This window comes from Pseudomonas sp., assembly GCF_049301935.1.
Lineage (GTDB): Bacteria > Pseudomonadota > Gammaproteobacteria > Pseudomonadales > Pseudomonadaceae > Aquipseudomonas.
The window spans coordinates 1-114026 of record NZ_JBAQLP010000053.1; the positions used below are offsets into that span (position 1 = coordinate 1).

At 61.5% G+C, this 114026-nt stretch carries 104 protein-coding genes and 3 tRNA genes; 73 read left to right on the plus strand and 34 right to left on the minus strand.

Translation table 11 applies throughout. From position 1 onward, the window contains the following. The 12 genes from leuB to WA145_RS06945 all read left to right on the plus strand — a co-directional run. Positions 1 to 955: 3-isopropylmalate dehydrogenase (gene leuB, locus WA145_RS06890; RefSeq protein WP_422580859.1), on the plus strand; the 955-nt coding region annotated here is incomplete at its 5' end. Between the two features lie 54 nt (positions 956 to 1009). Continuing rightward, entirely contained in the window at positions 1010 to 2122 is a 1113-nt protein-coding gene (gene asd / locus WA145_RS06895; RefSeq protein WP_422580860.1) for an aspartate-semialdehyde dehydrogenase, read from the plus strand. Between the two features lie 144 nt (positions 2123 to 2266). Then, positions 2267 to 3277, plus strand: coding sequence for an aspartate-semialdehyde dehydrogenase (locus WA145_RS06900; RefSeq protein WP_422580861.1), 1011 nt, complete (start codon positions 2267 to 2269; stop codon positions 3275 to 3277). Positions 3278 to 3431: 154 nt separating this feature from the next. Beyond that, positions 3432 to 6275 (plus strand): FimV/HubP family polar landmark protein, encoded by a 2844-nt coding sequence (locus WA145_RS06905; RefSeq protein WP_422580862.1) that lies wholly within the window; start codon positions 3432 to 3434, stop codon positions 6273 to 6275. A 3-nt stretch (positions 6276 to 6278) separates the two neighbouring features. Next, positions 6279 to 7145, plus strand: coding sequence for a tRNA pseudouridine(38-40) synthase TruA (gene truA / locus WA145_RS06910; protein WP_269382752.1), 867 nt, complete (start codon positions 6279 to 6281; stop codon positions 7143 to 7145). A 51-nt stretch (positions 7146 to 7196) separates the two neighbouring features. After that, entirely contained in the window at positions 7197 to 7817 is a 621-nt protein-coding gene (locus tag WA145_RS06915) for a phosphoribosylanthranilate isomerase (protein ID WP_422580863.1), read from the plus strand. Between the two features lie 217 nt (positions 7818 to 8034). Continuing rightward, a complete protein-coding gene (accD, locus tag WA145_RS06920) occupies positions 8035 to 8919 on the plus strand; it encodes an acetyl-CoA carboxylase, carboxyltransferase subunit beta (protein WP_422580864.1) in 885 nt (294 codons plus the stop codon). Further along, positions 8916 to 10223: a bifunctional tetrahydrofolate synthase/dihydrofolate synthase gene (gene folC / locus WA145_RS06925; RefSeq protein WP_422580865.1), complete on the plus strand. Its 1308-nt coding sequence runs from the start codon at positions 8916 to 8918 to the stop codon at positions 10221 to 10223. Before accD ends, folC begins: the two co-directional genes overlap by 4 nt. Next, on the plus strand, positions 10207 to 10821 hold the full coding sequence (locus WA145_RS06930) for an SPOR domain-containing protein (RefSeq protein WP_422580866.1): 615 nt from the start codon (positions 10207 to 10209) through the stop codon (positions 10819 to 10821). The genes folC and WA145_RS06930 overlap by 17 nt, the downstream gene beginning before the upstream one ends. Before the next feature lie 148 nt (positions 10822 to 10969). After that, the gene (locus WA145_RS06935; protein WP_422580867.1) at positions 10970 to 11524 is read left to right on the plus strand and encodes a CvpA family protein; all 555 of its coding nucleotides are present in this window, start codon (positions 10970 to 10972) and stop codon (positions 11522 to 11524) included. A 45-nt stretch (positions 11525 to 11569) separates the two neighbouring features. Then, complete coding sequence (gene purF, locus WA145_RS06940; RefSeq protein WP_422580957.1) at positions 11570 to 13078, plus strand: amidophosphoribosyltransferase; 1509 nt, start codon at positions 11570 to 11572, stop codon at positions 13076 to 13078. 44 nt (positions 13079 to 13122) lie between these two features. Beyond that, positions 13123 to 14334: an O-succinylhomoserine sulfhydrylase gene (locus tag WA145_RS06945; protein ID WP_422580868.1), complete on the plus strand. Its 1212-nt coding sequence runs from the start codon at positions 13123 to 13125 to the stop codon at positions 14332 to 14334. Positions 14335 to 14411: 77 nt separating this feature from the next. On the opposite strand, the gene gspD is transcribed toward WA145_RS06945, so the two are convergent. Continuing rightward, entirely contained in the window at positions 14412 to 16361 is a 1950-nt protein-coding gene (gene gspD, locus WA145_RS06950) for a type II secretion system secretin GspD (protein ID WP_422580869.1), read from the minus strand. A gap of 4 nt (positions 16362 to 16365) precedes the next feature. Beyond that, positions 16366 to 17010: a type II secretion system protein N gene (locus WA145_RS06955; protein ID WP_422580870.1), complete on the minus strand. Its 645-nt coding sequence runs from the start codon at positions 17008 to 17010 to the stop codon at positions 16366 to 16368. A 238-nt stretch (positions 17011 to 17248) separates the two neighbouring features. On the opposite strand from WA145_RS06955, the gene gspE reads away from it, so the two are divergent. The 12 genes from gspE (at position 17249) to WA145_RS07015 (ending at position 25102) form a co-directional block, all read left to right on the plus strand. Continuing rightward, the gene (gene gspE / locus WA145_RS06960) at positions 17249 to 18745 is read left to right on the plus strand and encodes a type II secretion system ATPase GspE (protein ID WP_422580871.1); all 1497 of its coding nucleotides are present in this window, start codon (positions 17249 to 17251) and stop codon (positions 18743 to 18745) included. Continuing rightward, the gene (gene xcpS / locus WA145_RS06965; protein WP_422580872.1) at positions 18745 to 19962 is read left to right on the plus strand and encodes a GspF family T2SS innner membrane protein variant XcpS; all 1218 of its coding nucleotides are present in this window, start codon (positions 18745 to 18747) and stop codon (positions 19960 to 19962) included. Before gspE ends, xcpS begins: the two co-directional genes overlap by 1 nt. Positions 19963 to 19965: 3 nt before the next feature. Further along, a complete protein-coding gene (gene gspG, locus WA145_RS06970; RefSeq protein ID WP_422580873.1) occupies positions 19966 to 20391 on the plus strand; it encodes a type II secretion system major pseudopilin GspG in 426 nt (141 codons plus the stop codon). A gap of 5 nt (positions 20392 to 20396) precedes the next feature. After that, on the plus strand, positions 20397 to 20939 hold the full coding sequence (gene gspH, locus WA145_RS06975; RefSeq protein WP_422580874.1) for a type II secretion system minor pseudopilin GspH: 543 nt from the start codon (positions 20397 to 20399) through the stop codon (positions 20937 to 20939). Then, entirely contained in the window at positions 20936 to 21325 is a 390-nt protein-coding gene (gene gspI / locus WA145_RS06980) for a type II secretion system minor pseudopilin GspI (RefSeq protein WP_422580875.1), read from the plus strand. The genes gspH and gspI overlap by 4 nt, the downstream gene beginning before the upstream one ends. After that, complete coding sequence (gene gspJ / locus WA145_RS06985) at positions 21322 to 22008, plus strand: type II secretion system minor pseudopilin GspJ (protein ID WP_422580876.1); 687 nt, start codon at positions 21322 to 21324, stop codon at positions 22006 to 22008. The genes gspI and gspJ overlap by 4 nt, the downstream gene beginning before the upstream one ends. Then, positions 22005 to 22970 (plus strand): type II secretion system minor pseudopilin GspK, encoded by a 966-nt coding sequence (gene gspK, locus WA145_RS06990; RefSeq protein WP_422580877.1) that lies wholly within the window; start codon positions 22005 to 22007, stop codon positions 22968 to 22970. Before gspJ ends, gspK begins: the two co-directional genes overlap by 4 nt. Further along, on the plus strand, positions 22967 to 24103 hold the full coding sequence (gspL, locus tag WA145_RS06995; RefSeq protein ID WP_422580878.1) for a type II secretion system protein GspL: 1137 nt from the start codon (positions 22967 to 22969) through the stop codon (positions 24101 to 24103). The genes gspK and gspL overlap by 4 nt, the downstream gene beginning before the upstream one ends. A gap of 2 nt (positions 24104 to 24105) precedes the next feature. Then, the gene (locus WA145_RS07000; RefSeq protein ID WP_422580879.1) at positions 24106 to 24615 is read left to right on the plus strand and encodes a type II secretion system protein M; all 510 of its coding nucleotides are present in this window, start codon (positions 24106 to 24108) and stop codon (positions 24613 to 24615) included. 125 nt (positions 24616 to 24740) lie between these two features. Next, positions 24741 to 24816: transfer RNA gene (locus WA145_RS07005), tRNA-Val, on the plus strand. Positions 24817 to 24849: 33 nt separating this feature from the next. Further along, positions 24850 to 24926, plus strand: a tRNA-Asp gene (locus WA145_RS07010). Positions 24927 to 25025: 99 nt separating this feature from the next. Continuing rightward, positions 25026 to 25102, plus strand: a tRNA-Asp gene (locus WA145_RS07015). A gap of 364 nt (positions 25103 to 25466) precedes the next feature. On the opposite strand, the gene WA145_RS07020 is transcribed toward WA145_RS07015, so the two are convergent. Then, positions 25467 to 26507: an AraC family transcriptional regulator gene (locus tag WA145_RS07020; RefSeq protein ID WP_422580880.1), complete on the minus strand. Its 1041-nt coding sequence runs from the start codon at positions 26505 to 26507 to the stop codon at positions 25467 to 25469. A 230-nt stretch (positions 26508 to 26737) separates the two neighbouring features. Between WA145_RS07020 and WA145_RS07025 the strand changes: the two genes are divergently transcribed. The 5 genes from WA145_RS07025 to WA145_RS07045 all read left to right on the plus strand — a co-directional run bounded on the left by WA145_RS07025 (position 26738) and on the right by WA145_RS07045 (position 33000). After that, positions 26738 to 28771: an FAD-dependent oxidoreductase gene (locus tag WA145_RS07025; protein ID WP_422580881.1), complete on the plus strand. Its 2034-nt coding sequence runs from the start codon at positions 26738 to 26740 to the stop codon at positions 28769 to 28771. 127 nt (positions 28772 to 28898) lie between these two features. Continuing rightward, on the plus strand, positions 28899 to 29267 hold the full coding sequence (locus tag WA145_RS07030) for a nuclear transport factor 2 family protein (protein WP_422580958.1): 369 nt from the start codon (positions 28899 to 28901) through the stop codon (positions 29265 to 29267). Between the two features lie 261 nt (positions 29268 to 29528). Further along, positions 29529 to 30899, plus strand: coding sequence for a chromosome partitioning protein ParA (locus tag WA145_RS07035; protein WP_422580882.1), 1371 nt, complete (start codon positions 29529 to 29531; stop codon positions 30897 to 30899). A gap of 2 nt (positions 30900 to 30901) precedes the next feature. Then, a complete protein-coding gene (locus WA145_RS07040) occupies positions 30902 to 31894 on the plus strand; it encodes a 1-aminocyclopropane-1-carboxylate deaminase/D-cysteine desulfhydrase (RefSeq protein ID WP_422580883.1) in 993 nt (330 codons plus the stop codon). Continuing rightward, positions 31891 to 33000: a cyclic nucleotide-binding domain-containing protein gene (locus WA145_RS07045; protein WP_422580884.1), complete on the plus strand. Its 1110-nt coding sequence runs from the start codon at positions 31891 to 31893 to the stop codon at positions 32998 to 33000. The genes WA145_RS07040 and WA145_RS07045 overlap by 4 nt, the downstream gene beginning before the upstream one ends. Position 33001: 1 nt before the next feature. Here WA145_RS07045 and WA145_RS07050 read toward each other — a convergent pair whose 3' ends face one another. Beyond that, the gene (locus WA145_RS07050) at positions 33002 to 33949 is read right to left on the minus strand and encodes a DUF1853 family protein (RefSeq protein ID WP_422580885.1); all 948 of its coding nucleotides are present in this window, start codon (positions 33947 to 33949) and stop codon (positions 33002 to 33004) included. A 184-nt stretch (positions 33950 to 34133) separates the two neighbouring features. On the opposite strand from WA145_RS07050, the gene WA145_RS07055 reads away from it, so the two are divergent. The 10 genes from WA145_RS07055 (at position 34134) to WA145_RS07100 (ending at position 48401) form a co-directional block, all read left to right on the plus strand. Next, on the plus strand, positions 34134 to 35021 hold the full coding sequence (locus WA145_RS07055) for an NAD(+) kinase (RefSeq protein WP_422580886.1): 888 nt from the start codon (positions 34134 to 34136) through the stop codon (positions 35019 to 35021). Further along, positions 35021 to 35995 carry a metallophosphoesterase gene (locus WA145_RS07060; protein WP_422580887.1) on the plus strand — a complete coding sequence of 325 codons (975 nt, stop codon included), beginning with the start codon at positions 35021 to 35023 and terminating at the stop codon, positions 35993 to 35995. Before WA145_RS07055 ends, WA145_RS07060 begins: the two co-directional genes overlap by 1 nt. Continuing rightward, the gene (locus WA145_RS07065) at positions 35992 to 36861 is read left to right on the plus strand and encodes a rhomboid family intramembrane serine protease (RefSeq protein ID WP_422580888.1); all 870 of its coding nucleotides are present in this window, start codon (positions 35992 to 35994) and stop codon (positions 36859 to 36861) included. Before WA145_RS07060 ends, WA145_RS07065 begins: the two co-directional genes overlap by 4 nt. 46 nt (positions 36862 to 36907) lie before the next feature. Further along, the gene (locus tag WA145_RS07070) at positions 36908 to 37171 is read left to right on the plus strand and encodes a YeaC family protein (protein ID WP_422580889.1); all 264 of its coding nucleotides are present in this window, start codon (positions 36908 to 36910) and stop codon (positions 37169 to 37171) included. After that, positions 37171 to 38007 (plus strand): DUF2797 domain-containing protein, encoded by an 837-nt coding sequence (locus WA145_RS07075; protein ID WP_422580890.1) that lies wholly within the window; start codon positions 37171 to 37173, stop codon positions 38005 to 38007. The genes WA145_RS07070 and WA145_RS07075 overlap by 1 nt, the downstream gene beginning before the upstream one ends. 50 nt (positions 38008 to 38057) lie before the next feature. Then, positions 38058 to 40718 (plus strand): aminopeptidase N, encoded by a 2661-nt coding sequence (gene pepN / locus WA145_RS07080; RefSeq protein ID WP_422580891.1) that lies wholly within the window; start codon positions 38058 to 38060, stop codon positions 40716 to 40718. Between the two features lie 625 nt (positions 40719 to 41343). Then, the gene (locus WA145_RS07085) at positions 41344 to 43311 is read left to right on the plus strand and encodes a DUF1302 domain-containing protein (RefSeq protein ID WP_422580892.1); all 1968 of its coding nucleotides are present in this window, start codon (positions 41344 to 41346) and stop codon (positions 43309 to 43311) included. Between the two features lie 66 nt (positions 43312 to 43377). Next, positions 43378 to 44748 (plus strand): DUF1329 domain-containing protein, encoded by a 1371-nt coding sequence (locus WA145_RS07090; RefSeq protein ID WP_422580893.1) that lies wholly within the window; start codon positions 43378 to 43380, stop codon positions 44746 to 44748. Between the two features lie 194 nt (positions 44749 to 44942). Then, a complete protein-coding gene (locus tag WA145_RS07095; protein WP_422580894.1) occupies positions 44943 to 46031 on the plus strand; it encodes a WD40/YVTN/BNR-like repeat-containing protein in 1089 nt (362 codons plus the stop codon). A 15-nt stretch (positions 46032 to 46046) separates the two neighbouring features. Next, entirely contained in the window at positions 46047 to 48401 is a 2355-nt protein-coding gene (locus WA145_RS07100; protein WP_422580895.1) for an efflux RND transporter permease subunit, read from the plus strand. A 296-nt stretch (positions 48402 to 48697) separates the two neighbouring features. Here the strand turns inward: WA145_RS07100 and WA145_RS07105 are convergent, their stop codons facing one another. The 6 genes from WA145_RS07105 to WA145_RS07130 are packed head-to-tail and all read right to left on the minus strand — an operon-like array spanning position 48698 to position 55516. After that, on the minus strand, positions 48698 to 50338 hold the full coding sequence (locus WA145_RS07105; RefSeq protein WP_422580896.1) for a BatD family protein: 1641 nt from the start codon (positions 50336 to 50338) through the stop codon (positions 48698 to 48700). Then, complete coding sequence (locus tag WA145_RS07110; protein WP_422580897.1) at positions 50335 to 52098, minus strand: VWA domain-containing protein; 1764 nt, start codon at positions 52096 to 52098, stop codon at positions 50335 to 50337. Before WA145_RS07110 ends, WA145_RS07105 begins: the two co-directional genes overlap by 4 nt. After that, on the minus strand, positions 52095 to 53126 hold the full coding sequence (locus WA145_RS07115; RefSeq protein ID WP_422580898.1) for a vWA domain-containing protein: 1032 nt from the start codon (positions 53124 to 53126) through the stop codon (positions 52095 to 52097). Before WA145_RS07115 ends, WA145_RS07110 begins: the two co-directional genes overlap by 4 nt. Further along, entirely contained in the window at positions 53119 to 53613 is a 495-nt protein-coding gene (locus WA145_RS07120) for a DUF4381 domain-containing protein (RefSeq protein WP_422580899.1), read from the minus strand. The genes WA145_RS07115 and WA145_RS07120 overlap by 8 nt, the downstream gene beginning before the upstream one ends. Next, a complete protein-coding gene (locus tag WA145_RS07125; RefSeq protein WP_422580900.1) occupies positions 53610 to 54551 on the minus strand; it encodes a DUF58 domain-containing protein in 942 nt (313 codons plus the stop codon). Before WA145_RS07125 ends, WA145_RS07120 begins: the two co-directional genes overlap by 4 nt. Before the next feature lie 5 nt (positions 54552 to 54556). Next, positions 54557 to 55516, minus strand: coding sequence for an AAA family ATPase (locus tag WA145_RS07130; RefSeq protein WP_090252347.1), 960 nt, complete (start codon positions 55514 to 55516; stop codon positions 54557 to 54559). 185 nt (positions 55517 to 55701) lie between these two features. Here WA145_RS07130 and WA145_RS07135 point away from each other — a divergent pair, with 185 nt between their 5' ends. From WA145_RS07135 to WA145_RS07145, 3 genes are all read left to right on the plus strand, one after another. Then, positions 55702 to 60543, plus strand: coding sequence for an NAD-glutamate dehydrogenase (locus WA145_RS07135; RefSeq protein WP_422580901.1), 4842 nt, complete (start codon positions 55702 to 55704; stop codon positions 60541 to 60543). A gap of 120 nt (positions 60544 to 60663) precedes the next feature. After that, the gene (locus tag WA145_RS07140; protein ID WP_090253295.1) at positions 60664 to 61398 is read left to right on the plus strand and encodes a DUF599 domain-containing protein; all 735 of its coding nucleotides are present in this window, start codon (positions 60664 to 60666) and stop codon (positions 61396 to 61398) included. Further along, entirely contained in the window at positions 61395 to 61787 is a 393-nt protein-coding gene (locus tag WA145_RS07145; protein WP_422580902.1) for an MAPEG family protein, read from the plus strand. Before WA145_RS07140 ends, WA145_RS07145 begins: the two co-directional genes overlap by 4 nt. A 201-nt stretch (positions 61788 to 61988) precedes the next feature. On the opposite strand, the gene WA145_RS07150 is transcribed toward WA145_RS07145, so the two are convergent. Beyond that, positions 61989 to 63653, minus strand: coding sequence for an electron transfer flavoprotein-ubiquinone oxidoreductase (locus WA145_RS07150; RefSeq protein ID WP_422580903.1), 1665 nt, complete (start codon positions 63651 to 63653; stop codon positions 61989 to 61991). Between the two features lie 320 nt (positions 63654 to 63973). Between WA145_RS07150 and WA145_RS07155 the strand changes: the two genes are divergently transcribed. Then, positions 63974 to 64723 (plus strand): electron transfer flavoprotein subunit beta/FixA family protein, encoded by a 750-nt coding sequence (locus WA145_RS07155; RefSeq protein ID WP_422580904.1) that lies wholly within the window; start codon positions 63974 to 63976, stop codon positions 64721 to 64723. After that, positions 64724 to 65653: an electron transfer flavoprotein subunit alpha/FixB family protein gene (locus WA145_RS07160; RefSeq protein ID WP_422580905.1), complete on the plus strand. Its 930-nt coding sequence runs from the start codon at positions 64724 to 64726 to the stop codon at positions 65651 to 65653. It abuts the gene before it with no gap. Positions 65654 to 65724: 71 nt separating this feature from the next. On the opposite strand, the gene WA145_RS07165 is transcribed toward WA145_RS07160, so the two are convergent. After that, entirely contained in the window at positions 65725 to 66654 is a 930-nt protein-coding gene (locus WA145_RS07165; protein WP_422580906.1) for an alpha/beta fold hydrolase, read from the minus strand. Between the two features lie 111 nt (positions 66655 to 66765). On the opposite strand from WA145_RS07165, the gene WA145_RS07170 reads away from it, so the two are divergent. Genes WA145_RS07170 through WA145_RS07180 form a run of 3 tightly spaced genes read left to right on the plus strand, consistent with a single transcriptional unit; the run spans position 66766 to position 68768 of the window. Continuing rightward, the gene (locus WA145_RS07170; RefSeq protein WP_422580907.1) at positions 66766 to 67593 is read left to right on the plus strand and encodes a substrate-binding periplasmic protein; all 828 of its coding nucleotides are present in this window, start codon (positions 66766 to 66768) and stop codon (positions 67591 to 67593) included. 9 nt (positions 67594 to 67602) lie between these two features. Beyond that, positions 67603 to 67959 carry a DUF4398 domain-containing protein gene (locus WA145_RS07175; protein ID WP_422580908.1) on the plus strand — a complete coding sequence of 119 codons (357 nt, stop codon included), beginning with the start codon at positions 67603 to 67605 and terminating at the stop codon, positions 67957 to 67959. Further along, positions 67956 to 68768, plus strand: a complete 813-nt coding sequence (locus WA145_RS07180; protein ID WP_422580909.1) for an OmpA family protein — start codon at positions 67956 to 67958, stop codon at positions 68766 to 68768. The genes WA145_RS07175 and WA145_RS07180 overlap by 4 nt, the downstream gene beginning before the upstream one ends. A 309-nt stretch (positions 68769 to 69077) precedes the next feature. Here WA145_RS07180 and cysB read toward each other — a convergent pair whose 3' ends face one another. The 5 genes from cysB to WA145_RS07205 form a co-directional block, all read right to left on the minus strand. Continuing rightward, positions 69078 to 70052 carry an HTH-type transcriptional regulator CysB gene (cysB, locus tag WA145_RS07185; RefSeq protein WP_422580910.1) on the minus strand — a complete coding sequence of 325 codons (975 nt, stop codon included), beginning with the start codon at positions 70050 to 70052 and terminating at the stop codon, positions 69078 to 69080. Between the two features lie 112 nt (positions 70053 to 70164). Continuing rightward, positions 70165 to 70665: a universal stress protein gene (locus WA145_RS07190; RefSeq protein WP_422580911.1), complete on the minus strand. Its 501-nt coding sequence runs from the start codon at positions 70663 to 70665 to the stop codon at positions 70165 to 70167. Between the two features lie 150 nt (positions 70666 to 70815). After that, positions 70816 to 71721, minus strand: a complete 906-nt coding sequence (locus tag WA145_RS07195; RefSeq protein ID WP_422580912.1) for a 5'-nucleotidase — start codon at positions 71719 to 71721, stop codon at positions 70816 to 70818. A gap of 9 nt (positions 71722 to 71730) precedes the next feature. Next, on the minus strand, positions 71731 to 72678 hold the full coding sequence (locus WA145_RS07200; protein WP_422580913.1) for a putative 2-dehydropantoate 2-reductase: 948 nt from the start codon (positions 72676 to 72678) through the stop codon (positions 71731 to 71733). Further along, entirely contained in the window at positions 72678 to 73004 is a 327-nt protein-coding gene (locus WA145_RS07205; protein WP_422580959.1) for a thioredoxin, read from the minus strand. The genes WA145_RS07200 and WA145_RS07205 overlap by 1 nt, the downstream gene beginning before the upstream one ends. Positions 73005 to 73062: 58 nt before the next feature. Here WA145_RS07205 and WA145_RS07210 point away from each other — a divergent pair, with 58 nt between their 5' ends. Together WA145_RS07210 and WA145_RS07215 are read left to right on the plus strand one after the other, a co-directional pair. After that, on the plus strand, positions 73063 to 73482 hold the full coding sequence (locus WA145_RS07210; protein WP_422580914.1) for a PilZ domain-containing protein: 420 nt from the start codon (positions 73063 to 73065) through the stop codon (positions 73480 to 73482). A gap of 169 nt (positions 73483 to 73651) precedes the next feature. Then, a complete protein-coding gene (locus tag WA145_RS07215) occupies positions 73652 to 74728 on the plus strand; it encodes a 3-deoxy-7-phosphoheptulonate synthase (RefSeq protein WP_422580915.1) in 1077 nt (358 codons plus the stop codon). 145 nt (positions 74729 to 74873) lie between these two features. Here the strand turns inward: WA145_RS07215 and WA145_RS07220 are convergent, their stop codons facing one another. From WA145_RS07220 to WA145_RS07230, 3 genes are all read right to left on the minus strand, one after another. Next, on the minus strand, positions 74874 to 76070 hold the full coding sequence (locus WA145_RS07220; RefSeq protein WP_422580916.1) for a benzoate/H(+) symporter BenE family transporter: 1197 nt from the start codon (positions 76068 to 76070) through the stop codon (positions 74874 to 74876). After that, a complete protein-coding gene (locus tag WA145_RS07225; protein WP_422580960.1) occupies positions 76070 to 76681 on the minus strand; it encodes a LysE family translocator in 612 nt (203 codons plus the stop codon). Before WA145_RS07225 ends, WA145_RS07220 begins: the two co-directional genes overlap by 1 nt. Before the next feature lie 252 nt (positions 76682 to 76933). Beyond that, positions 76934 to 77365 (minus strand): MarR family winged helix-turn-helix transcriptional regulator, encoded by a 432-nt coding sequence (locus WA145_RS07230; RefSeq protein WP_422580917.1) that lies wholly within the window; start codon positions 77363 to 77365, stop codon positions 76934 to 76936. A 110-nt stretch (positions 77366 to 77475) separates the two neighbouring features. Between WA145_RS07230 and WA145_RS07235 the strand changes: the two genes are divergently transcribed. The 4 genes from WA145_RS07235 (at position 77476) to WA145_RS07250 (ending at position 82946) form a co-directional block, all read left to right on the plus strand. Then, positions 77476 to 78633, plus strand: a complete 1158-nt coding sequence (locus WA145_RS07235; RefSeq protein ID WP_422580918.1) for a PLP-dependent aminotransferase family protein — start codon at positions 77476 to 77478, stop codon at positions 78631 to 78633. Positions 78634 to 78667: 34 nt separating this feature from the next. Next, positions 78668 to 79270: a glutathione S-transferase family protein gene (locus WA145_RS07240; RefSeq protein ID WP_422580919.1), complete on the plus strand. Its 603-nt coding sequence runs from the start codon at positions 78668 to 78670 to the stop codon at positions 79268 to 79270. 114 nt (positions 79271 to 79384) lie between these two features. Then, on the plus strand, positions 79385 to 81313 hold the full coding sequence (locus tag WA145_RS07245; protein WP_422580920.1) for a UvrD-helicase domain-containing protein: 1929 nt from the start codon (positions 79385 to 79387) through the stop codon (positions 81311 to 81313). A 406-nt stretch (positions 81314 to 81719) separates the two neighbouring features. Then, a complete protein-coding gene (locus tag WA145_RS07250; RefSeq protein WP_422580921.1) occupies positions 81720 to 82946 on the plus strand; it encodes an MFS transporter in 1227 nt (408 codons plus the stop codon). Positions 82947 to 83077: 131 nt separating this feature from the next. Here the strand turns inward: WA145_RS07250 and WA145_RS07255 are convergent, their stop codons facing one another. Continuing rightward, the gene (locus tag WA145_RS07255; protein WP_422580922.1) at positions 83078 to 83479 is read right to left on the minus strand and encodes a hypothetical protein; all 402 of its coding nucleotides are present in this window, start codon (positions 83477 to 83479) and stop codon (positions 83078 to 83080) included. A gap of 111 nt (positions 83480 to 83590) precedes the next feature. Between WA145_RS07255 and WA145_RS07260 the strand changes: the two genes are divergently transcribed. The 6 genes from WA145_RS07260 (at position 83591) to WA145_RS07285 (ending at position 88219) form a co-directional block, all read left to right on the plus strand. Beyond that, on the plus strand, positions 83591 to 84007 hold the full coding sequence (locus WA145_RS07260) for a hypothetical protein (RefSeq protein WP_422580923.1): 417 nt from the start codon (positions 83591 to 83593) through the stop codon (positions 84005 to 84007). 124 nt (positions 84008 to 84131) lie between these two features. Then, positions 84132 to 84446, plus strand: a complete 315-nt coding sequence (locus WA145_RS07265) for a hypothetical protein (protein ID WP_422580924.1) — start codon at positions 84132 to 84134, stop codon at positions 84444 to 84446. Continuing rightward, positions 84433 to 85845, plus strand: a complete 1413-nt coding sequence (locus tag WA145_RS07270) for a TolC family protein (RefSeq protein WP_422580925.1) — start codon at positions 84433 to 84435, stop codon at positions 85843 to 85845. Before WA145_RS07265 ends, WA145_RS07270 begins: the two co-directional genes overlap by 14 nt. A gap of 15 nt (positions 85846 to 85860) precedes the next feature. Next, entirely contained in the window at positions 85861 to 87273 is a 1413-nt protein-coding gene (locus tag WA145_RS07275; RefSeq protein WP_422580926.1) for a multicopper oxidase family protein, read from the plus strand. Positions 87274 to 87361: 88 nt separating this feature from the next. Next, a complete protein-coding gene (locus tag WA145_RS07280; RefSeq protein WP_422580927.1) occupies positions 87362 to 87865 on the plus strand; it encodes a cupredoxin domain-containing protein in 504 nt (167 codons plus the stop codon). Positions 87866 to 87898: 33 nt separating this feature from the next. Beyond that, complete coding sequence (locus WA145_RS07285; protein ID WP_422580928.1) at positions 87899 to 88219, plus strand: copper-binding protein; 321 nt, start codon at positions 87899 to 87901, stop codon at positions 88217 to 88219. 35 nt (positions 88220 to 88254) lie between these two features. Here the strand turns inward: WA145_RS07285 and WA145_RS07290 are convergent, their stop codons facing one another. Beyond that, positions 88255 to 88626, minus strand: a complete 372-nt coding sequence (locus tag WA145_RS07290) for a glutaredoxin family protein (RefSeq protein WP_422580929.1) — start codon at positions 88624 to 88626, stop codon at positions 88255 to 88257. 134 nt (positions 88627 to 88760) lie between these two features. On the opposite strand from WA145_RS07290, the gene WA145_RS07295 reads away from it, so the two are divergent. Continuing rightward, positions 88761 to 88985, plus strand: a complete 225-nt coding sequence (locus WA145_RS07295; protein ID WP_422580930.1) for a DUF3820 family protein — start codon at positions 88761 to 88763, stop codon at positions 88983 to 88985. 255 nt (positions 88986 to 89240) lie between these two features. Next, positions 89241 to 89768, plus strand: a complete 528-nt coding sequence (locus tag WA145_RS07300) for a glycine zipper 2TM domain-containing protein (protein WP_422580931.1) — start codon at positions 89241 to 89243, stop codon at positions 89766 to 89768. Positions 89769 to 90090: 322 nt separating this feature from the next. On the opposite strand, the gene folE is transcribed toward WA145_RS07300, so the two are convergent. The 5 genes from folE to nhaD all read right to left on the minus strand — a co-directional run bounded on the left by folE (position 90091) and on the right by nhaD (position 93933). Beyond that, positions 90091 to 90636 (minus strand): GTP cyclohydrolase I FolE, encoded by a 546-nt coding sequence (gene folE / locus WA145_RS07305; RefSeq protein ID WP_422580932.1) that lies wholly within the window; start codon positions 90634 to 90636, stop codon positions 90091 to 90093. 86 nt (positions 90637 to 90722) lie between these two features. Continuing rightward, positions 90723 to 91280 (minus strand): Smr/MutS family protein, encoded by a 558-nt coding sequence (locus tag WA145_RS07310; RefSeq protein WP_422580933.1) that lies wholly within the window; start codon positions 91278 to 91280, stop codon positions 90723 to 90725. A 60-nt stretch (positions 91281 to 91340) separates the two neighbouring features. Beyond that, a complete protein-coding gene (locus WA145_RS07315; RefSeq protein WP_422580934.1) occupies positions 91341 to 91661 on the minus strand; it encodes a hypothetical protein in 321 nt (106 codons plus the stop codon). Between the two features lie 123 nt (positions 91662 to 91784). After that, positions 91785 to 92381, minus strand: a complete 597-nt coding sequence (locus WA145_RS07320) for a cysteine hydrolase family protein (protein ID WP_422580935.1) — start codon at positions 92379 to 92381, stop codon at positions 91785 to 91787. A 322-nt stretch (positions 92382 to 92703) separates the two neighbouring features. Continuing rightward, the gene (gene nhaD / locus WA145_RS07325) at positions 92704 to 93933 is read right to left on the minus strand and encodes a sodium:proton antiporter NhaD (protein ID WP_422580936.1); all 1230 of its coding nucleotides are present in this window, start codon (positions 93931 to 93933) and stop codon (positions 92704 to 92706) included. A gap of 269 nt (positions 93934 to 94202) precedes the next feature. On the opposite strand from nhaD, the gene prmB reads away from it, so the two are divergent. Further along, entirely contained in the window at positions 94203 to 95141 is a 939-nt protein-coding gene (gene prmB / locus WA145_RS07330) for a 50S ribosomal protein L3 N(5)-glutamine methyltransferase (protein ID WP_422580937.1), read from the plus strand. On the opposite strand, the gene WA145_RS07335 is transcribed toward prmB, so the two are convergent. Then, positions 95138 to 98614: a NahK/ErcS family hybrid sensor histidine kinase/response regulator gene (locus WA145_RS07335; protein WP_422580938.1), complete on the minus strand. Its 3477-nt coding sequence runs from the start codon at positions 98612 to 98614 to the stop codon at positions 95138 to 95140. The two genes, prmB and WA145_RS07335, sit on opposite strands and share 4 nt — an antisense overlap. A 227-nt stretch (positions 98615 to 98841) precedes the next feature. On the opposite strand from WA145_RS07335, the gene WA145_RS07340 reads away from it, so the two are divergent. After that, on the plus strand, positions 98842 to 99411 hold the full coding sequence (locus WA145_RS07340) for a GNAT family N-acetyltransferase (protein ID WP_422580939.1): 570 nt from the start codon (positions 98842 to 98844) through the stop codon (positions 99409 to 99411). Between the two features lie 30 nt (positions 99412 to 99441). Here WA145_RS07340 and WA145_RS07345 read toward each other — a convergent pair whose 3' ends face one another. Further along, positions 99442 to 100233, minus strand: a complete 792-nt coding sequence (locus tag WA145_RS07345) for a hypothetical protein (RefSeq protein ID WP_422580940.1) — start codon at positions 100231 to 100233, stop codon at positions 99442 to 99444. A gap of 64 nt (positions 100234 to 100297) precedes the next feature. Continuing rightward, positions 100298 to 101293, minus strand: a complete 996-nt coding sequence (locus WA145_RS07350) for an alpha/beta hydrolase (protein ID WP_422580941.1) — start codon at positions 101291 to 101293, stop codon at positions 100298 to 100300. 162 nt (positions 101294 to 101455) lie between these two features. Between WA145_RS07350 and aroC the strand changes: the two genes are divergently transcribed. The 5 genes from aroC (at position 101456) to WA145_RS07375 (ending at position 105182) form a co-directional block, all read left to right on the plus strand. Next, complete coding sequence (gene aroC, locus WA145_RS07355; protein WP_422580942.1) at positions 101456 to 102547, plus strand: chorismate synthase; 1092 nt, start codon at positions 101456 to 101458, stop codon at positions 102545 to 102547. Positions 102548 to 102605: 58 nt separating this feature from the next. Further along, complete coding sequence (locus WA145_RS07360) at positions 102606 to 103757, plus strand: MFS transporter (RefSeq protein ID WP_422580961.1); 1152 nt, start codon at positions 102606 to 102608, stop codon at positions 103755 to 103757. A 52-nt stretch (positions 103758 to 103809) separates the two neighbouring features. Beyond that, a complete protein-coding gene (locus WA145_RS07365; RefSeq protein WP_422580943.1) occupies positions 103810 to 104358 on the plus strand; it encodes an acireductone dioxygenase in 549 nt (182 codons plus the stop codon). Positions 104359 to 104433: 75 nt separating this feature from the next. Further along, positions 104434 to 104625 carry a PLDc N-terminal domain-containing protein gene (locus WA145_RS07370; protein WP_275961538.1) on the plus strand — a complete coding sequence of 64 codons (192 nt, stop codon included), beginning with the start codon at positions 104434 to 104436 and terminating at the stop codon, positions 104623 to 104625. Between the two features lie 2 nt (positions 104626 to 104627). After that, a complete protein-coding gene (locus tag WA145_RS07375) occupies positions 104628 to 105182 on the plus strand; it encodes a histidine phosphatase family protein (protein ID WP_422580944.1) in 555 nt (184 codons plus the stop codon). 1 nt (position 105183) lies between these two features. Here WA145_RS07375 and WA145_RS07380 read toward each other — a convergent pair whose 3' ends face one another. The 4 genes from WA145_RS07380 to WA145_RS07395 all read right to left on the minus strand — a co-directional run bounded on the left by WA145_RS07380 (position 105184) and on the right by WA145_RS07395 (position 109254). Further along, positions 105184 to 105681, minus strand: coding sequence for a methylated-DNA--[protein]-cysteine S-methyltransferase (locus WA145_RS07380; protein ID WP_422580945.1), 498 nt, complete (start codon positions 105679 to 105681; stop codon positions 105184 to 105186). A gap of 4 nt (positions 105682 to 105685) precedes the next feature. Further along, positions 105686 to 106570, minus strand: coding sequence for a DNA-3-methyladenine glycosylase family protein (locus WA145_RS07385; protein WP_422580946.1), 885 nt, complete (start codon positions 106568 to 106570; stop codon positions 105686 to 105688). A 96-nt stretch (positions 106571 to 106666) separates the two neighbouring features. Then, positions 106667 to 108109 (minus strand): methyl-accepting chemotaxis protein, encoded by a 1443-nt coding sequence (locus WA145_RS07390; RefSeq protein WP_422580947.1) that lies wholly within the window; start codon positions 108107 to 108109, stop codon positions 106667 to 106669. 122 nt (positions 108110 to 108231) lie between these two features. Next, complete coding sequence (locus WA145_RS07395) at positions 108232 to 109254, minus strand: AraC family transcriptional regulator (RefSeq protein WP_422580948.1); 1023 nt, start codon at positions 109252 to 109254, stop codon at positions 108232 to 108234. Positions 109255 to 109373: 119 nt separating this feature from the next. On the opposite strand from WA145_RS07395, the gene WA145_RS07400 reads away from it, so the two are divergent. The 5 genes from WA145_RS07400 (at position 109374) to WA145_RS07420 (ending at position 113981) form a co-directional block, all read left to right on the plus strand. Continuing rightward, positions 109374 to 110849 carry a flavin-containing monooxygenase gene (locus WA145_RS07400; protein ID WP_422580949.1) on the plus strand — a complete coding sequence of 492 codons (1476 nt, stop codon included), beginning with the start codon at positions 109374 to 109376 and terminating at the stop codon, positions 110847 to 110849. Then, the gene (locus tag WA145_RS07405) at positions 110833 to 111762 is read left to right on the plus strand and encodes an alpha/beta hydrolase (protein WP_422580950.1); all 930 of its coding nucleotides are present in this window, start codon (positions 110833 to 110835) and stop codon (positions 111760 to 111762) included. Before WA145_RS07400 ends, WA145_RS07405 begins: the two co-directional genes overlap by 17 nt. Further along, positions 111763 to 112524, plus strand: a complete 762-nt coding sequence (locus WA145_RS07410) for an SDR family oxidoreductase (RefSeq protein WP_422580951.1) — start codon at positions 111763 to 111765, stop codon at positions 112522 to 112524. 301 nt (positions 112525 to 112825) lie between these two features. Further along, on the plus strand, positions 112826 to 113161 hold the full coding sequence (locus WA145_RS07415) for a ribonuclease E inhibitor RraB (RefSeq protein WP_422580952.1): 336 nt from the start codon (positions 112826 to 112828) through the stop codon (positions 113159 to 113161). Between the two features lie 112 nt (positions 113162 to 113273). After that, complete coding sequence (locus tag WA145_RS07420; RefSeq protein ID WP_422580953.1) at positions 113274 to 113981, plus strand: type 1 glutamine amidotransferase; 708 nt, start codon at positions 113274 to 113276, stop codon at positions 113979 to 113981. Positions 113982 to 114026: the final 45 nt, after the last annotated feature.

Here is a 114026-nt window from a genome sequence, read left to right on the forward strand (position 1 = left end):
CGGTGGCGCAGCCATCGACCGTTACGGCGTGCCGCTGGCCGATGAAACCCTGGCGCGCGCCAAGGCGGCCGATGCCATTCTGTTGGGTGCTGTTGGCGGGCCGAAGTGGGACACCATTGATCCGGCCATCCGCCCGGAGCGTGGCCTGTTGAAGATTCGTTCGCAGCTGGGCCTGTTCGGTAACCTGCGTCCGGCGATTCTCTATCCGCAACTGGCCGATGCCTCCAGCCTCAAGCGTGAAATCGTTGCCGGTCTGGATATCCTGATCGTGCGTGAGCTGACCGGCGGCATCTATTTCGGTCAGCCGCGCGAGAGCAAGGTGCTGGAAAACGGCGAGCGCATGGCCTACGACACCCTGCCGTACAGTGAGAGCGAAATCCGTCGTATCGCCCGCGTCGGCTTTGACATGGCCAGTGTGCGCGGCAAGAAGCTCTGCTCGGTGGACAAGGCCAACGTGCTGGCCTCCAGCCAGCTCTGGCGCGCCGTGGTGATTGAAGTGGCCAAGGATTATCCTGATGTCGAACTGAGCCACATGTATGTCGACAACGCCGCCATGCAGCTGGTGCGTGCGCCGAAGCAGTTCGACGTGATGGTTACCGACAATATGTTCGGCGACATCCTCTCGGATGAAGCCTCGATGCTCACCGGTTCCATCGGCATGCTGCCGTCGGCGTCTCTGGATGCCAACAACAAGGGCATGTACGAGCCGTGCCACGGCAGCGCGCCGGATATCGCAGGTCTTGGCATTGCCAACCCGTTGGCGACCATTCTCTCGGTGTCGATGATGCTGCGTTACAGCTTCAACCTTACGGCTGCTGCCGATGCCATCGAGCTGGCCGTAAGCAAGGTGCTCGATCAAGGCCTGCGGACTGGCGACATCTATAGCGCCGGTACGACCAAGGTCGGCACCGCAGCAATGGGTGATGCGGTAGTCGAAGCGCTGCGTAGTCTGTAATCTTCCTGGCCCGCCGGAGTTGTCCGGTGGACTGTTTATAAAGGTGTAGTGGTTATGAAACGTGTAGGTCTGATCGGTTGGCGCGGCATGGTCGGCTCCGTGCTGATGCAACGCATGCTGGAAGAGCAGGATTTCGACTTGATCGAGCCGGTGTTCTTCACCACCTCCAATGTCGGCGGCCAGGGCCCGGCGATTGGCAAGGAAACGGCGCCTTTGAAGGACGCCTACAGCATTGACGAGCTGAAAAGTCTCGACGTGATTCTGACCTGCCAGGGCGGCGACTACACCAGCGAAGTCTTCCCCAAGCTGCGCGAAGCTGGCTGGCAGGGTTACTGGATCGACGCCGCCTCATCGCTGCGCATGGACGACAGCTCGGTCATCGTGCTCGACCCGGTTAACCGCAAGGTGATCGACCAGCAGCTGGATGCCGGCACCAAGAACTATATCGGCGGCAACTGCACCGTCAGCCTGATGCTGATGGCCCTGGGCGGCCTGTACGAAGCCGGTCTGGTCGAGTGGATGAGCGCCATGACCTATCAGGCAGCTTCCGGCGCTGGCGCACAGAATATGCGCGAGCTGATCAAGCAGATGGGCGCGATCAACGCTTCGGTGGCCGATGAGCTGGCCGACCCCGCCAGCGCCATCCTCGATATTGATCGCAAGGTGGCCGAGGCCATGCGCGGCGAGTCTTTCCCAGTCGACAACTTCGGCGTGCCGCTGGCTGGCAGCCTGATCCCCTATATCGACAAGGAACTGCCCAACGGCCAGAGCCGTGAAGAGTGGAAAGGCCAGGCGGAAACCAACAAGATTCTTGGCCGTTTCAAGAACCCGATCCCGGTCGACGGCCTGTGCGTGCGCATCGGCGCCATGCGCTGCCACAGCCAGGCGCTGACCATCAAGCTGAACAAGGATGTGCCGCTGGCCGACATCGAAGGCCTGATCAGTCAGCATAACCCCTGGGTCAAGCTGGTGCCGAACCAGCGCGAAGCGAGCATCCGCGAGCTGGGCCCGACTGCTGTAACGGGCACCCTGAGCGTGCCGGTCGGTCGCCTGCGCAAGCTCAATATGGGCTCGCAGTACCTCGGCGCGTTCACCGTCGGTGATCAGCTGTTGTGGGGTGCGGCCGAGCCGCTGCGGCGCATGCTGCGTATCCTGCTGGAGCGTTGATCGCGCTGCGCTGATACGCAAACAGGCTGTCTAAGAGGGGCGGGCTGTTGGGTGTTCGAGTCAAATCGAGCACTCAGCAGTCCGCTCCTTTGCATTTGGCGGGTGCAGCTATACAGTACAGGGCTTATTTCTTCGAGCCTTGTCATGACCCGTACCTTCGATATTGCCGTCATTGGCGCCACCGGCAGCGTCGGCGAAACCCTGGTGCAGCTGCTGGAGGAGCGTAAGTTCCCGGTGGCTAATTTGCATGTGGTGGCCAGCGATGAGTCGGCCGGGCGCTCGTTGTCCTACAAAGGCAAGAACCTGCGCGTACGGGATCTACAGACCTTCGATTTTGCCAGCGTGCGGCTGGTGTTCTTGGCTGCCGGCAGCAAGGTGACCCAGAAATATGCGGCGCAAGCCGCTGCAGCCGGCTGCGCGGTGATTGATCTGGCCAGCGGTTTGCCTGCCGCGCAGGCGCCACGGGTGATCCCCGAGGTCAATCCTGGCGTATTGGCAGGCCTGGCGACGCCCTATCTGATGACCAGCCCAAGTGCCCCCGGTATTGCCCTGGCTGCGGTACTGGCGGCGTTGCCTGAACAGGTCAGTATTCGCCGGGTGAGCGTGACGGCCTGCTTGGCCGTGTCCAGTCGCGGGCGGGAAGGGGTTTCAGAATTGGCGCGGCAGACCGCCGAGCTGCTCAATGGCCGTGCGTTCGAGCCGCAGCTGTTTGATCGGCAAATGGCCTTTAATCTGCTGGCGCAAGTTGAGCAGACTGATAGTGCAGGGCATGCTGCGCTGGAACGGCAGATTGCCGCTGAACTCAAGGAGTTACTGGGTTTGCCTGAGTTGCAGGTGGCGGTGAGCTGTATTCAGGTTCCGGTGTTCTTTGGCGACAGCCTGAGTGTTTCGCTGCAAACCGCAGCGGCCATCGACCTGAAACAGGTGTATGCCGCGCTGGACGCCGCGCCGGCTCTGGAGCTGGTGGAATTGGATGATTATCCAACCGCAGTCGGCGACGCTGTCGGCCAGGATGTGGTCTATGTTGGCCGCGTGCGCGCCGGTTTAAGTGATCCAGCCGAACTTAATTTGTGGATTACGTCTGATAACGTGAGAAAAGGCGCGGCGCTAAATGCTGTGCAATTAGCCGAGTTGTTGATAAAACACTATCTGTAAAAGATACTTACCTAGAAATTTGAAGAATCTTTCGAGCTTGGCAATACTGGCTGAGTTGATTGCTGAGTGGGGTTACGCCTTCGGGTGGAGCAGGCAGCAATTTCCAAGATCCTCTCGCTGGTCGAGAAAAAAAGATAAAACAAGGGATAACGCTATGGTTCGGGTTCGCAAACTGGTGCTGGCAATTGCAGCTGCTTCGGCGCTGTCATCCGGTATGGCGCACGCGCTGGGGCTGGGTGAGGTGACCCTGCAATCGGCGCTCAATCAGCCGCTGGTGGCTGAGATTGAGTTGCTGGAGGTGCGTGACCTGGCTTCCAATGAAGTTATACCGACCCTGGCGTCCCCGGAAGCATTCAATAAGGCCGGCGTTGATCGTCAGTACTTCCTGACTGACCTGAAATTCACCCCGGTACTTAAACCCAATGGCAAAAGCGTCATTCGGGTGACCTCCAGCAAACCCATGCGTGAGCCTTACCTGAACTTCCTGGTTGAAGTGCTCTGGCCGAATGGCCGTTTGCTGCGTGAATACACCCTGTTGCTTGATCCGCCGCTGTATACCCCGCAGAGCGTTATTCCTGCTGCAGCGCAGATGCCTGTGGCTGCACCGACTCCTGCGCCACGCGTACAAGCCCCAGCCCCAGCCCCAGCGCCGCGCCCAGTGACTGCTGCGGCTCAGCCAGCAGCTCCGGTGGCGCCAGCAGCACCCACCGCTCCCGCGGCCAGGCCACTGGAAGGCAATGAATACAAAACCACGGCCAACGACACCCTCTGGGAAATTGCCCAGCGTGCGCGTGCCGGCGGTAGCGTGCATCAGGCCATGCTGGCGATTCAGGACCTGAACCCGGATGCCTTTATCGGCGGCAACATCAACCGTCTGAAAAACGGTCAGGTACTGCGTCTGCCTGATGAACAGCAGGTCAAGAGCCGTGCTCAGGGCGAAGCTCTGGCCCAGGTTGCCGAACAGAATGCCGCCTGGCGTGAAGGCCGCAGTGTCGCCGCCAGCGCTCGTCAGCTGGATGCCACCAAGCGCACCAGCGCCGCAGCAACGCCAGCCAAGGTTGAAACCGGTGATAGCCTGAAACTGGTTGCCGCTGACAGTGGTAAAGCCACTGCCGGCAGCGACAAGGGTGCAGCTGACAGCAAGGCACTGACGGACAAGTTGGCCGTGACCCAGGAAAGCCTGGACTCCAGCCGTCGTGAAAACGATGAGTTGAAAGGCCGTATGACGGATCTGCAGAGCCAGCTCGATAAGCTGCAGCGCTTGATTCAGTTGAAAGACGACCAGATGGCCAAGCTGCAGGCTGATCTTGCAGCGCAAGGTCAGGCTCCAGCTGTTGCCCCTGCCGCCCCAGCAGCCCCGGTAGCTGCCGCCCCGGTTGCTCCGGTTGAGCCTGCTCCTGTGGCCGCGCCACAAGCCCCTGCTGCTGCGACGCCGGTAGTACCTGCCGCAACTGGCGAGACGGATTTTAATTACAGCGAAGAACCTGCCGCCCAGCCAGAAGCCGTTGCACCCGTGGCGGTGCCTGAGCCAGCCCCGATTGCTGCACCCGCACCCGCACCCGCTCCGGTAGCGCCGGTTGCCCCAGTTGCCAAAGCGCCGGTAGTGGCCGAGCCACAGCCTGAGAGCAGTGCCATTGACGATCTGTTGGCCAACCCAATGTTGCTGGGCGCCGCAGGCGGTGGTGCGTTGCTGGTATTGCTGGTGGCGCTGATGATGCTGTCGCGCCGCAATGCACTGAAAGAAGCCGAATTACAGGAAAGTCTGGCCGCTGATGACGGCTCGTCCGATCTGGGCGCTGGCCTGGATCTGCCGGATGACAGCTTTGCCGGTGTGGCTGATGACCTGGATGGTCAGCAAACCGATTTGCCGAACGAAGAGCGCGTGACCGCGCAAACCGGTGATGCAATGGGTGAGGCGGATATCTACATCGCCTATGGTCGCTTCCCTCAGGCTGCCGAACTGCTGCAAACCGCGATCAATGATGAGCCGCAGCGCAGTGATCTGCGCCTGAAATTGATGGAAGTCTATGCCGAGATGGGTGACCGCAATGGTTTCGCCCGACAGGACAATGAATTGCGTGAGATCGGTGGCAGTGCCGCTGAGCTTGATCAGATCAACGCCCGTTACCCGGCCATGGCTGTTGCGGCCGGTGCTGGCTTTACTGCGGCGGTAGCCGCTGAGGAAAGTCTGGACAGCTTCAGCCTGGACGATCTGGCGCTGGATGAGCCGAGCCCGCAAGCCGCCACTGGCGATCAGGACGATGCATTCGATCTGAGCCTGGATGATCTAGAGTCCGAGCTGGATCGTGATCTGCAGGCTGCCGGTAACAGTGCTTCGCTGGATGATCTGGACAGCCTGTCGCTGGATAGCGACCTGGATTTCACCTCACCGGTTGAACAAGCCGATAACAAAGACGACGACCTGGATTTTGACCTGAGCCTGGCTGATAGCGGCGATAGCGGTCTGGAACTGAGCGGCGACCTGGCCGATTTCAGCCTGGATCTGGATACTCCGGCCAAGCCTGCGGCAGCCGCCGAAGATGATTTCCTGCTGAGCCTGGATGACGAGCCAAGTGCAGCGCCAGCTGTGGCTGAGTCAGCTTTTGACCTGCCGGATGAGCAGGCGGGCGGTGACTTTGATCTGTCGGCTGATTTCGATCTGTCGCTCAGTGATGAGGCGCCTGCGCAGCCATCCAGCGACAGCTTTGCTGCTCAACTGGATGAAGTCAGCGCTGAGCTGGACCTGCTGTCTGATGGCCTGGATCAGCCGGGTGAATTGGATGCGCCGGCCAGTGTCGCCTCGTCCAATATGGATAATGACGATGACTTCGACTTCCTTTCGGGTACCGACGAGACGGCCACCAAGCTCGATCTGGCTCGCGCCTACATCGACATGGGTGATACCGAAGGTGCTCGCGATATCCTCGATGAAGTCATCACCGAAGGTAATGAAGGTCAGCAAAATGAAGCGCGTGAGCTGATCGCTAAATTGGTTTGATACATGTCTGATGGTCTTACTACAACGGCAGCCGATTCGGCTGCCGTTGGCGTTTTCAAGATAGCCCTGGGTGTCGAGTACAAAGGTTCGCGCTATCGCGGCTTTCAGCGCCAGCGTGCCGGTGTGCCTTCCATTCAGGAGTCGCTGGAAAAAGCCCTGGCGAAAGTCGCCGGTGGTGTTCCCGTGACCTTGAGCTGCGCCGGGCGTACCGATGCGCTGGTGCATGCCAGCGCCCAGGTGGTGCATTTCAATACGCCGGTCGAGCGTTCCATGCATGCCTGGGTGATGGGGGCGAATATGAACTTGCCCGGTGATATCAGCGTGACCTGGGCCAAGTCGATGCCGGCGCACTTTGATGCGCGTTTTTGCGCTCAGGCGCGGCGCTACCGCTATGTGATCTACAACGATCAGATTCGTCCGGCACATATGGCCGAAGAAGTGACCTGGAACCATCGACCGCTGGATGTCGAACGCATGCGTCAGGCGTCTCGTGCATTTATCGGCACCCATGATTTCAGTGCCTTCCGCGCGCGCCAGTGCCAGGCCAAGTCGCCGATCAAGACCGTGCATCACCTGGAGTTGCTGCAACATGGGCGGTTTATCGTGCTGGATATCCGCGCCAATGCCTTCTTGCACCATATGGTGCGCAATATCGCCGGGGTGCTGATGACCATTGGCGCGGGCGAGCGGCCGGTTGAGTGGGCCCAGGAAGTGCTGGAAACCCGCGTGCGGCGTACCGGCGGAGTGACTGCGCACCCTTACGGGTTGTACCTGGTGCAGGTCGATTACCCCGAGGAGTTCGACTTGCCCAAGCGCTATTTGGGGCCGCACTTTCTTTCCGGCCTGCCCGATGTGGCGGCTGACGCCTGAAAGGCTATTTGTTAGCATCCGGCTTTCATTGAATTTATCGAGGTCATCCTGTTGTCAGCCGTTCGCAGCAAGATTTGTGGCATTACCCGCATAGAGGATGCATTGTCGGCTGTCGAGGCAGGCGCGGATGCGATTGGCCTGGTGTTTTATGCCAAGAGTCCGCGCGCCGTGACGCTGCAGCAGGCGCGCTCGATCATTGCTGCCTTGCCGCCTTTTGTGACCACGGTGGGCCTGTTTGTCGATGCCAGCCGCTGCGAACTGGGTGAAATTCTCGATGCACTGCCGCTGGATCTGCTGCAGTTCCATGGCGATGAAAGCCCGGACGACTGTGATGGCTACCACCGTCCCTATATCAAGGCACTGCGGGTCAAGCCAGGTGATGACATTGCCGCGCAGGTGGCGCTTTACAAAAATGCCAACGGTGTGCTGCTGGACACCTATGTCCCAGGTATTCCGGGTGGCACGGGTGAGGCGTTCGATTGGTCGCTGGTGCCTGAAGGTTTGAGTAAGCCGGTTGTTCTGGCGGGTGGCCTGACGGCTGAGAACGTTGCGCAGGCCATTGCTCAGGTGCGTCCCTATGCCGTGGATGTCAGTGGTGGCGTCGAAAAGGCCAAGGGCATCAAGGATGCTGAGAAGATTCGCGCTTTTATGCAGGCAGTAAAGGCTGCTTGAGGTGTGCAGGGGGGATGTGACGGCGCTGCTGGCTTGGCCGTCCATAACCCTGTTGCAGGTTGGATAAACGCTGCAGGCGGTCGTTCGGGCGGCGGGTGCGTCAATGCTGATGGCGGTGCACCGGCCCCTGAAACGACTGTACCCATGAATTTTCCCGGTTAGGCCTGGTCGCATACAGCGCAGCCCGTCCGGTTAACAGCTTTGGAGAGTCAAGAGCATGAGCAACTGGTTGGTAGACAAACTGATCCCATCGATCATGCGTTCTGAGGTCAAAAAGAGTTCGGTGCCCGAAGGCCTGTGGCACAAGTGCCCGTCCTGTGATTCGGTGCTGTACAAGCCTGAGCTGGAAAAGACCCTGGATGTTTGCCCCAAGTGCAATCACCACATGCGTATCGACGCCCGCGCGCGCCTGGATATCTTCCTCGATGCCGAAGGGCGTGTAGAGCTGGGTGCCGACCTTGAGCCGGTTGATCGCCTGAAGTTTCGTGATAGCAAGAAATACAAGGACCGCCTTGCTGGCGCGCAAAAGCAGACCGGTGAGAAAGATGCCCTGGTGGCCATTCGTGGCACCCTGGAAGGCATGCCGATTGTGACCTGTGCCTTTGAGTTCTCCTTTATGGGCGGCTCGATGGGCGCCATCGTGGGTGAGCGCTTTGTTCGCGCCGCCAATGCCGCCTTGGAACAGCGCTGCCCACTGGTGTGCTTCTCCGCATCCGGCGGCGCACGTATGCAGGAAGCGCTGATCTCGCTGATGCAGATGGCCAAGACGTCGGCTGTGCTGGCGCGTCTGCGTGAAGAAGGTATTCCGTTTATTTCCGTGCTGACCGACCCGGTGTACGGCGGCGTGTCGGCCAGCCTGGCCATGCTCGGTGATGTGATTGTTGCGGAGCCCCGGGCGCTGATCGGCTTTGCCGGCCCGCGGGTGATCGAGCAGACCGTGCGCGAGAAACTGCCGGAAGGCTTCCAGCGCAGCGAATTCCTGCTGGAGCACGGCGCCATCGACATGATCATTCACCGCGCTGAACTGCGTCCGCGCCTGGCGCGTCTGTTGGCTCAGCTGATGGGGTTGCCGTCGCCTGTAGCCTTGCCGGCGACTGCATGACCGAGCGCTCCCTCGCCGACTGGCTGAGCTATCTGGAGCAGCTACATCCCAGCGCCATTGATATGGGGCTGGAGCGTTCCCGGGTAGTGCTGCAGCGCCTTGGTCTGGCCAAGCTGGCGCCGCGGGTGATTACCGTCACTGGCACCAATGGCAAGGGTTCGACCTGCGCCTTTATTGCCTCGCTGTTGCAAGCGCAGGGTCTCAAGGTCGGTGTTTACAGCTCGCCGCACCTGTTGCGTTACAACGAGCGGGTGCAGATCGCGGGCGTTGAAGCCACTGATGCCATGCTCTGCGAAGCCTTCGCCGTGGTTGAGGCCGCGCGTGGTGACACCTCGTTAACCTACTTCGAAATGGGCACCCTGGCCGCATTCTGGTTATTCCAGCAGGCCGGTTTGGATGCGCTGGTGCTGGAAGTCGGCCTCGGCGGTCGGCTGGATGCGGTCAATCTGCTGGACGCCGACATTGCCCTAGTCACCAGTATCGGTATCGATCACGCCGAGTGGCTGGGTGATACCCGTGAGTCAGTCGCCTTCGAGAAGGCCGGCATCTTCCGCGCCGGCAAGCCTGCCCTGTGCGGCGATCTTGAGCCGCCGCAGCCCTTGCTTGATCAGGTGGCGCTGCTCGATGCTCCTTTCTTCCTGCGTGGCCGTGACTATGACCTGAGCATCACGGCGCAGGATTGGTCCTGGTACGGCCTCAACCATCAGGGCGAAGTGCTGAGTCTGGCGCATTTGCCGTTGCTCGATCTGCCCATGGAAAACGCTGCGCTGGCTCTGCAGGCCTATGCGGTGATGCAATTGCCCTGGCAGCCAGAGGTGATCAGCCAGGCACTGCAGCAAACGCGGGTGACCGGGCGACTGGATCGCAGAATGCTTAATTGGCAGGGCAAGTCACTCACGCTGCTGCTCGATGTTGGGCATAATCCCCATGCAGCCGAGTACCTTGCTCAGCGTTTGGCCCGTCGTTCGCTATCAGGTAAGCGCCTGGCCGTGTTCGGTTTGCTGGCTGATAAGGATCTGCCTGGTGTAGTGGCGCCGTTATTAAGCGAAGTGCACAGTTGGGCGGTGGCGGCTTTGCCGACCAGTCGCACCCGTGCTGCCGCCGAGTTGCAGGCGCATCTGCATAACAGCGGGGCGCGAGTGGCGGCTTATGCCAGTGTGCAGGCAGCGCTGGAGGCTCAGTGTGAGCAGGCTTCGGCTGGCGATGAAGTGCTGCTGTTTGGATCTTTCTACTGCGTGGCCGAGGCCCTGGATTGGCTGGCCCGCCAAGCCAATGGGGGCGTGCAGGATGGCTTTGCTGGATAAGGGATTGAAGCAGCGCATGGTCGGTGCGCTGGTATTGCTGGCGCTGGCAGTGATTTTCCTGCCGATGCTGCTGTCGCGTGAAGATGAGTCGCAGCGGGTTCAGGTCGATGCACCGGCAATTCCGGCGGCTCCCGAGGCCCCTGAGGTCGAATTGCAGCCGGTGGTCGTGCCTGAGCCGCAGTTATTGCCCGATGAGTCTATCGACGCCGACGCCGGCGCTGCGCAAAGCCTGGAGCCCAGCGAGCCGGTTGTCAGTGAGCTGCCGACCGCGCCAATCACTCCAGCGACACCAGCGGCCATGCCTGAACCTGTGCTAACGCCGCCTCAGCCTGCGCCGAGTAAGCTGGATGCCAATAGTCTGCCAATCAGTTGGTCGGTGCAGTTGGCCAGTCTGTCCAGCAGCGAGGGCGCGCAGAAGTTGCAGAAAACCCTGCGCAGCCAGGGCTACAACGCCTATATCCGCAGCGTCGATGGCATGAATCGGGTGTTTGTCGGGCCGCTGATTGAGCGTGCCGAGGCGGATCGTCTGCGTGATCAGCTCAATCGCCAGCACAAGCTCAATGGCTTCGTGGTACGTTTTCAGCCCGAAGCCGGCTGAGCAAGCGGCTTGGCGTGCCTCGCCAAGCCGAGCTGACTGGCCCGCCGCTAAGCGGGACGGGCATTTCAGCGGTTGGCGAATCCTTTGCTTACGCCTCGCACAGGTGCTCTGCTAAAATGCAGCGCCTTTCTCGTCGGTAACCTGCATCGTGGCATTCACCTGGGTCGATTGGGCGATTATCGCCGTTGTCGCCGTTTCAAGTCTGATCAGTCTGAGCCGAGGCTTCGTCAAGGAAGCCCTGTCATTGCTTACCTGGATCATTGCTGGCGTGGTCGCTTGGATGTTCGGCGGCGCCCTGTCGCAGCACCTGGTGGATTTTATCGAAACGCCTTCGGCGCGCGTGATTGCAGGTTGCGCGATTCTATTTGTGGTCACCCTGTTGGTCGGTGCCCTGGTCAATTACCTGATTGGTGAGTTGATCCGGGTGACCGGGCTGTCAGGGACTGATCGTTTTCTCGGCATGGTCTTCGGCGCGGCGCGCGGCGGCTTGCTGGTGGTGGTGCTGGTCGGTCTGATCAGCCTGGCGCCGGTGCAGCAAGACAGCTGGTGGCAGCAGTCGGCCCTTGTGCCGCATTTTCTGATGGTTGCTGATTGGTCGAAAAACCTGATTCTGGGTCTGTCCAGTGAGTGGCTGGCCAGCGGCGTGACTGCGCCGGTGGAGTTACCGTTCAAAGAGGCACTGCAGCAGCCTAAACTGCCGTAAGTGCATTGCGAATCATCGTGTTTCATTGAGTAGGGGTTGCGTCACATGTGCGGCATTGTCGGTATCGTCGGTAAATCGAACGTCAATCAGGCGCTGTATGACGGGCTCACCGTCCTCCAGCACCGCGGCCAGGATGCTGCCGGTATTGTCACCAGCCATGATGGCCGCCTGTTCCTGCGCAAGGACAACGGCCTGGTGCGTGACGTGTTCCAGCAGCGCCACATGCAGCGGCTGGTTGGCCATATGGGCATCGGCCACGTGCGCTACCCGACGGCGGGCAGCTCCAGCTCGGCCGAAGCGCAGCCGTTCTACGTCAACTCGCCGTATGGCATCACCCTGGCGCACAACGGCAACCTGACCAACGTCGAGCAGCTGGCCAAGGAGATCTACGAGTCTGACCTGCGCCACGTCAACACCAATTCCGATTCGGAAGTGCTGCTCAACGTGTTTGCTCACGAGCTGGCCCAGCGCGGCAAGTTGCAGCCTACTGAAGAAGACGTGTTCGCCGCCGTGACGGACGTGCACGAGCGCTGCCTGGGTGGCTATGCGGTGGTGGCGATGATTACCGGTTACGGCATCGTCGGTTTCCGCGACCCCAACGGCATCCGCCCGATTGTCTTCGGCCAGCGTCATACCGACGAAGGCGTGGAATATATGATCGCCTCGGAAAGCGTCTCGCTGGACGTGCTCGGTTTCACCCTGATTCGCGATCTGGCGCCGGGCGAAGCGGTGTACATCACCGAGGAAGGCAAGCTGTTTACCCGCCAGTGCGCGGCGAATCCGAAATACGCACCGTGCATCTTCGAGCACGTCTATCTGGCGCGCCCGGATTCGATCATGGATGGCATCTCGGTGTACAAGGCGCGCCTGCGCATGGGCGAGAAGCTGGCTGACAAGATCCTCCGCGAACGTCCGCAGCATGATATCGACGTGGTCATCCCGATTCCGGATACCAGCCGTACTGCGGCGCTGGAACTGGCCAACCATCTGGGTGTGAAGTTCCGCGAAGGCTTCGTCAAGAACCGTTATATCGGCCGCACCTTTATCATGCCGGGCCAGGCAGCGCGCAAGAAATCCGTGCGGCAGAAGCTCAACGCCATCGAGCTGGAGTTCCGCGGCAAGAACGTGATGCTGGTGGACGACTCCATCGTGCGCGGCACCACCTGCAAGCAGATCATCCAGATGGCTCGCGAAGCCGGGGCGAAGAACGTCTATTTCTGTTCGGCCGCGCCGGCGGTGCGTTACCCGAACGTGTACGGCATCGACATGCCCAGCGCCCATGAGCTGATCGCGCACGGCCGCACCACCGAGGAAGTCTGCGAGCTGATCGGCGCCGACTGGCTGATCTACCAGGATCTGCCGGATCTGATCGAAGCAGTCAGTGGTAGCAAAAAGGTCAAGATCGACAATTTCGACTGCGCGGTGTTTGACGGCAAGTACGTGACCGGCGATGTCGACGAGGCTTACCTGGACAAGATCGAGCAGGCCCGCAACGATGCCTCGAAGGTCAAGTCCCAGGCTGTCAGCGCGATTATCGACCTGTACAACAACTAGGTTGCAGTCCGGCCTGCTGCGCGGGCCGGTTGAGGGGATTGGCAATGACGATTGAATGGCAAGCCGGGCGTCTGGACAGCGATCTCGACGGCGTCGGCTTCGACACCCTGGCGGTGCGCGCCGGTCAGCACCGCTCGCCAGAGGGTGAACACAGCGAGGCGATCTACCCGACCTCCAGTTATGTATTCCGTACTGCGGCCGATGCCGCCGCGCGTTTTGCTGGCGAAGTGCCGGGCAACGTCTATTCGCGTTACACCAACCCGACGGTGCGCGCCTTCGAGGAACGCATCGCCGCGCTGGAAGGCGCCGAGCAGGCGGTCGCGACCTCATCTGGCATGTCGGCAATTCTGGCCATGGTCATGAGCCTGTGCAGCGGCGGCGATCATGTGCTGGTGTCGCGCAGCGTATTCGGCTCGACCATCAGCCTGTTCGAGAAATACCTCAAGCGCTTTGGCGTGCAGGTCGACTACGTGCCGCTGGCTGATCTCGACGGCTGGGCCGCTGCCTTCAAGCCCAATACCAAACTGTTGTTTGTCGAGTCGCCGTCCAACCCGTTGGCCGAATTGGTGGATATTGCTGCACTGGCCGAGATTGCTCATAGCAAGGGCGCGTTGCTGGCGGTGGACAACTGCTTCTGCACCCCAGCGTTGCAACAGCCGCTCAAGCTCGGTGCCGACGTGGTGATGCATTCGGCGACTAAATACATCGACGGTCAGGGCCGCAGCATGGGCGGCGTAGTCGCCGGCTCAGCCAAGCTGATGAGCGAAGTGGTGGGCTTTCTGCGCACCGCCGGGCCGACCCTCAGCCCGTTCAATGCCTGGATCTTCCTTAAAGGCCTGGAAACCCTGCGCATCCGCATGCAGGCGCATTGCGCCAGCGCGCTGCAACTGGCGCAGTGGTTGCAGCAGCAACCCGGTATCGAGCATGTGTACTACGCCGGTTTGCCCAGCCACCCGCAGCATGAGTTGGCCAAGCGCCAGCAGAGTGCCTTCGGTGCGGTGGTCAGCTTCGAGGTCAAGGGTGGCAAACAGGCGGCTTGGCGCTTTATCGATGCCACGCGGGTGATCTCGATCACCACTAACCTGGGTGATACCAAAACCACCATCGCCCATCCGGCGACCACTTCGCATGGGCGTTTGAGCCCAGCCGAACGGGCCAACGCCGGTATTCGCGACAACCTGATCCGCGTCGCGGTCGGCCTGGAAGACCTGGCGGATCTGCAGGCGGACCTGGCCCGAGGGCTGGCCGTACTCTGAGGTTCTGGCGCGTATTGCCAGTCGCTGCCAGCTAAGGCCCTGCTTTTATCAAGCAGGGCCTTTTTATTGTTGCTGGGTTATTCGCGCAGATCGATAGCCTCAGGCTCGGCCTGGTCGAATAGCTGCACCGGGTTGCTCGGCAGGATGCCGGGGCGGTAGTCCTCGCGTACATCGCCGAGTACACGGATATCACTGTATTTTTTCCCGGATAATGCCGCCATGCCAGCTGCGTCGCGGATCACAGTCGGGCGCAGGAACACCATCAGGTTGCGCTTGATGCGGGTTTCCTTGGTCGAGCGGAACAGTCGGCCGAGTAGGGGAATATCGCCGAGCAGCGGCACCTTGGAGTCGGCCTGGGTCACGTCATCCTGGATCAGCCCGCCGAGTACGATGACCTGGCCGTTTTCGGCGAGGATGGTGCTCTTGATCGAGCGTTTGTTGGTGATCAGGTCCACTGCATTGACGCCCTGGCTGGTGGGGGCGATTGAGGAGATTTCCTGCTCGATCTCCAGGCGCAGGCTGGCGCCCTCGTTGATATGCGGGGTGACCTTGAGGGTCACGCCGATGTCCTGACGCTCAATGGTGGTGAAGGGGTTGTCGGCACCGGACGCGCTGGTGGTGAAGGAACCTGTCTGGAACGGTACGTTCTGCCCGACCAGGATTTCTGCCTTCTGGTGATCCAGGGTTAGCAGGCTGGGGGTGGACAGCAGGTTGCTCTTGCTGTTGGCTGACAGCGCGGTGATCAGCACACCGAAACTGTCGGTACCCAGGCCGATAATGGCGCCGTCCGGCAGGTTGCCCAGGTTGGTGTTGGCGGTGTCGCTGTCTTTGTCCTGAATCGCCTGCAGAATGCGCCCGACCGACAGTCCGGTGCCGCTGAAGTTGGTGCCGCCCAGGCCGCCGGTGCTGCCACGGGCATCCACGGCCCACTGCACGCCCAGGGCGTCGCTGATATCGCCGGACACTTCGACAATCGCCGCTTCCACCATCACCTGGGCGCGCGGTACGTCGAGCTGGCGCACGATGTCTTCCAGGGTCGCCACCACATCGGGCTCGGCCAGCAGCACCAGGGCGTTGAGGCTCTCGTCGGCACGGATTAGCACGGTCTGCGGCTTGCTGGTGGTTTCGCCGCTGGTTTCCGGTTTGAGCTTCTCGGAAATCTCGCCCAGGGTTTCCGCCAGGCTCTTGGCATCGCCATGGCGCAGGCGGATCACCCGGGTATTGGCCGAGCGGCTGGTGGGGGTGTCGAGCGATTGCGCCAGGGTCATCAGTTTGGCCCGCGCGGCGGGTGGGCCGAGCAGAATCAGGCGGTTGCTGCGGCCATCGGCAATCACCTGGGTGCCGGATGCCCCCTTGGCCTGGCCGCGATCCACGGCGCTGCGCAGCACCTCGGCGGTATCCATGACCCAGGCATGCTGCAGGTTGAGTACGCTGTAGTCGTTCTGGCCTTTCTGGTCGAGCTGGCGTAGCAGGTCTTCGATGCGTTCGATATTGGCCGTACGGTCGCTGATGATGATCGCGTTGGCGCTGCTGATCGCCGCCAGGTGACCGTATTGCGGCACTAACGGGCGAATCAGCGGAATCAGCTCGGTGGCTGAGCCGTGTTGTACCTGAATCAATCGGGTTTCCAGGCGGTCCGGGGCGCTGCGGCCGGCATCCGCATCGGCCTTGGCCTCGGCGTTGGGCACGATGCGCGCCTGATCACCCTGGGTGATTACGCTGAAACCATGGGTGGCCATTACCGAGAGAAACAGCTGATAGACCTCAGTCAGTGTCAGCGGGCTGTTGGACACCACGCTGACTTGGCCCTTGACCCGTGGGTCGACAACAAAGGTCTGCCCGCTGATCTGCGCCACCTGGTCGATAAACTCGCGTATGTCGGCACCCTTGAGGTTGATGGTCCAGCTTTCTTCCTGCTGGCTGGCGCTGGGTGCGACGGCAGTAACGGCAGCGCTCAGTGGTAGCGGACTAAAAACCAGGCCGGCGGCCAGCAGGGCGATGGTGAGGCGCGAGAGAGTCGGGGTCATCGTGTCAGTTGTTGTCCGTGGGTTGTTCGGTGGGTTCTGCGTCGCTGGGTACAGTGCCAGAATCCTGCATCTGCTGGCGTAGGGCGTCCATGCGCTCGCGCAATTGGCTTAGATCATCAGATTCCATCTCGCTGAGCTGCTCAAGCGGGTCGGCCATGGCGTCCTGGGTATTGCTCTGCAGGCTGCCGGCACCCGAATCGTTGAGCGGAAAGCTCAGGCTTTCGCGGCGGCCGTTACGCAGCAATTCGACGCGGTCGGCGGCCACCGAATGCAGGCGCACGCCGCTGCTGATTTCGCTGTCGATGATGTAGCGCTGCGCGGTGCTGCCTTCGCTGCGAATAATGGCGCTGGAACGCTTGGGGTCAGCATGCACGAAGCTGCCGAGCAGGGTCAGGCGCAGGTTGGTGCTGGGGGCGATACCGTCACTGGCGGCGCTGTTGCTGCCGAACAGTTGGCTAATCTCGGGGTTGAGTGCAACCACCGGGGCTTTATCCGTGCTGCTGTTACTGGCAACTACCGGCGCTCGCAGCAAACGCAGCCAGTCGGCGCTCTGCCAGGCCAGACTGACGCTCATGGCCAGGATCAGGACAATGCCCACCAAGGTGGTGGCGTGCCGCTGCAGCCAGCGTTGGGGAGCCAAAAGGGGCAAGGGGCGTCACTCCGAAACTTATTATTATGAGGCGTGGGTCGCGCGCTGATGATAGACACTTGCCGGGCATTTGGCAGCCCCCTGTTGGGGTAGTGTATCGGTCAGCTCAATGTGCTAAAGATAGCGTGCTGTTTTCGCTCTACTGCGAGCAACTTACAACAATTAATTCACAGAACTCCGGCCTCCCAGGCTTCGCTTAGCGTCCTTTAGGGTTGCCCCGGGTTACTGTGCTTAAGGCATGTTACGAATGAATGCGCTGCTTACAGAAGAGCCCTTAAGGCGATTGCCCTTTAGCTTTGCCCGTCGTCATGGCGTGGTTCTGCTGAAAGCAGATGGTGTGCTGGGGCTGGCCTATCGTCCGGGTATCGAGCCGGTGGCGCTGGCCGAGGCGCAGCGTTTTGTCGGTGCGCAGTTGTCCCTGCATGCATTGTCGCTGGAGGCCTTCGAACAGGCCCTGGCCAAGGCCTATCAACATGATTCGGCGTCCATGCAGCTGGCCGAGGACATCGGTGGCAGCCTGGATCTGGCCGCTTTGGCCGAGCAGGTGCCGGAGACCGAGGACCTGCTGGAGCAGGAAGACGACGCGCCGATCATCCGCCTGATCAACGCCATCCTCGGCGAGGCGATCAAGGAAAACGCCTCGGATATTCACCTGGAAACCTTCGAGAAACGCCTGGTCGTGCGCTTCCGGGTGGACGGCATTCTGCGTGAGGTGCTGGAGCCCAAGCGCGAGCTGGCGGCCTTGCTGGTCTCAAGGATCAAGGTGATGGCGCGGCTGGATATCGCTGAAAAGCGCATCCCGCAGGATGGCCGTATTTCCCTGAAGGTCGGCGGGCGCGAGGTGGATGTGCGGGTTTCGACCCTGCCGTCGGCCAATGGCGAGCGGGTGGTGTTGCGTCTGCTCGACAAGCAGGCCGGCCGCCTCAACCTGCAGCACCTGGGCATGAGCGCACGTGACCGCGACCAGATGGAAGCCACCGTGCGCAAGCCCCATGGCATTCTGCTGGTCACCGGGCCTACCGGCTCGGGCAAGACCACCACGCTGTATGCCAGCCTGGTCAGCCTGAATGACCGCACGCGCAATATCCTTACCGTCGAAGACCCGATCGAGTATCACCTTGAGGGCATCGGCCAGACCCAGGTCAATTCCAAGGTCGATATGACCTTCGCCCGTGGCCTGCGCGCCATTCTGCGCCAGGACCCGGACGTGGTGATGGTCGGCGAAATTCGCGACAAGGAAACCGCCGAAATCGCCGTGCAGGCCTCGTTGACCGGCCACCTGGTGCTCTCGACCCTGCATACCAACAGTGCCATCGGCGCGATTACCCGTCTGGTGGACATGGGTATCGAGCCGTTTCTGCTGTCGTCGTCCTTGCTCGGTGTGCTGGCTCAGCGCCTGGTGCGGGTGCTCTGCCCGCATTGCAAACAGGCCTACCAGGCCGACGAAGCCGAATGCACATTGCTTGGCGTACCCTTCGCCCAGCCGCCGACTCTGTACCACGCCCGCGGCTGCGCCGAGTGCCATCAGCAGGGTTATCGCGGCCGTACCGGTATCTATGAGCTGGTGGTGTTCGATGATCACCTGCGTACGCTGATTCACAACGCCGCTTCCGAGCAGGACATGACCCGCCATGCCCGCAGCCTCGGCCCGAGCATCCGTGAGGATGGCCGGCGCAAGGTGCTGGAAGGGGCGACCACGGTCGAGGAAGTGCTGCGCGTGACCCGAGAAGAATAATGGCCGCGTTCGAATACCTCGCCCTCGACGGCAAGGGCCGCCAGCAGAAAGGCGTGCTGGAAGCCGACAGCGCGCGCCAGGTGCGGCAGATTCTGCGCGAGCGGCAACTGGCGCCGCTGGATGTCAAAGCCACCCGCACCCGTGAGCATGCGGGTGCAGGTTCGCACTTCAGTTTTGCCCGGGGCATTTCCGCCCGTGATCTGGCGCTGATCACCCGCCAGTTGGCGACCCTGGTGCAGGCGGCTTTACCAATTGAGGAAGCCCTGCGCGCGGCGGCTGCGCAGGCCAGTTCGCCGCGTATTCAAAGCATGTTGTTGGCGGTGCGTGCGCGGGTGCTGGAAGGCCATGACCTGGCCAGCAGCCTGAAAGAGTTTCCTTCGGCCTTTCCCGAGCTGTACCGCGCCACAGTGGCGGCGGGCGAGCATGCTGGCCACCTCGGCCCGGTGTTGGAACAGTTGGCCGATTACACCGAGCAACGTCAGCAGTCACGGCAGAAAATCCAGCTGGCGCTGCTCTATCCGCTGATTCTGATGTGCGCCTCCCTGCTGATTGTCGGCTTCCTGCTCGGCTATGTGGTGCCGGATGTCGTGCGGGTGTTTGTCGACTCCGGGCAGACCCTGCCGGCGCTGACGCGCGGCCTGATTGCCTTGAGTGATTGGGTCAAGGGCTGGGGCTGGCTGGCGGTGATTGTCGCCATCCTGGGCGTGTTCGCTTTGCGTTGGGCGCTGCGTGATGATGCGCTCAAGGCGCGCTGGCACGGCTTCTTGCTGCGTATCCCGCTGGTGGGGCGCTTGATTCGTGCCACCGACTGCGCGCGTTTTGCCTCGACCCTGGCAATTCTGACCCGCAGCGGCGTGCCGCTGGTTGAAGCCCTGGGTATAGGCGCGCAGGTGATCGCCAATCGGGTGATTCGCGCCGAGGTGGTGATCGCCGCGCAAAAGGTGCGCGAGGGCGGCAGCCTGACCCGCGCGCTGGAAGCCAGCGGCCAGTTCCCGCCGATGATGCTGCATATGATCGCCAGCGGCGAACGCTCGGGTGAGCTGGACCAGATGCTGGCGCGCACCGCGCGCAATCAGGAAAACGATTTGGGTGCCCAGGTGGCATTGCTGGTGGGGTTGTTCGAACCCTTTATGCTGGTCTTTATGGGGGCGGTGGTGCTGGTGATTGTACTGGCCATTCTGCTGCCGATTCTGTCTCTCAATCAGTTGGTGGGGTAAGCAGTGAACAAGCGTCAATCCGGTTTTACGCTGATCGAAATTATGGTGGTGGTGGTCATTCTGGGGATTTTGGCTGCCCTGGTGGTGCCGCAGGTCATGAGCCGGCCCGATCAGGCCAAGGTCACCGTGGCCAAGGGTGATATCAAGGCCGTGGCCGCCGCGCTGGATATGTACAAGCTGGACAACCAAGCCTATCCGAGTACCCAGCAAGGGCTGGAAGCGCTGGTGAAAAAGCCTTCTGGTAACCCGCAGCCGAAGAACTGGAACCGCGATGGCTACCTCAAGCGCCTGCCGATCGATCCCTGGGGCAACGTCTACCAATACCTGGCGCCGGGCACCAAGGGGGCTTTCGACCTGTATTCCCTGGGCGCCGACGGCAAAGAAGGCGGTAGTGATCAGGATACTGATATCGGTAATTGGGACCTCTGATCCCCATGCGCCAGCAACCGAGCCCGGCCGGGGGCTTTACCCTGATCGAACTATTGGTGGTGCTGGTGATCCTCGGCAGCCTGGTCGGTATTGCGGTGCTCAGCGTCGGCATCGCCGGTCCGGGGCGCGAGCTGCATAACGAAGCCGAACGGCTGGCCGGACTGATTGGCGTGCTGGCCGAGGAAGCGGTGCTGGATAACCAGGAATACGGCCTGCTGCTCAGCCGCGAGGCCTATCAGGTGTTGCGCTACGACTCGGCGAAGCAGAGTTGGCAGGCCTTGTCGGCCAAGCCCCATAAACTGCCCGACTGGGCCGAACTGAGCGTCGAATTGGAAGGCGCCGCGCTGGAGCTGCCGCTGCCAGAGGGCGAAGAGCCGAGCAAAGGCGCATTGACGCCGCAGCTGCTGCTGCTGTCCAGCGGTGAGATCAGCCCGTTTCGCTTACGCCTGGCCGAGCGCCGCGCCGATGGGCTGCGCCTGCAACTGGTTAGCGATGGTTTCCAATTGCCCAGGGTCGAGAGCGAGCTGTCGGCAGGGCGCAAACGATGAGGCGCGCGCGCGGCTTTACCCTGCTGGAAGTGCTGGTGGCCCTGGCGATTTTCGCCCTGGTCGCCGCCAGCGTGCTGACCGCCACCGCGCGCAGCCTGCAAACCGCCGCGCGTTTGGAAGAAAAGACCCTGGCCATGTGGATCGCCGACAATCAGCTGGCTGAATTGCAGTTGTCGAAGACCCCGGTTGCCGATGGCCGTGACCAGGGCGAGGTGGAGTTCGCCGGGCGGCGCTGGCAGTGGCAAAGCGAGGTTGAGGCCACCAGCGAGGCAGATATGCGCCGGGTCACCCTGTGGGTCGCGCCCGCAGAGCAGGGGCGTTTGGCTGGCGATGTGCGCGAGCGTGCGCTGGTCAGCCTCAATGGTTTTCTCGGGGTGATGCCATGAGGGCGGCGCGCGGCTTTACCCTGCTCGAATTGCTGATCGCCATTGCCATCTTTGCGCTGCTGGGGCTGGGCACCTACCGCATGCTCGACAGCGTGCTGCAAACCGATAAGGTCACCCGCGCCCATGAACTGCAATTGCGCGAACTGGTGCGCGCCATGGCCGCATTCGAACGTGATGTGCTGCAGGTGCAGGCCAGGCCTACGCGCGATCCCTTTGGCGACCCACGCGCTGCTTTGATTGGTGATGACCTGGGTAACCCGGCCCTGGAGTTGACTCGCAGTGGCTGGCGCAACCCGCTAGGGCAGTCGCGCTCCGGCCTGCAGCGCGTGCGCTGGCAACTCAGTGGCGAACTGTGGCAGCGCCAGTATTGGACGGTGCTGGATCAGGCGCAGGACAGCCAGCCGCAGATGCAACAAGCGCTGGATGGGGTGACTCGACTGCAACTGCGCTATCTGGATCAGCAGGGCACCTGGCAGACCAGCTGGCCGCCGCTGGGCAATAACCCGGACGATGCCCTCAAGCTCTTGCCGCAGGCTGTTGAGCTGGTGCTGGAGCATCGCCGTTATGGTGAACTGCGCCGTCTGCTGCGCCTGCCCGAAGGCTTGCCGGAGCGTCTGCAGCAAGCGCCTGAAGCGAGTCCAGATGATCCCGGTGAAGATATTTCCGAGGAGCCGCGCTTATGAATCGGCAGCGCGGTATGGCGCTGATCACCGTGTTGCTGGTGGTGGCGGTGGTCACGGTGGTCAGCGCGGGGATAATCGCCCGCCAGCAACTGTCGATCCGCAGCAGCGCCAATCAGCTGCACGTGCGTCAGGCCTGGCATTACGCCCTGGGCGGCGAGACCCTGGCCAAGGCTATTCTGCTGCGGGATTTACGTGAGGGTGATCCGCGTGCATCGGTGGATCATCCGGGCGAGGCCTGGGCCAAGTCGCGCGCGCCCTTTGCCCTGGATGAGGGTGGCACCTTGCGGGTGCAGATCAGCGATCCGAGCGGGCGTTTCAACCTCAACAGCCTGCTGCGTCAGGGCCAGCCCAATGAGGCCGCCGTGGCGCAGTTTCGCCGTCTGCTGCTGGGGCTGCAGATCGAAGCACCCTACGCCGAGCGGCTGCTTGATTGGTTGGATACCGACGATCAGCCCAGCGGCGGTTACGGCGCGGAAGACAACCAATACCTGCTGGCGCAGCCGCCTTATCGCGCGGGCAATCGGGAGTTGAAGGATGTCTCGGAGCTGCGCCTGTTGCTGGACATGAGCGAGGCGGACTACCAGCGCCTGTCGCCCTATGTCAGCGCCTTGCCGGCGGACGCCACGCTTAACGTCAATACCGCCAGCGCGCGGGTGTTGGCCAGCGTGGCTGAAGGGTTGCCCCTGAGTACCGCCCAGGGCCTGGTCGCCGCCCGAGGGGCCGAGGGCTATCGTGATGTACCGAGCTTTACCGCGCGGCTCAGCGGTTTGCAGCCTCAGAGCCAGGGTCTGGACGTCAAAAGTCAGTATTTTCAGGTGCTCAGCGAAGTCACTGTGGGTGAGCGCCGTCAGGTTTTACGCAGCACCTTGCAGCGCGCCAGTGATGGCCAAGTGTATGTTCTAGCCCGTGATTTGGGGCAGGGCGGTATGCCGCCCACGCCCGTTGAGGAAATCGAGCCATGAGTCAGACCTATGTATTTCTGCCGCCCGCCGCCTGTGCCGGCGCGCAGGCGGAGCTACCCGTGCAGTGGGTGGCCGACGGGGTGAGCGAAACCCTGGCATTCAGCGAGGCGCAGACGCAGCTTGGCGCCAGCTGGACCCTGGTCCTGCCCGTTGAGGCGGTGACGGCCTGCGCGGTCAATCTGCCGACGCGCAAGGCGCGCTGGCTGCGTCAGGCATTGCCGTTTGCGGTGGAAGAGCTGCTCGCCGAGGAAGTCGAGCTGATGCACCTGGCCTTGGGCGAGCAACTGGCCGATGGCCGCCATCGGGTATTTGCCGTGCGCCGCAGCTGGCTGGCCGGCTGGCTGGCGTTGTGCGCCACAGCGCCGCAGGCGATTGCCGTGGATGCCGACCTGTTGCCTGGGCCTGGCACTGCGCTCTTGCCGCTGCACGGTCGTTGGTTGCTCGGCGGCGAGAATGTCACCCGGATGGCGCTGCAGGCGCAGGACTGGCCGCTGCTGAGTCCCTTGTGTGAGCAGCCGCAGGTTGCCTGGGGTGATCCGCAGCAGCCGACGCCACAACCGGTGTGTGAGAGCATGGCGGTGGCCGAGCCCTTTGTTTGGCTGACCCAGCAGCCGCTGCGCAATAACCTGGCGCAGGGCGAGTTCGCCGTGCAAAGCAGTAACGGCCAGTGGCAGCGCTGGCGGCCGGTGTTGGGGTTGGTCGGCATGTGGCTGGTGCTGCAGTGGGGCTTCAATCTGGCGCAGGGCTGGCACCTGCAGCGTCAGGCCGATGAATACGCTGCCGCCAGCGCCGCGTTGTACAAGGAACTGTTCCCCCAGGACAGCAAGCTGGTCAACCTGCGTGCGCAGTTTGATCAGCACCTGCAGGCCGGCGCGGGCAGCGGACAAACCCGCTTGCTCGGCCTGCTCGCCCAGGTCAGTGGCGCGCTGGCTGCCGAGGGCGGCCAGGTGCAGATCAGTCAGGTGGATTTCAGCGAGGCGCGCGGCGATCTGGCCATGCAGGTACAGGCCGCCGGTTTTGCCGAGCTGGAGCGTCTGCGTGAGCGTTTGCAGGAAAGCGGCTTGGCGGTGCAACTGGGCTCGGCCAGCCGGGAAGGTGCAGGGGTCAGTGCGCGCGTGGTGATCGGAGGATGAACATGGTTTCGCAAGGCAAAGGCTTCCAGCTGGATAATTCGCTGTTGCTGCAACGCTGGCGTGCGCTGGCGCCGCGTGAGCAGTTCTCGCTCGGCAGTCTGGCGGCGTTTCTGCTGCTGGTGCTGCTCTATCTGACGCTCTGGCAGCCGGCGCAGGAGCGTCTGGCCGCAGCGCGTAGTGCATTTGCCGCGCAGCGCGAATTGAATGCCTACCTGCATAGCCAGGCGCCGGCGGCGCGCAATCTGGCCAGTACCCCGCAGCAGGCGATTGACCCCGAGCGGCTGCAAGGCATGGTCACGGCCACTGCGGCGACCCAGGGTCTGACCATCGAGCGATTGGATAACGCCGGCGACGGCGCCGTGCAGCTCAACCTGCAACCGGCACCTTTTGCCCAGTTGCTGCGTTGGTTCACCGTGCTGCAAGAGCAGGGCGTGCAAATCGCCGAAGCCGGGTTGGACCGCGCCGAGGACAATAAGGTGGCTGCTCGGTTAAGCCTGCGGGTGGCGCAATAATGGTGCGGCGTGCCCTGTGATGGCGCCTGGGGCGGACGGTTGTTTTTCCGCTTTTTTAGAAAAACTTGAAGCAGGGTGTTGACTTAGGTGCGGCCCTTGCGTAAATTTCGCGCCTCGCAAGCAGCGGGTGATTAGCTCAGCTGGGAGAGCATCTGCCTTACAAGCAGAGGGTCGGCGGTTCGATCCCGTCATCACCCACCACTCTTGTGAAACCGGACGCAAGTCCACCGACGCGCAGCGGTAGTTCAGTCGGTTAGAATACCGGCCTGTCACGCCGGGGGTCGCGGGTTCGAGTCCCGTCCGCTGCGCCATATTTTCCAGCTTGAGTTCGCTTAAGTTGAGATGGAAAAGCCCTACAGGCTGCTTCATCAGACGAAGCAAGAGTTGTACGGACGCAAGTCCACCGACATGCAGCGGTAGTTCAGTCGGTTAGAATACCGGCCTGTCACGCCGGGGGTCGCGGGTTCGAGTCCCGTCCGCTGCGCCATATTAGAAAACCCGCTGATAGCGATATCAGCGGGTTTTTTATTGCCTGCCATCCCTGGCGGCAACCCTTCGGGCCGTCGCTTCGCGACGTTAAAAAATCGTTCCAGACGATTTTTATGGCCTGCAATTTATTTTGAGGCTGCCCTGAGCCTCTAGCGCGACAAACTGTCATCTTGTGTTCATCTGTCTGCTCTAGCTTGATTGGCATGCTCTTTGTTTATGCAATGAGCGGTTGCTGACATATCGAGTGGGAGGAATAGGCAATGGACGATTATCAAGAAGAGCTGCTGGAAACCCGTGCCCGCGAGCAGGATGTGCCGGAGCGTGACGAAGACGCCACCGAACTCTGATCCGTATTAGAGCGGCTAAAGCGCGCGGCGCTGCTCGCGGCGGTAGTCGCCTGGGGTTTGCTGGTTCCAGCGTTTAAACGCGCGCTGGAAGGCCTCCGCCGAAGCAAAGCCGAGTAGGTAGGCGATTTCACCGAAGGCCAGTTCGGTGTCGCGGATATAGGCCATGGCCAGGTCGCGGCGGGTGTCGTTGAGGATGCTGCGAAACTGCGTGCCTTCCTCGGCCAGTTTGCGCCGCAGGGTCCAGGTCGGTAGCTGCAGGCGCGCGGCCACTTCTGCCAGGTCCGGTTCGCGACCATGCAGTAAAGGACCAAGCAGCTGAGTGATGCGCTCGCGCAGGTTGCGGGTGCGGGTCAGCTGCGTCAGTTCCCGCTCACAGATTTCCAGCAGGTGCCGCCAGGTACTGGGGCAGTGCTCGGGGTTGCGCAGATTCAGGCTCTGCTGGCTCAGACGCAGCTGGTTGTGCTCACTGGCAAACTCCACCGGGCAGTTAAACAGCTCGCCGTACTGCGCCGCATAGTCGGGCGCGGGAAATTCGATCTGCACTTTCTCCACAGGCAGCACTTGCTGCGCCAGCTTGCTGAGTTGTTGTGCCCAGCTGGCCAGTACCGAATCGATCACAAAGCGGTTGTAGGCGTTATACGGGCTGATCGAATAGAAGCGCAGCCAGGCGCCCCGACTGTCTTCGTGCAGGCTGGACTGGCCGCGGTAATTGCTGGCATACAGCGGTTCGAAGCGAATCAGCGCACGCGCCGCCTCGCGCACCGTCGGTGCCTGCATGACTGTAACGCCGGCCAGACCCAGTTGGCTCAGGCGGCTGGTTTGCCCCATCAGCAGGCCCAGGCCGGGTTCGCCACATTGCTGGATGGCGCTATGGCCCAGGCGCATATAGCGCGGAATTGATAGTCGCGCGCGCGGTTCGGCCAGGCGTGCGGCATCCAGGCCGTAACTGTCGAGCAATGGTTGCGGATCCTGGGCGCAATGACGCATGGCATCGGCCAGGCTGTCGACAAAGCCGACCGACAGATCGCCGAGTTTGACCCGTGTGCTTTTCAGCATTGCAAGGTTATCCCGTCTGCGCCCATTCAGGGTTGGGCATTTAGCTAAGGCGTCAGGGTAGGCAGGCGCTGGGACTTTGCCAAGGCTTGCTGCGCTTTTTGATCATTAGGTTGTTACTTTAGGTCATTGAGCTGTTCGGCGCGGCTGATTATCGTCTAGACCATATTCGACCGCGACCCGCCAAGAGGTTGCGGCACCCGTGATAGCCAACACCCGATGTGGAGATTCCCATGACTGCTCAGTACCCCAATCTGCTGGCCCCGCTCGATCTGGGCTTCACCACCCTGAAGAACCGCACCCTGATGGGCTCGATGCACACCGGGTTGGAAGAGAAGGCCAATGGTTTTGAGCGCATGGCGGCCTATTTCGCCGAGCGTGCCCGTGGCGGTGTTGGCCTGATGGTGACGGGCGGTATCGGCCCGAACGAGGAAGGCGGCGTGTATTCCGGTGCGGCCAAACTGACCACCGCCGAAGAAGCCGAAAAGCACAAGATCGTCACCCGCGCGGTGCACGCGGCGGACGGCAAGATCTGCATGCAGATCCTGCATGCCGGTCGCTATGCCTACAGCCCGAAATCGGTAGCGCCGAGCGCCATCCAGGCGCCGATCAACCCGTTCAAGCCGAAAGAGCTGGACGAGGAAGGCATCGAGAAGCAGATTCAGGACTTTATCAACTGCTCCGTGCTGGCCCAGCAGGCCGAGTACGACGGCGTTGAGATCATGGGTTCGGAAGGTTATTTCATTAACCAGTTCCTCGCCGCCCACACCAACCACCGCACCGACCGCTGGGGCGGCAGCTACGAAAACCGTATGCGCCTGCCGGTGGAAATCGTCCGCCGTGTCAGGGAAGCGGTGGGGCCGAACTTTATCATCATCTACCGCCTGTCGATGCTCGACCTGGTCGAGGGTGGCAGCACCTGGGACGAGATCGTGCTGTTGGCCAAGGCCATCGAGCAGGCCGGTGCGACCCTGATCAACACCGGCATCGGCTGGCACGAGGCGCGCATCCCGACCATCGCTACCAAGGTGCCGCGCGCGGCCTTCACCAAGGTCACCGCCAAGCTCAAGGGCGAAGTGTCGATCCCGCTGATCACCACCAACCGCATCAACACCCCGGAAGTGGCCGAGCAGGTACTGGCCGAAGGCGACGCCGACATGGTCTCCATGGCCCGTCCGTTCCTCGCCGACCCGGACTTCGTCAACAAGGCCGCTGCCGGTCGCAGCGATGAAATCAACACCTGCATCGGCTGCAACCAGGCCTGCCTGGACCACACCTTCGGCGGCAAGTTGACCAGCTGCCTGGTCAACCCGCGCGCCTGCCATGAGACCGAGCTGAACTACATTGCGACCACTGCGGTGAAGAAGATTGCCGTGGTCGGTGCCGGTCCTGCAGGCCTGTCCGCCGCCACGGTGGCGGCCGAGCGTGGTCACAGCGTGACCCTGTTCGATTCGGCATCCGAAATCGGTGGGCAGTTCAATGTGGCCAAGCGCGTACCAGGCAAGGAAGAGTTCTTCGAGACCCTGCGCTACTTCAAGCGCAAGCTGGAAACCACCGGCGTCGATCTGCGCCTGAATACCCGTGTTTCGGCCGATGACCTGGCCAAGGGCGGTTATGACGAAGTCATCCTGGCCACCGGTATTGCGCCGCGCACTCCGGCTATTCCGGGGATCGAGCACGCCAAGGTGATCAGCTACCTGGACGCCATCCTGCAACGCAAACCGGTTGGCCAGAAGGTCGCGGTGATCGGTGCCGGTGGTATCGGCTTCGATGTGTCCGAGTTCATCACCCACCAGGGCGAGGCCACCAGCCTTAACCGCGAGGAGTTCTGGAAGGAGTGGGGTATCGATGGTGCACTGGAGGCCCGTGGCGGCGTGGCGGGGATTCAGGCCCATCCGCACCCGGCGGCGCGTGAGGTGTTCCTGCTGCAGCGCAAGAAATCCAAGGTCGGCGACGGCCTGGGCAAGACCACTGGTTGGATCCACCGCACCGGCCTGAAGAACAAGAACGTGCAGATGCTCAACTCGGTCGAGTACCTCAAAGTCGACGACGCTGGCCTGCATATCAGCATCGCCGGTGGCGAGCCGCAGGTATTGCCGGTGGATACGGTGATCGTCTGCGCGGGGCAAGACCCGCTGCGCGAGCTGCAGGCAGGCCTGGAAAGCGCCGGGCAGAATGTGCACCTGATCGGTGGTGCCGATGTGGCCAGCGAGCTGGACGCCAAACGCGCGATCAACCAGGGCTCGCGCCTCGCCGCCGAACTCTGATCGAACAACGGCCCGCCTAGTGCGGGCCGTTTTGTATGTGGCTGACAACAATAAGGAGAAGCCCGTGTCCGAGAATCCTCAGCTACAACCGGCCGCTGCCGCCACCCTCGCGCAATGGCATGCTCTGATGCAGGCCAACGACCTGCGCAGCCTGCCGGAATTGTTGCACCCGCAGGCGCTGTTCCGCTCGCCCATGGCGCACAAACCCTATGCCGGTGCGCCCATGGTGTCGCTGATTCTCAATACCGTGAGCAAGGTGTTCGTCGACTTCGCCTATCACCGTGAACTGGCCAGCGCCGATGGCCTTAACGTAGTGTTGGAATTCAGTGCCAAGGTGGGCGAGCGCGAGCTCAAGGGTATCGACATGATTCGCTTTGACCAAGCCGGCAAGATTGTCGAGTTTGAAGTGATGGTTCGCCCCATGAGTGGCCTGCAGGCCCTGGGCGAAGAAATGGGCCGGCGCCTGGCGCCTTTTCTGGCGGCGGCCAAAGCCTGAAGCGTTGCACCAAATCCATCACAGTTTCGCCCGGTAAGCCGGTTTTTAGTGGCGGGTTGGCAGGGTGACTGCCAACCCAGTCACATTGCCGAGCTTGGTTTTTCCCCTAGACTTGCAGAAACAAGGGTGTGGCGCCTGCAACCGAAGTCTTGTATGGCTCGTCATAATGTTGACGGTCTTGCCATGTGCGCTAGTTTTTGCGCAGCATGGACAAGCGTCACGCATTGAGCGCTGCGCCCGTTTCGGCCTAGAGGAAAAGCGATGAGCATGCAGAACAAGCCGAAGATGGTTGAGGCCGTACTGTTCTTCAGTGAGCGCGGCGGCATCTGCAAGCAAATGTTTTTCACTGAGTTCGAAGCCTTGCTCGATGGCGTTGTGAATATGCCCGAGTTCGCCGACCAGCAGATGCGTATCGCTTTCGCGCTGATCAACCCGCGTTTGCTGATCAAGGCGCTGGTGTTCTTTTACCTGGATTTCGATGAAAAGGGTGCGCCGGACTCTGGTTGGAATATCCCCCTGCAGGCATTGGCTGAGCGCGCCGGACGTGGCCCTGATCTGGGCGCAGGGCCGATTCGTCTGGCCTGCCGCAGCCAATGCCCGGTGTCCTGGCATCAAATGCATCTCTGGGACCCCAGCTTGGCTCCTGGCAATAATGACCTGGCATTGCTGCGCGATGTTATCAAGCGCAACAGCCTAGGCCTGCTGGTCGAGGATGACGGGGCTCAAGCGGTTACCCCTGAGCGCCTGCAAATGGCGTCCGAAGACAAGTGGTATGCCCCTGATCCGGCTCAGGATGAAGCGGTCAAAGCGAGCGATAAACGCGATCAAGCCCACCGCTTAAAAACTGCGCAACTGATCAAACAGCAACGTTTGCGCATTAGCAGCCTGACCCAGCAGCACGAAGAAGAACTGGCCAAGTTTAAGTTGGCCAGCGACGAACAGAGCAAGAGTCTCCAGGCGCAAATCCAAGGCCTGCATCAGGCTCTGCGCCAGCAGGAAGAGCACAATGCTGCGTTGAAGGCGCAACTGGCCGCTCAGGCTGCGAGTTTCCAGACCTCCCGCGAGGATATGACCGAACAGCTGCGTGCACTGCAGTCTGATGGCCGCAGTGAGAGCGACAGCCTGCGTGCCCAGTTCGAGGGCGAGATGCAGGCCAAGATCGCCTCTGCGGTAGCCGAATACAAAGAGCAGATTGCCATTCGCGATGTCGAGCTGGCTTATCGCGGCGAGCAGGAAACCCAGGCGCTGCAGGAGATTAATCGCCTCAAGCGCGCCTATACCGAACTGGTCAGCCAGGGCGGGGATCAGATTCTCGAGCGCTTGGCCAAGCTCGGCGTGGTGTTTGTGGTCTATCACCCTGGGGCCGGGCATTTGACCATTCCCTTGCAGGATGTTGCCGCCTACCAGGACAACCCATTGGCCTATGCCGCGGCCAAGTGTTTTGTCAGTGAAGAGCAGTACCGTCAGTGGCTGGCGCATTACCAGCAGCCGAGTTGCGAGGCTCTGCTGCCAAGTGGCGAGCGTTGCGCCATCCCCATCGACCGTATCGACACGCCAAGCCGATTTGCTCTGGGTGAATCCAATTGCTGTGCGCGGCACAAGGCCAACAGCCGTTTGCGTACTGTTAGTTAACCTTGCCTGTTGTCCTGCCTGACTGGTTGCCATGCGCGCCGTTGCAAGCCTGGCGCTTTGCGTGGTTAGCCGCCGCCGGGGTTGAACTGGCGGTGCTGCGCCTGGACCTGCTTGATCCACTGATCAGTGGCAATAAATGGTTCAAGCTTTCCGAACATCTTCGCGCCGCACAGGCCGGTGATGCCACTGGTGTGATCAGCCTGGGCGGCGCGCACTCCAATCACCTGCATGCCCTGGCTGCCGCCGGTAAACGCTTCAATTTCCAGACGGTCGGGCTTTTGCGCGGCCACCCGCAGCAGACGCCGACTGTAGTTGATCTGCAAGCCTTCGGTATGCAGCTGCACTGGCTCGGATACGCGGGCTACCGGGCTCGGCATGCGGCCGGTTTCTGGTTGCCCTGGCTGGCGCACTATCCGGGCTTTTATCCGCTGCCGGAGGGCGGTGGTGGCCTGCCGGGGGCACTGGGGTGCATGAGCCTGGTGCAGCAGGTTCGCCAGCAGCTGCCAAGCCTGGGTTGGAGCGATTACGACGCCTGGTGGCTGGCGGCAGGCACGGGCACCACCCTGGCTGGCCTGCTGTTAGGTGAGGCCGGCGCGCATCCGCTGCATGCGGCGCTGGCCGTGCCGGAGGACCATGGGGTTGAGCAACAGGTGCAGGCGATTGTCCAGGCGGCCGCTATGCCCGTTGGGCGATATCAGCTGCATGCAGCCAGCCGTGGTGGGTTTGCCAAGGTGGACGGCGAGTTGCTTGAGTTTATGCAAGCGGCTGAAGCACACAGCGGCGTGCCGCTGGAACCGCTGTATACCGCCAAGGCCTTAATGGCGTTGCGCCAGCAGGTCGAGGCCGGTTACTTTGCTCGCGGCAGCCGCCTGGTATTTGTCCACACGGGTGGCTTGCAGGGCCGAGCTGCGGCCATCTGGCAGGCTGCCAAAGCATGCTCAGCCGATCAACCCGGCTACACTGAAGTTAACCAGCGGAGCCTGGACATTCCATGAACGAACCCCTTAACCCTGAACAGTTACGCAGCCTGACACCACTTAACGTGTTGTCCGAGCAGCAGTGGCGTGAGCTGCGTACACAACTGGTGCCACAGCCTTTGCTGGCCGGACAGTTGTTGTTTCGCCCGGGGGATCAGGCGCGCATGACCTATTACCTGCTGGCGGGCGAGTTGCTGCTGCAATCGGCCGATGGCCAGGAACAACGGGTGCAGGCCGGTAGCGAGGCCAGTTGTCATCCCTTGTCACCGAGCCTGCCGCGCCTGCATGAGGCGCGGGCGCTGAGCGATGCCAGTGTGTTGGCACTGGACACCGCGACCCTCAATCGCTTGCTCACCTGGCGCTTGGCCTACCAGGACCTGCTGCTGCAACTGGGGCAGACTCATGAGGATGTCGAGTGGTTGGAACGCCTGCTGGAAAACCCCCTGTTTGCCAAGGTGCCACCATCCAACGTGCGCGCCATGCTGGAGCGTTTGCAACGCATCGAGCTGGCCGCCGGTAGTACCGTGCTGCAGGAAGGCGATGTCGGTGACAGCTGCTATTTCCTGAAAAATGGCCGGGCCGAGGTGATCCGCGGTGCAGACAGTGCGCAGCAGGTGTTGGCCGAACTGGAGATCGGTGCCTGCTTCGGCGAAGAAGCCTTGCTGGCTGACAGCCCGCGCAATGCCACGGTGACCATGCTGGAAGATGGCGTGGTGCTGCGCCTGGATCGCCAGGACTTCTTCGCTTTGCTGAAAGCCCCGGTGGTCGATGAAGTATCGCTCGGCGAAGCCTCGCGTTTGCTCGCTGCGGGCGCGCAGTGGCTGGATGTGCGTCTACAGGAGGAATACGAGCGCTGCCATGCCCTGCAATCACTCAACATGCCGCTGCAACTGCTGCGCCTGAAGGCCCGCTTGCTGGATAAGACGCGCAGCTATCTGTGCTATTGCGACAGTGGCAAGCGCAGCAGCAGTGCGGTGTTTCTGCTTTCGCAGCTTGGTTACCGCGCCTATGCCCTGCGTGATGGGGTGGATGCCTTGCCGGCAGTGCAGCGTGATGCGCTGCTGTGTGAGAGTGGCTCGGGCTATCTGGCGCGCTCGGGCGGGCGTACCGAACGCAGTCGGTGAGCTAGCCGGGCGGTTGCGCTGGCCAGTGGTCATTGACCAGAAACACCCGTTCAGCCTCCAGCCAGCAGCGCTGTGGGCCTTCAGTCAGACGCACCAGCAACTGTGCGTTGGCATCGCTCGGCAGCGCGGCGAGCCATTGGCTGAACTGCGCGCGCGTCCACAGATGTTCTTCGTCAATCCGCGCCGACGCCAGCCAGGCGTGCCGGGCTAACGGTTGCCAATGACCTGGGTTGTGCATGGCAAAGCCCGGCCAGTCCGCGCGGTGCAGCCAGCGCCCACGCAGGTGGGTGGGATTGCCGTTCTGCGGTGCTGCATAAGCAGGTTGCTGCCAGGGATAAAACAGATAACCGCCCAGCCACAGCCCTGCTTGAGGTTGCTGAATACCCAGCTCAGTCAACCTGTGTTGGGCTTCTGGGCGTGCCGACAGCGGCAGCTGGTGCTGGCCCAGGTGTGCCAATTTGATATCCAGGCGGTCGTGGCTGCCTGGGCCGAGCCAATGTGCCAGCTCAACGCCGCTGCATTGCGGCTGACCGAGGTACAACTTGATCGCCAGTTCCAGGTGGTGCACGCCCTGATCATCCCTCAGCAGCATATCCAGCTCACCCAGGGTATGACCCTGCTGGCGGATGGGCAGGTTGGCTGCCAGCACCTCAATCCCGGGCGCTGCATGCAGGGCAAATTGCCAGAGGCGTTCGTAGTAAAGGCCCAGACGGCGTACCGAACTTTGGCTTAGCCACTGTTGCAGGGCATGGCTGTCGGCATCCAGGCTCATCAACCAATCGACCAATGCCTCAGGTTGCTGACTCCAGTCACTGGCTGTCAGTGGGTGGCGCTGTGGCCAGGATGTTTGGGTCAGCAGTGGCGGCGAAAGCAGTACCCAGGCCAAGTCGCGCACAGCGGGCTGGCTCAGCTGCGAGGGCAGGTCGATCAGTAAGGGGAAAGGCGTCATAGTGCGAGCATAGCGCTTAGCGCCTATTTTCGATCTGCTGCGCGTTGGTTCGGCGGGATTAAAAGCAGCTCGTAACCTCGTCAATAGGCTCTTAATCGCCGTGATAGCGGGTCAGCGGTTTGCCGCTGCACTGGGCTTTCGCCCATAATCCGATCCAGTGGATTTAGAGCCTGGCGGGAGCACCATGGAGCAATTTCGTAATATCGGCATCATCGGTCGGCTGGGCAGTACCCAGGTTCTCGACACTATTCGCCGGCTGAAGAAATTTCTGCTCGCTCGTCACCTGCACGTGATTCTTGAAGACACCATTGCCGAAGTGCTGCCAGGCCATGGTCTGCAGACCTCGTCACGGAAGATTCTCGGTGAGGTCTGCGACCTGGTGATCGTAGTCGGCGGTGATGGCAGCATGCTCGGTGCAGCCCGTGCGTTGGCGCGGCATAAGGTGCCGGTGTTGGGGGTCAACCGTGGCAGCCTGGGCTTTCTCACCGATATTCGCCCCGATGAGCTGGAAGTGAAGGTGGCGCAGGTGCTCGAAGGGCATTACCTGACCGAGAACCGCTTTCTGCTGGAAGCCGAGGTACGGCGCAACGGTGAGGCAATCGGTCAGGGCGATGCCCTCAACGATGTGGTGCTGCATCCGGGCAAGTCGACCAAGATGATCGAGTTCGAGTTGTATATCGACGGTCAGTTCGTGTGCAGCCAGAAGGCCGACGGTCTGATCGTCGCCACCCCGACCGGCTCAACCGCCTATGCGTTGTCCGCCGGCGGGCCGATCATGCACCCCAAGCTGGATGCCATCGTGATCGTGCCGATGTACCCGCATACGCTGTCCAGTCGGCCGATTGTGGTGGATGCCAACAGCGAGCTGAAGATCGTCGTGTCCAAGGACCTGCAGATTTACCCGCTGATTTCCTGTGACGGGCAGAACCACTTCACCTGCGCCCCTGGCGACACCATCACGGTGGCGAAAAGGCCGCAGAAGCTGCGCCTGATTCACCCGTTGGATCATAACTATTACGAAGTCTGCCGCAACAAGTTGGGTTGGGGTAGCCGGCTCGGCGGGGGGGATTGATGCACCTTGATCCTGACCGTGGTTACGATCTGATTGGCGATATCCATGGCTGTGCGAAAACCCTGGAGCATCTGCTGAGCACCCTGGGTTATCGCCAGCAGGCCGGTGTGTGGCGTCATCCACAGCGTATGGCGATTTTCCTCGGTGATCTGGTCGACCGTGGCCCGCATATCCGCGAGGCACTGCATCTGGTGCACGATATGGTCGTGGCCGGTCAGGCGCTGTGCATTATGGGCAATCATGAGTTCAACGCCCTGGCCTGGCATACCCCGGTGGCCCCTGGTAAAGGTCGGCAGTTCGTCCGTGAGCACACGCCGCGGCATGCGCGGCTGATCAAGGAAACTCTGGAGCAGTTCGAGGCCCATCCGGCGGAGTGGCGCGAGTTTCTTGACTGGTTCTACGCGCTGCCGCTGTTTCTTGATGCCGGACGTTTCCGCGTGGTGCACGCCTGCTGGGACGACAACCTGATCGAGCCGCTGCGGGCGCAGTTTGCTGATGGCTGCATTGATGAGCATTTTCTCCAGGCGGCTGCCGTGCCTGGCAGCTTTGCCAATACCGCGCTGGATCGCCTGCTGCGTGGCACCGATATGCGCCTGCCGCACGGCATGACCCTGACCAGCGACGATGGCTTTACCCGCGCACACTTTCGCACCAAGTTCTGGGAGGAAGACCCGCACACCTACGGCGATATAGTCTTCCAGCCCGATGCTCTACCGGAACTGGCGGCGCAGATGCCGCTCAGCGAGATGCAGAAAACCGAATTGCTGAAATACCCGGCCGATCAGCCGTTGTTGTTTGTCGGTCACTACTGGCGCAGCGGTAAGCCCGCGCCGATTCGCAGCAACCTGGCCTGTCTGGATTACAGCGCCGTATTGAACGGCAAACTGGTGGCGTATCGGCTCGACCAGGAAAAGCGCCTGGAGGCCCGCAAGTTTGTCTGGGTCGATGTTGAGCGCTCGGAGGCAAGGCCATGAGTGCCGTAGCGGCAATGCGCCTGCCCGAACAGGTCGATTTGAGCGGCTTTATCAGTTTGCTGCAGCGCTTGCAGGTGCCGCACCGGGTCGCCGAGGAGGCGGGCGAGCAGGTGCTCTGGGTGCCCGGCGAACAGCTGGCCGAGCAGGTGCGCGAACTCTATGGGCGCTACCCACAGGGCGATGCCGAGGTGTTGCTTGAGCCGTCAGCGGCTTCTGCGGATGCCGCTCCGGGGTTTGTGCAGCAGCTGAAAGCCAGTCCTATGACGGTTGTTGTTCTGTTGCTGAGCTTTATCGCAGCGGCAATCACCTTGCTCGGCGATAACCTGACGACAGTAAGCTGGCTGAGTTTTGTCGACTACCGCGTACAAGGCGATTACCTCTACTTCAGTTACCTTAACGACACACTGGCCAGCGGTCAGTGGTGGCGGCTGCTGACGCCGATGTTGATTCATTTCGGCATCCTCCATCTGGCGATGAATACCCTGTGGTACTGGGAGCTGGGACGACGGATCGAGGCGCGTCAGGGTGCCCTGATGCTTTTCGGGCTGACCCTGCTGTTCAGTCTGGCGGCCAATTTCGCCCAGTACCTGCATGTCGGTCCCTCGCTGTTTGGCGGCCTGTCCGGGGTGCTGTATGGCCTGCTCGGGCATTGTTGGATCTTTCAGCGCCTGGCGCCGACTGCCGCCTATCGCCTGCCGCCGGGCGTATTGGTGATGATGCTGGCCTGGTTGCTGATCTGCATGACCGGCATTTTCGAGTTGCTGCAATTCGGCGCTATTGCCAACGCGGCGCATGTCGGCGGCCTGCTGGCCGGTTGCCTGAGCGGGTTGGTCGGCGGCGTGCTGGCGCGTCGGCGACACAGTTAGTTCTTCTACAGGCTGGTAAACTGCCATTTTGCATTTGGAGGCGCGTATGTCGTCCTTTCTCGAAGCGATTGAAAACATCACCCCGGAGATCTACCAGAGCCTCAAGCTGGCGGTGGAAATCGGTAAATGGCCCGATGGCCGCAAGCTGAGCCAGGAGCAGAAGGAACTGACCCTGCAGGCGCTGATCGCCTGGGAAATCCACAACCTGCCGGAAGATCAGCGCATCGGCTATATGGGCCCGCAGGAGTGCAGCAGCAAATCCGAGCCGGTGCCCAACCTGTTGTTCAAAACCTCGGAAACCCTGCACTGATGAGTGAGCTGGCCCGTGGTGCCCTGAGCAAAATGGCGGTGCAGCTGGATGCGCCGGTGCAATACAGCTTTCGCCTGGGCGATGAGCTGCTGGCGGTCAACCCGCTGATCGGCAAGAGCCTGCGCCTGGAGTTTCTCGGCGCCATCCACTGCAGCCATTGCGGGCGCAAGACCAAGAGCAGCTACAGTCAGGGCTATTGCTACCCCTGCATGCAGAAGCTGGCGCAGTGCGATATCTGCATCATGAGCCCGGAGAAGTGCCATTACGATCAGGGCACCTGCCGCGAGCCGAGCTGGGGCGAGCAGTTCTGCATGACCGATCATGTGGTCTACCTGGCCAACTCCAGCGGGGTGAAGGTCGGCATTACCCGCGCCAGCCAGATTCCCACACGCTGGATCGACCAGGGCGCGACCCAGGCGCTGCCGATTCTGCGGGTGGCCACACGCCAGCAGTCCGGCTTTGTCGAAGACCTGCTGCGTAGCCAGGTGGCGGATAAAACCAACTGGCGCGCGCTGCTCAAGGGTGATGCCGCACCGGTCGACCTGCTCACTGTGCGCGATCAGCTGTTCGACAGCTGCAGCAGCGGCCTCACCGAGTTGCAACAACGCTTTGGTATCCAGGCCATTCAGCCGCTCAGCGATCAGTCTGTGGTGCAGATTGCTTACCCGATTGAGGCCTACCCGGCCAAGATCACCAGCTTCAACCTGGACAAGAACCCGCTGGCCGAGGGCACGTTGCTGGGCATCAAGGGCCAGTACCTGATGTTCGATACCGGCGTGATCAATATCCGCAAGTACACCGCTTACCAGCTGGCCGTTCACGAACTGGCCGCCTGAGTTACCTATTCGCCCGGCGCCCGCGCGCCGCAGACAAAGGGCCACAAGCCATGCGCACCGAACAGCCGAAGATGATCTACCTCAAGGACTACCAGGTTCCGGATTATCTGATCGATGAAACGCACCTGACCTTCGAGTTGTTCGAGGACCACAGCCTGGTGCATGCGCAACTGGTGATGCGCCGCAACCCGGCGGCCGGCAGCGGCCTGCCGCCGCTGGTGCTGGACGGTCAGCAGCTGGAACTGCTCAGCGTGGCCCTCGACGACCGCGAGCTGAGCGCCACCGACTACCAACTGACGGACAGCCACCTGACCGTGCAGCCCACGAGCACCAGCTTCGTGATCGACAGCAGCGTACGCATCCACCCGGAAAGCAATACCGCGCTGGAGGGCCTGTACAAATCCGGCGGCATGTTCTGTACCCAGTGCGAGGCCGAGGGTTTCCGCAAGATTACCTATTACCTCGACCGCCCGGACGTGATGAGCAAGTTCACCACCACCCTCAGCGCGGCGCAGCATGACTACCCGGTGCTGCTGTCCAACGGCAATCCGATTGCCAGCGGCCAGGAGGAAGGCGGTCGGCACTGGGCAACCTGGGAAGACCCCTTTATGAAGCCGGCTTACCTGTTCGCCCTGGTCGCCGGTGACCTCTGGTGTGTGGAAGACAGCTTCACCACCATGAGCCAGCGTGAAGTGGCGCTGCGCATCTATGTCGAGCCGGAAAACATCGACAAATGCCAGCACGCCATGGACAGCCTGAAAAAATCCATGAAGTGGGACGAGGAGGTGTACGGCCGCGAGTACGACCTGGACATCTTTATGATCGTTGCGGTCAACGACTTCAATATGGGCGCCATGGAAAACAAGGGCCTGAATATCTTCAACTCCAGCTGCGTACTGGCCAAGGCCGAAACCGCCACCGATGCCGCCCACCAGCGCGTGGAAGCGGTAGTGGCCCACGAATACTTCCACAACTGGTCGGGCAACCGCGTGACCTGCCGCGACTGGTTCCAGCTGTCGTTGAAAGAAGGCTTTACCGTATTCCGCGATGCCGAGTTCAGCGCCGACATGCATTCGCGCACGGTCAAACGCATCGAGGACGTGGCCTACCTGCGCACCCACCAGTTCGCCGAAGATGCCGGCCCCATGGCCCACCCGGTACGCCCGGATGCCTTTATGGAAATCTCCAACTTCTACACCCTGACGGTGTACGAGAAGGGCTCGGAAGTGGTGCGCATGATCCGCACCCTGGTCGGCGCCGAGGGCTTCCGCAAAGGCAGTGATTTGTACTTCGCCCGCCACGACGGTCAGGCGGTGACCTGTGACGACTTTATCCGCGCGATGGAAGAGGCCAATGGCATCGACCTGAGCCAGTTCAAACGCTGGTACAGCCAGGCTGGCACGCCGCGTCTGGACGTCACTGAAAGCTACGACGCGGCAGCCAACAGTTACCGCCTGCACTTTCGCCAGAGCTGCCCAGCCACACCAGGGCAGGCCGAGAAACAGCCGTTTGTTATTCCTGTAGAGCTGGCCTTGCTCGATGCTCAGGGCCTTGAACTGCCGCTGCAACTGGTCGGCGAAGATGCTGCGGGCGGGCTTTCCCGCGTGTTGCAGGTGAGCGAAGCCGAGCAGGCGTTCACCTTTGTCAATCTGGCGGAAAAGCCGCTGCCGTCCTTGCTGCGCGGCTTCTCCGCGCCGGTCAAGCTGAGCTTCCCTTACAGCCGTGATCAGTTGATGTTCCTTATGCAGCACGACAGCGATGGCTTCAACCGCTGGGAGGCGGGGCAGCAATTGTCGGTGCAGGTGCTGCAGGAGTTGATTGGCCAACATCAGCGTGGCGAGCCGTTGGCCCTGGATCAGCGCCTGGTCGAGGCCTGCCGTACGCTGCTGGCCGATGACTCGCTGGATCAGGCCATGGTCGCCGAAATGCTCTCGCTGCCTGGCGAGGCTTATCTGACGGAAATCAGCGCAGTGGCCGATGTCGAAGCCATCCACGCCGCCCGTGAGTTTGCCCGTAAGCAGCTGGCCGATGCGCTGTTCGATCTGCTGTGGCAGCGTTACCAGCGCAACCGCGCGGTTTCCCGTGCCAGCGCCTATGTGGCCGAGGCCGAGCACTTCGCCCGGCGCAGCCTGCAGAACATTGCGTTGTCCTACCTGATGCTCAGCGGCAAGGCCGAGGTGTTGGCGGTCTGCCTGGAGCAGTTCGATAACGCCGACAATATGACCGAGCAGCTGGCGGCGTTGGCGGTGCTGGTCAATTCGCCGTTCGAGACCGAGAAGGCCGCTGCCCTGGCTAGCTTCGCCGATTTCTTCAAGGACAACCCACTGGTCATGGATCAGTGGTTCAGCGTACAGGCCGCTTGCGCCTTGCCTGGCGCGCTGCAGCGCGTTGAGCAGCTGATGCAGCACCCGGCCTTTACCTTAAAGAATCCGAACAAGGTGCGTGCCTTGATTGGTGCCTTTGCTGGGCAGAACCTGCTGGGCTTCCACCAGGCCGATGGCAGCGGTTACCGCTTCCTCGCCGATCAGGTGATTACCCTGAATGCCCTGAACCCACAGATCGCTTCGCGCTTGCTGGCGCCGCTGACTCGCTGGGCCAAATACGGCAACACCCGCCAGGCACAGATGAAAGCGCAATTGCAGCGCATCCTGGTCTCGGGTGAACTGTCCAGCGACGTCTATGAAGTGGTCAGCAAGAGCCTGGCTGGTTAATGGGTGGGCGGTAACGCGGTGGAGTACTACCGCCCCCTCACATAGAGTATTGGGTAGTTTTTTGAACAGCCTGCTAATACTTAAGACCGAGCCTACTGACCTATGTGCAATGCATAGGGTGGTAAATGCCTCGCCTGGCTATTGCCTCTGCTCGAAAGTGTTACCCGGTTTATTCGGGTAACGCTTTGAGTGTTACTCGGCTGATTCTGCGTAAAGTTTAAGCCGTGCCAGTTGAGCGACTGGACTTGACCTTGCCTGATTGTTTTGAACTAACAGGGTGCTCTATTCTGCGGGTGGTAGCGGATTGCGCCAGATGCTAGGACAAAAAAAGATAAAAACAGCATTGTTACCTTTTACCGGGTATGCGAATGGCTGGTCACAATATGGTGGTTTGGTTTTTATAGTGGGCTGAGTGATTTTTTATATATTCGTTTGAATTGGCACCATGGTTGCAGTGACAGAGTCAGATTCAGCGCCCGGCGGCGCGCTTGTGGCTGAATGACGAGTGCTGTTTTTGGAATAAGCCCTCAATCAACCCTTAAAGTTGCCGTCTGCTGTGGCTTAGCTGTATGCCAGTGCATGGGCATGCCAAATAAAAAATAGTTGTCCACGGAGTAAAGTCTCAATGGGAATTAAATACCGTAACCCTTTACTGGGCTTTGCGCCGGCTGCTGCCGGTTTTACCCTGGCTGGTATTCTGCCTTTGCTATTCGCGATTCAAGCTCAAGCTGTAGAGTTCAGCTTCGCTGCTGATGAAATCAGCGGCTCAATCGATACTACCGTGTCTTATGGCCAGCTCTGGCGTGTCCAGGGTCGCGACAAGACCAAGAATGACATAAATACCAATGACGGTAATCGCAATTTCGATACTGGTCTGGTATCAGAAGTGTTCAAGCTCACCACTGACTTGGAAGTGACCTACCAGAACTATGGGGCGTTTATTCGCGGCAGTGCTTTCTATGACACCCAGATTATGGATAAGCGCAACGACTATCTGAGCAATAACAATCCGTCTCAGCCAAATCAGCATCCGCCGCGGCCGAATAGTTTCACCTATGACACTCGCCACGCGGCCGGTCGCAATGCAGAAATTCTCGATGCTTATGTTTATGGCAATTGGGATGTGGCCGATATGCCGGTGACGGCGCGTGTGGGCCGCCAGGTATTCAACTGGGGCGAAGGCTTGTTCTACCGTGGCGGTATCAACACTACCAATCCTGTCGATGCCGGTAAATTCCGCCTGCCGGGGGCTGAGCTGAAAGAGGTGCTGGTTCCGGTTGAAGCATTTAACTTAAATATTGGGTTGAGCGATAACCTCTCGATGGAAGCCTTCTACCAGTGGAACTGGAAAGAAACGACCATTGACCCGGTTGGTACTTTCTTCTCGGAAACCGATCTGTTCGCAGAGGGTGGTCGTACTGCCTACACAACAGTCGCTGCGCTCAGTAGCCCTACGTTCCAGTCGCTTTACCCGGCTCTGGCCAACAGTAATTTCGCTGGGCTGCAGGGTACTGAATACCTGGACGCTAATGGTGTGTTCAAGGTTGCTCGCATCGCTTCGGATATCAATGCCAAAAATGACGGTCAGTTTGGCATTTCGTTTCGCTACATTGCTGAAGCGCTAAACGCTACTGAGTTCGGATTCTTTTTCGTTAATTACCATTCTAAAGAACCAACCATATATGCAGACCTGAATCGCAGTTATGCAGGGTTGGACATTGATCAGCTCGCTGGGCTCGGTGGCTTTTCCAGCTACGACGACTTGGTTGCTGCCGATGCCCTTGGTAACTCGCTTGCTGAACAAGTTCTTGGCCTGGTTAACGGCGCATCGGCAGTCGATGTGGCGAATCAGGTTAATGCTCGCCGTGAGTATGCCGAAGATATTCGCATGTACGGCTTGAGTTTCAATACTACGATTGCTGAGGCGTCGGTATTCGGTGAGTTGTCTTATCGTCCGAATATGCCTGTTGGTATCGCTTCTACCAATGACCTTCTCGGCGATCTATTGGCTCAGGCGGCTCTGTTGGCCGACGGTCGTACCGTGAATATCGGTGGTCAGGATGTAGTGATTACCGATGAGATTCATAACGCTACCCGTGTCGAAGCGTTCAATACATCACTTGGCACTATCTACAATTTTGGTCCGATGTTGAATTTTGATTCGCTGTTTGGTGTGGCTGAATTGGCTTCTGAGCATGTTCGCGGTGATAGTCTGCAGTTTACTGCATATGACGGTACGAACCGTTACTATGCCGGCCGTGCAAATGGCTCTTATGTATCTGGCTATGGCCGCGATGACCAAATCAATAAAAACGCTTATGGCTACACCCTGGTTCTTTCCGGCACCTGGAACGATGTCTATGCCGGGGTGAATCTGTCACCGTTCGCGGTGTACAAGCATGATGTTGAAGGCAATTCGCATCAAACTGGTAACTTTATTGAGGGGCGTCAGGCGTATACCCTGGGTATGCGTGCGAGTTACCTGAACAGTCTCGAGGCTGAAGTTCAGTACACCGAATTTTATGGCGCGGGGCAGAACAACTCGGGGACAGATCGCGACAATATCGGTCTGAACGTCAAGTATTCCTTCTAAACATAACTGGAACATATCGAGTGCCTGCGGACACTCGGTGGCTGACTTATTTCACGGAGAATCAAGATGCTGAACACGCATACGCTGATGGGGGCTGCCATTGCGCTGGCACTGTCCGCTGGCAGCGCGCTGGCTGCAGTTGCGCCTACGGAAGCGGCCAAGTTGGGCGCCAGTCTCACCCCGTTCGGTGCCGAGCAAGCCGCCAACGCGGCTGGTACCATTCCTGAGTGGCGCGGTGGTATCACTCAGGCGCCGGCGGCTTATAAGACCCCGGGCCAGCACCATCCGGATCCATTTGCTGATGACAAGCCGCTGTTTACCATCACCAAGGCCAATCTGGATCAGTACCAGGACAACCTGACCCCAGGTCAGATTGCCCTGTTCAATACCTACCCGAACAGCTACCAGATGCCGGTCTACCAGACCCGTCGCTCCGGTTCTGCGCCGCAGTGGGTGTATGACAACAGCATCAAGAACGCCAGCACGGCCAAGCTGCTCGACGGCGGAAACGGCTTCTCCGACGCCTACGGCGGCATCCCGTTCCCGATTCCGCAAAATGGTGTGGAGGCGCTGTGGAACCATATCGCCCGCTACCGCGGTACTTACATCGTGCGCCGCGCTTCGGAAGTGGCCGTGCAGCGTAACGGCAGCTACTCGCTGGTGACTTCGCAGCAGGAAGCCCTGTTCAAGTTCTACAACCCGAAAGGCACTGCCGCCGACCTGAACAACATCATGTTCTACTACCTGTCCTTCACCAAGAGCCCGGCGCGTCTGGCGGGTGGTGCGGTGCTGGTGCACGAAACCCTGGATCAGGTCAAAGAGCCGCGTCAGGCCTGGGGCTACAACGCCGGTCAGCGTCGCGTACGGCGTGCGCCGAACCTGGCCTATGACACGCCGATCGCTGCCGCTGACGGCCTGCGCACTGCAGACGACACCGACATGATCAACGGCTCGCCAGACCGTTATGACTGGAAGCTGGTGGGCAAGAAGGAAATCTACATTCCTTACAACAGCTATAAGGTCTCCAGCCCTGAGGTTAAGTACGAGGACCTGCTGCAGGTCGGTCACTTGAACCCGGCCTTCACCCGCAACGAGCTGCACCGCGTGTGGGTCGTTGAGGGCACGCTGAAGTCTGACGCTCGCCATATCTACTCCAAGCGCACCCTGTTCCTCGACGAGGACAGCTGGCAAGCCGCAGTGGTTGACCAGTACGACGGTCGTGGCGAGCTGTGGCGCGTTTCGATCGCTTACCTGAAGAACTACTACGACCTGCCGACCACCTGGTCCGCGCTGGATAGCTTCCATGATCTGCAGGCCCGTCGTTACCATGTGCAGAACCTGGATAACGAAGAATCCAGCACCATCGATTTCAGCCAGGCTGTGCCGGTTGACGGTTACTTCAAGCCGGCTGCGCTGCGTCGCCGTGGTACGCGTTAATTCACGTGTGGCTTGAGCAAAAGGCCGCTACTGTTGTAGCGGCCTTTTGCTATTTGTCAGTCAAACAGGGCATGGTAGGCGGCGGGTTTAACAAAACATAACGTCGTGCCGATTGTCAGGCCTTTTGAAAGCTCAGTAGGATAGGCGCACTGCTATAAGGGTAGTGCTATCTATAAGAATAAGGGGGAAGGTATATGAGTGAGCCCGTCATGCGGCGCACCCAGGCCGGTCGTGTTGAGGGAACGTCCCGCGCACCGGCGCTCCGCGTCCACTCACCGATAGCCAAAGCGCTGTCGCTGTGCAGTGTGCTATCCGTGCTGATGTTTAGCAGTGTGCCATTGCAGGCTGCCAGCGATGACGCCAGTCATTACTCGGTCAGCTCTGCCAAAGCTCATCAAAGTCTGCTGCTGGATGTTGCCAGCCTGGGCAAACGCCTGGTCACCGTCGGTGATCGTGGACATATCCTCTACTCCGATGACAACGGCGCAAGCTGGGTTCAGGCCAAGGTGCCGACCAAGCAGATGCTCACGGCCGTGTTCTTTATCGACGACAGCCATGGTTGGGCTGTGGGTCATGACGCGCAGATTCTCGCCAGCAGCGATGGCGGCGCCACCTGGGTCAAGCAGTTCGAAGACCTTGAGCGTGAAGCGCCGCTGCTGGATGTATGGTTCAAGGACCGCAACAACGGTTATGCCGTCGGTGCCTACGGTGCACTGTTGGAAACCACCGACGGTGGCGCTAACTGGGCAGATGTCAGCGAGCGCATGAGCAACGAAGACGCCTTCCACCTCAATGCCATTGTCGAAGTCAAAGACTCTGGCCTGTTTATTGTCGGTGAGCAGGGTGCGATGTTCCGTTCCGCTGACTGGGGACAGACCTGGGAAACCCTGGAAGGCCCTTACGAGGGCTCCCTATTTGGTGCCCTGGGCACTGATGAAGCCGGTACGTTGCTGGTCTATGGCCTGCGTGGGCATCTGTTCCGTTCGGCAGACTTCGGTACGACCTGGCAGGCGATCAGCCTAAACACGCCCAACAATGGTCCTCTGGAATTTGGTCTGGCTGACGGCAATCGTTTGCCCGACGGTTCCATTGTGGTGGTTGGGCATGGCGGTACCGTACTTAAGAGTACCGACAACGGCCGCAATTTCAGTGTGACCAATCGTGCCGATCGGCTTTCGCTGGCAGGCGTTGCAGCAATGGAAAACGGCAATCTGATTCTGGTAGGGCAGGGCGGCGTTCACGCTGCTGCGCCTACTGGCGCCGATCTGGGCCAACAACAATAAGCCGGGAGCCTTTGCATGAGTAAGCATCAACAACAACCTGCCTCCTTCCTGGAGCGGTTGATCTTCAACAATCGCCCGGCCGTGATTCTGCTGTGCCTGTTGATCAGTCTGTTTCTGTTCTTCCAGGCGGCGCAGGTGCGTCCGCAAACCAGTTTCGAGAAGATGATTCCGCTGGGGCATCCGTATATTCAGAAGATGCTCGAACACCGCAATGACCTGGCGAACCTAGGCAACACCGTGCGTATCTCGGTGGAAGCGGTGGATGGCGATATCTTCAGCAAGGAATACATGGAGACGCTGCGTCAGATCAACGACGAAGCCTTTTATATTCCGGGGGTCGACCGTTCCGGCCTGAAGTCGCTGTGGAGCCCAAGCGTACGCTGGACCGAAGTGACTGAAGAAGGTTTTGCCGGCGGTGAAGTGATTCCGCAAACCTACGACGGTTCTTCCGAAAGCCTCGAAGAGCTGCGCAGCAACATCCTCAAATCCGGGCAGATTGGCCGTCTGGTGGCCAACAACTTCAAGTCGAGCATCGTCGATTTGCCGTTGCTGGAGACCTATGCCGACCCCAACGATCAGAGCAAGCAGATCCCGCTGGATTATCAGAAGTTCTCCCACGAGCTGGAAGAGAAGATCCGCGAGAAGTACCAGGCGCAGAACCCCAACGTCAAAATCCATATCATTGGCTTCGCCAAGAAAGTCGGCGACCTGATCGATGGTCTGATGGGCGTGGCGCTGTTCTTTGCCGTGGCAATTGCCATCACCTTCGTGCTGTTGCTGTGGTTCACCCACTGCTTCAAGAGCACCCTGGCAGTGGTGCTGACCACCTTGATCGCGGTGGTTTGGCAGCTGGGCTTGCTGCACACCCTGGGCTTCGGGCTCGATCCGTACTCGATGCTGGTACCGTTTCTGGTCTTCGCCATCGGTATTTCCCACGGAGTGCAGAAGATCAACGGCATTGCCATGGCTTCGGGGGAGGCGACCGATTCGCTGTCCGCCGCGCGCATGGCCTTCCGTCAGTTGTTTATTCCAGGTCTGGTGGCGCTGCTGTCGGATGCCGTGGGTTTTATCACCCTGCTGCTGATCGATATCGGCGTGATCCGTGAGCTGGCCATCGGCGCATCCATGGGTGTGGCGGTGATCATTCTGACCAACCTGATTCTGCTGCCGGTGATGATTTCCTATGTCGGTATCAGCAAGAAGGCGGTGAAGATCAGCCGCGAAGAAGCCGACAAGGAGCATCCGTTCTGGCGCTTTATCTCCAACTGTGCGCACCCGATGGTCGCCCCGATTTCCGTGGTGGTTGCGGTCGCGGCACTGGCGGGCGGCGTGTGGTACGGGCAGAACCTGAAGATCGGTGACCTCGATCAGGGCGCGCCTGAGCTGCATCCGGATTCGCGCTACAACCTGGATAACGATTTCGTCATCCGCAACTACTCCACCAGCTCCGATGTACTGGTGATCATGGTCAAGACGGCGGCTGAAGGCTGCTCGACTTACCCGACGCTGTCGGCCATGGATGAGTTGATGTGGAAGATGGAGAACACCGAAGGCGTGCAGTCGGCCATTTCCATGGTCACCGTGTCGCGTCAGGTGATCAAGGGCATGAACGAGGGCAACCTGAAATGGGAAACCCTGTCGCGTAACCAGGACGTGCTGAACAACTCCATTGCCCGGGCCGACGGCCTGTACAACGGCGATTGCTCGGTGGCGCCGCTGCTGGTGTTCCTCACTGACCACAAGGCGGAAACCCTGTCGCGTGCGGTCAAAGTGGCCGAAGACTTTGCCAAGGAAAACAACAAGGACGGCCTGGAGTTCATCCTGGCAGCCGGTAACGCGGGTATCGAAGCGGCTACCAACGAAGTGATCGCCAAGTCCGAGACCACCATGCTGCTGGCGGTGTATGCCGCAGTCGGCATCATGTGTCTGCTGACCTTCCGTTCCTTCGCGGCGACGCTGTGCGTAATGCTGCCGCTGGTACTGACATCGGTACTGGGTAACGCCCTGATGGCCTTTATGGGCATCGGCGTGAAGGTGGCGACTCTGCCGGTAATCGCCCTGGGTGTGGGTATCGGTGTCGACTACGGCATTTATATCTACAGCCGCTTGGAGACCTATCTGCGTCAGGGTATGTCGCTGCAGGACGCCTACTACGAGACCCTCAAGTCGACCGGTAAAGCGGTACTGTTCACCGGCGTCTGCCTGGCAATCGGCGTAGCCACTTGGATCTTCTCGGCGATCAAGTTCCAGGCCGACATGGGCCTGATGCTGACCTTTATGTTCCTCTGGAACATGATCGGCGCGATCTGGCTGCTGCCTGCACTGGCCCGCTTCCTGATCAACCCGGAGAAGCTGCGTAACAAGGGCTAAGCCTGATACGCAGTAGCCACACGAAAAACCGCGGCCCTTGGGTCGCGGTTTTTTATTGCATATTGATTTGCTCTGCAGCGGGCTTTTGTAGGAGCGGGCTTACCCGCGAATTGCGTAAGACTTCAACAGCTTTGCCGACAAGTCCGCTCTTACGTGGCTGACGTGTAACCCATTGTTCGGGGTAAAGCGCTAACCGCTTGGTGGGTTAGGTGGCAGGACAGTTGCGCTGTTGTGGCTCAACCCCAGGGTCTGTCACTAAGCCACACTGCTGGAGTTTCACTTGCCGATGCCCGCGGCTAGCGCGGGTACAGCGGCGGCAGGGCGCTGGTATCGGGGTTGGCGGTGCTCTCAAGGTCTTCTACGGCGGGCAGGCTGCGAATCGCCAGCCACAGGTTGCGGCCTTGCCAGTGCTGGCCGCTTTCGCTGTAGAGCGCGCCATTCAGGCCGTCGAGAGCATCGGACAGCGGGGTAAAGCGTGCGGCCATATCGGCCAGGGTTTCCGGTTGCTGACGGGCCCAGGCGTCCAGTGCATGGCGAGTAGCCTGTGAATCGTTGGCCAGGCAGCTGCGTTTGAGATCATCAAGCAGGTTGCGTGGGCTGGGGCCGCTCTGCTGGCTGGGCAATACCGCCGGCTGACGGCGCGCGCGCCACCACAGGATAAAGCCGAGCAGGGTGGTCAGGCTCAGCAGTGCGGTGCTGAGTTGCCAGGGCCAGAGTTGTACGTCGGCGGCCTGGCTAACTGCAGGGCGGGCGGCCTCAACCGGCAGGGTTTCCAGATTCGGGTTGGCGGCCACCTGCAGGTTGCGCGCGGGCAGGCTGCTGCGTTCCAGCCGATCGGTCGTGGTATTCCACCACAGCACCTCGATTGCCGGCAGGGTAATTTCGCCTTCACGGTTGGCCACCAGCGCCTCGCGCTCTTCACGGCTGGCCACCAGCCCGTTGTCACTGGCCTGGTTGGCCAGTTGCGGCTGATCGGGGTAACGGCGCAGGCCGGCCACCTGGGTCGCCGGCAAGGGCGGCAGTTGTGCGCTGGCCAGGCCTTCGACCTTGAGCAGCAGGCTGCGGGTCAGCGAGTCACCGACGCGGGCGGTTTCCGGCTGCGGGCTCCAGACTTCGCTCAGGCTTAGCGCGCGCGCCGGCAGCCAGGGGGCGTCGGCCGGGTAGCTGGTCGGCTTGGCTTTTACCGTGAGCGGGATTTCCGGCGAGCGGACCCGCACCACCTTGCCTGGGCGTGGGCCGAATGGGTTGTAAGCATTGCTGGCGGAGCGATCAACCGCAGTGGCGGTAAAGGCCTGCGAAGGGATCAGCAGTTCGCCACTTTCCTGGGGGAAGATTGCGTAACGCAGCTCGATCACGCCATGGCGCACGCCGTTGATGTCTTTCTCGTAGGTGCGCGGCTCGCCGAGCGCTTCAACGCGAGCTTGGGGCATGTCCAGTTGGGTCAGGCTGCTGTCGTCGTACAGCGAAACGGAGTGGTAAATGCGCAGCGTCAGCACGGTTTGCGCCTGCACGTAGACGCTTTCCTGGTCCAGGCTGGCGTCGATAAACACCGGGGCCAGGCGGCTGTCAGCGGCGCTGGCGGCCTGCTGTACGTGCAGGGTGATCGGTTCGCTTTGCAGCTGGCCGAGCGTGAGCGGCGGTATCACCACATAACCGCTGTGCTTGGGTTGCAGGGTGACGATCCAGCGGGTGCTGGCCTGGGCGCCTGTGCTGCCGCTGGTCAGGCGGTTGACCTGGCGGGTGCCGAGCACCTCGAACAGCTCATTGAGCGGCTGCAGATCGGGTTTGCCGAACAGCGTGGCGTCATCCGACTCCAGGGTCAGCTCAACGCTCTCGCCGGCATCCAGGCGGGTGCGATCGACGCTGGCGTTCAGGCTTTGCGCGCTGGCGTTCAGGGCCAGCAAACCAAGCAGAAGGGTACAGAGCAGTCGGCTCATTGCAGTTGTTCCTGGCGCTGTTGTTGTTCCAGCCTGAATTTACGCCGCAACAGCTCGCCCGGATCGTCGGGGATCTGCCGCAGCCATTGTTCCAATGCCTGGCGCCGTTCGCCGTCGAGGGCCGGCTCGGCGCTGGCGATCTGTTCTTCACCGCTGTTGTCTTCCTCTGGGGGCGGTGGCGGTGTCTGCGCGTCTTCGTCGGCGCCAGGCTGTGCAGGTTTTTCACCCTCACCCTTATCTTCAGGCTCCGATGGTTTGGCCGGCGCTTGCTCGGCCTGCTGCCGGGCACTTGGATCGGACTGCCCTGTCTGCGGCTGGCTGCTGGGCTGATTCTGCGGCTCGTTGGGTTCTTGTGGATTGTCGCTTTGATTCTGCTGTTGTTGCTGTTGGTTCTGGCGCAGCAGTTGTTCGACCAGGGCTTTGTTCTTTTGTGCCTGGGCCAAGTCGGGTTGCAACTCCAGCGCCTGGGTGTAGGCATCCACGGCGGCTTCCAGTTCATTGCTACGCGCCAGGGCGTTGCCACGGTTGTAGTGGTCGCTGGCGCTGTCGCCATTGGCGAAGCGTTCGGCGGCCGCGGCGTAATCGCCAGCCTGGTAGAGCGCCTGGCCCTGCCAGCGCGGATCGTTGAAACGCTGCGCGGCCGCCGCCGGTTGTTGCGCCTCAAGCAGGCGCTGACCTTGCTGGTCGGCGCGCAGCCAGAGGTCGTCGAAGCTGAAGGCGTAGCTGCTCTGCGGCAGGCTCAGCAGCAACAGCGGCAGGCACAGCAGCCAGCCGCGACGGGCGGCGCAGGCGGCGAGCAACAACAGCGGCAGCAGTAACCAGTGGCTCTGGTCGGCCCAGGCTTGCAGGCGGGTCAGCTCGCCGTCGCGGCGCAGCTGTTGCGGTGCATCGAGCAGGCTCAGGTTGCGCAGGTCGCGTTCATCCAAGGTCACGCCCTGATACTGACCGCCCAGCTCATCGGCAAAGCGCTTGAGGCCGTTACTGTCCAGGCGCGGCAGCAGGATGCTGCCCTGGGCATCCTTGAGGAACGAGCCATCCTCCTGAATGATCGGCGCACCCTGGGTACTGCCAATACCGAGAATACGCAGGCGCTCGCCACGCCAGCCAAGGGCCTGGCTGATGGCCTGGCGTTGCGCTTCATCGAGGCTGCTGGTCAGCAGCAGCAGACGACCATTGCCCTGGGCGCCCTGTTCGAGCAGTTGCAGAGCCTTGATCACGGCCAGGTCGGCGCGCTTGCCCGGCTCCGGCATGATCTCGGGGCTCAGCACATCGAGCAGGTTGCGGCTGGTGGCCAGGTCATCGGACAGCGGCACCAGGGTATGGGCGCTGCCGGCATAGACGACGATGGCGGTTTGCGCATCCTGGCGCGCTTCCAGCAGGTCGAGCAGCTTGCGCTTGGCCTGGGCCAGGCGATTGGGCGAGGCATCGCTGGCGAGCATTTCCGGGGTCAGTTCGAGCAGCACCACCAGCGGGTCGGCCGGCTTGGGGTTCTGCTGCTCAATGCGTTGCCAGCTTGGCCCGAGCAGCGCCAGCAATGCCAGCAGCCAGGCCAGGCCGAGGGCCAGCCAGGGCAAGCGGCTGTTGCGCCCGCTGCTGGCGGTCAGCAGCGCGGCCTGGAAGGCGGCCGGCAGCAGAGCCTGCCAGCGGCCGCTGCGTTTTTCCCGGTGCCAGAGTTGCCAGAGCAGAATGCCCAGTAGCGGAATCAGCAGCAGCCATAACGGACGTTGCCAGTGTGGCCAGAGGTTGGTCAGTTCATTCATGACGGTTTCCCCCGTCGCCGTGTCAGCTGATTGCGCCAGCGTTGCTGCAGGTTCGGCCAGAGTGTCTGGCTGACCAGCAGCAGGCTGAGCAGCAGGGCCAGGCCCAGTGGCCAGGGATAGAGGGGCAGGGTTGGCCGCGCCAGGGTCGGCTTCTGCGCCACCGGCTCCAGGCGGTCGAGGGTCGCTTCGATGGCTTGCAGCTCTTCACTGTCGCGGGCGCGGAAGTATTCGCCGCCAGTGGCCTCGGCAATCGCGCGCAGGCTCGGTTCGTCCAGGTCGATACCAGGGTTGAAGCCGAGCATGCCGAGCACGCCGCCCTGTTCAGGGTCGGCGCCGATGCCGATGGGGTAAATGGTGATGCCTTCCTCGGCGGCCAGGCGCGCGGCGGTCATGGGGTCGATTTCACCGGCGTTGTTGGCGCCATCGGTCACCAATACCAGCACCCGGCTTTGCGCCGGACGTTCACGCAGGCGTTTGACCGCCAGGCCAATAGCGTCGCCGATGGCGGTCTGCGGTCCGGCGATATTCTTCTGCGCCTCATCCAGCCAGGTGTGCACGGTCTGCCGGTCGAAGGTCAGCGGCGACTGCAGGTAGGCGCGGCTGCCGAACAGAATCAGGCCGACCCGATCACCCTGACGGCCGTCGATAAAGTCGCCGAGCAGGTGTTTGACCAGGGTCAGACGACTGACTTCCTGGTCTTCCCAGAGCATGTCGGAATAATCCATGGAACCGGACACATCCACCGCCAGCAGCAGATCACGGCCGCTGGCCGGCAATGGCAGTGGTTCGCCTAGCCACTGCGGGCGCGCGCAGGCGAGCAGCAGCAAGAGCCAGATCAGCGCAAACGGTGCCTGTTGCCGCAAGGCCGGCAGGCGTACACGGGCGCGGCGGCCGCTCAAGCCTTCCAGTTCGGCCAGAAAGCTGATTTTCAGCGCCGCCTCGCCGCTGTCCGCAGGCGGCAGCCAGGCGCGCAGCAGCCAGGGCAGGGGGGCGATAAGGAAGACCCAGGGCCAGGCGAATTCAAACATGCTTGCGAATCCAGATCGCCACGGCTTGGTTGAGGCCGGCGATGGCCTTGTCATCCAGGCTGCAGTGCGGGCGATAGGCGCCTTCCACCAGGATCATCCAGCGGGTCAGGCCGGCGGCGGGGCAGCGGCTGTCGAGAAAGGCCAGCCAGGCGCGACTGCTGAGAATATGGCTGTGACTTTGCGGGTAACGCTCGCGGCACAGGCGTTTGAGGATGGCATTGAGCTGCTGCAGCCAGGGGCCGGCCTCGACGCCGTCATAGGGCTTGCTCAGGCGTTCGAGTTCGTTCAGCGCGGCCTGACGCAATGGATCAAGCGGCGCTTCGGCCGACTGCCCGGCAGCCTTGCGTGGCAGGCGTTTAAGCAGCGTGAATGCGGCCCACAGCAGCACGGGCAGCAGCAGGGCGAGCAGCCACCAGCCAGGTGCCGGCGGCCACCAGCTGATTGGCGCAGGGGCGATCAGCGGTTCGAGCTGGTCCAGAGGGTTCACAGGGCTTTCCTCGGCCGCTGGGCGTTCAGGTGCTCACGCAATTGCTCAATCATCTCGCTCTGGGTATTCAGGGCCAGCAACGGTACGCCGAGTTTCTGTGCCAGGCGCTGCCAGCGCGCCTGGCGCGCATCGGCCAGGCTGCGGTAGGCCTGACGCAACTCGGCGTCCTGGGTATCCAGTTCCAGCTGCGCGCCGTGTTCGGTAAAGCGCAGCAGGCCGGCATTGGGCAGGGCATGGTCGAGTGGGTCGGAGAGCGGCAGCAGCAGCAGGTCGGTATGCCGTGCCAACAGCAGCAACTGCTGTTCGCTGCTGTCGCTCAAGGTGCGCTCATCACACAGAATCACCACCAGGCTGCCGGGGCGCAGCACTTCGCGGGCGCGGCGCAGGGCCAGGCCGAAGCTGTCGCGGCCGCTCTGGCTGTCGTTGCTCAGCGCCTGATTGGCCTTGGCCAGGCGGCTGAGCAGTTGCAGCAGGCTCTGTTTGCTGCGCCGTGGTTTGATTTCGTGGTGTTCCAGATCGCCAAATACCAACCCGCCGATGCGATCGTTATGGCCCAGGGCGGCCCAGCCGATCAGGCTGGCGGCCTGGGCGGCGAGTACCGATTTGAACATCAGCCCGGAACCGAAGAACAGCCGCTTGCTCTGCTCGACCAGGATGTAGATCGGTCGCTCGCGCTCTTCATGGAACAGCTTGGTGTGCGGCTCCTGGGTGCGCGCGGTAACCCGCCAGTCGATGGTGCGCACATCGTCACCGGGCTGATAGACGCGTACCTGATCGAAGTCCACGCCGCGCCCGCGCAGTTTGGAATGGTGCAGACCAATCAGCGGGCTGCGCCGCGCCGGGGTGGAGAACAGCTGCACCTCACGCACACGGTGGCGCATCTCGATCAGTTCACCGAGGCTGACGCGAATGCCGGGTTGCGTGGGTTGCTCGTGCATGGTGCTTAGGCGACCGCCACGACGTCGAGAATGCGCTGCACCACGCGGTCCTGATCGATGCCGGCAGCTTCTGCCTCGAACGACAGAATGATGCGGTGGCGCAGCACGTCGAACAGCACCGCCTGGATATCTTCCGGGCTGACGAAATCGCGCCCGGCCAGCCAGGCGTGGGCCCGTGCACAACGGTCCAGGGCAATCGAGCCGCGCGGGCTGGCGCCGTAGGCAATCCACTCGGCCAGCTCCGGGTCGAACTTGGCCGGGGTGCGCGAGGCCATCACCAGCTGCACCAGGTATTCCTCCACCGCGTCGGCCATATACAGGCCGAGAATTTCCTGGCGCGCGGCAAAGATTGCCTGCTGGCTGACCAGCTGCTCGGGCTTGGTTTCACCGTTGAGCGCTTCACCACGGGCCTGGGCGAGGATCTTGCGTTCCACGCTGGCGTCGGGGAAGCCGATCTTCACGTGCATCAGAAAACGGTCGAGCTGGGCCTCCGGCAGCGGGTAGGTGCCTTCCTGCTCGATCGGGTTCTGCGTGGCCATCACCAGAAACAGCGGCGACAGGTGATAGGTGCTGCGCCCGACGCTGACCTGGCGCTCGGCCATGGCCTCGAGCAGCGCCGACTGCACCTTGGCCGGGGCGCGGTTGATCTCATCGGCCAGCACCAGGTTGTGGAAGATCGGCCCCTGCTGGAACACGAAGCTGCCAGTTTCCGGGCGGTAGATCTCGGTGCCGGTGATATCCGCCGGAAGCAGGTCTGGGGTGAACTGGATGCGGTGGAACTCGGCCTCGATACCTTCGGCCAGCTCCTTGATCGCCTTGGTCTTGGCCAGACCGGGAGCGCCCTCGACCAGCATATGGCCATCGGCAAGCAAGGCAATCAGCAGCCTTTCGATGAGTTTTTCCTGGCCGAGGATCTGACTTGAAAGAAAATGTCGCAGCGCGACAAGCGCTTCACGGTGTTCCATCGTTAAGCTCATCCGGCAAATGTGACCAGCGAGTCTTCAATCTCGCCAGAGTTAGGTGGCGGCCACTTTAATGCAATCGCTGCCTCCTAGACTAACGTTGAACAGCAAGGTTGTGGCGAAGGTCATTACTCGCGACTGCCCTGATCGAGTCCCCTGACGAATAACAAGCCAAACGGAGCAAACCCATGGCGTTCTTTACGGCGGCCAGCAAAGCCGATTTTCAGCACCACCTGCAAACGGCGCTGGCGCAGCACGTCAGTGAACAGGCTCTGCCACAAGTGGCCCTGTTCGCCGAGCAATTCTTCGGCATCATCGCCCTCGAGGAGCTGACCCAGCGGCGCCTCTCCGATCTGGTCGGCTGCACCTTGTCGTCCTGGCGGCTGCTGGAGCGTTTCGAGACGGCCAAGCCTGAAGTGCGGGTATTCAACCCCGATTATGAAAAACACGGCTGGCAGTCCACCCACACCGCCGTGGAAATTCTGCACAGTGACATTCCGTTCCTGGTTGACTCGGTACGCATGGAGTTGAACCGTCGCGGTTACAGCATCCACACCCTGCAGAACAGCGTGTTCAGCGTGCGCCGCAACAAGGCCGGCGAGCTGCAGGAAATCCTGCCCAAAGGCGCTCAGGGCAAGGATGTGCAGCAGGAAGCCCTGATGTTCTTGGAGATCGATCGCTGCGCCAACACCGGTGAGTTGAAGACCCTGGAAAAAGCCCTGCAGGACGTATTCAGCGATGTACGCCTGAGCGTTGCCGACTTCCAGCCGATGAAAGCCAAGGCCAAGGAGCTGCTGGCTTGGCTGGACAAGGCCAAACTCAAGGTCGAAGGCGCCGAGCTGGAAGAGATCAAGGTGTTTATGAGCTGGTTGCTCGACGACCACTTCACCTTCCTCGGCTATGAAGAATTCACCGTCGCCGACAGCGCCGGCGGCGGCAGCATGGTCTACGACGAGAAGTCCCTGCTGGGCCTGTCCAAGCGCCTGCGCACTGGCCTCAAGGCCGATGAACTGCATATCGAGCCGGAAGCGGTGGCCTACCTGCGCGAATCGCAGCTGCTGTCCTTCGCCAAGGCCGCGGTGCCGAGCCGCGTGCACCGTCCGGCGTACCCGGACCTGGTGTCGATCCGCGAGCTGGACGCCAAGGGCAAGGTGATCAAGGAATGCCGCTTTATGGGCCTGTACACCTCGGCGGTGTATGCCGAGAGCGTGTGGAACATTCCGTTTATCCGCCGCAAGGTGGAGGTGATCGAGCAGCGTGCCGGTTTCGGTAGCAGCGCACACCTGGGCAAGGAGCTGGCTCAAGTCCTGGAAGTACTGCCGCGTGATGACCTGTTCCAGACCTCGGTGGACGAGCTGTTCAATACCGCCATGGCGATTGTGCAGATTCAGGAGCGCAACAAGATTCGCGTGTTCCTGCGCCGCGACCCCTATGGCCGTTTCTGCTACTGCCTGGCCTATGTGCCGCGCGATGTGTACTCCACCGAAACCCGCATGAAGATCCAGCAGGTGCTGATGGAGCGCCTGCAGGCCACCGATTGCGAGTTCTGGACCTTCTTCTCCGAGTCGGTGCTGGCGCGGGTGCAGTTTATCCTCAAGGTCGACCCGAAAAACCGCGTGCAGATCGACCCGCTGCGCCTGGAAAAAGAAGTGATCCAGGCCTGCCGTTCGTGGAAGGACGATTACACCAGCCTGATCGTCGAAAGCCTCGGCGAAGCCCAGGGCACCGAAGTGCTCAGCGAATTCCCCGGCGGTTTCCCGGCCGGTTACCGCGAACGTTTCGCCCCGCACTCGGCGGTGGTGGACATGCAGCACCTGCTCAGCCTGAACAGCGAGCGCCAACTGGTCATGAGCTTCTACCAGCCGCTGACCCAGGGCGAGCAGCAGCTGCACTGCAAGCTGTACCACGCCGATACGCCGCTGCCGCTGTCGGACGTGCTGCCGATTCTGGAAAACCTCGGCCTGCGCGTGCTCGGTGAGTTCCCTTACAAACTGCGCCGCGCCGATGGCCGCGAGTTCTGGATTCACGACTTCGCCTTCACCTATGCCGAAGGCCTGGACGTGGATATCCAGCAACTTAACGACACCCTGCAGGGCGCCTTCGTCAATATCGTTGGCGGCGCGGCGGAGAACGATGGCTTCAACCGTCTGGTGCTGATGGCCGCCATGCCGTGGCGCGATGTGGCGCTGCTGCGTGCCTATGCGCGCTACCTCAAGCAGATTCGTCTGGGCTTCGACCTGAGTTATATCGCCAGCACCCTGGTCAACCACGCCAATATCGCCAAGGAGCTGGTGCGCCTGTTCAAGACGCGTTTCTACCTGGCGCGCAAGCTCACTGCCGATGATCTGGAAGACAAGCAGCAGAAGCTTGAGCAGGCGATTCTCGCTGCGCTGGATAACGTCGCGGTGCTTAACGAAGACCGCATCCTGCGCCGCTACCTGGACCTGATCAAAGCCACCCTACGCACCAACTTCTATCAGACCGATGCCAGCGGTGCGCCGAAGAGCTACTTCAGCTTCAAGCTCAACCCACGGGCGATTCCGGAGATTCCACGGCCGACGCCGAAGTTCGAAATCTTCGTCTATTCGCCGCGTGTCGAAGGCGTGCACCTGCGCTTTGGCGACGTGGCCCGTGGCGGCCTGCGTTGGTCGGATCGCGAAGAAGACTACCGCACCGAGGTGCTGGGCCTGGTCAAGGCGCAGCAGGTGAAGAACGCGGTGATCGTGCCGATGGGCGCCAAGGGCGGCTTTATCCCCCGGCGTATGCCGCTGGGCGGCTCGCGCGATGAGGTACTGGCCGAGGGCATTGCCTGCTACCGCATCTTTATCAGTGGCCTGCTGGATATCACCGATAACCTCAAAGACGGCGCCGTGGTGCCGCCGCAGAACGTGGTGCGTCACGATAACGACGATCCGTACCTGGTGGTGGCGGCCGACAAAGGCACCGCGACCTTCTCCGATATCGCCAACGGCATTGCTGCCGAATATGGCTTCTGGCTGGACGATGCTTTCGCCTCGGGCGGCTCGGCAGGCTATGACCACAAAGGCATGGGCATCACCGCCAAGGGCGGCTGGGTCTCGGTGCAGCGCCACTTCCGTGAGCGCGGCATTGATGTGCAGAAGGACAACGTCACCGTGATTGGTATCGGTGACATGGCCGGCGACGTGTTCGGTAACGGCCTGCTGCTCTCGGAAAGCCTGCAACTGGTTGCGGCCTTCAACCATATGCACATCTTTATCGACCCCAACCCGGATGCGGCGAAGAGCTTTGTCGAGCGTCAGCGCCTGTTCGATCTGCCGCGCTCCAGCTGGGCCGATTACGACGCCAAGCTGATCTCGGCTGGCGGCGGGATCTTCCTGCGCAGCGCCAAGAGCATCGCCATCAGCGCGCAGATGAAAGAGCGCTTCGATATCAGCGCCGACAAGCTGGCGCCGAATGAACTGCTGAATGCCTTGCTCAAGGCGCCGGTGGACCTGCTGTGGAACGGCGGTATCGGCACCTACGTCAAATCCAGCAAGGAAAGTCACGCCGATGTGGGCGACAAGGCCAACGACCTGCTGCGCGTGGATGGCCGCGAATTGCGCGCCAAGGTGGTGGGCGAGGGCGGTAACCTCGGTATGAGCCAGCTGGGCCGGATCGAGTACGGCCTCAATGGCGGCAAGAGCAACACCGACTTTATCGACAACGCAGGTGGCGTGGACTGCTCCGACCATGAGGTAAACATCAAGATTCTGCTCGGCGAAATCGTCGCTGCAGGCGACATGACCGGCAAGCAGCGCAACAAGCTGCTGGTGGAAATGACCGATGCGGTTGGCGGCCTGGTGCTGGGCAACAACTACAAGCAGACCCAGGCGTTGTCGCTGGCCGAACGCCGCGCCCGTGAGCGGGTGGGTGAATACAAGCGCCTGATGAACGCCCTGGAGGCGGCCGGCAAGCTGGACCGCGCCCTGGAGTTTCTGCCCACCGATGACGAACTTAACGAGCGCGCTGCCAACGGTCTGGGTCTGACTCGGCCGGAACTGTCGGTGCTGATCTCCTACAGCAAGATCGACCTCAAGGAATCGCTGCTCAAATCCCTGGTGCCGGACGATGAGTACCTGGCGCGCGAGATGGAAACCGCCTTCCCGCCGCTGCTGGCGCAGAAGTTCGGCGAACCGATGCGTCGCCATCGCCTCAAGCGCGAAATCGTTAGCACGCAGATCGCCAACGATCTGGTCAACCATATGGGCATTACCTTCGTGCAGCGCCTGAAGGAGTCCACCGGCATGAGCGCGGCGAATGTCGCCGGCGCCTATGTGATCGTGCGTGACCTGTTCCGCCTGCCGCACTGGTGGCAGCAGATCGAGGCGCTGGACTATAAGGTGCCGGCCGAGCTGCAATTACAGTTGATGGATGAGCTGATGCGTCTAGGTCGCCGGGCTACCCGCTGGTTCCTGCGCAGCCGGCGTAACGAGCTGGATGCTGCCCGTGATGTGGCGCATTTCGCGCCGCGCATCGAAGCACTGGTCGGCCGACTCGACGAACTGCTCGAAGGCCCGGCCCGTGAACAGTGGCTGGCGCGCTTCCAGGCGTATGTCGAAGCCGGGGTGCCGGAAGAGCTGGCGCGGGTAGTGGCTGGCACCAGCCATCTGTACACCCTGTTGCCGATTATCGAGGCGTCGGATGTCACCGGGCAGGAGCCGGATCGCGTTGCAGCCGCCTACTTTGCCATTGGCGGTTCGCTGGAGCTGTCCTGGTACCTGCAGCAGATCACCAGCCTGCCGGTGGAAAACAACTGGCAAGCGTTGGCCCGTGAAGCCTTCCGCGATGACCTGGACTGGCAGCAACGCGCCATCACCGTGTCGGTGCTGCAAATGGCCGAAGGCCCGGCGGATATCGAAGAGCGCGCCGCCGTGTGGCTGGATCAGCACCGCCGTCTGGTGGACCGCTGGAAGGTCATGCTCGGTGAACTGCGCGCGGCCACCAGCACCGATTACGCCATGTACGCCGTGGCTAACCGCGAGTTGATGGACCTGGCGCAAAGCGCCTGATAGCAGCAGCGCAGGCCTGGCCTGCGTTGACGCTTTACAAGAGGCCGCTCATTGAGCGGCCTTTTTGTTGGCTGAACGTCAGGTCTGTCTATAATCGGCGCAGCTTAACAAGGAGTTTGCATGCCAATCAGTGACTACTACCTGCCGCACCTGCTTGCCGTTCTCTGGTTTGTCGTCTGCTGGGCCGGTTACACCCGTTATGCCCAGGCCAAGGGCCGCACCACGCCATGTCTGGCCAGTGTGCTGCACCTCTACCGCGAGGACTGGATGCGCCGCATGCTGTTGCGCGACAACCGTATCGCCGATGCCAACGTGATCGGCAACCTGGAGCGTAATGCCTCATTCTTCGCTTCCAGTACGCTGATTATTCTCGCCGGTATTCTTACCGTGCTCGGCGCCTCTGATCGTGCGGTATCACTACTGGCCGATCTGCCCTTTGTGCAGGCGGCTAGCCGCGAGTTGTCGGAGGTCAAGCTGCTGTGCCTGGGGGTGGTGTTCGTCTACGCCTTCTTTACCTTCAGTTGGTGCATGCGTCAGTACAACTTCGCCGCCGTGCTGGTGGGCTCAGCGCCGATGGTGGGCGAGCGGCATGTCACGGAGCAGGAACGTAAAGCCTTTGCCGAGCGCACCGCGCGGGTGATCTCGATGGCTGCCAACCAGTTTAACCAGGGCTTGCGCGCCTATTATTTCGGTATGGCCACCCTGGCCTGGTTTATCAATCCATGGTTTTTCATGCTGGTCAGCGCCGGTGTGGTATTGGTGTTGTACCGCCGCGAGTTTCACTCCGATGTACTGGAAGTGATGGTCTACACCCAGACCCCGGCGTTCGAATCGCCCAAGGAGAAAAGCGAATGAGCATCCCGTTCTGGTGCATCTTTATCAGTGCAATATTGATTTTTATCGCCAAGGCCCCGGTCGCCAAGGCCATGGCGAAGGAAGGTGATGGACACTATGACAACCATCATCCACGCGCCCAGCAAGCGCGTCTGACGGGTTTTGGCGCGCGTGCCTTGGCAGCGCACTTGAACAGTATTGAGGCGTTTCCGTTGTTTGCCGCAGGCGTACTGATGGCTCATGTGACCAATAACCACGGCATTCTGGTGGATGTATTGGCCATGACCTTTGTGGTGGCACGGGTGCTGTATCTGTTTTGCTACTGGGCTGACCTGCACTGGCAGCGCAGCGTGGTGTGGGTGATCGGGTTGCTGTGCAGCCTGCTGCTGATGCTTACGCCGGCACTTTGATTGCGCCATCAACAGGCCCGCATTAGCGGGCTGTTGGCAAGCTACCGATGTGGTCAGCGCATTGACTCTTCTCGGCGATTGGAGGCCGAGTAACGTTTAGCCAGCCACAACGCAAACGCCCCGAATCAATCGGGGCGTTTGCGTTGTGGTCTGCCTCAGTTTAGAGCGTTTTACGCCCTCTACGAGGGCGCTTTGCGCGTCTTACATATTGGGGTAGTTAGGCCCGCCTGTGCCTTCAGGGGCCACCCAGTTGATGTTCTGGGCCGGGTCCTTGATGTCACAGGTTTTGCAGTGCACGCAGTTCTGCGCGTTGATCTGGAACTTCTGCTCGCCGTCTTCCTTGGTGACGATTTCGTATACGCCGGCCGGGCAGTAGCGCTGCGCTGGTTCGTCGTACAGCGGCAGGTTCTTGCCGAGCGGAATGCTCGGGTCGGTGAGCTTCAGGTGGCAGGGTTGTTCCTCTTCATGGTTGGTGTTGGAGAGGAATACCGAGCTGAGCTTGTCGAAGCTGAGCTTGCCGTCCGGTTTCGGGTAGCTGATCTTCTGCACGTCTGCGGCCGGCTTCAGGCAGGCGTAATCCGGCTTGGTGTCGTGCAGGGTGAAGGGGATCTTGCCGCCGAAGATGTTCTGATCCAGCCAGTTGAAGCCGCCGCCGACCAGTGGGCCGAACTTGTGCAGTGCTGGGCCGAAGTTACGGCTGCGGAACAGCTCGTCGTACAGCCAACTGGCCTTGAATGCGTCGACGTAAGCGGTCAGTTGATCGCCGCCTTCCTTGCCTGCAAACAGTGCATCAGCCACGGCATCAGCGGCGAGCATGCCGGATTTCATGGCGGTGTGGCTGCCCTTGATCTTGGCGAAGTTCAGGGTGCCGAGGTCGCAACCGATCAGCGCGCCGCCGTTGAACACCATCTTCGGCAGCGAGTTGAGGCCGCCCTTGCAGATGGCACGGGCGCCGTAGGCTACGCGCTTGCCGCCTTCCAGGTATTGGGCAATCACCGGGTGATGCTTGTAGCGCTGGAACTCATCGAACGGTGACAGGTGCGGGTTGCTGTACGACAGGTCGACGATCAGGCCGACCACCACCTGGTTGTTTTCCAGGTGATAGAGGAAGGAGCCGCCGGTGTTCTCGCTGGCAACGATATCCAGCGGCCAGCCGGCAGTGTGTACCACCAGGCCTTGCTCGTGCTTGGCTGGGTCGATGTCCCAGATTTCCTTGATGCCGATGCCGTAATGTTGGGCGTCGGCTTCGGAGTCGAGGTCGAATTTCTTGATCAGCTGCTTGCCGATATGGCCACGGCAACCTTCGGCGAACAGGGTGTACTTGGCACGCAGCTCCATGCCTGGGGTGTAGTAACCCTCTTTCGGGTGACCTTCGCGGTCAACACCCAGATCACCGGTGAGAATGCCGTAGACCGCGCCTTCTGCGTTGATCAGCGCTTCCTGAGCAGCGAAGCCTGGGTAGATTTCTACGCCCAGGTTTTCCGCCTGCTGCGCCAGCCAGCGGCACAGGTTGCCCAGGGAAATGATGTAGTTGCCATGGTTGTGCATGGTCTTGGGCACGAAGAAGTCCGGAACCTTGCTGGCCTTCTCGGCATTGGTCAGTACGTAGATGTCATCGCGCTTGACCGGAGTGTTCAGCGGGGCGCCGAGCTCTTTCCAGTCTGGGAACAGTTCATTCAATGCACGCGGCTCGAACACCGCACCGGACAGAATGTGCGCGCCGACTTCGGAGCCTTTTTCGACCACGCAGACGCTGATTTCTTTGCCAGCTTCGGCGGCTTTCTGCTTCAGTCGGCAGGCGGCGGACAAACCAGCAGGGCCGGCGCCGACGATGACGACGTCGAATTCCATAAATTCGCGTTCCACAGGCTATCTCCTACTCAGGGCTCTCTAATTTTATTTGGCGATCAAGCTCGTTCCATGAGCGATGCTGGCGCATTATATCCAGACCCTTCGGATGGGCCAATACAAACGTTTGTTTGAATTTTCTGTAGGGCTGTTAGAATCTTACTACATCGCTGACGATTGGCCGCTCCGTTGTATTGACCAGTCTAGGTCGTGCGGTCAAGATACGGGCGGTTTTGTATCTGCCGTTATTGGTTGATTCCCGGTTCCGGCCGGTCTGCTGTTCACGCCATGTTCGCTTCTGGCGACATTCTTATTCACCGGAGAGTAACGAGGAATCCATGAAGGTTCTTGTAGCTGTCAAACGAGTGGTCGACTACAACGTCAAGGTTCGCGTCAAAGCGGACAACAGCGGCGTTGATCTTGCCAACGTCAAGATGTCGATGAATCCCTTCTGCGAAATCGCCGTGGAAGAAGCGGTACGCCTGAAAGAAAAAGGCGTGGCAAGCGAGATCGTTGTCGTCACCATCGGCCCGGCCACTGCTCAAGAGCAGCTGCGTACCGCGCTGGCACTGGGTGCTGACCGTGCCATCCTGGTAGAGTCGGCCGACGAGCTGAACTCGCTGGCTGTGGCCAAGCTGCTCAAAGCAGTAGTCGACAAAGAGCAGCCGCAGCTGGTGATCCTGGGTAAGCAAGCCATCGACAGCGATAACAACCAGACCGGCCAGATGCTCGGCGCGCCGACGGGCTTCGCCCAGGGCACCTTCGCCTCTAAGGTTGAAGTGGCGGGCGACAAGGTCAACGTCACCCGCGAAATCGACGGCGGTCTGCAGACCGTTGCGCTGAACCTGCCGGCTATCGTGACCACCGACCTGCGCCTCAACGAGCCGCGCTATGCGTCGCTGCCGAACATCATGAAAGCCAAGAAGAAGCCGCTGGAAACTGTATCCCCGGCTGATCTGGGCGTTTCCACCGCTTCCACCGTGAAAACCCTGAAAGTCGAAGCGCCTGCTACCCGCAGCGCTGGCATCAAGGTCAAGTCCGTGGCTGAACTGGTCGAGAAACTGAAGAACGAGGCGAAGGTAATCTAAATGACTATCCTGGTTATCGCTGAACACACCAATGCCGCCCTGGCTCCTGCCACGCTGAACACTGTTGCAGCTGCTGCGAAGATCGGTGGTGACATCCACGTATTGGTTGCCGGTAGCGCGTGCGGCGCTGCTGCCGAAGCTGCTGGCAAAATTGCTGGCGTGGCCAAGGTACTGGTTGCTGACAACGCCGCCTTCGCTCACCAGCTGCCGGAAAACGTCGCACCGCTGGTTGCCGAACTGGGTAAGGGCTACAGCCACATCCTGGCTGCCGCCACCAGCAATGGTAAGAACATCCTGCCGCGCGTTGCCGCTGCGCTGGACGTTGATCAGATCTCGGAAATCATCGCGGTTGAAAGCGCTGACACCTTCAAGCGTCCGATCTATGCCGGTAACGCCATTGCCACCGTGCAGTCTTCCGCTGCCGTAAAAGTCATCACCGTGCGTGCCACTGGTTTCGACCCGGTTGCAGCCGAAGGCGGCAGCGCTGCCGTTGAAGCTGTGGCTGCTGGTGCTGATGCGGGCAAATCGGCTTTCGTCGGTGAAGAACTGGCCAAGTCCGATCGTCCTGAACTGACTGCTGCCAAGATCGTCGTTTCCGGCGGCCGTGGCATGCAGAACGGTGACAACTTCAAGCACCTGTATGCCCTGGCCGACAAGCTGGGCGCCGCTGTTGGCGCTTCCCGCGCCGCAGTTGACGCAGGTTTCGTACCCAACGATATGCAGGTCGGTCAGACTGGCAAGATCGTTGCGCCGCAGCTGTACATCGCTGTTGGTATCTCCGGCGCGATCCAGCACCTGGCCGGTATGAAGGACTCCAAGGTGATCGTTGCGATCAACAAGGACGAAGAAGCGCCGATCTTCCAGGTGGCCGATTACGGCCTGGTTGCGGATCTGTTCGAAGCTATCCCCGAGCTGGAGAAACTGGTTTAAGCCGGTTTCCCTAGCGCAGAAAAAACCCGCTCAGTGAGCGGGTTTTTTTATGTTCAGCGCATTTTTTTGCGCTAATCCGGCAATGCTTGGAGAAAGGTCCGGTAGTGCTGCGCGGTTAGCTCTGCTCGCTCAATCATTGGCGCATGACCGGTATCCGGCATGATGACCACGCTGGGTTGGCGCAGCAGCGGTTGCATGACGCCGACACTGGAGACGTGCAAGGCCCGATCCTCTGCACCCCAGATGATCAGCGTTGGTGCCTGGATCTTCGGCAACTCCGGCTCCAGGGGGATATAGCGCTCAGTCAGGTGAGCAAACACCTGGTCGTAGTGGGCGCTGTTGGCGATGGCCTGTTCGGCAAAATAGCCTTTGAGCGACTCGGTCAGGTAGGGCGGCTGCACGAAGATAAAGTCCAGCAGGCGCTGAAAATCCTCGGGGCTCTTTACCACCAGCGGATTGGGTTCGTCGCGCTGCAGCCGTTGCAGCAGTTCGCTGGGTTGCGGCGAGGTGATGCCGGCATTATCGAGTAACGCCAGAGACAGGGTTTTATGCGGATAGCGCGCGGCATACAGCGCGCTAATATGTCCACCCATGGAGTTGCCGATCAGGTGCAGCCGTTCGATGCCCAGCGCATCAATCACGCTGGCCAAACGCTCGGTCTGGGTGCCGACATCGTAGCTGCCGAGCGGTTTGTCGCTGGCGCCGAAACCCGGCAGGTCGAGGGCAATAACCCGATAGTCCTGACTGAGGTGGCGAGCAAAACGCAGCCAGTTGTCCTTGTTGGCGGCAAAGCCGTGCACCATCAGAATGGTTTGTGCACTGCTTGGGCCGCCCTGGTAGTAATGAATGCTAAGATCGCCCACGTTGATCTGCTTGAGACTCAGCCCAGCACGCTGTCGCTCCACCAGCTGTATGCTCGTCAACAAGGCGACGGGGGACAGGTAGAGCAGGGCGGCGGTGCCGGCGAGCAATAGCATCAATGCGGCGATCAGTTTTTTCATGATTAGTCTTTATCGCGAATTCGTATGAGTGCGTATTAAGCTAGCATGATCCAAGTATTTTCCGGTGTGCGATCACCCGTGCCCATCCAAGGTTAAGTCGAGAAGTCGTCAATGCTTGAGCGTGGTCTACATAAGTCGTTGCTGTTGATCCTCGGTGTGCTGCTGATGCCGTTTATGGCGGCTGCCGCAGGCAAGTGCGAGCGCTTGGTGGCGACTGGTAACCCGGAGTACCCGCCATACCTCTGGCGCGACCCGCAGAATCCTCAGCAACTGATCGGTGCCAATGCCGATTTGCTCAAACACCTGGCCAAAGAGCTTGGCGTCACCGTCGAAATTCTCTATACCGGCCCCTGGTCCCGCGCTCAAGATGAAGTCAGAACCGGTCGCGTCGACCTGATTGCCGGAGCATTTCTGACCCTGCCGCGTCTGGAGGTCATGGATTATGTGCACCCGGCGTTTTACTTCACCCCAAGTGTGGTGTGGGTGCATCGTGGCGCTGAGTTCCCCTATGCCGGCTGGGAAGACCTGCGTAATCGCACCGGCGACACCTTGGTCAACAACAGTTTTGGGCAACAATTTGATACCTATGCCAAGAGCAACCTGACCCTGGAAGGCGTTGCCAGCCTGACCCAAGCATTCCAGAAGCTCTTGCTGGGGCGAACCGACTATGTGCTGTACGAGCGTTACCCAGGGCAGGCGTTGGCCAATAGCCTGGGCATGCAGGACGATCTGCTGGTACTCGATCCGCCGATCTCCAGTGAGGGTCTGTACCTGACGCTGTCGCATAACTCGGTCTGCAACGATGCCTGGCTGCGTGGCATGCTGGCGAAGAAGATGAACGAGGCAATCGCCAGCGGTTTGCCGGACGACTTGCTGCAGCGCAATCTGCAGCGTTGGAAAGATCAACAGCTCATACCCAGCAGTGACGCTGAACAGTAGGGAAAATCTGTGATTTATCGACGTATCTGTGCGGCCTTGCTGCCGCTCATGCTCAGCGCCTGTGCATCTGATCCTGCGCCCAATGAGCAGCTGCGCTTGACCGAACAGGCGCTCAGCCAGGCCAAGGCGCTGGGTATTTCCGCCGAGCAGTCGGCTGCGCTGCGCCTGGCCGAGGGAAAACTCGTCCTGGCGCAAGCAGCCATGCAGGACGAGGATTACAAGCAGGCGCGGGTGTATGCCGAACAGGCCGAGCTGGATGCACGGCTGGCCGAAGCCGAGCACCTGACCGAGAAAAGCCAGCAGCAACTGGCCGAGTTGAGCAACGCCATTAACCGCTTGCGCAAACAGCTGGGAGGCTTGCAATGACGCCTACTCAGCTAAGCCTGTTGGCGGCTTTCGCGACTTTATTGTTGACCGGCTGCGCCTCATCGCACAGTTCCAGTGACCAGGCGCTGGAAGGTGCACACGCCGCTTTCCAGCAGGTCAAAGAAGATGGCGATGTGCTGCGCAGCGCGCCCAAGGACCTGATTCGCGCTGGCGAGTCGCTGGCCAAGGCCGATCGCCTGTCGAGCTACTGGGGTAGCGCCGACGATGTCAGCCACTATGCCTATCTCAGCCAGCAGTACAGTGCGATTGCCGGGCAGAAGAGCGCGCTCAATCTGAACCAGGAGCGAGCGGTCAAGCTGGAGCTGGAGCGCCAGCGTCTGCAGTTGGCCCTGCGTGAGGCCAAGCTACTGAGCGTGCAGGAGCAGAGCAACTGGCTCGAAGAGCAGATGGTTAGCTTGGCTACCAGCCAGAACGAGCGCGGTCTGGTGATGACCTTGGGCGATGTGCTGTTCGATGCCGGCCACGCCGACCTCAAGGCCTCAGCCAACCGCACGGTGTTGAAGCTGGTGCAGTTCCTTCAGCTCAATCCGCGGCGCATTGTGCGTATCGAGGGCTATACCGACAGCCGTGGCGATGCCCAGGAAAACCTTGAGCTGTCTCGGGCCCGCGCCCAGGCAGTTGCCGATTTGCTGGTGGACCTTGGCATCGATAGCCAACGCATTGAGGTACAGGGCCATGGCGAGAGCTTCCCGGTAACCGAAAATGCCTCTGCTAAAGGCCGTGCGCAGAATCGCCGGGTGGAGATCGTGTTCTCCGATGAGCAAGGCCGTCTCGGTTCGTCGCGCTGAGCCTGCGGGGTTCTGGCCTCAGTTGGCTAGCCAACCCGATGGCCACTCGAAACCTGCGGCACCGGCTTTGCTGGTATCACTCGACGGTCATGAGCCGCTATAGCCACAGGGCACATGCATCTATGGCGGCAGGGGCAGGCCACTGCGCTGCCTAACCCTGGCTGAGCACCTGATAAGGTGACGTTGTGCAGGTCCGGTGAGGATTGCGCGAACCGCCGCCAAGCAAACCACGCCTACCTTCAGCGCCGTTAACCCACAAAGCGGCCTGCAACACAGTCTTGGGACAGAGCCTTTCATTAAGCCGACAGGTCAGTGCAGCGGCAGTTCAACCCCTTCGAACAGCTCTTCCAGCTCGACCTTGCTGTGGCATTGCACGGCTTTGGCCATCACGTCACGGGTCAGGTGCGGGGCGAACTTCTCGATAAAGTCGCACATAAAGCCGCGCAGGAAGGTGCCGCGCCGGAAGCCGATCTTGGTCACGCTGGCTTCGAACAGCTCGCCGGCATCCAGCACCACCAGGTCTGGGTCGAGTTTGGGGTCGACCGCCATCTTGGCCACGATGCCCACGCCCAGGCCCAGGCGTACGTAAGTCTTGATCACGTCGGCGTCGGCGGCGGTAAACACCACTTTCGGCGTCAGGCCGCGATGGCTGAAGGCTTCGTCAAGTTTGGAGCGGCCGGTAAAGCCGAACACGTAAGTGACGATGGAGTATTCGGCCAGGGCTTCCAGGGTCAGCTTCGGCAGCTTGCTCAGCGGATGGCCCTGGGGCACCACGACGCAGCGGTTCCAACGGTAGCAGGGCATCATGATCAGGTCGTTGAACAGCTCCAGACCTTCGGTGGCGATGGCGAAGTCAACGGTGCCGTCGGCAGCCATTTCGGCAATCTGCATCGGCGTGCCCTGGTGCATATGCAGGGAAACGTCGGGGTATTGCTTGATAAAGGCGCTGATCACTGGCGGCAGGGCATAGCGCGCCTGGGTGTGGGTGGTGGCGATGGACAGGGTGCCTTTCTTCTCGTTGGAGAATTCCTGAGCGATCTGCTTGATGCTTTCGACCTTGCGCAGGATTTCCCCGGCGGTGTTGATGATGCGCTCGCCGGCCGGGGTGATGCGGGTCAGGTGCTTGCCGCTGCGGGCTAATACTTCCACCCCCAGCTCGTCTTCGAGTAGGCGGATCTGTTTGCTGATGCCGGGCTGCGAGGTGTAGAGGCTTTGCGCCGTGGCAGAAACGTTGAGGTCGTGATGCGCGACTTCCCAGATGTAGCGCAGTTGCTGAAGCTTCATAAATATCCCTCAAAGCAAAAAGACAGCCGTTCAGGTTACCGGCGTTTTATATAACCATAATGATGATTGAAGCATTAAATCTAGACCAAAAACTAAAAAGTGCCGCGCTTGTTTAAAGGTCACCGCGACTGCGGTGTTGCAGCATCGGCACCAGGTACACCGGTACTTCAGACAATTGCACCAGCCGCGAGGCGGTGCGCCCCAGCGGAATGTCCATATCCGTGCCGTGGCTGTGGCTACCTAGAACCAGTAAATCCACACCGAGTTGCTGCGCCTCATCGAGTATCACCAGCGGTGGATCGCCCTGTACCACGCGCACCGCCTTGATCAGGTCGAGGTCATGCAGGGCTTCGCCAATCTCATCGCGAAAGCCCTCCAGCACCCGTTGCTCGATACTCGCCATCACCGTACTCAGGCCGTTGGTGCGCAGTTCCTTGAGTCGATCTTCATCCAGGTAGGTTTGCAGCACCGACTCGGCAAACAGGCCCATGGGCTCTACGGCATGCACCACATACAGGCTGGCATTGAAGGAGCGGGTCAGCGCCAGAGCATGTTGCAGGATGTAGGGGGCATACAGGCCAAGATCAGTGGCATAGAGAATCGAGCGAATCATGCGGCCTCCTTGACTGCCTGACTGGCGGACCTGATCTGAGCTTAGCAGCGCCATTGGTAAGTCAAAGAAAGCCGGGGTTTTGAGGACGAATGGTTATATAGGAAAGAAAGGGCTGAGTGGCGAGGGCAACTGGTCGCCCTCGTGCGGGGACTAGAGTTGCGGTTCGTTGCTGATGCCGTGCGGCACATGACCGGTGGGCACGACTTTGCTGGCTTTTTCACAGTGGCCGGTCTGATCGTCGAAAAACACGTCGGCGCCGAAGGTTTCCAGAATCGCGGCTTTTTCCAGGCCGCCGAGGAAGAACGACTCATCCAGGCGGATATTCCACTCACGCAGCGTGCGAATCACCCGCTCATGGGCCGGGGCCGAGCGCGCGGTGACTAGCGCCGTGCGAATCGGGCACTGCTCTTCGGGAAACTCCTGCTGCAGGCGGTGCAGGGCAGCGAGGAAGGGCTTGAACGGGCCGCCGCCGAGCAGTTCACGGGCCGACTGCCGTTCATGGCTCTGGAAGGCTTCCAGGCCGGCCTGCTGATAGACCCGTTCGGATTCATCGGAAAACAGTACGGCGTCGCCGTCGAAGGCGATACGCAGCTCATTGCTCGCCGCCCGCCGTGCGCCGCCGGACAAGATGGTTGCCGCACCAAAACCGGCGCGTAGCGCGCTGCGCACATCTTCAGCGTGGGTGGAGAGAAACAGATGGCAGCCGAATGCGGCCAGATAAGGGTCGGGGCTGCGCCCACCAACAAAGGCTGCACGGGAGATGCCCAGGCCGTAGTGCTGGATCGAGTTGAACGCGCGCAAGCCGGTGTCGGCGCTGTTGCGTGAAACCAGAATCACCTCGACTCGCTGCTGCTCGAGGGCGCTATTTAGCGCCAGCAGCTTCTCGACCAGGGGAAAGGCATCACCTGGAGGGAGTATCTCGTCCTCATGCTCGATCTGGTATTGGCGATAGGCCTCGACGCCCTGACTTTCATAAATCTGGTGGCTGTCGCGCAGGTCGAACAGCGCCCGCGAGGAAATCGCCAGCACCAGTTTGTCGCCTAATCCCTTGCTCATGACGGGCTCCTAGCGTGGCTGCTGTTCGAGAAAGCGCAGGGTCTGATAGAGCATCTCGGTGCGCGGCATGGCGCAGCTAGCCTGGGCCGCAGCGGCCAACGGCGCGGCGTAGATGGCGTGCAGTTCCAGCGGGCGCTGCAGGGCAAAGTCGTGGTACATGCTGGGCAGGTAGTCCGGCATGCGGTCGGTGGCGCTCAGCAGTTTGCCGGCAAAACCTGCGGGTAACTGATAGCCGCAGGCCCCGGCGGCCTCCACTACCTCTTGCATAATCGCCTCGATCAGCGCGCGGCTCTCGGCGTTGCCCATCAGCGCTGTGGTGGCGCTGTTCAGCAGCACGGCCAGGCCGTTGTAGGGCACGTTCCACACCAGCTTCTGCCAGCGTGCCTGGTTCAGTTCGGCCATGGCGCTGGAGTCCAGGCCAGCAGCCTGGAACAACGCACAGCCTTGTTCGAGGATTTGCTGACGACTCTCCGCATCGCTAGCCGTCCCCGAGTGATAGCCCAGGTTGACGTTGCCCAGGGCTTGGTGCTCGACCACCCCTGGGGCACTGCGATGGGCGCAGATGTAGCAAAGGCCGCCCAGCAGGTGCAGCGAATCCGGCAGCAGCGGGCGCAGCTGGTCTTCCACTGCCAGGCCGTTCTGCATCAGCACCACCTTGGCGCCGGGCGCGGCGGCCTGGCTGATCAGCGGTGCCAGTTCGGCGTTGCTGGTGGTCTTGGCGCCGATCAGCAGCCAGTCGCACGGCGGCATATCGGCCGCTGACTTATAAGCCTGTACCTTGTCCAGGTGCAGGTTGCCGTGTACGGCGCTGTTGACCTGCAGGCCCTGGCTGGCGACTGCGGCAAATTCGCTGCGCAGCAGAAAGTGCACATCGAAGCCGGCGCGGGCCAGCATCAGGCCATAAAAGCCGCCAATCGCGCCGGAGCCGATAATGCCGATACGGGGAGTTGGGGTCATCAGGGTAAGTCCTCTGCGGGGCGCGACAGGGCAGTGTCCAGCGCCTGAATAAGTGCGGCGGGCTGCAGACGGCTCTGCAACGCGCCATAAAACTGACCATCGCGCACCACGAATAGCGCGGGGAGGTGAAATACCTCGTAACGCGTCACTAAACCGCCACTGTTGGCCGCATCGACCCAGGCCAGGTGCTGGACGGGCAGCGTTAGATTAGGCAGCTCACGGCGCGCCCAACGGCAACTGGCACAACCTATGCTGGTAAATATCAACAGTGAAGTGCCAGGCAGGTCGAGTAGATGGCGATCTGCATCTAAATCGGTCAGTTCCAGTTCAGTCACTATACTGGCCAGTGTGGTATCAAATTGATGGCATCCGAGGTAGTTATAGATGCGTCACTTTCTGCGTCATCCCAGTGATATGCCAGTTGAGCTTGTTGTGCGCAAGCAGGCATTTGTCCCCAAAGAGCGGCTCAACAATATCAGCCTCGGCGGTGTGGCGTGCAACTCCAATCGCGCTTTTCGCCGTGGCACGGCCATTGAAATGCGTATCCCTCTGTTCGGCGAGCATGCGCGTTACCCCGGCCTGGTAGCCTGGTGTCGCAAGCAGGAAGGCAAGTACCTGGTGGGTATCGCCTTTGTCGATGAGGACACGCTGTTTCGCGCGCGCATGGTCGAGCAGGTCTGCCAGATCGAGCATTATCGCCACCAGCGCGAGCAGGAACTGGGCTGCAGCCTGTCGGTTGAGGTGGTGGCGCAGGAGTGGATCAGCCAGCACGCCGCCGAGTTTTCCCGCGCCAGCCTGAATTAGTCGAATCGTCCAATCGGCGCGGCTTAAGCCGCCAAGCCCATTGTCGAGCCAGGCCTTTACGCGCTAAGGTTCGGCATCCCCGCTGTGCTCATATTGCTGTGCTCCGCCACACGGGGAGCGCTGGCGGCCGGCACCCGTGACCTGATGACTCTGACTGATGAATAGCACGATGGCTGATTTACCGATTGATGACCTGAACGTTGCCTCCAACGACACCCTGATAACCCCGGCACAGCTCAAGCGTGAAATTCCGCTGACCGATGCTGCGTTGCGTACGGTTGCCAGCGGTCGTGAGGTGATCCGCAATATTCTCGATGGCAAGGATCATCGCCTGTTCGTGGTGGTTGGGCCGTGCTCGATCCACGATATCAAGGCCGCCCATGAGTATGCCGAACGCCTCAAGGCGCTGGCTGCCGAGGTCTCGGACAGCCTGTATCTGGTTATGCGGGTGTATTTCGAGAAGCCGCGTACCACGGTCGGCTGGAAAGGCCTGATCAACGATCCCTTTATGGACGACTCGTTCAAGATTCAGGATGGCCTGCATATCGGTCGCCAGTTGCTGCGTGACCTGGCTGAAATGGGCCTGCCGACTGCCACCGAAGCCCTCGACCCGATCTCCCCGCAGTACCTGCAGGACCTGATCAGCTGGTCGGCCATTGGCGCGCGCACCACCGAATCGCAGACCCACCGTGAAATGGCCTCAGGTCTGTCCTCGGCCGTGGGCTTTAAAAATGGCACCGATGGTGGCCTGACGGTGGCGATCAACGCCCTGCAGTCGGTCTCCAGCCCACACCGTTTCCTCGGCATCAACCAGGAAGGTGGCGTATCCATCGTCACCACCAAGGGTAATGCCTACGGTCACGTGGTGCTGCGCGGTGGTAACGGTAAGCCGAACTACGATTCGGTCAGCGTTGCCGTTTGTGAGCAGGAACTGACCAAAGCCGGCATCCGTCCGAACATCATGGTCGACTGCAGCCACGCCAACTCCAACAAGGACCCGGCGCTGCAACCGCTGGTGATGGACAACGTCGCCAACCAGATTTTGGAAGGCAACCAGTCGATCGTCGGCCTGATGGTGGAAAGCCACCTGGGCTGGGGCAACCAGTCGATTCCCAAGGACCTCAGCCAGCTCAAGTACGGCGTGTCCATCACCGATGCCTGCATCGACTGGGACAGCACCGAAAAAACCCTGCGCGGCATGCACGCCAAGCTCAAGGATGTGCTGCCTAAGCGTCAGCGCGGCTGATTGCGGCGGCTGTAAGAAAAACGGGCTTATGCGTATGCATAAGCCCGTTTTTTATGTGCGCCCAGCGAGGCGAGCGAATTTTTCGCGTAGGGTGCGCTGCGTGCGCCAGCCCGTAGGATGGGTTGAGCGCAGCGATACCCATCACTCAAGCGTCCCGCTTACCCCAGTTGAGAATTGCCAGGGTCAGCAGCCCCGCCACAATCCCCCAGAACGCCGAGCCCACCGAGAACAGGGTCATGCCCGAGGCGGTGACCAGAAAGGTGATCAGCGCTGCTTCACGCTCATTGGGTTCGCTCATGGCCTGGGTCAGGCCGCCGATGATCGAGGCGAACAGGGCCAGGGCGGCGATGGACAGGATCAGCGCTTTCGGCAAAGCGGCAAACAGCGCGGCCAGGGTGGCGCCAAAGATCCCGGCGATGCCGTAGAACAGCCCGCACCAGATGGCCGCGGTGTAGCGCTTGCGCGGATCTTCATGGGCCTCGGGGCCGGCGCAAATCGCCGCGCTGATGGCGGCCATATGGATGCCGTGGCTGCCGAAGGGGGCCAGCAGCATCGAGGCTAGGCCGCTCGTGGTCAACAGCGGGCTGGCCGGCACGTCATAGCCATTGGCGCGAAGCACGGCCATGCCCGGCAGGTTCTGCGAGGCCATGGCGACGATAAACAGCGGGATGCCGATGCTGATCGCCGCGGCGAGGGAGAAGCTCGGCGTGGTCCATTCCGGTACCGCCAGTTGCAGCTCGAAGTGTTCGAAGTTGAGCAGGCCGAAGAGCCCGGCCAGCACGCTGCCGACGATCAAGGCGGCCAGTACCGCGTAACGTGGCTGCAGGCGTTTGCCCAGCAGATAGGCCAGCAGCATGGCCACCACCAACAGCGGTTGCTGCTCGGCAGCCACGCAGATTTCCAGGCCGATCTTGAACAGCACGCCTGCCAGCAGCGCCGCCGCAATCGAGCCGGGGATACGGCGCATCAGGCGGTCGAAGGTGCCGGTCAGGCCGATCAGCACAATCAGTCCGGAGGCGAAGATATAAGCCCCAATCGCCTCGCCGTAGGGCACCCCAGGCAGGCTGGTGATCAGCAGCGCTGCGCCGGGGGTGGACCAGGCGATCATGATCGGCGCACGGTAGCGCAGCGACAGGCCAATGCAGCAGAGCGCCATGCCAATCGACAGCGCCCAGATCCACGAGGAAATCTGCCCGCTGCTCAGGCCGGCGGCCTGGCCGGCCTGGAACATCAGCACCAGGGAACTGGTATAGCCGGTGAGCATGGCGATAAAACCGGCCACTACCGCCGAGGTGGAGGTATCTGCCAGTGGCCGTAAACGCGGTTGAGACAGGTCGTGCATCAGAGCAGTCCAGTATCGGCGAAGATGGGGTAGAGCGAGGCCACCAGCAGCAGGGCCATGCCGATATTAAACAGCCGCAGGGCGCGGGCGTTGCTCAACCAGTTGCGCAGCAGGCTGCCGGCAATGGTCCACAGGCCGACGCTGGGGCAGTTGACCAGGGCAAAGAGCGCCGCGATCAGCAGCACATTGACCACGAAATTCTCCTGGGGTGTATAGGTGGTGATGGCGCCAATGGCCATGATCCAGGCCTTCGGGTTGACCCACTGAAAGGCCGCCGCCTGCAGAAAGGTAAAGGGCTTGCTTGCGGCCTGCTTGCCCTGTTCTGGCGCGCCGGCATGGGCGATTTTCCAGGCCAGGTACAGCAGGTAGGCGGCGCCCAGGTAGCGCAGCAGGCTGTAGAGCAGCGGCACTTGCTCGAATAACTGACCCAGGCCGAGGCCAACCGACGCCACCAGCAGCATAAAGCCCAGGCTGATGCCGAACATATGCGGCAGGCTGCGGCGCAGGCCGAAGTTCACCCCGCTGGCCAGCAGCATCATATTGTTCGGCCCCGGGGTTACCGAGGTGACGAAAGCAAAGGCGATAAAGGCGATCAGCAGCTCAAAGGTCATGGCGGCGGCACTCATGGATAGTGCTGCTCAGCCTAAGAGGCAAGGGGCGGTCCGTCGCGGTACAGCGATGCAGGCAATGGGCGGTACAGTTTTAAAGTGCATTTGCAAAATACCGGTACAGTTTTATCGGGCCGGTATTACAGTCGGGATATCTGTCATGCCAAGAACCTGTAGGAGCCAGCTTGCTGGCGATCGGTTCCTGCAAAAGCATCGCCAGCAAGCTGGCTCCTACCAAGAGATAATCGACGGCCTTTAGCGCCCGGCTAACGCCTGGTTGACCTTGAGCCAGCCCTGCACCGCGTCGTCACCCGCTTCGCCGAAGGCTCGCTGTAGCAACCTGGCCTGCTCGCGGCGTAGTGCTTGTTCCAGCTTGGCGCCTTCGGCGGTAAAGCCGAGCAGGCGTTTGCGCTTGTCGTCTTCGGCGGCCAGGCTTTGCACCAGGTCCATTTCCAGCAACTGGCGCAGGGGGGTATTCAGCGCCTGCTTGCTCACCCCCAGGTAGGCGAGCAGCTCTTTCATGCTCAGGCCGGGGTACTTGGCGATAAAGAACAGAATACGGTGGTGCACCCGCGACAGGCCACGGCGTGCGAGTATCTCATCGGCTTTGGCGGTAAACGCCTGGTAGCCAAAGAAGAACGCTTCCATGGCGGTTTGCTGGGTGGCGGTGCTCTTGAAATCAAGCATTAAGGTCAAGCCTATTGACGTATCTGCGGTGGTCGTCGTAGTTTCTGTCAACCAGAGTTTTGGTCAAACAGTTTGACCTATTTTTATTTGCCTTTGCTACCGGTGTATCCATGGCCTTCTCCGAACGTGTTGCCCGTCTGAAAAGCTCCCTGATCCGTGAAATCCTCGCCGCCGCGCAGCGTCCGGAAGTCATGTCCTTCGCTGGCGGTCTGCCCGCCGAACCCATGCTGCCCAAGGTCGAGTGGGCCGAGATGCCGGCCAGTATGGGCCAGTACGGTATGAGCGAAGGCGAGCCGGCGCTGCGCGAGGCGATTGCCGCCGAAGCCCGTGCCCTGGGTGTGCCCTGTGAGGCCAGTCAGGTGCTGATTGTCAGCGGCTCGCAGCAGACCCTGGATCTGGCCAGCAAGCTGTTTATCGACCCGGGCACCGAAGTGCTGCTCGAAGCGCCGACCTACCTGGCGGCGCTGCAGGCCTTCCAGCTGTTCGGCGCCGATTGCATCGCCGTACCGCAGGAAGCCGATGGCCCGCAGATCGATGCCCTGCGCCAGCGTCTGCAGAACCACAAACCGGCCTTCGCCTACCTGATTCCGACCTTCCAGAACCCGTCGGCGGTGCGTTACAGCGAAGCCAAACGCGACGCGGTGGCGGCGCTGCTGGATGAGTTCGGCGTGACCCTGATCGAGGATGAGCCTTACCGTGAGCTGGTGTTCGATGACGGCAGCGCTACGCCGATTGTCAGCCGCCTGCAGAAGGCCAGCTGGATCTACACCGGCACGGTGTCGAAAACCCTGCTGCCGGGCCTGCGTGTCGGCTACCTGATCGCCACCCCGGATCTGTTCCCCTATCTGCTGCGCCTCAAGCAGTCGGCGGACTTGCACACCAACCGCATCGGCCAGTGGCAGGCGCTGCAATGGCTGGGCAGCGAGAAATACCGCGGCCACCTGGCTGAGCTGCGTGACTTCTACCGCATCCGCCGCGATGCCATGCAGGCGGTGCTCGAAGAGCATTTCAGCGACCTGGCCGATTGGCAGATTCCTCAGGGCGGGCTGTTCTTCTGGTTGACCCTCAAGCAGCCGCTGGATACCCGCAGCTTGTTGGCTCCGGCGCTGGCGCAGAACGTGGCGTTTATGCCGGGCGAACCGTTCTTTATCGATCCAGACGCCAACCCTGGCCATTTGCGCCTTAACTTTAGCCACGTCGCGCCGGAGCGCCTGGGCGAAGGCCTCAAGCGTCTGGCCGCGGTGATTCGTCAGGCGCAGGCAAGCTAGTCCACGCGTTCAAGCAGGTTAGGAGGAGAGCGATATGTACAAGGTTTATGGCGATTACCGCTCGGGCAACTGCTACAAGGTCAAGCTGATGCTGCACCTGCTGGATCAGCCCTATGAGTGGATACCGATCGATATCCTCAAGGGCGAGACCCAGAGCGACGCCTTTCTGGCCAAGAACCCCAACGGCAAGATTCCGGTGCTGGAGCTGGAAGACGGCACCTGCCTGTGGGAGTCCAATGCCATCCTCAACTTCCTCGCCGATGGCAGCGCATTTTTGCCCAGCGAACCGCGCCTGCGCACCCAGGTGCTGCAGTGGCAGTTTTTCGAGCAATACAGCCACGAGCCCTATGTGGCGGTGGCGCGCTTTATCCAGCTGTACCAGGGCCTGCCTGAAGCGCGCCGGGCGGAATATGAGGAATGCCATGTGCGCGGGCACAAGGCGCTCAAGGTGATGGAGAAGCAGTTGCAGCGCACGCCTTATCTGGTCGGGGACAACTTCTCGATTGCCGATATCGCCCTGTACGCCTACACCCATGTGGCCGATGAAGGTGGCTTTGACTTGGCGCCGTACCCGGCCATCCGCATCTGGCTGGATCGGGTCGCCAGCCACCCGCGCTATGTTGGCATGCTCGACTGACAGCCGCCGGTTCAACTGAGCGGTGAGAGGCGTTGCGCTTTCTCACTGCTCAGTCGCCAGCTCGCCGTAAAATGCACTTATCATTCAACGATCTATCTTCAGGCTGGGTCGCGAATGCCATCTGCTGTTCAGCGCTATAAGCGGCGTCTTGCCGCTGCACTGGCGCGCTACTTTCCCCATACCACGGCCTATCTGCGCGCCGAACGTGAAGCCGCTGCGTCGCTAAAAAAGCCTGTGCCACGGGCCAAGAAAGCGGCGGCCAAGGGCCCAGCTGCTGGCGCGAAGCTGCCTGCTAAACCGCGTCGCGCAGTCAGTAACCCCCGCACTCAGGGCATTTACGGGCCGGCCATGTTGGCGCTCGAGGCTACGCAGAGCCAGGCCATGCGCGAGCAGGTGGCGCGGGCGGTAACGGCCGGTTTGCTTAGCCCACCATCGGATGAGCAGTGGGCGATGATTCTTAGCAATCACCCGCTGACGCGCATCTTTGCCGGGGCCGGTTCGGGCAAATCCACCACGCTGGTGCTGCGGGTGGTGTTTATGCTCTGCCATCTGGGCATCAAGCCCGAGCAGCTGACGGTGATTTCCTTTACCAATGCCTCCTGCGCCGAGCTGCGCGAGCAGCTGGGCAAGGTGCTGGGTTTTTTCAACTACCCCTTCGATGCCGCCCGGGCGCGCCAGTCTGTGCGCACCTTCCACTCGGCCATGGGCAACGTGGCCAAGAGCCTGCTGAACAATCCGCGCTGGTTCGAGCAACTGGATGACCCGCAGGCGGCGAGCCGCGAACTGGATAACCCGCTAAGCGCCGGACGGTTGCGTCCGGCCCAGCAGCGCCTGCTTAAACAGGCCTATCAGCAGTGCTATGCCGAGCAGCCGGTATTTCGTCAGAAGGTGCATGCACTGCTGCAGTTGCCGCCGCCTTCCGATACGGGCAAGCGCCTGCCCAAGGCGCCACTGGATGCCTACAAGCTGGCGGGTGAGTTCGGCGCTGCGCCGCTGTATGAGGCGTTTTACGCCCAGGCTGGGTTTGCCGAAAGTATCGGCATCACTGTTGCGGCCCTGCAGCCCCAGGTCCTGAGCGGTCCGATAACTGTGCGTGAGTTCGCTGAGGCTCTGCTGCTGTTCTGGCCGTACTTCGAGCGCTGCCAGCAGGAGCAGGGCGTGATGACCTTCAACGCGGCCTTTGCCCAGCTGACGGCGCGGCTGAATGCTGGCGAGCAGAGCGTTCCGGCGCAGTTACTGGCGCCATTTAGCCATCTGCTGATCGACGAATTTCAGGACATCTCGCCGCAGATCGTCCAGTGGTTGCAGGCCGTGCAGCGTACGTTGGCGGAGCAGGGTACAACGGTCAGCCTGATGGCGATTGGTGACGACTGGCAGTCGATCTACGGTTGGCGCGGCAGCTCGCCTGAGCTGTTTATCGACTTCGATCGGCACTTCGCGGGTAAAGGACGGGCCAAGCGTAGCGCCGTGCTGTGCCTGGCCAACAACTACCGCTCGATTGAACCGATTATCCGTGACGCCGAAGCGCTGCTGGGCGGCGTGCAGCACAAGCAGGCGAAAGCCAGCCAGGCGATCAAGGCCACCCAGCCGGGGGATCACGGCGTGCGCCTGATTCAGCGTTTCGACAGCAAGGTGCGCCTGCCGGAGCTGCTTAAGCAGATCAGCGAACAATGCGCCTATGCGGCCGGGCGCAACAGCTGTGAGCGCACCGCAGTGCTGCTGCTCAGTCGACGCAACGAGCCGCTGCAGGCCATCACCGCGCAACTGGACAAGACGCTGCCGGTCAAGGCCTACACCATCCACCGCGCCAAGGGCCTGCAGGCCGAAGTGGCGATTATCCTCGACGACTGCCTGCCGCCCGAGCCGCACCCGCTGCGCAATGCGCTTTACGCCTACTCGGGTTTCTTCAACAACAGCTACGACCAGGCCATGCAGGATGAAAGCCTGCGCCTGGCCTACGTGGCCGTCACCCGTGGCGTCAGCCGGGTGTTCTGGTACTGCCAGAACACCCAGGGTGCAACGCAGGTGTTGGCGGCGCGGTAGCGGCTTGGGGTGGCCGCCCCCGCATTGTTGATTATGGCTGCTGCTCAAGACCCCAAGAGCGACCTTCAGGTTTGCATCAGCGTCCGCTGCTTCCCCAGGTTGTGGGTTTAACGCAGAGGACCCGGTGCGCAAAGTAGGCATGCAGCATGGCGCTATGGAGCATGTGGAGGGCGTTTTTATCGGTCTGCCGAATTGCCCGCTCAGTAGAGTGAGGCCGCAGTAGTGTTGCAAACCAGCTGCGCCGACGTTGCGTGAGTCAAGGCAGGTTCTGCACTGCAACTCAAAAATGGCCGCACGCTTAGAGCTCCAGTGCCGCTCTGGTGAGCAGCGTGAGAATTACGACGTGATTTTGTAGCCCATGTCCTGACTCGCTGCTGGCAATTGCGGCAGCCAATAGGGTGTCACCATGCGTTTAAATGCTGCGATTGTCGTGCTGCTGACCAGTCTGGTGGCAGCGACCTATGGCTTTGGGATTTATCTGTTCGCCCAGCTCGTACCCGATATGCAGGCATCCCTGGGTTTCGATTTTTCCTACGTGGGCACTATCACCGCTTCGGCGCAACTGGGCTTTCTACTCTGCGCACTGCTGGCGGTCTGGTTGACCCCGAAGATCGGCGGTGGCTGGATGATAGTGGCGTCGGGGGCGCTGTGTGCATTGGCGTTGCTGCTGATTCCGTTATCGAAAAACATCGTTGTGATAGGCGTATTGCTGACCCTGCTGGCAGGCACTGCGGCGACTGTCTTTGTCCCGATGGTCGATGTCATTGCTCGGGTGGTCGCCTACCGCTATCGCGGTTTGGCCATGGGGCTGGTATCCAGCGGGACCAGCTATGGCGTGGTGATTAACAGCCTGCTGGTGCCCATTTATGCCGCACAAGGGGAGTGGCGCAGTATCTGGTGGTTGGTGGGGCTGCTAACCGTCGTGATGACTGTGCTGGTGTTTGCGGTGTTCAAGAAGGGCGGCCTGATCGGCCAAGCCGTGCCGCAAACCGACGCGCCAGTGACTGCCGAGGTGGCCTTGCCCAGCTTGCGCATGGAACTCATAAGACCCTGGGTATTACTGATCTGGTCGATGAATTTCTGGATAGGGTTCGCTACTTTTCCGTTCCAGACCTACCTCTCGTCTTATCTACGCACCGAGCTGGGCTTTGGCGTGCAGTACAGTGCCCAGGTCTGGGCGGTGATCGGTTTCGTCGGCATGTTCGCGGGGCTTGTAATTGGCTGGCTCTCAGACCGGACCGGGCTACGCGCCGCGATGCTTCTGGTGTATGGCTGCGTGGTGCTGGCGGCGCTGATATTCGTGATACATCCCGCGGGTTATTGGCCCCTGGTCGCCGCAGTGTTGTTCTCTACGGCCTTCTACCCCATCTTCGGCCTGATCCCCGCTTACGTTTCCAAGCTGGCATCGTCCAGCGCCATGGCCGTTTCCATCTTTGGTGTTGCCAACGTCATGCAAGGCACTGGCGGCATGCTGGGCAACTATGGTGCGGGGCTTTTGGCCAATCATAGCGGCAGCTTTGCCGGGGTGTATGCCGCCATCAGCGGAGTTGGCGTGTTGCTAATAGTGCTGACATTAAAACTGCCCAGAGAAGCCCCGGCAGCTATTCCTGCTGGCCTCACCCTTAGTTCCTAGCAGGCTAGAGATAACGGTTGCAGCACTGCACATTAGCTGAGCCGGTGCCCTGCGCGGACGCTTAGACGCCGCCTGCCAGCCTTGTCTGCGCTACTGATGGCGGCTCTTGGCCACTGCCTTCACATCAGCCCTTAAACATCCCGAAACAGGTCATGGGCGTTAAGCAGCTCATAGGCAATTTCCGGACGTTTCGCCAGGCCGCGGCGGATGGCGGTGGGGATGGCTTGGCGGGTCTTGCGGCACAGTCCCGGCAGTTCATCGATCTGAATGGCGAGGCCGCGCATGCTGCGCACTTCATTAAAGCCTGGGGCGACGGCGAGGCGCACACCGAGTTGTTCATAGAGGCGCCGCTGCAGGTTCTGCAGATCCGCCAGGCTCTCAAGGTTTTCCAGCCGCTCCAGCAAGCGCTTTTCCTCGGTGCGGGTGAGCAGCAGGATGCGTAGATCGCTGTTTGCTTGCTGCAGCAGCTGCTCGCGCCCGCAATCGCAGACGCCGGGTGGGCAGGGTTGACGCAAGGCTGGGGTGTTGGTCATGGGCTCCGATCATAGCCAGCTGTGGGGGCCTTTGCCCATGCTCAGGCATGGACAAATGGCTTAATAGGTGGATAATCCGCCCATCGTCTGCGTCGAAGCAAACCCCGCGCCATGCATAAAACCCTGCGTACTGCCCTGATCTGGATGCTAATGCTCGCCCTCCCGGCGCAGAGCATGGCGGCCATCAGCATGCAGCTATGCGCGGTCACCCAGCAGAGCGGGGCGCTGACCCAGGTTGATGCGCACATGGCAGCACATCATCCGGGTGCCATGGTCATGGCTCAGGCTACTGAGGCCTCTGTGCATGGCGAACATCACGCCAGCGATACCTCCAGCAATGCTGCTCCCGCTGCCGATAACAGCCTGTGCAGCCTTTGTGCTTTTTGCGTCGGCGCGGTGGCCCTGAGCACTGTGTTGGCCAGCCACTCTCCACTGCAAGCGGTCGAGCCGTCCCTGGCGCGATTGGCGCAGTTTGTCGGCTTTATCGCTGAAACCCCCGAAAGACCCCCACGCCTGTTTCTCGCCTAAGCCAAACCGCGCGTTGCTGTGCCTGCGGCAGTTGCTGCCCAGGGCCTGCGTGACGCGCTTGAGCTCATTAGCCGGTGTGCGTCTGTGTTAAGCAGGTGCGCCGCTGCACGCGAGAGTATTCGAGATGCGTTTTCCCCTTATCCGCCGGCGGGCGTTTGCCTGTTTGGCGTCGCTGGTGCTGCCTGTTGGCGCCTGGGCCGAGTCACCCGATCCGCTGGACGCCGGGGCCGCCACGCCGGCCCTGCACTACCAATCGCCGCTCAAGGCCTATCAGGGATTCAGCGAGCAACCGTTGCACAACTGGCGTGAGGCCAATGACTTGGTCGGTCGTATCGGTGGCTGGCGTACCTATGCTCAGGAACCTTATACCCAGGAGCCCTCGCAGCAATCCGCCGAGCCGCCGGCCAAGCCAATGGAGTCGCAGCATGACCATCACTAAACAAGGGGGTGGGGCGAGCCGCGCCGGGCTGTGCGCAATGCTTGTGCTACTCAGCGGTTGCGCCAGCTTTACCCAGGATGGCGGTTTCACCCAGGTCGAGCAGGCCGGCCAGCAGCTGAACCAGCAGGTCACCTGGGTGAAAACCCCTGAGCAGCGCAGTCAGGTGGACGAGCGGGTTGCCGAGTTGCTGGCGCAGCCGTTGACGGTGGACGCCGCCGTGCAGCTCGCGGTGCTGAATAACCGTGACTTGCAGGCGAGTTTCGACCAGTTGGGGATCAGCGAAGCCGAGCGCGTGCAGGCCGGACGTATCCCCAATCCGGGCTTTTCCTTCGGCCGGTTGGAGAAAGGCAGCGAGGTGGAATACGAACGCGGCCTGCATATCAATCTGGCGCGTTTGCTGGTCATGCCGCTGACCTCGGGCATGGAAGCCAAGCGCTTCGAACAGGTGCAGCGGCAGACCAGCCTGGCGCTGTTCGAACTGGCCAGCCAGACCCGCAAGGCCTGGTACCGCGCGGTGGCAGCCGAGGAAAGTCTGGGCTTTATGCATCAGGTAATGGACTCGGCCGCGGCCGGGGCCGAGTTGGCCCGGCGTCTGGCGGCGGTGGGCAACTACAGCGTGCTGCAGCGGGCCCAGGAGCAGAGCTTCTATGCCGATGCCGGGCTCAACCTGATCCGCGCCGAGCAGGCCCGGGTACAGAGCCGTGAGCAGTTGACCCGCTTGCTCGGCCTGTGGGGCGCGCAGCTCGACTTCCAGCTACCCGAGCGCCTGCCCGAGTTGCCGGCCACGGCCGAGCAGTTGCCGGAGGTTGAGCGCCTGGCCATGGCCCAGCGGCTGGATATCCAGGCGGTGCGCCTGGATGCCGAGCGACTGGCCAGCAACCTGGGGCTGAGCAAGACCACGCGCTTTATCAACGTGCTGGAGCTGGGCGTGGTGAACAACCGCTCCAACGAGGAGCCGACCCAGCGCGGCTACGAGATCAGCGTCGAGTTGCCGCTGTTCGACTGGAGTGGGGCCAAGGTGGCCAAGGCCGAGGCGCAGTACCGGCAGATCCTCAATCGCGCCGCTGCGACTGCAATCAACGCGCGCTCCCAGGTACGTGAGGCTTACCTGGGTTACCAGGCCAGCCATGACATTGCCCGGCATTACCGCGACGAGGTGCTGCCGCTGCGTGCGCGCATCGCCGAGGAAAACCTGCTGCAGTACAACGGCATGTTTATCAGCACCTTCGAGCTGCTGGCCGATGCGCGCAAGCAGGTCCTCGCGGTGGATGGCTACCTGCAGGCGCAGCGTGATTTCTGGATCGCCAAGGCCGATCTGGATATGGCCCTGTTGGGCGCGCCCAGCCTGTCAACCAGTACGCCGGCTATGGCCGCCACCGATGAGCCCGCCGGGCACTGATCAAGGACAATTCCCATGGTTTCACGACGTGATTTCTTTCTCGGTGCCAGCGCGATTACCGCTGCCGTGGCCACTTCGGCGGTCAGCCGGGTATCCCTGGCCGGTGTGCCGGAGGCCGTTTCGCAAGGCAGCGCCGCTACCCAGCCACCGCTGCAACCGCAGAACGGTAGGCCCTACAACCCGGTGGTCACGCTTAACGGCTGGACCCTGCCGTGGCGCATGAACAACGGCGTCAAGGAGTTCCACCTGGTCGCAGAACCGGTGGTGCGCGAGCTGGCGCCAGGCTACAAGGCCCACCTGTGGGGCTATAACGGCCAATCGCCAGGGCCGACCATCGAGGTGGTGGAGGGCGACCGGGTGCGCATCTTTGTCACCAATAAGCTGCCCGAGCACACCAGCATCCACTGGCATGGCCAGCGCCTGCCCAACGGCATGGATGGCGTATCGGGTCTGACCCAGCCATCCATTCCGGTGGGCAAGACCTTTGTCTACGAGTTCGTCGCCCGTCGCCCCGGCACCTTTATGTACCACCCGCATGCCGACGAGATGACCCAGATGGCCATGGGCATGATGGGCTTCTGGGTCACCCATCCGAAGGCGCACCATCCGCTGATCAGCGAAGTGGATCGCGATTTCTGCTTTCTGCTGAATGCCTACGATATCGAGCCCGGTGCTCATACGCCGAAGATCATGACCATGCTCGATTTCAACCTGTGGACCTTCAACAGCCGCATCTTCCCCGGTATCGATCCACTGGTGGTGCGGCATAACGACAAGGTGCGCCTGCGTATCGGCAACCTGACCATGACCAACCACCCGATCCACCTGCATGGCCACGAGTTTGAGGTGACCGGCACCGATGGCGGACCAACGCCTGCGGGCTCGCGCTGGCCGGAGGTGACCACCGATATTGCGGTGGGACAGATGCGCCAGGTCGAGTTCCTCGCCGATGAGGAGGGTGACTGGGCCTTCCATTGCCACAAGAGCCACCACACCATGAACGCCATGGGCCACGACATCCCGACTCTGGTCGGCGTCGACCACCGTGACATGACCCGCAAGATCGCCAAGCTGATCCCCGATTACATGGTCATGGGCGAACGTGGCATGGCCGACATGGCCGAGATGCAGATGCCACTGCCGGACAATACCGCGCCGATGATGACCGGCGACGGTCCGTTCGGCTCGGTGGAAATGGGCGGCATGTTTACCGTGCTCAAGGTGCGCAAGGATCAGCCGGTGGGTGATTACCGTGACCCTGGCTGGTTTAAGCACCCGGCCGGTAGCGTGGCGTACGAATATACGGGCGAACTGGCCAAGCCGGCACGTTCGAGCGCGGCGGGCGGGCAGTCGATGCCGCTCAAGCAACCGATCAGCCAGCCGGTTGAGGTACAGGTGCGTAAACCCAGCGGTCATGCTGGCCATTGAACAGAACTCTAGGAGCGGCTGACAGCATCGCGGGCAAGCCCGCTCCTACACCACGCATGCAATATCTATTGAATTTGAGGAATGAGCCATGAATCTATCGTCAACCCTTAGCGCCGTGATGCTGGGTATTGCCAGCGTCGTTGCCGCCAGCTCAGTGCTGGCCCATAGCAAGCAGCACACCGAGCAGCATCGCGCGGCCGTGCTTAAGGAACAGATGCCCTGGGGCATCGCCGGCGACCCTGAGCAGGTCAGCCGCACCATCGAGATCGGTATGAGTGATGCGATGCGTTTTAGCCCCGATCAACTGGCGATCAAGCAGGGTGAAACCATCCGCTTCGTACACCGCAACCAGGGCAAGGTGTTGCATGAGTTCGTGCTGGGTACCCAGGACGAACTGGATAAGCATGCCGCCATGATGGTCAAATTTCCCGGTATGGAACACGACGAGCCCTATATGGCGCACGTCGGGCCGGGCAAAACTGGCGAGATCATCTGGACCTTCAACCGCGCCGGCGATTTTGATTTTGCCTGCCTGATCGTTGGCCACTACCAGGCCGGCATGGTGGGCCGCATTCGTGTGCTGGCCGAATAAACGCAGTCCCACAAACCATCTAGAGGATCGACAATGAAAAATCTACTGAGTGTTATGGCCTTGACCTGCCTGTTGGCCAGTCCGGCCTTCGCCAACCAGCACAGTGCGGCGCCTGTCGCCAGCAGTGCTGCGGCCACAAGCCTGGGGGAAGTACGCAAGATCGATGCGGCCAACCAGAAGATCACCCTACGCCACGGCCCGCTGGCCAATCTGGGTATGCCGCCGATGACCATGGTGTTCAAGGTGCAGGAGACGGCTCAGCTCGAGGGGCTCAAAGTGGGCGACAAGGTAAGTTTTGTTGCGCAGCAGCAGGGCAGTCAGTTTGTGGTGACCGAGTTGCAGGCCGCCCAGTAGGAGGTCGGGGCCGTGATGCGGCCCCGATGGTTTGATCAAGCCGTGGCGAAGCGCTCGTTCAAATAGGCAATGATCGCCTTGGACTCGTACAGCCAGGTGCTCTGGCCGTTTTCTTCGATGCGCAGGCACGGCACCTTGATCTTGCCGCCTTGTTGCTCCAGCTCGCTGCGCGCCTGGGCGTCGTTCTTCGCGTCGCGCAGGGTGACCGGCACATTGAGGGTGTGCAGGGTGCGGCGGGTTTTTACGCAGAACGGGCAGGCGTGGAACTGGTACAGCGCGAGGTTGCGGGCGTTTTGCTCGACCGCAGCCTGAGCTTCGGCTGTGCGTTTGCGCTTGGCCGGACGGCTGATCCAGTCGAGGAAGATGATCAACTGGCCGAGGCCGATGCGCAGTGCCTTGATAATCATGCGGGGCAAACCTTGGGTAGCTAAATACGGGCGCGCAGCTTACCCCAGTTTTTCCAACTTGGCGTCGGCGTTGGCCTGGCTCTAAGCCGAACGGCATAATTCGCGCTCGATTGCCCAATCCTGGCGAGCCCGCGATGAAACCCGAAGACCTGTTATTGCTGGTAAGCCGTGAAATGCCCTTCGGCAAGTATAAAGGCCGTTTGCTTGCCGATCTGCCGGGGCATTATCTCAACTGGTTCGCCCGCGAGGGCTTTCCGGCAGGGGAGATTGGCCGCCTGCTGGCCTTGATGCAGGAAATCGACCACAACGGTTTGTCCAGTTTGCTTGAGCCTTTGCGCAGCGCACCTCGTCGGCCATAGGCACACGGGTGGGCGAGAGTGGCTTAGCAGGCGGTTGAAAACTACCTGCGTTGGCAATACTGCATTAAAAACGGCCTGTTAGTGACCTGACCCGATCAGGTGGTAGTGCCTTAGCCTGCCAGCGCTCCGATAGGCCACGGACAGGCGCACAGGCAGCGGTTAAGGGCCTGATCGCAGGGGGATGAGATGTTTCACGTCGAACGTGGTCCAAACATCTAAGTCCCCTGGAAACAGGCATCACGAGAGGTAATTGTCATGACCATAACGAATCGATTAGTACCGGTATTGAGCTTGGTCTCTGTGCTTGTACTGAGCGCCTGCACGACGCTGAATTCGCCTCAGCCAGGCTCTTACCCACCCACCACATCTTATCCGCCGGCCGCTACTTCCTACCCGGATCGGCAATACCAAGGCAGTTCAGACGCCAGAGATATCTACGATGGCTATGGTGTGGTCGAGTCCATTGACGTCACTCAGCAGGGCTACAAAGGTGTCGCAGGTACCGGTTACGGTTTGGGTACTCTGGCAGGGGCGGTGATCGGTGGTGTGGCGGGTAATCAGGTCGGCGGCGGTCGCGGCAAAACGGCGGCAACCATCGTCGGTACAGCAGGTGGCGCTTACATTGGCCATCAGTTGGAGAAGCGTAATCAAGGCGCAGAGGCCTATGCCATTACCGTGCGCATGGATAACCGTGGCTATCAGACGCTGACACTGACATCGCCCGGCGACCTGCGGGTGGGTGATCGCGTTCGTATTGGCAATGGCGCCATACAGCGCTACTGATCGCGTTATGAGCGCAGGCGTATTGCGGGGTTGTTAAAAGCGAAGGCGCTGTCCCAATTTTGCGTGTTGCGAGGCGATCCGTCGTAGGCTGGCTCGGGCGGCACTCCGTTGAGGCGCAACGGGGCACGCCCATACAGGCAACAGTTAACGGGTACATAGCCAAAGCAACAGGTAGCAACGCCAATCTGCCAGCCGATCTTGGCGCTAACAAAAAACCGGCACTTGCCTCATAGGGGCAGTGCCGGTTTTTTTGACAGCGCTGTTAGGTTTTGTCGCCGTTTCATGCGCGCCCACGCCTTTTGCGATGGAGTGGCAATCAATCCTAGCGGATCAGGCTGAGGAACTCGCTGCGGGTGGCAGCGTTTTCGCGGAATTCGCCGAGCATCACCGAGGTGACCATGGCGGAGTTCTGCTTCTCCACGCCGCGCATCATCATGCACATATGCTGCGCTTCGATCACCACGGCCACGCCGAGGGCGCCGGTGACCTGCTGGATGGCCTCGGCGATCTGCCGGCTGAGGTTTTCCTGGATCTGCAGGCGGCGTGCATACATATCGACGATGCGCGCGACCTTCGACAGGCCGAGCACTTTGCCGCTGGGAATATAGGCGACATGGGCCTTGCCGATAAACGGCAGCAGGTGGTGCTCGCACAGCGAATACAGCTCGATGTTTTTTACCAGCACCATTTCGCTGTTATCGGAGCTGAACAGCGCGCCATTGGTGACTTCTTCCAGGCTCTGCTGATAGCCGCGACACAGGTACTGCATGGCTTTGGCGGCGCGCTTGGGCGTGTCGAGCAGGCCTTCGCGGGATACGTCTTCGCCAAGTTGGCCAAGGATCGCGGTGTAGTTCTGTTCCAGGGACATGGACAATCTCGTAGGTCTTTCTAAAGGGCGCAGGTTAGGCCGCGAGGGTCGGGCTGGCAAGTGCGCAACCCGCCAGCGGCATGAGCTTATTCGTCGCGGCCATCCATCATGGTGCGCTTGAGCATCACGTACACCGCGCCGGTGCCGCCGTGTTTGGCCAGGCAGGAGGTGAAGCCGAGTACCTGCGGGTGCTGGCGCAGCCAGGTGTTGACGTGGCTTTTGATCATCGGCTTGCGCCCGTCCATGCGCACCGCCTTGCCATGGGTGATACGCACGCAGCGCACCTCCAGCTTGTTGGCCTCGGCGATAAATTCCCACAGGGTGTCGCGGGCTTTTTCCACGCTCATGCCGTGCAGGTCGAGGCTGCCTTCAAAGCTGATCTGCCCCAGCTTGAGCTTGCGCATCTGGCCTTCCTGCACGCCATTGGCGGACCAGTACAGCGGGTCTTCGGCGCCTACGTCGATCACAAACTGGTCGGACAGGCCATCGACCTTCACCGACTCCACGCGCGCGGTGGCGGCCTGGCGCAAGGTGGCTAGCTGGGCACGGTTGGGTTTCGGTTTCCCGGTGTCGGCGCGGTCATGCTTGATCGGTTTGACGCCGCGCAACTCGGCTTTGAATAAGGAAAAATCGTCGTCTTGCATTTAGGCCTCCGCGAAGGCCGCTAGTGTAACCAAGCTGCCAGCTTCCGTGCTTGCCTGGATCTAGTCGCGCTTTTTCATCAGATGTGGGGCCATGCTGAGGTCGCTGGGGCGGCGCAGGCGGCGTCGGCAGCGGCGCCAGAGCATCACGCCGAAGACCAGCAACAGCAGGCCGATAACGATAAATACGCTGGCCGCGCCTGGCGATTCGTTCAGCGGGCCGAGTGCGGCAGGTTGGCCGAGCAGGGTGGCGATGCCGGCCATGCTCAGCAGCACGCCGAATGTGGCGAACAGCGCGGCCAGGCCGGCACCCAGGCGCAGGCGCCAGTTGCTGGTATTGCGTGGGCGCAGGCGGCGTGCATCAAAACCATCGGAGTGTTTCATTCCGATTTCCTCATGCCAAGTTCCTCGGTGGCTATCGGCGGTATGACCGGTGTGGGCTGGTGTGGTTCAACTGCGCCGTGCAGCCCTTGCGCAGGTTGCGACCTGGCGCGCGGTTGTGCAGCTTCAGATCAAGGCGCTGGCGCGCGGCACCACGGCGGCAAAATTATCGGCCAGGGCGATCATTTCGGCGCGGTGCATCTCGGCGGCGCTGATCACCTGGCCGTCGAGTGTCGGCAGGTCACGGGTGGCGCAGGCGGCATCGACTACAGTGCAGCGGTAACCATAGTCCTTGGTGGCGCGTACCGTGGTGCTGATGCTCGAATGGGTCATAAAGCCGCAGACGATCAGGTCCAGATGGCCCAGGGCCTGCAAGCGCTCATGCAGGTCGGTGCCGTTAAACGCGTTGGGCATGCGTTTCTCGATAACGATTTCCCCCGGCAGCGGTGCGGCTTCCGGCAGGTGATGGCCGCGTGGGCCGCGTGGGTCGAGCAGGCCATCGGGGATGCCCAGGTGTTTGACGTGAACAATGGCGCTGCCCTGGGCGCGGGCGGCGGAGAGCAGTTTGGCGATTTCTTCCAGTGCGGCATCCAGCCCCGGTAACTGCAATACGCCGCTGCGGTATTCCTCTTGCGCATCGATGATCAGCAAGGTCGCATTGCTCAGGCTGGCGGGGGCATGGCCGCGGCCAGTGAGGGCGAACAGCGTTTGTGGGGTGGACATGGCAGGAACTCCAGGCTGGCATGGACAGTCCACCTATTGTCCGCCTGTGCTGCGCTGCTGTGAACCTTTGTGGTCGATGATCTTGCAGGCTGCCTAGGCGGCGAGCAGAATCGGGGGGCTGCCGAGGAACGGCGATTTCAAGCAAAGGAGCTGCACTATGAATCTGCTTGCACTGTTTTCCGAGCATTTCTGGCTGTTGTTCGCCGTGGCGATTTCCATCGCGGTACTGCGCGAACTGCACCTTAAACGAGACTAATGGCGGCGCCTTTGAACCGAGCCGCCGACATCAACCAGCGCCAGGGCATGCCCTGGCGCTTGCGTTTCAGTACAGGCCAAACAGTTCGAACTGCAGGTACCAGATACCCAGCGAGCCGAAGAAGTTGACCAAAATGGCCGGCAGAAACTTCAGGTGCACGGCGAAGCTGTAAGTCTTGTCCAGCGACATCGCCATCACCCCGGCGGCAGAACCGACCACCGTCAGCGAGCCACCAATGCCCACCATCAGCGCATTCAGCGCCCACTGATCGAGCCCCAGCTGCGGGTTGGACATCAGCGCCGCCGCTTCCACGGGCACGTTGTCCATCACCCCGGACGCGACCCCGAGCACCACGTTGACCGCCGTGGGGGGCAGCACTTCGAACAGCCGCGAGATATACGACAGCCAGCCGACATGGTTAAGGCAGGCCACCGCAGTGATGATGCCGATAAAGAACAGCAGGGCGTTCCACTCGACCTTCTGCAGTTGATCCTGCCAGGGCAGTTCGATACCGCGGCGCATCAGCAGCCAGGCATATAGCGCGACGATGCCCAGGCCGATGCCGATGGCAAATTCGATGCTGACTTTCAGCAGGATGTTGCACAGCACCGCGCCAAACACCGCGAAGAAACCGACGATCGCCAGCCCCGCGCCGCCGGGTTTGAGCGCGGACTCGGCCTGGTCGGCCACCTGGATCAGGTCCTGCCCATCGAGTTTGCGCAGGTAGAAGAAGTGCAGCGTGGCGGCGAACAGCAGCCAGCCGATCAAGGCCGAGGGAATCAGCAACAGCAGCCCAGCGATGCTGATCTTGCCGGCCAGCACTACCATCAGGCTGGTCGAGGTGCCGAGAAACCACACCCCGGAGTTGGAGGCGACCACGATGTTGCACAGCGAAATATGGGTGTAACGCTGATGGGTCGAGATGCTTTTCACCGTTTTGCCGAAGATCATCGCCGTGGTGATGTTGTTGAGAAACGGCGAGAGCAGCGCCGACAGCGCGCCGGTGGCCCAGAACATGCCACGCGCGCCGAGGCCCTTGCGCATCAGGTAGCCATTGAGGGCGGTGAATACATTCCGCTCGTTGAGCAGCTCGACCACCATCCACATAAACGCCATAAAGGCGATCAGGCCGAACAGTTCTTCCTTGATCTCGCTCTGCGCATGCAGGAAGAACTGAAAACCATTGGGGTCGTAAAACGCGTAGTGGGCGCCGATAACGATCAGGCCGGACATCATAAACATCGCCGGCTTGAACTTATCCATCTCCAGTTGCGCTTCAAAAACGATCAGCGTCATGCCAATCAAAAATATCGCCAGCACGAGCAAGCCCGTGATCGAGAAGGGATCTATGACCATTTTTAGGGGTGTCTTGAGAAAGGGCGGGAAGGGTTAGAAATTGGTAACAAAATTATACTGATGCGCATGATGCTTGGGCAGGCCTGCTGTGTGACTGTGGCGGCCTTTATGGTCAGCAATGCGTCGCGCCGCTAAACAAGCGCTGCGCCCAGCGCGGGCCGATGCGGCAGGCTGCTAGAATGGCGCACTTTTTTCTGCGGAGAGCTGCCGTGAGCGACGCTACACATGCCTACCCAACCCGCCTGCGCACGGTGCGCGACTATATTCGCTGGGCGGTCAGTCGGTTTCATGGCGAGGAGCTGTTCTTCGGCCACGGCACCGACAACGCCTGGGATGAAGCCCGCCAACTGGTGCTCGGTGCCCTGCATCTGCCGTACGAAATCGCCGACAGCTACCTCGATTGCCGCCTGGAAGACGATGAGCATGCGCACCTGCACGCCTTGCTCGCACGGCGCATCGAGGAGCGCGTACCGACTGCCTACCTGCTGGGCGAGGCCTGGTTCTGCGGCATGCCGTTTATGGTCGATGAGCGCGTGCTGATTCCACGCTCACCGATTGGCGAACTGATCGAGCAGCACTTCGAGCCCTGGCTGGCGATGGAGCCGGCGCGGATTCTCGATTTGTGCACCGGTTCGGGCTGCATCGGCATTGCCTGCGCCTATGAGTTCCCCGAGGCCGAAGTGGTGCTTGCGGACCTGTCTTATGACGCGCTGGAAGTGGCCAACCAGAATATCGAGCGCCATGGCCTGGATGAGCGCGTGTACACCGTGCAGGGCAATGGCTTTGCCGGGCTGCCGGGGCAGCGCTTCGACCTGATCGTCTCCAACCCGCCCTATGTGGATGCCGAGGATTTCGCCGATATGCCGGCCGAATACCAGCACGAGCCTGAGCTGGGCCTGGCCTGCGGCGACGATGGCCTGGACCTGGTGCGACGCATGCTCGCCGAGGCGGCGGATCATCTGACCGAGAAGGGCGTGCTGATTATCGAGGTCGGCAATAGCCAGGTGCACGTCGAGGCGCTGTACCCGGAGGTCGACTTCACCTGGCTGGAATTCGAGCGTGGCGGCCATGGCGTGTTCCTGCTTGCAGCCGCGCAATGCCGCGAGCATCAGGCATTGTTTCGTCAGCGTCTTTCAACGGCCTGCTAACGCAGCGTCAGATGCCGGCTAATCAGGGCACGCAAAGCGGCCGGCTTGACCGGCTTGGGCAGGAAATCGAGGCCGGCGGCATGCACCTGAGCGATCAGCTCGGGGCGGCCGTCGGCGCTGATCACCACGCCTGGTAGCGGCTCACCCAGGCGCGTGCGTAGCCAGGCCATCAGCTCGGTGCCGGTTTCGCCGTCATCCAGATGAAAGTCCACCAGCGCCAATTGCGGGCGCACGTTCTCACTCAGCAGGTGCTCGCACTGCAGGCGATTGCGCGCCGTCCACACCTGACAGCCCCAGCGTGACAGCAGGCTGTGCATGCCGGCGAGGATGCTGTCCTCGTTATCGATGCACAGCACCTGAATGCCGGCCAGCGCCTCGCCGTTGTGCTCGGGCTGGCTGGCCAGCACCGGCGGTTCGGCGTGCACAGCCAGGGGAATGGTCACGCTGAATACACTGCCCTTGCCCGGCCAGGAGCGCACTTCCAGTTGGTGGCCGAGCACTCGGCACAGGCCATCGGCAATTGCCAGGCCCAGCCCCAGGCCTTTCTCGGCACGGGTCTGGTGGCTGTCCAGGCGCTTGAACTCCTCGAAAATCACCTTGCGTTTGTCCTCGGGAATCCCCGGGCCCCGGTCCCAGACTTCCAAACGCAGCTGCTGGCCGTTGCGGCGCACGCCGAGCAGTACGCGGCCCTTGGCGTAGCGGAAGGCGTTGGTGAGGAAGTTCTGCAGGATACGCCGCAGCAATTTGATGTCGCTGTCGACCCGCAGGCGGCTGCCGCGCAGGCGAAAATCCATGCCGTGTTCGGCGGCCAGCACCTTGAACTCCGCCCCCAGGGTGTCGAACAGGTTGTTCAACACAAAGGCGTGGCGGTCCGGGGTGATGCGGCCGTTTTCCAGGCGGGAAATATCCAGCAGGTCGCTGATCAGGTCTTCGGCCGAGCGCAGCGAGCTGTCCAGGTGGCGCACCAGCTCACGGGCATCGGCGGGCAGGGCGTCGTCCTGATGGGACAGGGCGGCGGAGAACAACCGCGCAGCATTCAACGGCTGCATCAGGTCATGGCTGACGGCGGCAAGGAAGCGGGTTTTCGATTGGTTGGCGGCTTCGGCGACGCGCTTGGCTTCGGTCAGGGCTTGGTTCAGTTGTGACAGCTCCTGGGTGCGCTCGCTGACGCGTTGTTCCAGGCCTTCGTTGGCGTCCTTCAGCGCCCGCTCGGCTTCGCGGAACTCGGTGATGTCGGTGAAGCTCATAACGAAGCCGCCGCCGGGCATGGGGTTGCCGATCAGCTCGATCACCCGGCCGTTGGGGAACAGTCGCTCAGAGGTGTGCGCCGTGCCCTGGCGCATCCAGTACAGGCGTTTGCTGACGTGCTCCTCGATATCACCGCCACCGAGTAGGCCGCGCTCGGCATTGAAGCGGATCAGTTCAGCCACCGGGCGGCCGACATACACCTGGCCGTCGGGGTAGTTGAACAGCTCGATGTAACGGTGGTTCCAGGCCACCAGGCGCAGCGACTGGTCGACCACGCTGATGCCCTGGGTGATGTTCTCGATCGCACCCTGCAGCAGTGCACGGTTGAATTGCAGCACCTCCGAGGCTTCGTCGACGATGCGCACCACATCCTCGACCTGCATCTCACGGCCTTCGATGGCCGCCTTGACCACCGCGCGGGTCGATGACGCACCCAGTACACCGGCCAGCAGGCGTTCGGTGTGGGCGATCCATTCGCTGGTGGCGGTCTGGTTGGGGTCGAAGCCCTTGCCCTGGCGATAGGCAAAACGCATAAAGCTCTGCCGCGCACGCTCTTCACCGACAAAGCGGTTGGCCAGCAGCAACAGGTCACCGACCTGTACCGCAAGCATGCTGCGGTTGCTGGGTTTGTTGCCCAGGTCATGGCCGATAAAACGCCCAGCCTGCCAGTGCTCGGCCACCCGGGTGCGCGAGAAGTAGGAGACCCAGGCAAACAACAGGAAGTTGCCGGCCAGCGACAGCACCACCCCACGGGTCAGCGGGTCAACCTGAAAACCCATCGGCCCGTACAGCAGGGTGTGTATGCCCGGCAAGGCGTCCACCGGCCAGCCCAGGCTGCGCGATACCAGCGGCATGACCAGGGTGTAGAACCAGATCAGCGCGCCCACCAACAGCCCGGCAAACACGCCCTGGCGGTTGGCCTGCTTCCACACCAGCGCGCCGAACATCGCCGGGGCCAGTTGGCCGATGGCGGCGAACGACACCTGGCCGATGGTCGCCAGGCTGGCATTGGAACCGAGCAGGCGGTAGCACACATAGGCCAACAGCAGAATCACCACGATGCTCACCCGGCGCGCGGTGAGCATCCAGTAACGGAAGGCTTCAAAGGGTCGTTCGGTGTTCTGCCGGCGCAGCAGCCAAGGCAGCAGCATGTCGTTGGAAATCATCGTCGACAGCGCCACAGAGGCAACAATCACCATGCCGGTGGCCGCCGATGCGCCGCCGATAAAGGCCAGCATCGCCAGGGCCGGATGCGCCTCGGCCAGCGGCAGGCTGATCACGAAGGAGTCCGGGGTGACGCCGGCCGGCAGCAGCATCTGTCCGGCCAGGGCGATGGGCACCACAAACAGCGCGGCGAGGATCAGGTAGGCGGGGAACACCCAGCGCGCCAGGCGCAGGTCCTTGGGTTCGATGTTCTCCACCACCGTCACATGAAACTGCCGCGGCAGGCAGATGATGGCGATCATCGCCAGGCCCGTCTGGGTCATCATCGCTGGCCAATTGACGGTTTCTGCCCAGAAACTCTCCAGCTCGGCGCTGGCCTTGGCCTGGCTGAACAGATCGGCAAAACCGTTGTACAGGCCGAAGCTGACAAATGCGCCGACGGCGAGGAAGGCCAGCAGCTTGATCAGCGACTCGAAGGCAATCGCCAGGACCATGCCACGGTGGTGTTCGGTGACATCCAGGTTGCGCGTGCCGAACAATATTGTGAACAGCGCCAGCACCAGCGAGACGATCAGCGCGGTGTCCTGGGCGCCGGTGCCATTGGCGCCCGCGCCAGCCCCGCTGAGCAGGTTGACCCCAAGCACGATGCCTTTGAGCTGCAGGGCGATATAGGGCAATACACCGACCAGGCAGACCAGCGCCACCACCACCGCCAGGGCCTGGGATTTGCCGTAGCGCGCGGCGATAAAGTCGGCAATTGAGGTGATGTTTTCCTGTTTGCTGATCATCACCATCTTCTGCAGCACCCAGGGCGCAAACACCAGAATGATGATTGGCCCCAGGTAAATCGGCAGAAACGACCAGAGCTGCTCGGCGGCCTGACCCACCGCACCGAAAAACGTCCAGCTGGTGCAGTACACCGCCAGCGACAGGCTATACACCCAGGCGCGAATCTTTGGCGGCATGGGCGCGGCGCGGCGGTCACCGTAGAAGGCGATGGCGAACAGAATGGCCATGTAAATCAGCGCAACCGCGGCGATCAGCCCGCTAGACAGGGTCATGCACACTCCGAAAACAAACTATAGGGGGCTGCCGGGGTCATAACTGGCAGCGCAGCGTCTACCCAGAGCCTACTGCATATGATTTGTCCCAGTCTCGCAGCAAAGTGCCGGTGCGTCAGGTTCGACCAAGGTCGCACGGGCATAGAAGCTGTTGCTGTTGTGGATTGTGCACACTTGCCGGCCCTGTTAGCGTGTCGCGCCTGCGACTCTGTCCGAGGAGGGACCCTATGTTCAAGCCGCAACTGATTACCCTGCAACGTGGTGCATTGCGCATCGAGCCCATGGTCGATGGCGATATTCCCGCCCTGATCAGTCTGGCCGAAGCCAATCGCCAGGAACTGATTTATATGAGTGGCAGCCAGCGTTTGGACTGGTATCGCCAGGGCTTGCTCGAACAGCGCGAAGGACGGGCCTTGGCCTTTGTCATTCGCCTGGGCGACCAGTTGGTGGGCACCACCCGTTTCGGCGACCTTATAAATAGCTTGCCGGCCGCCGAAATCGGCTGGACCTGGCTGGACCGCAACCAGCACGGCACGGGCCTTAACAGCATGATCAAGTACCTGATGCTCAAGCATGCCTTCGAGAACTGGCGCATGGTCCGTGTGCAGCTGAAAACCGCGGCCAGCAACTTGCGCTCGCAACGCGCCATCGAAAAGCTCGGCGCGCAACGTGAAGGCGTGCTGCGCAATCATCGCCGCCTGGCCGATGGGCGTCTGGACGATAGCGTGCTGTACAGCATCACCGACCATGACTGGCCGGCGATCAAGCGGCAGCTGGAGGCGCGATTCAGCGCTTGAGTGAAGACCGATGCCAGGCTTGCGCCATTGCTAGCGTGTGGCCATCCAGATCAGCAACCCCGCCTGAAACATACAGAAGGCCACCAGGCAGGTGATGGTGAAGCGTAAGCCGCTGTCTTCGCGCTTGAGTACATCGATGCGCGCTTCCAGCTTGCGCACCTTCACTTCATTTTCGTGAAGGCTCTGATCGGCCTGCTGCAGCATGTTGGCGGCGTCCAGCAATTCGATGATCTGCACCTTTTCCGTATGCCAGTCGTCATGTAACGAGTCGACCCGTGGCGCGCCGCACTGCGCCTGGAGCTTTAGCGGGTCGAGGTATTCGACCACAAAGCCCTGGGCCTGCAGGCAGTGATCGCGGCGGGCGCGGGCCTCATCGCTGAAGGCGTCCTTGCTCGCCAGTGGGGTGTTTGCCACCTGGTAATGGGCGAAGTGCTGGTGTGCCCAGCTAATGCCCTGGGCCAGCATAAAACGCCCCAGACCACGGTTCTCCGGCTGCACCAGCAGGCCGGTATCGGGGCCGAAGCGGAGCAGGCGCTGCTGGTGATCGGCCCAGACTTCGAGGCTATTCTGCTCCTTGCGCACGCGCTGGCCCGGCAGCTGTAAGGTCAGGCGCAGCAGACTGTGCTGTTTGCCCAAACGCTCGACGCGACCCAACTGGATAAAGCGCAGCGGCCGGGTGCCGGTATGGCGGTCGGTGGGCAGGGCGGCCAGGCGGAGCAAGCTAAAGTGCTCGGGGGCCAGCTCAGCCCAGGGGTGGACTGGCTCGACGACTGCCTGCGGGGCGGCGTCGGTGTTGGTTTGTGGCGCGGGGCTGTCGGTCATACGCGGCGATCCTGTGCGCGACATCTTCAGGTGTCGCCTGATGCCCTTATCGGCCGCCGCTCGGCTAACTGGAGGCTGGCTGTTTGCCGCTGCGCTGGATGAACTGGGCGATCTGCTCGCCCAGCCCTTGTGCCAACGGTAGCCGAGGATTGTTATAGCTGGCCAGGTGCGCCGTTAAGTCCAGCGCGCTGATGCGCAGCATATGGTTCATGCCGGGAATGATCAGCAGCTCGGCATCCGGCTTGGCGGCCTGCAATGCCTGGGCATCGGCAACGCTGACCTGGATGTCGTGGCTGCCCTGCACGATCAGCGCCGGGATCTGCAGGCGGGCAAAGGCCTCGCCGGGCTTCTGCCGCAGCAGTGAGATCAGGTAGGGCTGCACGCTGGGGCGAAACAGTACCTGCAATTTTTTCGGCACCTGTGGGCTGAGCTGCCCAGCCACTAGGCGGTCGAGCAGATAGTTGCTTTGTGCCAAAAGAGGCGGCGGCAGGCGCGCGGCGAGTTGCTCGCGCAAGAGCTGATCAATCGGCCGCGAGCTGCCGGCAATGGCCACCAGGGCATCGGCCTGGGCCGGTTTGGCCGCCAGGCTGGCAATCAGCGCGCCTTCGCTGTGGCCAATCAGAATCAGCCGGTCAAACGCCGGGTTGGCTTTGAGCAGCTGGGCCCAACCCACGGCATCACTGACATAACTATCGACACTGAGATTTCGCTCATCCGGGGTGGCGGCGCGGCTGGCGGCCACCCCGCGCTTGTCGTAGCGCAGGCTGGCGATGCCCTGTTTGGCCAGGCTCTGGGCCAGGCGCTTGAGGCTGTCGTTATGCCCGCCTTCGGGGTTGTTGCCGTCACGGTCGGTGGGGCCGGAGCCGGCAATCAGCAGGGCGACGGCCACCGGCGTGGTGCCGCTGGGTTTGAGTAGCGTGCCGTGCAGGGTGCCCTGGTCTGTCTGCAGGCGCATCGCTTGCTGCACGCTGCTGTGCGCGGCGTTTGGCGGCGCGGCGCTCGCAGGGGTGTGTAGCAGGGCGCTGCAGAGGAAAAGCGGCAACAGAAGAGCTCGGGTCATGGATGGTAACTGCCAAGGGTGAGCCAGTTGGACGTTTATCCGCCCCGAAGGTTCGAGGATGATCTGGGCGGACGCCACGGGTATACTCGCCGCCTTTACTCACGTGGGGTTTTGCGCCGGCTGGCGTAGCCTCGGAGCTGATTTTCGCGGAGCGTTCTGCACATGTCCGGCAATACCTACGGCAAGCTGTTCACTGTCACCACCGCTGGCGAAAGCCATGGCCCGGCGTTGGTCGCCATTGTCGATGGCTGCCCGCCGGGTCTGGAGATTAGCCTGCAAGACCTGCAGCGTGATCTCGATCGGCGCAAACCAGGCACCAGCCGGCACACCACACAGCGCCAGGAAGACGATGAGGTGGAAATCCTCGCCGGGATCTTCGAGGGCAAAACCACCGGTTGCTCGATTGGCCTGCTGATCCGTAACACCGACCAGAAGTCCAAGGACTACTCGGCGATCAAGGATTCCTTCCGCCCGGCCCACGCCGATTACACCTATCACCACAAGTACGGTGTGCGTGACTACCGTGGCGGTGGCCGCAGTTCGGCGCGCGAGACCGCCATGCGCGTGGCCGCCGGCGCCATCGCCAAGAAGTACCTGGCCACCCAGGGCATTGTGATTCGCGGCTATATGAGCCAGCTGGGGCCGATTGAAATCCCGTTCAAGAGCTGGGAGTCGGTGGAGCAGAACGCCTTCTTCAGTCCCGACCCGGACAAGGTGCCGGAGCTGGAAGCCTATATGGACCAACTGCGCCGCGATCAGGATTCGGTTGGGGCGAAGATCACAGTTATCGCCGAAGGCGTGATGCCAGGCCTGGGCGAGCCAATTTTCGACCGCCTGGACGCCGAACTGGCCCATGCGCTGATGAGCATCAACGCGGTCAAGGGCGTGGAAATCGGCGCAGGGTTCGATTCTGTGGCGCAGCGCGGCACCGAGCACCGTGACGAGATGACCCCAGAGGGTTTTCTCTCCAACAACGCGGGCGGCATTCTCGGTGGGCTCTCCAGCGGTCAGCCGATTGTTGCCCATCTGGCGCTCAAACCGACGTCGAGCATCACTACGCCGGGGCGTTCGATTGATATTCACGGCAACCCGGTGGATATCATCACCAAGGGTCGTCATGACCCGTGTGTGGGTATCCGCGCCACGCCAATCGCCGAGGCGATGATGGCCATCGTGCTGATGGACCATCTGCTGCGCCATCGCGCGCAGAATGCCGATGTGCGGGTCAGCACGCCGGTGCTGCCACAGCTGTGATCAGCGGCGCGGCTCGGGTCTCACCGGCCCTCGCCACGGCCCCGGGTTTATGCACGCCATGAGCCCGGTATTGCCTTACTGGCGCCTGTCCGGCTTCTACTTCTGCTATTTCTCGCTGCTCGGCGCCACCGCGCCGTTTCTCGCACTGTATTTCGACCACCTGGGTTTTTCTGCCGCGCGGATTGGTGAGCTGATCGCCATTCCCATGCTGATGCGCTGTATCGCGCCGAATATCTGGGGCTGGCTGGGCGACTACAGTGGGCGGCGGCTGGCCATCGTGCGCTTTGGCGCGATCTGCACGCTGCTGTGCTTTGCTGGCATCTTTATCAGCCAGAGCTATGCCTGGCTGGCGCTGATCATGGCGCTGCATGCGTTCTTCTGGCATGCGGTGCTGCCGCAGTTCGAGGTGATCACCTTCGCCCATCTCAAGGCGCAGGCGGCGCGCTACAGCCAAATTCGCCTGTGGGGCAGCATCGGCTTTATCGTCGCGGTGGTGGGCCTGGGCAAACTGTTCGAGCGGCTCAGCCTGGACGCCTATCCCTGGGCGCTGATCCTGATCATGAGCGGCATCGTCCTGAGCAGCTGGTGGGTGCCCAATGCGCAGCCGCAGATGCGTCCGAATACCCTGGAACAAGGCGGTTTTCTCCAGCAGTTGCGGCGGCCGGGGATTCTTGCCTTCTACCTCAGCGCCGGGTTGATGCAGTTGAGCAACGGCCCGTACTACACCTTTCTCAGCCTGCACCTGGAAGCCCTGGGCTATTCGCGCGGGGTGATTGGCCAACTGTGGGCGCTGGGCGTGCTGGCCGAGATCGTGCTGTTTATGGTCATGGCCCGGTTGCTGGCGCGCTATTCCCTGCGTACCGTGCTGCTGGCGAGCTTTCTGATTACCGCCGTGCGCTGGTTGTTGCTGGGCAATCTGGCCGGGCATCTGCCGGTGCTGCTGTTTGCTCAACTAATGCATGCGGCGACCTTTGGCAGCTTCCATGCGGCGGCCATGCATTTCGTGCAGCGCAGCTTTGCCGACCGCCAGCAGGGCCAGGGCCAGGCCCTGTACGCCGCCTTAGCGGGTGTCGGCGGGGCGCTGGGCGCGCTGTATTCCGGCTACAGCTGGCACAGCCTGGGCGCTGCCTGGACCTTTGCCATCGCCAGCCTGATTGCCCTGGCGGCTGCAGTGATCACCGCGCGCTATATGGGTGATGAGCGGCCCTAGCTTTTATGTGCCGAATGCACACCTGAATTAAAACCGTACGAGAGCCCTGAGCATGAGCAGCCTGACCGTCTACCACCAGTCCTCGCCCGAGTACCCGAACAAGCTGCTGACCCACGTCGAAGATATCGCCAGCACCCTGGCCGCTGTCGGCGTGCAGTTCAGTCAGGTGCCGGTAGCGCAGCCAGTTACCGCCGGCACTGCCAGCGATAAGCTGCTGGCGGCCAGTCGTGTACAAATTGACCAGCTGATGACCACGCATGGCTTCGCCAGCGCCGAGGTGCTGAGCCTGTGTGATGAGTGCGGTGAGGGCAGTGAGCTGGCTAGTAGCCTGCGCGCGGAGCAACGCTGTCAGCCGGCTCACCTGCATTACTACCTGGCCGGGCGTGGCCTGCTGGCGCTGCATAGTGGCGAGTACGTCTACAGCCTGTTGTGTGAGAAGGGCGACCTGGTGCGGTTACCCGCCGGCACTGCGCATTGGTTCGACGGCGGTGAGCATCCGCGCTTTGCCGTATTACGTCTGTTCGATAGCCCGCAGGTGCCAGATTTTGTGCCGGTAGCAGGTGATTTTGCCGCCGCGTTTGCCGGGCTGGATGACTGCTGAACGAGCACGCTGCTGAACTCTACTCGCGAGCGGCTATCCTACGAGGGCGAAACCTTCGCATAGGAGCGTCACATTATGGGTTCAACATTTAACGGTTTACTGGGGCTGGTCATTCTGGCGCTGGATATCTGGGCGATTCTCAGCGTGATCAAAAGCAACGCCGAAACGGGCATCAAGGTGTTGTGGATTTTACTGATCGTCTTGCTGCCGGTGATCGGTCTGATCATCTGGGCGCTGATGGGGCCGCGCGGCACGGTCAAGTTTTAGATATGCAGCGGGTAGGCGCGTGGCTATTGGCGCTATGCCTGCTAAGCGGCGCGGTTCAGGCCAGCGATAAGCAGGCCTGGACCGCGCTGCGTGAAGGCCGCGCCGTGCTGCTGTTGCGCCATGCCACAGCGCCCGGCACGGGTGATCCGGCGAATTTTCAGCTGAGTGATTGCCGCACTCAGCGCAACCTCAATCAGCTGGGTCGTGAGCAGGCGCAGCGCTGGGGACAGTTGTTGCGTAGCCAGTGGATCGAGCCGCGTCTGCTCAGCAGCCGCTGGTGCCGCGCGCAGGACACCGCCCGTGAAATGGGCCTGGGCGCAATCGAAACGCTGCCAGCCCTGGACTCCTTCTTTCAAACCCCCAACAGCGCCCGCGAGCAGACCGCCGCGCTGATCGAGCAGATCAATCGGCAAACCGCTGGCGTTGCGCTGATGCTGGTTTCCCATCAGGTCAATATCACCGCGCTGACCGGTATCTACCCGGCGTCGGGTGAGGGGCTGATTCTGGCGTTGCCGCTAGAGGCTCCAGCGCGCGTGTTAGCGCGAGTTCAGCCCTAGGCTAAATACTTAGCAGCCGCTGTTCCGGTAGCTGCGCGCCCTCCAGCTTGAGCAGCAGCGCCTTGCGCGGCAGACCGCCGGCATAACCGGTAAGGCTGCCGTCGCGGCCGATCACTCGGTGGCAGGGAATGATGATGGCAATCGGGTTGGCACCATTAGCGGCGCCGACCGCGCGTACCGCCTTGGGCCGCGCGATTTCGGCGGCGAGCTCGCTGTAGCAGCGGGTGCGACCATACGCAATGGCCTGCAACGCTTGCCACACCGCCTGTTGAAACGCTGTGCCTTGTGGCGCCAGGCGCACTTCGAAGCGCTGCCGCCGTCCGGCAAAATATTCATCCAACTGCCGGCACACCTCATCCAGTTCATTTGTGGCGCTGCACCAGTGTTCGCCGATATGCCAGGGCTTACCGTCGATATCCATCAGCAGTTGCTGCAGGCCGGTTTCGTCCGCAGCCAATAGCAGGCGACCTATCGGACTGTCGTGGTAGCGGTAGAACATCGGTTTAGCCCTCCGAGTAGTTGTGCCACAGGTGCGCGGCGGCATAGGCGCGCCAGGGGCGCCAGGCTTCGGCGCGGGCCTTGAGCTGTTTGGCGTCGATGCCAACCGCGCCCCACACTGGCGCCTTGAGCAGCCCCAGGTCGCTGGCGGGAAAGGCATCGACCTCGCCAAAGGCACGCAGGGCAATATATTCCGCCGTCCACGGGCCGATGCCGGGTAGGGCGCAGAGTTGCTCGACAAAGGCGGTGTAGCCGTCCTGCAAATCCAGGCGCAGCTCGCCGCTGGCTACCTGCGCGGCGAAGTGCTGCAAGGTCTGCACGCGCTTGCCGGGCATGCCGATGCCCTGCAGATTGGCGTCGGCAATGGCAGCGGGCGTGGGGAACAACCGTTGAATAGCGGGCGCATCGGCAAATTGCAGCGGCTCGCCCAGGCGGCTAACCAGCCGCCCGCTGATGGTCACCGCCGCCTTGACCGTAACTTGCTGGCCAACGATGGCGCGCACCGCCTGCTCAAACGGCTCGAAAGCAGTTGGCAGGCGCAAACCGGGATTACGCGCCACCAGCGGCCCGAGCTGGGCATCGCTGGCAAAGTGCGCGCTGATCTGCTGCGGCTGGCAGTCCAGATCAAACATCTTGCGTACCCGCGCAATCAGCGCCGTTAGGCAGGGCTGCAGCGATTGGCTGTAGTGCAGCTGCAGCGCGTGCTGATTATCCAGCGCCTGCACGCGGAACCAGCCACGCTGGCCATCCAGCAGCACGCTGCGGGCATAGCTGTACGGTTGCAGGTTTTCCACCCCCGCCAGGGCGCGCAGGGCAAAGTGCGCATGGAACTGTTGCCACTGCCAGGGCGGCTGATAGCTCAGGAGCAGGGTGTGGGGTGATTGGCTCATGGCCAAACAATAACCGCAGCCCGCCCGACTGTCAGTGCAGAACTGACTTTCAAACTGGAGCAGGCAGGGCCGACGCGCAGCAGGTCGTGGTAGGTGCTAAGCACTGGCGACCCGCTGATGCAATTGATGCGACAGCTGCTCCAGCTGCTGACCCAGTTGCACCAGCGACTCCTGGGCTTGCAGTAACTCGGCGCTGGCGGCGCGTTGGCGTTGGCTGGCGTCACGCTGCGCGGCGCTGTTGTCGCGCACATGCAGCAGTTGCTGGTGGGCGTGGGTAAGCGCCTGGCTGTGCTGCAGGATCGAGCTGGAGAGGTTGTCGGTCAGCCCGGCGTTACTGCTTAGGGCGCTGCCAACCTCACTGACCTGGGCCGCGCCGGTATCGATGATCTGCTGCGACTGGCCGAGCACGCTCTGCACGGTATCGGCGGTTTCGTTGCTGCGCCGCGAGAGGTTGCGCACCTCATCGGCAACCACCGCAAAGCCGCGCCCCTGATCACCGGCACGGGCGGCTTCGATGGCGGCGTTAAGCGCCAGCAGGTTGGTTTGCTGGGCGATGGCGCTGATCATCTGCATGGATTCGGCGATGCGCTGGTTGCTCTGCTGAATCGCCTGCATGCTGGCCTGGGCGTCTTCCATGCGGTGTGCGCAGGCATTCACCTGATTGCTGCTGTGCTGGGTGTCCTGACTGAGCTGCTGCATCTGGCCGGTGCTGGCAGCCAGGCTGCCCAGTACTTCATGCAGGGCCAGGTCGAGGTGCTGCATGGCGTCGGCCTGCTGCTGCACGTCGGTGTCGATACTCTGACAGCGCTGGCGAATGCCGCCGAGGGTCTGCTGCAGCTGGCCGGCCATCTGCAGCAGGTCGCTGGCGCTGCTGCGCACTTCATCGACGATGCCGCCGAGCTGTTCCTGGTTACGTGCGGCGCGCTGGCCAAATTCGCGGGACTCATTCAGCGCCAGCTCGGCATCGGCCAGCGCTTGATTGCGCAGTTGCGCGCTGTACCACTGCGCCAGCCATACGGCCAGCACTGGCAGGATAAACCCGGAGTAGGTGTTCACTGCGGCATCACGCGGGCTCAGTTCGAATACCGGCAGGCTGACGCCGCTGCGCTCCAGGCGGATCAGCCAGAACACGAACAGCACCTGCACCAGGCTCCAGACCATGGCGCTGCGAGTGCCCGCCAGCAGGTAGGCGAAGACGATGACCACCACTGGCCAGTAGATATGCGCCGAGTGCAGGCCGCCCAATTGATAGATCAACAGCATCGAGTAGCTGGCCATGCAGGCCAGCGCCATATTGGTGGCGGCACTAAGCGGCAGCACTGCGCTGCGTAACACCAACAGGGTTAACGGCATGCCCAGTAGCAAGAGCAGTGAGCCATACATCAGCGCCTCATTGCCCAGGCGCGCCCATTTGATACAGCTGTACAGGCCGATAACCACGCTGCACAAGGCGGTGAAAGCCAGGGTGCGAGCCAGCAGCATGCTGGTCTGGTCGATCAAGTCATGTGGCAGGAACTGCCCAAGGAAACCCTGTCGCATGAGAACTCCAGTCAGTAGGTGATATGCAGCAGTATCGGCGCAAATGGCTGCTGGCTTGAGGGGTAAAGCGCCAATTGGGCGGATCAACGGTTAAAAACAAGATGACTCGTCAGTCATATGGTTCAGCCCCGGGCTTGCCGGTACTGGCCAGGCGTGAGGCCTTTCCAGCGCTTGAAGGCATGCAGAAAGTTCGACACCTCGCTGTAGCCCAGGCGTTCGGCAATCTCCTCCTGGCTCAGGCTGGCGATGGCCAGCAGCTCTTCGGCCAGGGCCTGGCGCACTTCTTCCTGCAACTGACGAAAGCTGCTGCCCTGGTCTTCCAGGCGGCGGCGCAAGGTACGGCTGCTGATGTTCAGCTCGCTGGCAATCAGCTCCATATCCGGTAGCCGGCCGGGTGTGCTCAGCAAACGATCACGAATCTGTCCGGCCAGGCCGCTGCGCACTTGCCGTTTGGCCAGCAGAGCCTGGCATTGCAGCTCGCAGAGTTGCGCGTTGTGCGGATTGGCGCGGGGCAGCGGCAGGTCGAGCAGCTGGCGGGCAAAGCTGATGCGATTGTGCGCGCTGGCAAACTCCGGCAGCAGGCCGAACTGCTCGATAAAACGTGCCGGATCAGTGGGCGCCGGCAGGCTCAGTTGCACCCGGCTCAGCGGCACCCTGGCACCGGTCAGCTCGCGCTGAATCACCATCACCGCCACGGCGTCGCGCAGCAACAGGAAATCGCGTACCTGCTCCGGCAAATGGCTGCCATCCAGTTCCAGGTGCGCCTGGCTGGCGTCTTCACGCAAGGTGATGCGGTTGAAGGCGAAGGTCAGGTCCAGGTAACGCAGGCCAAGGTCGGCGGCCTGGCGAAAGGTCTGGCTGCTGAGCAGGGCGTAACCCCAGATGCCGTAGGTGGTCAGCTGATAGCGCAGGCCGGCCTGTAGGCCCAGGTCGTGCTGCGCGGGCAGGGCCTCGATCAGGTTACGGACCAACTGCAGTTCCTGCGCGCCGTCGATTTCGCTGTGCAACTCGGCCAGCTGCAGGGGGCTGAGGCCGGTGTTGAGCAGGCAGCGCTCGACACTCAGGCCATGGTCGAGGCCCAGTTGGGTCAGCAGTTGCATGCTGGTGATAGTGCGCCGTGGCAGGCTGTAGGGGGTGGCTGACATGCAGTTATCCGCTGGTTTGTCCGAAAGTCACAATCCGTTGGCCGACTATGCCATAACCCGCCACGCGGCAGGCAAGTAGCATCCTGGCATCCGCACTGATTGCGGTTGGGGATATAACAATGCACAACACTTCCCAGAACCAGGCTCCCTTGCGCGTGCTGATTATCGGCAGTGGCTTTGGCGGCCTGGGCATGGCCATTCAGTTACAGAAGGCCGGGATCGAGGATTTTCTGCTGCTGGAAAAAGCCGCAGAAATCGGCGGCACCTGGCGTGATAACAGCTACCCGGGTGCGGCCTGCGATGTGCCGTCGCACCTGTATTCGTTTTCCTTCGAGCCGAAAAGCGACTGGAGCCGCAAGTTCGCGCCCCAGGCGGAAATCCACGGCTATATGCTGCATTGCGTGGCCAAGTACCAGCTGCGCTCGCGCATTCGCTGCAATGCCGAGGTGGCGTCTGCCGCTTTCGATGCTGCGACTGCGCTGTGGCGGGTAACCCTGAGCAATGGCGAGGAACTCTGCACCGAAGTGCTGATCAGCGCCTGCGGCCAGCTCAACCAGCCAGCCTATCCGGCGTTACCGGGGATCGAGCAGTTCGCCGGGGAGGCCTTTCATTCGGCGCGCTGGCGGCATGACCTGGACCTGAGCGGCAAGCGCGTGGCGGTGATCGGCACCGGCGCCTCGGCGATTCAGTTTGTCCCGCAGATCCAGCCCAAGGTGGCGCAGCTGCAGCTGTTTCAGCGCTCGCCGGCCTATGTGCTGGGCAAGCCGGACCGCGCCTATCGGCCCTGGGAACTGGCCGTGATGCGCCGGCTGCCCTGGCTGCAGCGCCTCGACCGTGGCCTCAAGTACCTGCAACACGAGGTGCGCGGTCTGGCGTTTATCAGCATGCCGTGGCTGATGAAGCTGTTCCGTTTCAGTTTCGTGCGTCACCTCAAGCAGCACATCAGTGATCCGCAGCTGCGCAGCCAGCTGCAGCCGGATTACCCCATGGGCTGCAAGCGCATCCTGATCAGCAATGACTACTTCCCGGCCCTGGCACAGCCCAATGTGAGGGTGGTCAGCGAGGCGATCAGTGGCGTTACCGAAAGCGCGATCATCACCGCCGATGGTCGCGAGCACCCCTGCGATGTGCTGATCTACGGCACCGGCTTTGCCGCCACGGATTTTCTCGCGCCGATGCAGATTCGCGGCCTCGGTGGGCTGGAGCTGAACCAGGCCTGGCGCGACGGCGCCGAGGCGTACAAGGGCATCAGCGTCAGCGGTTTTCCCAACCTGTTTATCCTTTACGGGCCCAATACCAACCTGGGGCACAACTCGATCATCTATATGCTCGAAAGCCAGTTCCGCTATGTGCTCGGCTGCATCGCTTTGCTGCGCCAGCAAGGCGCCCGTTATGTCGACGTAAAAGCCGCAGTGCAGCAGCGCTACAACCAGCAGGTGCAGGCCAGCTCACATCGAACGATATGGGAGCAGGGCTGCTCAAGCTGGTACAAAACCGCCTCCGGCAAAAGCACCAATAACTGGCCGGGCTATACCTTCACCTACCGCCAGCTGACCCGCGCACCGGAGCTTGATGACTATGAATGCAGCCGTTGAATTCACCGCCCCAGCGGCCGATCAGGCATTTTTGCGCAGCGTGCTGCGTACCGGCCTGCGCCTGTTGTTCCGTGGCCTGGTGCGCCCACCGATGCCGATTGCCGGGCAGCGTGCGGTGCTGCGCCTGCTGACTGCCGCCAGCCCGGCGCCGCGCGGCATCAGCCGTAGCGCCGGCACCTTGGGCGGGCGGCCGTGCGAGTGGCATCGCCCGCAGAGTCCACGCGGTACGGTGTTGCTCTACCTGCATGGCGGCGCCTACCTGATTGGCGGGGCGAATACCCACCGGGCGATCTGCTCCAACCTGGCCAAGCGCGGACAGATGGAGGTCTGCGCCCTGGATTACCGCCTGGCTCCCGAGCACCAATACCCGGCCGCCCGCGAGGATGCCCTGGCGGCGTTTCAGGAACTGCTCACGCTGGGTTATACGGCCGAGCAGATCGTGATTGGCGGCGATTCGGCCGGCGGCAACTTGGCTCTGATCACCAGTCTGCGCTTGCGCGATCTGGGGTTGCCGCAACCGGCGGCGCTGGTGTGTTTTTCCCCGGTTACCGATTTTTCCTTCACGCAGATACATGAGCCGCCGGCGGGCGACCCACTGCTTCATCCAAAATGGGCGGCGCAGGCGTTGGCGCTGTATTGCCCGGCCGGGCTGGCGCCTGACGATCCCGGCATGTCGCCGCAGTTTGCCGATCTACACGGCCTGGCCCCGCTACTGATTCAGGTGGGCGAAGATGAAATCCTGCGTAACGACAGCCTGCGCTTTGCTGACAAGGCCAAGGCTGCGGGCGTGGATGTGCGCCTGCAGCGCTATCCGGATTTGTGGCACGTATTCCAGGCCCATGCCGGGATGCTCAAGGCCGCCGATTTTGCCCTGGCCGAAGTGGTGAGCTTTCTGCGTGAGCGAGGCTGCTGAGTGAACAATATTCTGATTACTGGGGCCGCCTCGGGGATTGGCGCGGCCACCGCCAGGTTGTTTCATCAGCACGGTTGGCAGGTCGGCCTGCTGGATATCAACCACCAGGCGCTGGCTAAGCTGGCCGGCGAACTGGGTAACGCCTGGCATGCCGCACTGGATGTGACTGACCCGGCGGCGGTCAAGGTCGCCCTGGCGGACTTCTGCGCCCTGCATGGCGGCCAGTTGCGCCTGCTGTTCAACAGCGCCGGGATTCTGCAGTGCGGGCATTTCGAGGACATCGAACTGAGCGAGCATGCGCGCATCCTGCAGATCAACGTGCAGGGCCTGCTGAATATGACTCACGCGGCCTTTCCCTACCTGCAAGCCACGGCCGATGCCCAGGTGATCAATATGGGCTCGGCTTCCGGGCTGTATGGCGTGCCGCACCTGGCCAGCTACTCGGCCTCCAAGTTCGCCGTGCGCGGGCTGACCGAGGCGCTGGATCTGGAGTGGGCCAAGCACGGCATTCGCGTCGGCGACCTGATGCCGCCCTTTGTCAGCACGCCGATGCTCAATAACCAGCGTTTCCAGGCGCCGGTGCTGCGCCGTCTGGGGGTTAACCTTGAGGCTGAAGCCGTGGCTCAAGCCGCTTGGGCGCAGACGCAGAGCCGGGCGGTACACCGGCCGATCAGCCTACAGTTCAAGCTGCTGTACTGGTCTGGCCAACTGACACCCGCCTGGCTGACCCGGCGCATCATGGCCTGGCTGGGTCGCGAATAGGCCTGAAACAAGTTTCGCTGGGCAAATGCGCGTTGATGGGGCTAGTCTGCACCTAACGCTTCTGACTTGTTCACTCTGAACAAGCCTGCGTTGACCAGCCCTGGTTTCAGGTCTGGCTTATGACATATCAGGCAGCACATCGCTTGATTCTCGGGCGGCACTGCAATCGGTGCCGTAACACCGCTGATGCTCTGGCGGTCGCAATGGGAAAGCGTTTACCAGGTCGTTGCACTGCAGTATCGACTCACAGTTGGTTCTTTAGCGTCCTGTAAATATGTCCATCGCCTGAGGAGGTCACTTTATGAGCACAGCCTTGCACGATGATGTCAGTAACGGGGTTTTACGGCGGATGAAGGAGGGTGGCTTCGATTTTGCCAGCTTCCATCCCATCGAGTTTTACGCCCTATTCCCGGATGAGGAGCGGGCCCGCATGGCCACCCGCAAATTTCGCGGTGAGTCTTTTCACGCCCTGGTGACCGAGCGTGATGACGGTGTCTGGCACCTGCAAGTCAGTAAAGTAATGTTCGCGACCTACCACGGCATCGACGACTTCGAGCATGACTTGGAGTCGGTCGTGGCGCCGCTCGGCGGCAAGCTGGATGGGTGGGGCGTTACCCAGGAGGTAAGGCAGCCCTGAAGTCTGCACACTGGCCAGCCATAAGCTGGCCAGTGTCATTTCTACCTTGCCAACTCTCTGCTCACCCAATCACCCCTCGACCCCAGTCTGCGCTTTGCTTCAGACTTGGCGCATGACCGACATCCTGATTTTTACCCATATCGATTACTGCCCGCCGGCCCACCTGGGCAAGGTCCTGGAGCAGGCTGGCCATGCCTTTAGCGTGCTGCGCGCCGACCTCGGCGAGCTGGACGGCATCGACCTCGACCGGCCCAAGGCCGTGGCCATCATGGGTGGGCCGATGAGCGTCAACGACCCGCTGCCCTGGCTGCAGACCGAAGTGGCCGCGCTGCAGCATTTGATTCGCCGCGATATTCCGTTGATCGGCCATTGCCTGGGCGGCCAGCTGCTGGCCAAGGCTCTGGGCGCGCAAATCAGCCGCATGCCCTATACCGAAAGCGGCTGGCAGCCGCTGAGCCGTATTGACCAAGATAACCCCAGCCCCTGGCTGGCTCATTTGCCACCGACCTTTCCGATGTTTCAGTGGCACGGCGACAGCTTTGCCATTCCGCTCGGTGCGCAGCCTTTACTTAGCAGCCCCTGGTGCAGCAACCAGGCCTTTGCCTGGGGCGACAAAGTGCTGGCGCTGCAAGGCCACCCGGAAATGGACCAAGCCCTGGTGCGCCAGTGGCTCGGCGACTGGCACCACCTGCTCGATGAAAGCCAACCCAGCCAGCAGAGCAGGGCGCAGATGCTCGACCAGCTGCCAGCCAAGGTCGCCGAGTTGAACCGCGTGGCCGAAGGCTTCTACCGGCACTGGCTGCACCTGGCAGGCTTGTAAGCGCCAGTTTTGTAGCCCGGATGCAATTCGCGAAGTGCTGCGGTT

Excerpts from the sequence above, each read along its gene's own strand:
- asd (WP_422580860.1), top strand. The coding sequence starts at position 1,010 with ATGAAACGTGTAGGTCTGATCGGTTGGCGCGGCATGGTCGGCTCCGTG.
- WA145_RS06900 (WP_422580861.1), top strand. The coding sequence starts at position 2,267 with ATGACCCGTACCTTCGATATTGCCGTCATTGGCGCCACCGGCAGCGTC.
- WA145_RS06905 (WP_422580862.1), top strand. The coding sequence starts at position 3,432 with ATGGTTCGGGTTCGCAAACTGGTGCTGGCAATTGCAGCTGCTTCGGCG.
- truA (WP_269382752.1), top strand. The coding sequence starts at position 6,279 with ATGTCTGATGGTCTTACTACAACGGCAGCCGATTCGGCTGCCGTTGGC.
- accD (WP_422580864.1), top strand. The coding sequence starts at position 8,035 with ATGAGCAACTGGTTGGTAGACAAACTGATCCCATCGATCATGCGTTCT.
- folC (WP_422580865.1), top strand. The coding sequence starts at position 8,916 with ATGACCGAGCGCTCCCTCGCCGACTGGCTGAGCTATCTGGAGCAGCTA.
- WA145_RS06930 (WP_422580866.1), top strand. The coding sequence starts at position 10,207 with ATGGCTTTGCTGGATAAGGGATTGAAGCAGCGCATGGTCGGTGCGCTG.
- purF (WP_422580957.1), top strand. The coding sequence starts at position 11,570 with ATGTGCGGCATTGTCGGTATCGTCGGTAAATCGAACGTCAATCAGGCG.
- WA145_RS06945 (WP_422580868.1), top strand. The coding sequence starts at position 13,123 with ATGACGATTGAATGGCAAGCCGGGCGTCTGGACAGCGATCTCGACGGC.
- gspD (WP_422580869.1), bottom strand. The coding sequence starts at position 16,361 with ATGACCCCGACTCTCTCGCGCCTCACCATCGCCCTGCTGGCCGCCGGC.
- gspE (WP_422580871.1), top strand. The coding sequence starts at position 17,249 with ATGTTACGAATGAATGCGCTGCTTACAGAAGAGCCCTTAAGGCGATTG.
- xcpS (WP_422580872.1), top strand. The coding sequence starts at position 18,745 with ATGGCCGCGTTCGAATACCTCGCCCTCGACGGCAAGGGCCGCCAGCAG.
- gspH (WP_422580874.1), top strand. The coding sequence starts at position 20,397 with ATGCGCCAGCAACCGAGCCCGGCCGGGGGCTTTACCCTGATCGAACTA.
- gspI (WP_422580875.1), top strand. The coding sequence starts at position 20,936 with ATGAGGCGCGCGCGCGGCTTTACCCTGCTGGAAGTGCTGGTGGCCCTG.
- gspJ (WP_422580876.1), top strand. The coding sequence starts at position 21,322 with ATGAGGGCGGCGCGCGGCTTTACCCTGCTCGAATTGCTGATCGCCATT.
- gspK (WP_422580877.1), top strand. The coding sequence starts at position 22,005 with ATGAATCGGCAGCGCGGTATGGCGCTGATCACCGTGTTGCTGGTGGTG.
- gspL (WP_422580878.1), top strand. The coding sequence starts at position 22,967 with ATGAGTCAGACCTATGTATTTCTGCCGCCCGCCGCCTGTGCCGGCGCG.
- WA145_RS07000 (WP_422580879.1), top strand. The coding sequence starts at position 24,106 with ATGGTTTCGCAAGGCAAAGGCTTCCAGCTGGATAATTCGCTGTTGCTG.
- WA145_RS07020 (WP_422580880.1), bottom strand. The coding sequence starts at position 26,507 with ATGCTGAAAAGCACACGGGTCAAACTCGGCGATCTGTCGGTCGGCTTT.
- WA145_RS07025 (WP_422580881.1), top strand. The coding sequence starts at position 26,738 with ATGACTGCTCAGTACCCCAATCTGCTGGCCCCGCTCGATCTGGGCTTC.
- WA145_RS07030 (WP_422580958.1), top strand. The coding sequence starts at position 28,899 with ATGCAGGCCAACGACCTGCGCAGCCTGCCGGAATTGTTGCACCCGCAG.
- WA145_RS07035 (WP_422580882.1), top strand. The coding sequence starts at position 29,529 with ATGAGCATGCAGAACAAGCCGAAGATGGTTGAGGCCGTACTGTTCTTC.
- WA145_RS07045 (WP_422580884.1), top strand. The coding sequence starts at position 31,891 with ATGAACGAACCCCTTAACCCTGAACAGTTACGCAGCCTGACACCACTT.
- WA145_RS07050 (WP_422580885.1), bottom strand. The coding sequence starts at position 33,949 with ATGACGCCTTTCCCCTTACTGATCGACCTGCCCTCGCAGCTGAGCCAG.
- WA145_RS07055 (WP_422580886.1), top strand. The coding sequence starts at position 34,134 with ATGGAGCAATTTCGTAATATCGGCATCATCGGTCGGCTGGGCAGTACC.
- WA145_RS07060 (WP_422580887.1), top strand. The coding sequence starts at position 35,021 with ATGCACCTTGATCCTGACCGTGGTTACGATCTGATTGGCGATATCCAT.
- WA145_RS07065 (WP_422580888.1), top strand. The coding sequence starts at position 35,992 with ATGAGTGCCGTAGCGGCAATGCGCCTGCCCGAACAGGTCGATTTGAGC.
- WA145_RS07070 (WP_422580889.1), top strand. The coding sequence starts at position 36,908 with ATGTCGTCCTTTCTCGAAGCGATTGAAAACATCACCCCGGAGATCTAC.
- WA145_RS07075 (WP_422580890.1), top strand. The coding sequence starts at position 37,171 with ATGAGTGAGCTGGCCCGTGGTGCCCTGAGCAAAATGGCGGTGCAGCTG.
- pepN (WP_422580891.1), top strand. The coding sequence starts at position 38,058 with ATGCGCACCGAACAGCCGAAGATGATCTACCTCAAGGACTACCAGGTT.
- WA145_RS07085 (WP_422580892.1), top strand. The coding sequence starts at position 41,344 with ATGGGAATTAAATACCGTAACCCTTTACTGGGCTTTGCGCCGGCTGCT.
- WA145_RS07090 (WP_422580893.1), top strand. The coding sequence starts at position 43,378 with ATGCTGAACACGCATACGCTGATGGGGGCTGCCATTGCGCTGGCACTG.
- WA145_RS07095 (WP_422580894.1), top strand. The coding sequence starts at position 44,943 with ATGAGTGAGCCCGTCATGCGGCGCACCCAGGCCGGTCGTGTTGAGGGA.
- WA145_RS07100 (WP_422580895.1), top strand. The coding sequence starts at position 46,047 with ATGAGTAAGCATCAACAACAACCTGCCTCCTTCCTGGAGCGGTTGATC.
- WA145_RS07105 (WP_422580896.1), bottom strand. The coding sequence starts at position 50,338 with ATGAGCCGACTGCTCTGTACCCTTCTGCTTGGTTTGCTGGCCCTGAAC.
- WA145_RS07110 (WP_422580897.1), bottom strand. The coding sequence starts at position 52,098 with ATGAATGAACTGACCAACCTCTGGCCACACTGGCAACGTCCGTTATGG.
- WA145_RS07115 (WP_422580898.1), bottom strand. The coding sequence starts at position 53,126 with ATGTTTGAATTCGCCTGGCCCTGGGTCTTCCTTATCGCCCCCCTGCCC.
- WA145_RS07125 (WP_422580900.1), bottom strand. The coding sequence starts at position 54,551 with ATGCACGAGCAACCCACGCAACCCGGCATTCGCGTCAGCCTCGGTGAA.
- WA145_RS07130 (WP_090252347.1), bottom strand. The coding sequence starts at position 55,516 with ATGGAACACCGTGAAGCGCTTGTCGCGCTGCGACATTTTCTTTCAAGT.
- WA145_RS07135 (WP_422580901.1), top strand. The coding sequence starts at position 55,702 with ATGGCGTTCTTTACGGCGGCCAGCAAAGCCGATTTTCAGCACCACCTG.
- WA145_RS07140 (WP_090253295.1), top strand. The coding sequence starts at position 60,664 with ATGCCAATCAGTGACTACTACCTGCCGCACCTGCTTGCCGTTCTCTGG.
- WA145_RS07145 (WP_422580902.1), top strand. The coding sequence starts at position 61,395 with ATGAGCATCCCGTTCTGGTGCATCTTTATCAGTGCAATATTGATTTTT.
- WA145_RS07155 (WP_422580904.1), top strand. The coding sequence starts at position 63,974 with ATGAAGGTTCTTGTAGCTGTCAAACGAGTGGTCGACTACAACGTCAAG.
- WA145_RS07160 (WP_422580905.1), top strand. The coding sequence starts at position 64,724 with ATGACTATCCTGGTTATCGCTGAACACACCAATGCCGCCCTGGCTCCT.
- WA145_RS07165 (WP_422580906.1), bottom strand. The coding sequence starts at position 66,654 with ATGAAAAAACTGATCGCCGCATTGATGCTATTGCTCGCCGGCACCGCC.
- WA145_RS07170 (WP_422580907.1), top strand. The coding sequence starts at position 66,766 with ATGCTTGAGCGTGGTCTACATAAGTCGTTGCTGTTGATCCTCGGTGTG.
- WA145_RS07180 (WP_422580909.1), top strand. The coding sequence starts at position 67,956 with ATGACGCCTACTCAGCTAAGCCTGTTGGCGGCTTTCGCGACTTTATTG.
- cysB (WP_422580910.1), bottom strand. The coding sequence starts at position 70,052 with ATGAAGCTTCAGCAACTGCGCTACATCTGGGAAGTCGCGCATCACGAC.
- WA145_RS07190 (WP_422580911.1), bottom strand. The coding sequence starts at position 70,665 with ATGATTCGCTCGATTCTCTATGCCACTGATCTTGGCCTGTATGCCCCC.
- WA145_RS07195 (WP_422580912.1), bottom strand. The coding sequence starts at position 71,721 with ATGAGCAAGGGATTAGGCGACAAACTGGTGCTGGCGATTTCCTCGCGG.
- WA145_RS07200 (WP_422580913.1), bottom strand. The coding sequence starts at position 72,678 with ATGACCCCAACTCCCCGTATCGGCATTATCGGCTCCGGCGCGATTGGC.
- WA145_RS07210 (WP_422580914.1), top strand. The coding sequence starts at position 73,063 with ATGCGTCACTTTCTGCGTCATCCCAGTGATATGCCAGTTGAGCTTGTT.
- WA145_RS07215 (WP_422580915.1), top strand. The coding sequence starts at position 73,652 with ATGGCTGATTTACCGATTGATGACCTGAACGTTGCCTCCAACGACACC.
- WA145_RS07220 (WP_422580916.1), bottom strand. The coding sequence starts at position 76,070 with ATGCACGACCTGTCTCAACCGCGTTTACGGCCACTGGCAGATACCTCC.
- WA145_RS07225 (WP_422580960.1), bottom strand. The coding sequence starts at position 76,681 with ATGACCTTTGAGCTGCTGATCGCCTTTATCGCCTTTGCTTTCGTCACC.
- WA145_RS07230 (WP_422580917.1), bottom strand. The coding sequence starts at position 77,365 with ATGCTTGATTTCAAGAGCACCGCCACCCAGCAAACCGCCATGGAAGCG.
- WA145_RS07235 (WP_422580918.1), top strand. The coding sequence starts at position 77,476 with ATGGCCTTCTCCGAACGTGTTGCCCGTCTGAAAAGCTCCCTGATCCGT.
- WA145_RS07240 (WP_422580919.1), top strand. The coding sequence starts at position 78,668 with ATGTACAAGGTTTATGGCGATTACCGCTCGGGCAACTGCTACAAGGTC.
- WA145_RS07245 (WP_422580920.1), top strand. The coding sequence starts at position 79,385 with ATGCCATCTGCTGTTCAGCGCTATAAGCGGCGTCTTGCCGCTGCACTG.
- WA145_RS07250 (WP_422580921.1), top strand. The coding sequence starts at position 81,720 with ATGCGTTTAAATGCTGCGATTGTCGTGCTGCTGACCAGTCTGGTGGCA.
- WA145_RS07255 (WP_422580922.1), bottom strand. The coding sequence starts at position 83,479 with ATGACCAACACCCCAGCCTTGCGTCAACCCTGCCCACCCGGCGTCTGC.
- WA145_RS07260 (WP_422580923.1), top strand. The coding sequence starts at position 83,591 with ATGCATAAAACCCTGCGTACTGCCCTGATCTGGATGCTAATGCTCGCC.
- WA145_RS07265 (WP_422580924.1), top strand. The coding sequence starts at position 84,132 with ATGCGTTTTCCCCTTATCCGCCGGCGGGCGTTTGCCTGTTTGGCGTCG.
- WA145_RS07270 (WP_422580925.1), top strand. The coding sequence starts at position 84,433 with ATGACCATCACTAAACAAGGGGGTGGGGCGAGCCGCGCCGGGCTGTGC.
- WA145_RS07275 (WP_422580926.1), top strand. The coding sequence starts at position 85,861 with ATGGTTTCACGACGTGATTTCTTTCTCGGTGCCAGCGCGATTACCGCT.
- WA145_RS07280 (WP_422580927.1), top strand. The coding sequence starts at position 87,362 with ATGAATCTATCGTCAACCCTTAGCGCCGTGATGCTGGGTATTGCCAGC.
- WA145_RS07285 (WP_422580928.1), top strand. The coding sequence starts at position 87,899 with ATGAAAAATCTACTGAGTGTTATGGCCTTGACCTGCCTGTTGGCCAGT.
- WA145_RS07290 (WP_422580929.1), bottom strand. The coding sequence starts at position 88,626 with ATGATTATCAAGGCACTGCGCATCGGCCTCGGCCAGTTGATCATCTTC.
- WA145_RS07295 (WP_422580930.1), top strand. The coding sequence starts at position 88,761 with ATGAAACCCGAAGACCTGTTATTGCTGGTAAGCCGTGAAATGCCCTTC.
- WA145_RS07300 (WP_422580931.1), top strand. The coding sequence starts at position 89,241 with ATGACCATAACGAATCGATTAGTACCGGTATTGAGCTTGGTCTCTGTG.
- folE (WP_422580932.1), bottom strand. The coding sequence starts at position 90,636 with ATGTCCCTGGAACAGAACTACACCGCGATCCTTGGCCAACTTGGCGAA.
- WA145_RS07310 (WP_422580933.1), bottom strand. The coding sequence starts at position 91,280 with ATGCAAGACGACGATTTTTCCTTATTCAAAGCCGAGTTGCGCGGCGTC.
- WA145_RS07315 (WP_422580934.1), bottom strand. The coding sequence starts at position 91,661 with ATGAAACACTCCGATGGTTTTGATGCACGCCGCCTGCGCCCACGCAAT.
- WA145_RS07320 (WP_422580935.1), bottom strand. The coding sequence starts at position 92,381 with ATGTCCACCCCACAAACGCTGTTCGCCCTCACTGGCCGCGGCCATGCC.
- nhaD (WP_422580936.1), bottom strand. The coding sequence starts at position 93,933 with ATGACGCTGATCGTTTTTGAAGCGCAACTGGAGATGGATAAGTTCAAG.
- WA145_RS07335 (WP_422580938.1), bottom strand. The coding sequence starts at position 98,614 with ATGACCCTGTCTAGCGGGCTGATCGCCGCGGTTGCGCTGATTTACATG.
- WA145_RS07340 (WP_422580939.1), top strand. The coding sequence starts at position 98,842 with ATGTTCAAGCCGCAACTGATTACCCTGCAACGTGGTGCATTGCGCATC.
- WA145_RS07345 (WP_422580940.1), bottom strand. The coding sequence starts at position 100,233 with ATGACCGACAGCCCCGCGCCACAAACCAACACCGACGCCGCCCCGCAG.
- WA145_RS07350 (WP_422580941.1), bottom strand. The coding sequence starts at position 101,293 with ATGACCCGAGCTCTTCTGTTGCCGCTTTTCCTCTGCAGCGCCCTGCTA.
- aroC (WP_422580942.1), top strand. The coding sequence starts at position 101,456 with ATGTCCGGCAATACCTACGGCAAGCTGTTCACTGTCACCACCGCTGGC.
- WA145_RS07360 (WP_422580961.1), top strand. The coding sequence starts at position 102,606 with ATGAGCCCGGTATTGCCTTACTGGCGCCTGTCCGGCTTCTACTTCTGC.
- WA145_RS07365 (WP_422580943.1), top strand. The coding sequence starts at position 103,810 with ATGAGCAGCCTGACCGTCTACCACCAGTCCTCGCCCGAGTACCCGAAC.
- WA145_RS07370 (WP_275961538.1), top strand. The coding sequence starts at position 104,434 with ATGGGTTCAACATTTAACGGTTTACTGGGGCTGGTCATTCTGGCGCTG.
- WA145_RS07375 (WP_422580944.1), top strand. The coding sequence starts at position 104,628 with ATGCAGCGGGTAGGCGCGTGGCTATTGGCGCTATGCCTGCTAAGCGGC.
- WA145_RS07380 (WP_422580945.1), bottom strand. The coding sequence starts at position 105,681 with ATGTTCTACCGCTACCACGACAGTCCGATAGGTCGCCTGCTATTGGCT.
- WA145_RS07385 (WP_422580946.1), bottom strand. The coding sequence starts at position 106,570 with ATGAGCCAATCACCCCACACCCTGCTCCTGAGCTATCAGCCGCCCTGG.
- WA145_RS07390 (WP_422580947.1), bottom strand. The coding sequence starts at position 108,109 with ATGCGACAGGGTTTCCTTGGGCAGTTCCTGCCACATGACTTGATCGAC.
- WA145_RS07395 (WP_422580948.1), bottom strand. The coding sequence starts at position 109,254 with ATGTCAGCCACCCCCTACAGCCTGCCACGGCGCACTATCACCAGCATG.
- WA145_RS07400 (WP_422580949.1), top strand. The coding sequence starts at position 109,374 with ATGCACAACACTTCCCAGAACCAGGCTCCCTTGCGCGTGCTGATTATC.
- WA145_RS07405 (WP_422580950.1), top strand. The coding sequence starts at position 110,833 with ATGAATGCAGCCGTTGAATTCACCGCCCCAGCGGCCGATCAGGCATTT.
- WA145_RS07415 (WP_422580952.1), top strand. The coding sequence starts at position 112,826 with ATGAGCACAGCCTTGCACGATGATGTCAGTAACGGGGTTTTACGGCGG.
- WA145_RS07420 (WP_422580953.1), top strand. The coding sequence starts at position 113,274 with ATGACCGACATCCTGATTTTTACCCATATCGATTACTGCCCGCCGGCC.